Origin of the sequence: Streptomyces composti (assembly GCF_012034205.1) — a bacterium.
Taxonomy (GTDB): Bacteria; Actinomycetota; Actinomycetes; order Streptomycetales; family Streptomycetaceae; genus Streptomyces; species Streptomyces composti.
The window spans coordinates 1-114987 of sequence record NZ_JAATEM010000019.1 but is presented as its reverse complement, the minus strand read 5'-3'; the positions used below and the strand labels follow the sequence as shown (position 1 = coordinate 114987).

Annotated in this window: 98 protein-coding genes, 5 tRNA genes and 2 pseudogenes (1 of these 105 only partly in view); 72 read left to right on the top strand and 33 right to left on the bottom strand. The window is 72.1% G+C overall.

The window, feature by feature from the left end; all coding sequences use genetic code 11:
* On the top strand, positions 1–135 hold the end of the coding sequence (locus HCJ93_RS17290; RefSeq protein ID WP_167996612.1) for a thioesterase family protein. Its footprint begins 726 nt before the window's first position; the window shows 135 of its 861 coding nt (coding positions 727–861); the start codon falls outside the window, past its left edge; it ends in the stop codon at positions 133–135.
* Between the two features lie 91 nt (positions 136–226).
* Here HCJ93_RS17290 and HCJ93_RS17285 read toward each other — a convergent pair whose 3' ends face one another.
* Entirely contained in the window at positions 227–889 is a 663-nt protein-coding gene (locus HCJ93_RS17285; protein WP_167996611.1) for a TetR family transcriptional regulator, read from the bottom strand.
* Positions 890–1004: 115 nt separating this feature from the next.
* On the opposite strand from HCJ93_RS17285, the gene HCJ93_RS17280 reads away from it, so the two are divergent.
* The 3 genes from HCJ93_RS17280 (at position 1005) to HCJ93_RS17270 (ending at position 2792) form a co-directional block, all read left to right on the top strand.
* A complete protein-coding gene (locus tag HCJ93_RS17280; RefSeq protein ID WP_167996610.1) occupies positions 1005–1172 on the top strand; it encodes a hypothetical protein in 168 nt (55 codons plus the stop codon).
* Positions 1173–1222: 50 nt separating this feature from the next.
* Positions 1223–1489, top strand: a complete 267-nt coding sequence (locus tag HCJ93_RS17275) for a DUF4190 domain-containing protein (protein WP_167996609.1) — start codon at positions 1223–1225, stop codon at positions 1487–1489.
* Between the two features lie 133 nt (positions 1490–1622).
* Positions 1623–2792, top strand: coding sequence for a cysteine desulfurase family protein (locus HCJ93_RS17270; RefSeq protein ID WP_167996608.1), 1170 nt, complete (start codon positions 1623–1625; stop codon positions 2790–2792).
* A gap of 66 nt (positions 2793–2858) precedes the next feature.
* Here HCJ93_RS17270 and HCJ93_RS17265 read toward each other — a convergent pair whose 3' ends face one another.
* Positions 2859–3533, bottom strand: coding sequence for an N-acetylmuramoyl-L-alanine amidase (locus HCJ93_RS17265; protein ID WP_167996607.1), 675 nt, complete (start codon positions 3531–3533; stop codon positions 2859–2861).
* A gap of 60 nt (positions 3534–3593) precedes the next feature.
* On the opposite strand from HCJ93_RS17265, the gene mnmA reads away from it, so the two are divergent.
* Positions 3594–4724, top strand: a complete 1131-nt coding sequence (gene mnmA, locus HCJ93_RS17260) for a tRNA 2-thiouridine(34) synthase MnmA (RefSeq protein WP_167996606.1) — start codon at positions 3594–3596, stop codon at positions 4722–4724.
* A gap of 82 nt (positions 4725–4806) precedes the next feature.
* Here the strand turns inward: mnmA and HCJ93_RS17255 are convergent, their stop codons facing one another.
* Positions 4807–5586: an alpha/beta fold hydrolase gene (locus HCJ93_RS17255; RefSeq protein WP_167996605.1), complete on the bottom strand. Its 780-nt coding sequence runs from the start codon at positions 5584–5586 to the stop codon at positions 4807–4809.
* A 226-nt stretch (positions 5587–5812) separates the two neighbouring features.
* Here HCJ93_RS17255 and HCJ93_RS17250 point away from each other — a divergent pair, with 226 nt between their 5' ends.
* The 10 genes from HCJ93_RS17250 to gatB all read left to right on the top strand — a co-directional run bounded on the left by HCJ93_RS17250 (position 5813) and on the right by gatB (position 17831).
* Positions 5813–6616, top strand: a complete 804-nt coding sequence (locus HCJ93_RS17250; protein ID WP_167996604.1) for a class I SAM-dependent methyltransferase — start codon at positions 5813–5815, stop codon at positions 6614–6616.
* Positions 6617–6635: 19 nt separating this feature from the next.
* A complete protein-coding gene (locus HCJ93_RS17245) occupies positions 6636–7175 on the top strand; it encodes an LOG family protein (protein ID WP_167996603.1) in 540 nt (179 codons plus the stop codon).
* 18 nt (positions 7176–7193) lie between these two features.
* Positions 7194–7892 (top strand): SDR family oxidoreductase, encoded by a 699-nt coding sequence (locus tag HCJ93_RS17240; protein WP_167996602.1) that lies wholly within the window; start codon positions 7194–7196, stop codon positions 7890–7892.
* 104 nt (positions 7893–7996) lie between these two features.
* Positions 7997–9004 (top strand): methionine synthase, encoded by a 1008-nt coding sequence (locus tag HCJ93_RS17235; protein ID WP_167996601.1) that lies wholly within the window; start codon positions 7997–7999, stop codon positions 9002–9004.
* A 14-nt stretch (positions 9005–9018) separates the two neighbouring features.
* The gene (gene ligA / locus HCJ93_RS17230) at positions 9019–11214 is read left to right on the top strand and encodes an NAD-dependent DNA ligase LigA (RefSeq protein WP_167996600.1); all 2196 of its coding nucleotides are present in this window, start codon (positions 9019–9021) and stop codon (positions 11212–11214) included.
* 260 nt (positions 11215–11474) lie between these two features.
* The gene (locus tag HCJ93_RS17225; protein WP_167996599.1) at positions 11475–13985 is read left to right on the top strand and encodes a putative bifunctional diguanylate cyclase/phosphodiesterase; all 2511 of its coding nucleotides are present in this window, start codon (positions 11475–11477) and stop codon (positions 13983–13985) included.
* A 283-nt stretch (positions 13986–14268) separates the two neighbouring features.
* Complete coding sequence (gene gatC, locus HCJ93_RS17220; RefSeq protein ID WP_004925108.1) at positions 14269–14565, top strand: Asp-tRNA(Asn)/Glu-tRNA(Gln) amidotransferase subunit GatC; 297 nt, start codon at positions 14269–14271, stop codon at positions 14563–14565.
* A 6-nt stretch (positions 14566–14571) separates the two neighbouring features.
* Entirely contained in the window at positions 14572–16065 is a 1494-nt protein-coding gene (gatA, locus tag HCJ93_RS17215) for an Asp-tRNA(Asn)/Glu-tRNA(Gln) amidotransferase subunit GatA (protein WP_167996598.1), read from the top strand.
* A complete protein-coding gene (locus tag HCJ93_RS17210) occupies positions 16062–16301 on the top strand; it encodes a membrane protein (protein ID WP_019524382.1) in 240 nt (79 codons plus the stop codon). Before gatA ends, HCJ93_RS17210 begins: the two co-directional genes overlap by 4 nt.
* Positions 16302–16316: 15 nt before the next feature.
* A complete protein-coding gene (gatB, locus tag HCJ93_RS17205; protein WP_167996597.1) occupies positions 16317–17831 on the top strand; it encodes an Asp-tRNA(Asn)/Glu-tRNA(Gln) amidotransferase subunit GatB in 1515 nt (504 codons plus the stop codon).
* A gap of 172 nt (positions 17832–18003) precedes the next feature.
* On the opposite strand, the gene HCJ93_RS17200 is transcribed toward gatB, so the two are convergent.
* Positions 18004–18780 (bottom strand): SAM-dependent methyltransferase, encoded by a 777-nt coding sequence (locus tag HCJ93_RS17200; protein ID WP_167996596.1) that lies wholly within the window; start codon positions 18778–18780, stop codon positions 18004–18006.
* A 72-nt stretch (positions 18781–18852) separates the two neighbouring features.
* Between HCJ93_RS17200 and HCJ93_RS17195 the strand changes: the two genes are divergently transcribed.
* The 7 genes from HCJ93_RS17195 (at position 18853) to HCJ93_RS17165 (ending at position 26957) form a co-directional block, all read left to right on the top strand.
* Positions 18853–19323: a hypothetical protein gene (locus HCJ93_RS17195; protein WP_167996595.1), complete on the top strand. Its 471-nt coding sequence runs from the start codon at positions 18853–18855 to the stop codon at positions 19321–19323.
* Between the two features lie 215 nt (positions 19324–19538).
* A complete protein-coding gene (locus HCJ93_RS17190; protein ID WP_167996594.1) occupies positions 19539–21785 on the top strand; it encodes an MMPL family transporter in 2247 nt (748 codons plus the stop codon).
* The gene (locus HCJ93_RS17185) at positions 21763–22371 is read left to right on the top strand and encodes a GNAT family N-acetyltransferase (protein ID WP_167996593.1); all 609 of its coding nucleotides are present in this window, start codon (positions 21763–21765) and stop codon (positions 22369–22371) included. Before HCJ93_RS17190 ends, HCJ93_RS17185 begins: the two co-directional genes overlap by 23 nt.
* 35 nt (positions 22372–22406) lie before the next feature.
* Positions 22407–22937, top strand: a complete 531-nt coding sequence (locus tag HCJ93_RS17180) for a hypothetical protein (RefSeq protein ID WP_167996592.1) — start codon at positions 22407–22409, stop codon at positions 22935–22937.
* Between the two features lie 223 nt (positions 22938–23160).
* Positions 23161–23346: a hypothetical protein gene (locus HCJ93_RS17175; RefSeq protein WP_167996591.1), complete on the top strand. Its 186-nt coding sequence runs from the start codon at positions 23161–23163 to the stop codon at positions 23344–23346.
* 304 nt (positions 23347–23650) lie between these two features.
* Positions 23651–26710 carry a helix-turn-helix transcriptional regulator gene (locus tag HCJ93_RS17170; protein ID WP_167996642.1) on the top strand — a complete coding sequence of 1020 codons (3060 nt, stop codon included), beginning with the start codon at positions 23651–23653 and terminating at the stop codon, positions 26708–26710.
* Positions 26711–26765: 55 nt separating this feature from the next.
* Positions 26766–26957 (top strand): DUF6191 domain-containing protein, encoded by a 192-nt coding sequence (locus HCJ93_RS17165; protein WP_167996590.1) that lies wholly within the window; start codon positions 26766–26768, stop codon positions 26955–26957.
* An 84-nt stretch (positions 26958–27041) separates the two neighbouring features.
* On the opposite strand, the gene HCJ93_RS17160 is transcribed toward HCJ93_RS17165, so the two are convergent.
* Together HCJ93_RS17160 and HCJ93_RS17155 are read right to left on the bottom strand one after the other, a co-directional pair.
* Positions 27042–28205 (bottom strand): PQQ-dependent sugar dehydrogenase, encoded by a 1164-nt coding sequence (locus tag HCJ93_RS17160; RefSeq protein ID WP_309141426.1) that lies wholly within the window; start codon positions 28203–28205, stop codon positions 27042–27044.
* A 95-nt stretch (positions 28206–28300) separates the two neighbouring features.
* Positions 28301–29299, bottom strand: coding sequence for an aldo/keto reductase (locus HCJ93_RS17155; protein ID WP_167996589.1), 999 nt, complete (start codon positions 29297–29299; stop codon positions 28301–28303).
* Between the two features lie 74 nt (positions 29300–29373).
* Between HCJ93_RS17155 and HCJ93_RS17150 the strand changes: the two genes are divergently transcribed.
* The 6 genes from HCJ93_RS17150 (at position 29374) to serA (ending at position 39324) form a co-directional block, all read left to right on the top strand.
* Positions 29374–30327: a 2-hydroxyacid dehydrogenase gene (locus HCJ93_RS17150; RefSeq protein ID WP_167996588.1), complete on the top strand. Its 954-nt coding sequence runs from the start codon at positions 29374–29376 to the stop codon at positions 30325–30327.
* A 412-nt stretch (positions 30328–30739) separates the two neighbouring features.
* Positions 30740–33736 carry a putative bifunctional diguanylate cyclase/phosphodiesterase gene (locus tag HCJ93_RS17145; RefSeq protein ID WP_167996587.1) on the top strand — a complete coding sequence of 999 codons (2997 nt, stop codon included), beginning with the start codon at positions 30740–30742 and terminating at the stop codon, positions 33734–33736.
* A gap of 230 nt (positions 33737–33966) precedes the next feature.
* Entirely contained in the window at positions 33967–35817 is a 1851-nt protein-coding gene (locus HCJ93_RS17140) for an acetolactate synthase large subunit (RefSeq protein ID WP_206317547.1), read from the top strand.
* A 20-nt stretch (positions 35818–35837) separates the two neighbouring features.
* Positions 35838–36362 carry an acetolactate synthase small subunit gene (ilvN, locus tag HCJ93_RS17135; RefSeq protein WP_167996585.1) on the top strand — a complete coding sequence of 175 codons (525 nt, stop codon included), beginning with the start codon at positions 35838–35840 and terminating at the stop codon, positions 36360–36362.
* A gap of 122 nt (positions 36363–36484) precedes the next feature.
* The gene (gene ilvC, locus HCJ93_RS17130; protein WP_167996584.1) at positions 36485–37483 is read left to right on the top strand and encodes a ketol-acid reductoisomerase; all 999 of its coding nucleotides are present in this window, start codon (positions 36485–36487) and stop codon (positions 37481–37483) included.
* 251 nt (positions 37484–37734) lie between these two features.
* Positions 37735–39324: a phosphoglycerate dehydrogenase gene (gene serA / locus HCJ93_RS17125; RefSeq protein ID WP_167996583.1), complete on the top strand. Its 1590-nt coding sequence runs from the start codon at positions 37735–37737 to the stop codon at positions 39322–39324.
* 83 nt (positions 39325–39407) lie between these two features.
* On the opposite strand, the gene HCJ93_RS17120 is transcribed toward serA, so the two are convergent.
* From HCJ93_RS17120 to HCJ93_RS17110, 3 genes are all read right to left on the bottom strand, one after another.
* Positions 39408–40343 (bottom strand): hypothetical protein, encoded by a 936-nt coding sequence (locus tag HCJ93_RS17120; RefSeq protein WP_167996582.1) that lies wholly within the window; start codon positions 40341–40343, stop codon positions 39408–39410.
* Positions 40344–41139: 796 nt separating this feature from the next.
* The gene (locus HCJ93_RS17115; RefSeq protein WP_309141425.1) at positions 41140–42579 is read right to left on the bottom strand and encodes a glycosyltransferase family 4 protein; all 1440 of its coding nucleotides are present in this window, start codon (positions 42577–42579) and stop codon (positions 41140–41142) included.
* A 250-nt stretch (positions 42580–42829) separates the two neighbouring features.
* A complete protein-coding gene (locus HCJ93_RS17110; protein WP_167996581.1) occupies positions 42830–44362 on the bottom strand; it encodes an MFS transporter in 1533 nt (510 codons plus the stop codon).
* Positions 44363–44457: 95 nt separating this feature from the next.
* Here HCJ93_RS17110 and HCJ93_RS17105 point away from each other — a divergent pair, with 95 nt between their 5' ends.
* Positions 44458–45036 (top strand): TetR/AcrR family transcriptional regulator, encoded by a 579-nt coding sequence (locus HCJ93_RS17105; protein ID WP_167996580.1) that lies wholly within the window; start codon positions 44458–44460, stop codon positions 45034–45036.
* Positions 45037–45051: 15 nt separating this feature from the next.
* Here the strand turns inward: HCJ93_RS17105 and HCJ93_RS17100 are convergent, their stop codons facing one another.
* A complete protein-coding gene (locus HCJ93_RS17100; RefSeq protein WP_206317546.1) occupies positions 45052–46275 on the bottom strand; it encodes a PucR family transcriptional regulator in 1224 nt (407 codons plus the stop codon).
* Between the two features lie 137 nt (positions 46276–46412).
* Between HCJ93_RS17100 and HCJ93_RS17095 the strand changes: the two genes are divergently transcribed.
* The 6 genes from HCJ93_RS17095 to HCJ93_RS17075 all read left to right on the top strand — a co-directional run bounded on the left by HCJ93_RS17095 (position 46413) and on the right by HCJ93_RS17075 (position 52624).
* Complete coding sequence (locus HCJ93_RS17095) at positions 46413–47339, top strand: proline dehydrogenase family protein (RefSeq protein ID WP_167996578.1); 927 nt, start codon at positions 46413–46415, stop codon at positions 47337–47339.
* A gap of 38 nt (positions 47340–47377) precedes the next feature.
* Complete coding sequence (gene pruA, locus HCJ93_RS17090) at positions 47378–49009, top strand: L-glutamate gamma-semialdehyde dehydrogenase (RefSeq protein ID WP_167996577.1); 1632 nt, start codon at positions 47378–47380, stop codon at positions 49007–49009.
* Between the two features lie 221 nt (positions 49010–49230).
* A complete protein-coding gene (locus HCJ93_RS17085; RefSeq protein ID WP_167996576.1) occupies positions 49231–49770 on the top strand; it encodes a GNAT family N-acetyltransferase in 540 nt (179 codons plus the stop codon).
* A 273-nt stretch (positions 49771–50043) separates the two neighbouring features.
* Positions 50044–50175, top strand: a complete 132-nt coding sequence (locus HCJ93_RS29885; protein WP_277350731.1) for a hypothetical protein — start codon at positions 50044–50046, stop codon at positions 50173–50175.
* A 64-nt stretch (positions 50176–50239) separates the two neighbouring features.
* A complete protein-coding gene (locus HCJ93_RS17080; RefSeq protein WP_167996575.1) occupies positions 50240–51283 on the top strand; it encodes a 3-isopropylmalate dehydrogenase in 1044 nt (347 codons plus the stop codon).
* Between the two features lie 252 nt (positions 51284–51535).
* The gene (locus HCJ93_RS17075; RefSeq protein WP_167996574.1) at positions 51536–52624 is read left to right on the top strand and encodes a branched-chain amino acid aminotransferase; all 1089 of its coding nucleotides are present in this window, start codon (positions 51536–51538) and stop codon (positions 52622–52624) included.
* Positions 52625–52738: 114 nt separating this feature from the next.
* On the opposite strand, the pseudogene HCJ93_RS17070 reads toward HCJ93_RS17075, so the two are convergent.
* A pseudogene (locus tag HCJ93_RS17070) lies at positions 52739–53083 on the bottom strand (cytosine permease); the annotation flags it as partial.
* Positions 53084–53091: 8 nt separating this feature from the next.
* On the opposite strand from HCJ93_RS17070, the gene HCJ93_RS17065 reads away from it, so the two are divergent.
* The 4 genes from HCJ93_RS17065 to HCJ93_RS17050 all read left to right on the top strand — a co-directional run bounded on the left by HCJ93_RS17065 (position 53092) and on the right by HCJ93_RS17050 (position 57627).
* Complete coding sequence (locus HCJ93_RS17065) at positions 53092–53610, top strand: TolB family protein (protein WP_167996573.1); 519 nt, start codon at positions 53092–53094, stop codon at positions 53608–53610.
* Positions 53611–53915: 305 nt separating this feature from the next.
* The gene (gene cimA / locus HCJ93_RS17060) at positions 53916–55520 is read left to right on the top strand and encodes a citramalate synthase (protein ID WP_167996572.1); all 1605 of its coding nucleotides are present in this window, start codon (positions 53916–53918) and stop codon (positions 55518–55520) included.
* Between the two features lie 102 nt (positions 55521–55622).
* The gene (locus HCJ93_RS17055; protein ID WP_167996571.1) at positions 55623–56978 is read left to right on the top strand and encodes a hypothetical protein; all 1356 of its coding nucleotides are present in this window, start codon (positions 55623–55625) and stop codon (positions 56976–56978) included.
* Between the two features lie 76 nt (positions 56979–57054).
* Positions 57055–57627, top strand: a complete 573-nt coding sequence (locus HCJ93_RS17050; protein ID WP_167996570.1) for a YdeI/OmpD-associated family protein — start codon at positions 57055–57057, stop codon at positions 57625–57627.
* 101 nt (positions 57628–57728) lie between these two features.
* On the opposite strand, the gene HCJ93_RS17045 is transcribed toward HCJ93_RS17050, so the two are convergent.
* A complete protein-coding gene (locus HCJ93_RS17045) occupies positions 57729–58325 on the bottom strand; it encodes a YceI family protein (RefSeq protein WP_167996639.1) in 597 nt (198 codons plus the stop codon).
* A gap of 156 nt (positions 58326–58481) precedes the next feature.
* Between HCJ93_RS17045 and HCJ93_RS17040 the strand changes: the two genes are divergently transcribed.
* Positions 58482–59768: a glycosyltransferase gene (locus HCJ93_RS17040; protein WP_167996569.1), complete on the top strand. Its 1287-nt coding sequence runs from the start codon at positions 58482–58484 to the stop codon at positions 59766–59768.
* A gap of 577 nt (positions 59769–60345) precedes the next feature.
* Here the strand turns inward: HCJ93_RS17040 and HCJ93_RS17035 are convergent.
* Together HCJ93_RS17035 and hpnR are read right to left on the bottom strand one after the other, a co-directional pair.
* Complete coding sequence (locus tag HCJ93_RS17035; protein WP_167996568.1) at positions 60346–61212, bottom strand: DMT family transporter; 867 nt, start codon at positions 61210–61212, stop codon at positions 60346–60348.
* A gap of 23 nt (positions 61213–61235) precedes the next feature.
* Positions 61236–62735 carry a hopanoid C-3 methylase HpnR gene (hpnR, locus tag HCJ93_RS17030; protein WP_167996567.1) on the bottom strand — a complete coding sequence of 500 codons (1500 nt, stop codon included), beginning with the start codon at positions 62733–62735 and terminating at the stop codon, positions 61236–61238.
* Positions 62736–63049: 314 nt separating this feature from the next.
* Between hpnR and HCJ93_RS17025 the strand changes: the two genes are divergently transcribed.
* From HCJ93_RS17025 to HCJ93_RS17010, 4 genes are all read left to right on the top strand, one after another.
* A complete protein-coding gene (locus tag HCJ93_RS17025; protein ID WP_167996566.1) occupies positions 63050–63895 on the top strand; it encodes an SDR family NAD(P)-dependent oxidoreductase in 846 nt (281 codons plus the stop codon).
* A gap of 180 nt (positions 63896–64075) precedes the next feature.
* Entirely contained in the window at positions 64076–66451 is a 2376-nt protein-coding gene (locus HCJ93_RS17020) for a polysaccharide lyase 8 family protein (RefSeq protein WP_167996638.1), read from the top strand.
* 154 nt (positions 66452–66605) lie between these two features.
* Positions 66606–68210: an acyl-CoA carboxylase subunit beta gene (locus HCJ93_RS17015; protein ID WP_167996565.1), complete on the top strand. Its 1605-nt coding sequence runs from the start codon at positions 66606–66608 to the stop codon at positions 68208–68210.
* A gap of 14 nt (positions 68211–68224) precedes the next feature.
* Positions 68225–68413, top strand: a complete 189-nt coding sequence (locus HCJ93_RS17010) for an acyl-CoA carboxylase subunit epsilon (RefSeq protein ID WP_167996564.1) — start codon at positions 68225–68227, stop codon at positions 68411–68413.
* Between the two features lie 202 nt (positions 68414–68615).
* Here HCJ93_RS17010 and HCJ93_RS17005 read toward each other — a convergent pair whose 3' ends face one another.
* The 8 genes from HCJ93_RS17005 to HCJ93_RS16970 form a co-directional block, all read right to left on the bottom strand.
* Positions 68616–69197: a GTP-binding protein gene (locus HCJ93_RS17005; RefSeq protein ID WP_044384251.1), complete on the bottom strand. Its 582-nt coding sequence runs from the start codon at positions 69195–69197 to the stop codon at positions 68616–68618.
* On the bottom strand, positions 69178–69750 hold the full coding sequence (locus HCJ93_RS17000; RefSeq protein WP_167996563.1) for a DUF742 domain-containing protein: 573 nt from the start codon (positions 69748–69750) through the stop codon (positions 69178–69180). Before HCJ93_RS17000 ends, HCJ93_RS17005 begins: the two co-directional genes overlap by 20 nt.
* A 94-nt stretch (positions 69751–69844) precedes the next feature.
* Complete coding sequence (locus HCJ93_RS16995; RefSeq protein WP_029385896.1) at positions 69845–70258, bottom strand: roadblock/LC7 domain-containing protein; 414 nt, start codon at positions 70256–70258, stop codon at positions 69845–69847.
* A gap of 10 nt (positions 70259–70268) precedes the next feature.
* Positions 70269–73532 carry a sensor histidine kinase gene (locus tag HCJ93_RS16990; protein ID WP_167996562.1) on the bottom strand — a complete coding sequence of 1088 codons (3264 nt, stop codon included), beginning with the start codon at positions 73530–73532 and terminating at the stop codon, positions 70269–70271.
* A gap of 388 nt (positions 73533–73920) precedes the next feature.
* Positions 73921–74511: a GTP-binding protein gene (locus tag HCJ93_RS16985; protein WP_167996561.1), complete on the bottom strand. Its 591-nt coding sequence runs from the start codon at positions 74509–74511 to the stop codon at positions 73921–73923.
* Positions 74492–74887, bottom strand: coding sequence for a DUF742 domain-containing protein (locus HCJ93_RS16980; RefSeq protein WP_167996560.1), 396 nt, complete (start codon positions 74885–74887; stop codon positions 74492–74494). Before HCJ93_RS16980 ends, HCJ93_RS16985 begins: the two co-directional genes overlap by 20 nt.
* A 122-nt stretch (positions 74888–75009) precedes the next feature.
* Positions 75010–75423, bottom strand: coding sequence for a roadblock/LC7 domain-containing protein (locus HCJ93_RS16975; protein WP_167996637.1), 414 nt, complete (start codon positions 75421–75423; stop codon positions 75010–75012).
* Positions 75424–75432: 9 nt separating this feature from the next.
* Complete coding sequence (locus tag HCJ93_RS16970; RefSeq protein WP_167996559.1) at positions 75433–79083, bottom strand: sensor histidine kinase; 3651 nt, start codon at positions 79081–79083, stop codon at positions 75433–75435.
* Between the two features lie 584 nt (positions 79084–79667).
* Between HCJ93_RS16970 and HCJ93_RS16965 the strand changes: the two genes are divergently transcribed.
* The 9 genes from HCJ93_RS16965 to HCJ93_RS16925 all read left to right on the top strand — a co-directional run bounded on the left by HCJ93_RS16965 (position 79668) and on the right by HCJ93_RS16925 (position 83751).
* Positions 79668–79859 (top strand): hypothetical protein, encoded by a 192-nt coding sequence (locus HCJ93_RS16965; protein ID WP_167996558.1) that lies wholly within the window; start codon positions 79668–79670, stop codon positions 79857–79859.
* A gap of 214 nt (positions 79860–80073) precedes the next feature.
* The gene (locus HCJ93_RS16960; RefSeq protein ID WP_167996557.1) at positions 80074–80859 is read left to right on the top strand and encodes a fumarylacetoacetate hydrolase family protein; all 786 of its coding nucleotides are present in this window, start codon (positions 80074–80076) and stop codon (positions 80857–80859) included.
* Complete coding sequence (gene gltX / locus HCJ93_RS16955; RefSeq protein WP_167996556.1) at positions 80843–82327, top strand: glutamate--tRNA ligase; 1485 nt, start codon at positions 80843–80845, stop codon at positions 82325–82327. Before HCJ93_RS16960 ends, gltX begins: the two co-directional genes overlap by 17 nt.
* 89 nt (positions 82328–82416) lie before the next feature.
* The gene (locus HCJ93_RS16950) at positions 82417–83148 is read left to right on the top strand and encodes an HAD family hydrolase (RefSeq protein ID WP_167996555.1); all 732 of its coding nucleotides are present in this window, start codon (positions 82417–82419) and stop codon (positions 83146–83148) included.
* 90 nt (positions 83149–83238) lie between these two features.
* Positions 83239–83310 (top strand) — tRNA-Gln (locus tag HCJ93_RS16945).
* Between the two features lie 40 nt (positions 83311–83350).
* Positions 83351–83423 (top strand) — tRNA-Glu (locus HCJ93_RS16940).
* Between the two features lie 62 nt (positions 83424–83485).
* Positions 83486–83558, top strand: a tRNA-Glu gene (locus HCJ93_RS16935).
* 20 nt (positions 83559–83578) lie between these two features.
* Positions 83579–83650: transfer RNA gene (locus HCJ93_RS16930), tRNA-Gln, on the top strand.
* A gap of 28 nt (positions 83651–83678) precedes the next feature.
* Positions 83679–83751: transfer RNA gene (locus tag HCJ93_RS16925), tRNA-Glu, on the top strand.
* A gap of 389 nt (positions 83752–84140) precedes the next feature.
* Here the strand turns inward: HCJ93_RS16925 and ndgR are convergent.
* Positions 84141–84854, bottom strand: coding sequence for an IclR family transcriptional regulator NdgR (gene ndgR, locus HCJ93_RS16920; protein ID WP_167996554.1), 714 nt, complete (start codon positions 84852–84854; stop codon positions 84141–84143).
* Positions 84855–85047: 193 nt separating this feature from the next.
* On the opposite strand from ndgR, the gene leuC reads away from it, so the two are divergent.
* From leuC to HCJ93_RS16900, 4 genes are all read left to right on the top strand, one after another.
* Positions 85048–86472: a 3-isopropylmalate dehydratase large subunit gene (leuC, locus tag HCJ93_RS16915; RefSeq protein ID WP_167996553.1), complete on the top strand. Its 1425-nt coding sequence runs from the start codon at positions 85048–85050 to the stop codon at positions 86470–86472.
* A 6-nt stretch (positions 86473–86478) separates the two neighbouring features.
* Positions 86479–87072, top strand: a complete 594-nt coding sequence (gene leuD, locus HCJ93_RS16910; protein ID WP_167996552.1) for a 3-isopropylmalate dehydratase small subunit — start codon at positions 86479–86481, stop codon at positions 87070–87072.
* A gap of 398 nt (positions 87073–87470) precedes the next feature.
* A complete protein-coding gene (locus HCJ93_RS16905) occupies positions 87471–87701 on the top strand; it encodes an SCO5555 family protein (RefSeq protein ID WP_167996551.1) in 231 nt (76 codons plus the stop codon).
* A gap of 136 nt (positions 87702–87837) precedes the next feature.
* On the top strand, positions 87838–88479 hold the full coding sequence (locus HCJ93_RS16900; RefSeq protein ID WP_167996550.1) for an HU family DNA-binding protein: 642 nt from the start codon (positions 87838–87840) through the stop codon (positions 88477–88479).
* Between the two features lie 170 nt (positions 88480–88649).
* Here HCJ93_RS16900 and HCJ93_RS16895 read toward each other — a convergent pair whose 3' ends face one another.
* Together HCJ93_RS16895 and cofC are read right to left on the bottom strand one after the other, a co-directional pair.
* A complete protein-coding gene (locus HCJ93_RS16895) occupies positions 88650–88853 on the bottom strand; it encodes a hypothetical protein (RefSeq protein ID WP_167996549.1) in 204 nt (67 codons plus the stop codon).
* A gap of 9 nt (positions 88854–88862) precedes the next feature.
* The gene (cofC, locus tag HCJ93_RS16890) at positions 88863–89498 is read right to left on the bottom strand and encodes a 2-phospho-L-lactate guanylyltransferase (protein WP_167996548.1); all 636 of its coding nucleotides are present in this window, start codon (positions 89496–89498) and stop codon (positions 88863–88865) included.
* Between the two features lie 169 nt (positions 89499–89667).
* Here cofC and HCJ93_RS16885 point away from each other — a divergent pair, with 169 nt between their 5' ends.
* The 3 genes from HCJ93_RS16885 to HCJ93_RS16875 are packed head-to-tail and all read left to right on the top strand — an operon-like array spanning position 89668 to position 92692.
* Positions 89668–90468 (top strand): lysophospholipid acyltransferase family protein, encoded by an 801-nt coding sequence (locus HCJ93_RS16885; RefSeq protein ID WP_167996547.1) that lies wholly within the window; start codon positions 89668–89670, stop codon positions 90466–90468.
* On the top strand, positions 90465–91475 hold the full coding sequence (locus tag HCJ93_RS16880) for an NAD(P)H-dependent glycerol-3-phosphate dehydrogenase (RefSeq protein ID WP_167996546.1): 1011 nt from the start codon (positions 90465–90467) through the stop codon (positions 91473–91475). Before HCJ93_RS16885 ends, HCJ93_RS16880 begins: the two co-directional genes overlap by 4 nt.
* Before the next feature lie 59 nt (positions 91476–91534).
* Positions 91535–92692 (top strand): D-alanine--D-alanine ligase family protein, encoded by a 1158-nt coding sequence (locus tag HCJ93_RS16875; protein ID WP_167996545.1) that lies wholly within the window; start codon positions 91535–91537, stop codon positions 92690–92692.
* Positions 92693–92728: 36 nt separating this feature from the next.
* On the opposite strand, the gene HCJ93_RS16870 is transcribed toward HCJ93_RS16875, so the two are convergent.
* On the bottom strand, positions 92729–93229 hold the full coding sequence (locus HCJ93_RS16870; protein WP_167996544.1) for a DUF3515 domain-containing protein: 501 nt from the start codon (positions 93227–93229) through the stop codon (positions 92729–92731).
* A gap of 20 nt (positions 93230–93249) precedes the next feature.
* Positions 93250–93483, bottom strand: a complete 234-nt coding sequence (locus tag HCJ93_RS16865) for an Lrp/AsnC family transcriptional regulator (RefSeq protein ID WP_167996543.1) — start codon at positions 93481–93483, stop codon at positions 93250–93252.
* Positions 93484–93689: 206 nt separating this feature from the next.
* On the opposite strand from HCJ93_RS16865, the gene HCJ93_RS16860 reads away from it, so the two are divergent.
* On the top strand, positions 93690–94655 hold the full coding sequence (locus tag HCJ93_RS16860; protein WP_167996542.1) for a thiamine-phosphate kinase: 966 nt from the start codon (positions 93690–93692) through the stop codon (positions 94653–94655).
* The gene (thiD, locus tag HCJ93_RS16855) at positions 94652–95482 is read left to right on the top strand and encodes a bifunctional hydroxymethylpyrimidine kinase/phosphomethylpyrimidine kinase (protein ID WP_167996541.1); all 831 of its coding nucleotides are present in this window, start codon (positions 94652–94654) and stop codon (positions 95480–95482) included. The genes HCJ93_RS16860 and thiD overlap by 4 nt, the downstream gene beginning before the upstream one ends.
* A 186-nt stretch (positions 95483–95668) precedes the next feature.
* Here thiD and rpmB read toward each other — a convergent pair whose 3' ends face one another.
* A complete protein-coding gene (gene rpmB / locus HCJ93_RS16850; RefSeq protein ID WP_003993230.1) occupies positions 95669–95854 on the bottom strand; it encodes a 50S ribosomal protein L28 in 186 nt (61 codons plus the stop codon).
* Positions 95855–96123: 269 nt separating this feature from the next.
* On the opposite strand from rpmB, the gene fakA reads away from it, so the two are divergent.
* Positions 96124–97860: a DAK2 domain-containing protein gene (gene fakA / locus HCJ93_RS16845; protein WP_167996540.1), complete on the top strand. Its 1737-nt coding sequence runs from the start codon at positions 96124–96126 to the stop codon at positions 97858–97860.
* A gap of 13 nt (positions 97861–97873) precedes the next feature.
* Here fakA and HCJ93_RS16840 read toward each other — a convergent pair whose 3' ends face one another.
* Both HCJ93_RS16840 and HCJ93_RS16835 read right to left on the bottom strand, forming a co-directional pair.
* The gene (locus HCJ93_RS16840) at positions 97874–100960 is read right to left on the bottom strand and encodes a tetratricopeptide repeat protein (RefSeq protein WP_167996539.1); all 3087 of its coding nucleotides are present in this window, start codon (positions 100958–100960) and stop codon (positions 97874–97876) included.
* A 23-nt stretch (positions 100961–100983) separates the two neighbouring features.
* A complete protein-coding gene (locus tag HCJ93_RS16835) occupies positions 100984–102828 on the bottom strand; it encodes an HSP90 family protein (protein ID WP_167996636.1) in 1845 nt (614 codons plus the stop codon).
* A gap of 898 nt (positions 102829–103726) precedes the next feature.
* Between HCJ93_RS16835 and recG the strand changes: the two genes are divergently transcribed.
* The 9 genes and pseudogenes from recG (at position 103727) to HCJ93_RS16790 (ending at position 112589) form a co-directional block, all read left to right on the top strand.
* Positions 103727–105925, top strand: a complete 2199-nt coding sequence (gene recG, locus HCJ93_RS16830; RefSeq protein ID WP_167996538.1) for an ATP-dependent DNA helicase RecG — start codon at positions 103727–103729, stop codon at positions 105923–105925.
* A gap of 99 nt (positions 105926–106024) precedes the next feature.
* Positions 106025–106609 carry a 16S rRNA (guanine(966)-N(2))-methyltransferase RsmD gene (gene rsmD, locus HCJ93_RS16825; RefSeq protein ID WP_167996537.1) on the top strand — a complete coding sequence of 195 codons (585 nt, stop codon included), beginning with the start codon at positions 106025–106027 and terminating at the stop codon, positions 106607–106609.
* 26 nt (positions 106610–106635) lie between these two features.
* A complete protein-coding gene (gene coaD, locus HCJ93_RS16820; RefSeq protein WP_309141428.1) occupies positions 106636–107115 on the top strand; it encodes a pantetheine-phosphate adenylyltransferase in 480 nt (159 codons plus the stop codon).
* Positions 107116–107183: 68 nt separating this feature from the next.
* Complete coding sequence (locus tag HCJ93_RS16815; protein ID WP_167996535.1) at positions 107184–108269, top strand: cell division initiation protein; 1086 nt, start codon at positions 107184–107186, stop codon at positions 108267–108269.
* A 181-nt stretch (positions 108270–108450) separates the two neighbouring features.
* Positions 108451–109095, top strand: coding sequence for a YceD family protein (locus HCJ93_RS16810; RefSeq protein WP_167996534.1), 645 nt, complete (start codon positions 108451–108453; stop codon positions 109093–109095).
* Positions 109096–109097: 2 nt separating this feature from the next.
* Complete coding sequence (gene rpmF, locus HCJ93_RS16805; protein WP_003951102.1) at positions 109098–109271, top strand: 50S ribosomal protein L32; 174 nt, start codon at positions 109098–109100, stop codon at positions 109269–109271.
* Positions 109272–109290: 19 nt separating this feature from the next.
* Positions 109291–110115 carry a ribonuclease III gene (gene rnc, locus HCJ93_RS16800; protein ID WP_167996635.1) on the top strand — a complete coding sequence of 275 codons (825 nt, stop codon included), beginning with the start codon at positions 109291–109293 and terminating at the stop codon, positions 110113–110115.
* Positions 110116–110270: 155 nt separating this feature from the next.
* Positions 110271–111140 (top strand): bifunctional DNA-formamidopyrimidine glycosylase/DNA-(apurinic or apyrimidinic site) lyase, encoded by an 870-nt coding sequence (gene mutM, locus HCJ93_RS16795; protein WP_167996533.1) that lies wholly within the window; start codon positions 110271–110273, stop codon positions 111138–111140.
* A 198-nt stretch (positions 111141–111338) separates the two neighbouring features.
* Positions 111339–112589: pseudogene (locus tag HCJ93_RS16790) on the top strand (IS256 family transposase).
* A 212-nt stretch (positions 112590–112801) separates the two neighbouring features.
* On the opposite strand, the gene HCJ93_RS16785 reads toward HCJ93_RS16790, so the two are convergent.
* The 3 genes from HCJ93_RS16785 to HCJ93_RS16775 form a co-directional block, all read right to left on the bottom strand.
* Positions 112802–113308, bottom strand: coding sequence for a hypothetical protein (locus HCJ93_RS16785; RefSeq protein ID WP_167996532.1), 507 nt, complete (start codon positions 113306–113308; stop codon positions 112802–112804).
* Positions 113309–113348: 40 nt separating this feature from the next.
* Complete coding sequence (locus HCJ93_RS16780) at positions 113349–113723, bottom strand: helix-turn-helix domain-containing protein (protein WP_167996531.1); 375 nt, start codon at positions 113721–113723, stop codon at positions 113349–113351.
* A 31-nt stretch (positions 113724–113754) separates the two neighbouring features.
* The coding region (locus HCJ93_RS16775) for a low temperature requirement protein A (RefSeq protein ID WP_206317543.1) at positions 113755–114987 on the bottom strand (1233 nt) is incomplete at its 5' end.

Sequence of the window (114987 nt, the reverse complement as noted above, 5' to 3'; positions counted from 1 at the left end):
CCGGGCCCGGTCCGGGTGTCGATCACCACCCGCAACCTGGCCGGCGGCTTCCTGGAGGAGGACGCCGAGGTCTGGGACAGCAACGACCGGCTGGTGGCCCAGTCCCGGCAGCTGGCCCGGGTCCGGCTGGGCTGAGCACCGGCCCCCGCTCGGTTCACGATCCGGCGGCCGTCCCGCACCGCGGGACGGCCGCCGTCGTGTGCGGCCGGACGGCCGGCCGCCGGCCTCACCCGGGCGTGCCGCTCCCCGCGTCGTCGTGCCCGTCGTCGAGCCAGTGCCGGCGGCCCACGCCGATCAGCCGCAGGCGGCGGATCGCCAGGCGGGCGCTGCGCTCCTGCTCCTCGGGGCCCGCCTCCTGCGCCTCGAGGAAGCCGCAGGCGGTCATGATCATCTGGTCCACGTAGAGCTGGGCCAGCATCAGCAGGTCGTCCCTGCTCCAGCCCTCGGACACCGGGTCCTCGGCCAGTGCCTCGGCCACCTCCTCGGCGAACCGGGCGAGTTGCCCGCCTATCGCCTCCCGTACCGGCCGGACGCCGCCGTACCGCTCGCGGGCGATGAACCGGACGTGCGCCGGGTGCCGTTCCACATGACCGGCGATCAGCTCCACGGCCCGCACGATGCGTTCCTCGGTGTCGCCGGTGGTGGACAGCGCGGTCCTGATGGTCGGGTGCAGGCTGCCCAGCGCCTCCTCGACCAGTGCCACGCCCAGATCCGCGATGGAGCGGAAGTGCCGGTAGAAGGCGGTCGGGGCCACCCCCACGGCGCGGGTGACCTCACGCAGCCCCAGACTGCTCAGGCTCTGCCCCTCCAGCAGCTCGAGCGCCGCGTCGAGGAGTGCCTGCCGGGTCTTCTGCTTCTGGGCCTGCCGGATGCCGAGGGTGTGACTCATGCCATGCAGTTAACAACTGTTCTCTGGAAATGGAAAGGCGTGCCGGCCGCTAGACTGGGAAGTCAGTGAACAAGTGTAACTACAAACGTTCACCGAAATCCTGGGGGAACCACTCATGCTGTTCATCGTCGCCGCGCTGCTGCTCCTGGGCTTCGTCCTGGGCACCGTGGCCCACGCGCCGCTGTCCTTCTCCGCCGCCGCGGCCGTCGTCATCGCCGCCTGGCTCGGCATCTTCGCCCTCCGCGAGCGGCACGGCCGCCGCCGCGGCACCCAGGCCCGCTGACCGGGCCCCGCGAGACCACCGACCCCTCCGACCAAGGGAGCCCGATCATCATGCAGCTCACCGCACCCGCCGGCCGCCCCGCCGGACTGCGCGACACCGACGGCATGGCCGTCGCGTCCTTCGTCCTCGGTCTGCTCGGCCTGCTCGTCCTCAACGTCTTTCTCGGGCCGGTCGCGATCGTGCTGGCCACCGTGGCCCTGGCGCGCGGCACCCGCCGCCCCGGCCGCGCCTGGCTCGGCCTCGGCCTCGGCGTCGCCGACCTGGTGGTCCTCGCCGCCTTCATGCAGGCGGACAACACCATCTCCTGGAGCATCTGACGAGCTCCCGGAGCGACGGAACCGCCGCCGGGCGCGGCGGGATCCTGCCGGTGCGGCACCGGCAGGACCGGCTCACACATGGCCGACCACGCACCGGGAGAGACGAGCCGGGACCCGTAGAATCGGGCTCACCATGGCTTACCTCGACCACGCCGCGACCACCCCGATGCTTCCCGAGGCGGTCGAGGCACTCGCCGCTCACCTCGAAGTCACCGGCAACGCCTCCTCCCTGCACGCGGCCGGCCGCCGCGCCCGCCGCACCGTCGAGGAGGCCCGCGAGACCCTCGCCGAGGCGCTCGGCGCCCGGCCCAGCGAGGTGGTCTTCACCTCCGGCGGCACCGAGGCGGACAACCTCGCCGTGAAGGGCCTGTACTGGTCCCGGCGGGACGCCGACCCGGCCCGCACCCGGGTCCTCTCCAGCCCCGTGGAGCACCACGCCGTCCTCGACGCCGTGCACTGGCTCGGCGAGCACGAGGGCGCCACCGTCGAGTACCTGCCCGTCGACACCTACGGCCGGGTCCACCCCGACGCCCTGCGCGAGGCCATCGCCCGCAACCCCGACGACGTGGCCCTGGCCACGGTGATGTGGGCCAACAACGAGATCGGCACCATCTTCCCGATCCGTGAACTCGCCGAGGTGGCCGCCGAGTTCGGCATCCCGCTGCACTCCGACGCGGTGCAGGCCTTCGGCCAGGTGCCCGTCGGCTTCGGCGCCTCGGGACTCGCCGCGATGACCGTCTCCAGCCACAAGATCGGCGGCCCGTACGGCATCGGCGCGCTGGTCCTGGGCCGCGAGCACAACCCCGTGCCCGTCCTGCACGGCGGAGGGCAGGAGCGGCATGTGCGCTCCGGCACCCTCGACGTGCCCGCGATCGCCTCCTTCGCCGTCGCCGGGCGGCTGGCCGCCGAGCAGCAGGAGTGGTTCGCCCGGGAGATCGGCGCGCTGCGCGACGACCTGATCACCGCGGTCCGCAAGGCGGTCCCCGACGCCATTCTCGGCGGCGACCCGGACCCCGGCGGCCGGCTGCCCGCCAACGCCCACTTCACCTTCCCCGGCTGCGAGGGCGACTCCCTGCTGCTCCTGCTCGACGCCCAGGGCATCGCCTGCTCCACCGGCTCCGCCTGCACCGCCGGCGTCGCCCAGCCCAGCCATGTCCTGCTGGCCACCGGCACCGACCCCGACCTGGCCCGCGGCACCCTGCGCTTCTCCCTGGGGCACACCTCCACCGAGGCGGACGTGGAGGCCCTGGCCAAGGCCATCGGCCCCGCGGTCGAGCGGGCACGGGCGGCGGGGCTGACGTGACGGCCGGCGGAGCCCGCGCGCTGACATGACGGCCGGCTGAGCCCGCGCCCGGCGGGCCCGGCAGCCTCAGGCCTGTGCCGCCGTACGGGCCCGCCGGACCAGCTTCATATAGCGGTCCCAGTCCCAGTGCGGGCCCGGGTCCGTGTGATCGGTGCCCGGAACCTCCACGTGCCCGATGATGTGCTCCCGGTCCACGGGGATGTCGTAGCGGGCGCAGATCCGGGCGGTGAGGCGGGCCGAGGACTCGTACATCGCGTCGGTGAAGTCCTCCGGGCGGTCCACGAAGCCCTCGTGCTCGATGCCGATGCTGCGCTCGTTGTAGTCGCGGTTGCCCGCGTGGTAGGCCACGTCCAGCTCGCGGATCATCTGCGTGACCCTGCCGTCCTGGCCGACGATGTAGTGCGTCGCCGCCCGGTGCCCGGGGTCCTGGAAGGCCTTCACGGCGCTGTCGAGATCGCCCTGGGTGACATGGACGACCACCATGTCGATGCGGTAGTCGTCCGGCCGGTCCGCGCGGCGCCAGTTGGCGTCGGAGGCCGCCAGCCAGCGCGCACCCGCGTAGTCGACCTCGCCCGGCTTGCGCGGCTTCTCCACGCCGGGCACTCGCCACCACAGGCGCGCCAGCTCGTCACGCGCGAGCGCGGCCGTGCCCGCGGCGGCGGCCAGCGAGCCCACGACCAGGGCCCGCCGCCCGATGCGCCGGTCCCCGTCGGCTGATTTCCCGGATGCTGATGCCCCCACGCGATCCCCAACGGATGTCCGGCGGCTCCGGTTCCCGCGCCCCCGTACCCTGGAGGGGTTATGACTGACACCCCGCAGCCCCACCGCCCGCTCCGCGTCCTGGCCGCCATGTCCGGCGGAGTGGACTCCGCCGTCGCCGCCGCCCGCGCCGCCGAGGCGGGGCACGACGTGACCGGCGTCCACCTCGCGCTCTCCGCGAACCCGCAGTCGTTCCGCACCGGGGCCCGGGGCTGCTGCACCATCGAGGACTCCCGCGACGCCCGCCGCGCCGCCGACGTCATCGGCATCCCCTTCTACGTATGGGACCTCGCCGACCGCTTCCGCGAGGACGTCGTGGAGGACTTCGTCGCCGAGTACGAGGCCGGCCGCACCCCCAACCCCTGCCTGCGCTGCAACGAGAAGATCAAGTTCGCCGCGCTGCTCGACAAGGCGCTCGCCCTCGGCTTCGACGCGGTGTGCACCGGCCACTACGCCAAGGTCGTGGTGCGCGAGGACGGCACCCGTGAGCTGCACCGCGCCTCCGACCTGGCCAAGGACCAGTCGTACGTGCTCGGTGTGCTCGACGACCGGCAGCTCGCACACGCGATGTTCCCGCTCGGCGACACGGTCACCACCAAGGAGGAGATCCGGGCGGAGGCCGAGCGCCGCGGTCTCGCCGTTGCCAAGAAGCCCGACTCGCACGACATCTGCTTCATCGCCGACGGCGACACCCAGGGCTTCCTCGCCGAGCGGCTGGGCCGCTCCGAGGGCGACATCGTCGACGAGGCGGGCAACAAGCTCGGCACCCACGAGGGCGCCTACGGCTTCACCATCGGCCAGCGCAAGGGCCTGCGCATCGGCACGCCGGCCCCGGACGGCAAGCCCCGCTACGTCCTCGACATCTCCCCGGTGGACAACACCGTCACCGTCGGCCCCGCGTCCGCCCTGGACGTCACCGCCCTCACCGGCGTCCGGCCCCGCTGGTGCGGTGCCGCCCCCTCCGGGCCCGGCACCTACACCGCCCAGCTGCGCGCGCACGGCGACGAGACACCGGTGACCGCGGAGCTGGTCGGCGGGGAGCTGCGGGTGCGCTTCACCGAGCCGGTCCGGGGCGTGGCACCCGGGCAGGCGATCGTGCTCTACGACGGCACTCGCGTCGTGGGCTCGGCGACCATCGCCTCCACGGTCCGGGCGACGGCCGGCGCGGCCTGACCGGAACGCTCACCTCACGGCGAGGACCGCACGCAGGGGCCTTCGGCGGCAACGTCGAACGGGGGCCCTCACGCCGGGAACCTCACCGCGCGAAGAACTCCGCCAGCACCGGTGCCAGCACGTCCGGCTCCACCATGTGCGTCTGCCCCTCCAGCGTGCGGTAGGTGCCGCGGGGCACCGACTCCGCGATCGCCCGTGCCGCGTCCCGCATCCACGCGGGGCTCGCGTCGCCCGCGATCGACAGCACCGGGACCTCGATCGAGGCCAGCATCTCGCGCGGGACGCCGCCGTCGCCCATCACGGCGTCGTCGTGGGCGAGGGACGGCGCCAGCGACTCCATCCCGGCCCACATGGGGGACTGCCGGGCGCCCTCGATCACCCCCTCGCTCAGCCCCGTCAGCCTGAGGAACAGCTCCACCGCGTCTCCGCGCCGCCCCTCCGCCAGCGCCGCGTTCAGCCGCTCGGTGTACTCCGCGCGCTCCGCCAGCGCCTCCTCGGACATCGCGTACGGGGTCTCGTAGACCGCGACATGCCGCACCGGCAGCCCGCTCGCCGCCGCCCGCAGCGCCAGCGCACCGCCCGACGAGGTGCCGTACAGCGACGCCCGGCCGCCCACCGCCTCGATCAGCGCCGCCAGATCCTCGACCTCGCGCTCCACCGCGTACGGCGCCGTGTCCCCGCTGCGCCCCCTGCCCCGGCGGTCGTACACCACGACCTGGAACCGCTCGGAGAGCGGGGCGGCCAGCGGAGCCACCGTCGCCCCCGTCGACATCGCCCCGCTGACGAGAACCACGGCGGGGCCGCGGCCCGCGCTCTCATAGGCGAGGGAGGTGCCGTCGCGCGAAAGGATGTTCTTGTCCATGTCTGTGCAGACTGCCGCACGGCACCGGTTTCGTCGGTGAGGCGGGCCGCGCGTCCACGCGGTCAGCCCACCCCGCCCCGCGGCGGCCGGCTGCACCACCCGGCCCTGCCGGTTGCTCCGTACGACGGTCATGCGGGCGTCCCCCCGTCACGACGGACCTCCGACCGGGTAGCGAACCAGCCGGCTCCAGCGCACGCTGGAGCGGAGTTCTTCCCGAGGAGGGACCATGCCCGCCAAGGACATCCGCAGGAACCGGAGCAGCCTCGCCCACCAGGTCCGCTACGCACTGCGACACCCCGAGCGCGTCCCCGGGTACGCGCGGCGGGCCCTGCGCGACACCTGGCTGAGGCTGCGCCACCGCGACCACATCGCCTACTACCGCGCCGTGATGGCCTCCGACGCCGCCCGCAGCGCCGAGGCCGCCGTCGGCCACAACCCCTCCAAGGAGACCTGGGCCCGCATCGGCCGGATGCAGTTCGACTACCTGACCGGGCACGGACTGAAGCCCGAGCACCGGATGCTGGACATCGGCTGCGGCAACCTGCGCGCCGGACGCCTGTTCATCGACTACCTGGAGCCCGGCCACTACTACGGCATCGACATCTCCCCGGACATCCTGCTCGCCGCACAGGACACCCTGGTGCGCGAGGGGCTCCAGGACAAGCTGCCCCACCTGGCCCTCGCGAACGACCTGACCTTCTCCTTCCTGCCCGACCACCACTTCGACGTGGTGCACGCGCACAGCGTCTCCTCGCACTCCCCGCTGCACGTCATCGAGGAGTGCTTCGCGCACGTCGGCCGGATCCTCGCGCCCGGCGGCTTCTTCGACTTCACCTTCGACCGCACCGAGGGCGAGGAGCACCATGTGCTGCGCGAGGACTTCTACTACCGCACCACGACGCTGACGGACCTCGCCGCCCGGTACGGGCTGTCGGCACGGTTCATGGACGACTGGGAGAAGCTGCCGCACCGGCAGTCCAAGATGCGCCTGACCGCGGTGTCCGACCGGGCCCGTACCGTGGGGTCGTGAGCACCCCTACCGTGGGGCCATGAACATCTGCGTCTTCCTCTCCGCCGCCGAGCTCGCCGACCGCTACACCCGCCCCGCACGGGAGTTCGCGCGGCTGCTCGGCAAGGGCGGGCACACCCTGGTGTGGGGCGGGTCGGACGTCGGGCTGATGAAGGTCGTCGCCGACGGGGTGCAGGAGGCGGGCGGCCGGCTCGTGGGCGTCTCCGTGGAGTTCCTCGCCGCCAAGGCCCGCCAGGGCGTCGACGAGATGGTGGTCGCCAAGGACCTCTCCGAGCGCAAGCGGCTGCTGCTGGAGAAGGCCGACGCCGTGGTCGTCATGGTGGGCGGCACCGGCACCCTCGACGAGGCCACCGAGATCCTGGAGCTGAAGAAGCACGGCCACACCGACAAGCCGGTGGTGCTGCTCAACACCGCGGGCTACTACGACGGCCTCAAGGAGCAGTTCCGCCGCATGGAGGACGAGGGATTCCTCCCCCGCCCGCTGGCCGACCTGGTGTTCTTCGCCGAGGAGCCGGTCGGCGCGCTGGCCTACCTGGAGGAGAGCCTGGGCATGGTGTGAGGCCCCGGTGATGCGAGCATGGCGGGCATGGCTACACATGTGATCACCGGAGCCGGCTCCGGCATCGGCGCGGCCGTCGCCCGCCGCCTGCACGCACGCGGCGACCAACTGGTGCTGCACGCACGCGACGCCGGCCGGGCCAAGGAGCTGGCCGCCGAGTTCCCCGGCGCGCGGACCCTGGTCGGGGACCTCGCCGACCCCGACCGGCTCAGCTGGGCCTTCTCCCATCAGTCGCTGCCGGACCGGGTGGACTCCCTGCTGCACATCGCCGGAGTGGTGGACCTCGCCCCGGTCGGCGAGCTGACCCCGAAGACCTGGCGGCACCAGCTCGACGTCAACCTGATCGCCCCCGCCGAGCTGACCCGGCACTTCCTGCCCCAGCTGCGCGCCGCCCGCGGCCACGTGGTCTTCGTCAACTCCGGCGCGGGCCTCAACGCCCACGCCGGCTGGGCCGCCTACGCCGCCTCCAAGCACGGCCTGAAGGCCCTCGCCGACGCGCTGCGCCAGGAGGAGCACGGCAACGGCATCCGCGTCACGTCCGTCTACCCCGGCCGGACGGCCAGCCCCATGCAGGCCAAGGTGCACCAGCAGGAGGGCAAGGAGTACGACCCGGCGCGCTGGATCGACCCCGAGTCGGTGGCCACCACCATCCTCATGGCGCTGGACCTGCCCAGGGACGCGGAGGTCAACGACCTGACGGTACGGCCGGGGCGCTGAGGCCGGGCCGGGGGCAGGCCGGGCAGGGCGGGACGGCCCGGTGCCGGGCCCCGGGCGGGGCCCACGGCACAAGCAACCCCGCTCTCGTTCCGTAGGCTCTGCACGTGAGCGAAAACAGCCAGTTCAGGTTCGGTCCCGCCACCGGGGTGGGTTCCATGCCGGGCGGCGACGCCCGGGAGGCCGTCAAGACCGTCACCGGCAGCTTCGAGGACTTCCCCTTCCTGCCCGAGCTGCCCGCCCGGGGACCCGGCGCGGACATGATCGGGCGGACCGCCGGCATGCTGGTCGAGCTGTATGCCCGGGTGGAGCCCAGCGGCTGGCGGCTCGGCGACCGGCCCGGCCGCGACACCCGGCGGGCCCGCTCCTGGCTGGGCGAGGACCTCGACGCGCTGGAGGAGTTCACCCAGGGCTACCAGGGCCCGCTGAAGGTGCAGGCCGTCGGCCCCTGGACGCTGGCCGCCGGCCTTGAGCTGAAGAACGGCGAGGCCGCCGTGTCCGACCCCGGCGCCTGCCGCGACCTCGCCGCCTCGCTGGCCGAGGGGCTGCGCCTGCACCTGGCGGAGGTGGCCCGCCGGGTGCCCGGCGCACAGCTGGTGCTGCAGCTCGACGAGCCGTCACTCACCGCCGTGCTGCGCGGCCGGGTGAGGACCGCCAGCGGCTACCGCACCCATCGCGCCGTCGACCGGCAGCTCGTGGAGTCCGCGCTGCGGGACGTCGCCGGGGTTCACGACGGCGGGCCCGTCGTGGTCCACTCGTGCGCACCGGACGTCCCGTTCGCCCTGCTGCGCCGGGCGGGTGTGGCGGGGATCTCCTTCGACTTCTCCCTCCTCACCGAGCGTGACGACGAGGCGATCGGCGAGGCGGTGGAGGCCGGCACCCGGCTGTTCGCCGGTGTCGTCCCGGGCACGGACGCTCCATTGTCAGACCCTGCCGGTAGCGTCATGGGTGTCAGAACGCTGTGGCGCAGGCTGGGGCTGCGTCCGGGGCTTCTCCCGGAGGCGGTCACGGTCACCCCGGCGTGCGGGCTCGCGGGGGCGACCCCCGGGTACGCGCGCGCGGCGTACGCCCACTGCGTCCGGGCGGCGAGATCCCTCGCGGACAACCCTGAGTAACGGGAGGACACACGGTGGCCGGCGACCAGCAGGCGGAGACGACGAGCGTGCCCGCGGAGGCACGGGAGAAGCACGCACAGCTCGCTGAGCAGATCGAGGAGCACCGCTTCCGGTACTACGTGAAGGACGCCCCCGTCATCAGCGACGCCGAGTTCGACCGGCTGCTGCGTGAACTGGAGGCCCTGGAGGAGCAGTACCCGCCGCTGCGCACCCCGGACTCGCCGACGCAGAAGGTCGCCGGGTCCTACGAGACGGAGTTCACCTCCGTCGAGCACCGCTCGCGCATGCTCTCGCTCGACAACACCTTCAACGACGAGGACCTGGCCGCCTGGGCCGAGCGCATCCACCGCGAACTGGGCGACCAGGACTACCACTTCCTGTGCGAGCTCAAGGTCGACGGCCTCGCCGTCAACCTGACCTACGAGCGGGGCCGGCTGGTGCGCGCGGCCACCCGCGGCGACGGCCGCACCGGCGAGGACATCACGCCCAACGTCCGCACCATCGCCGAGATCCCCGACCGCCTCCACGGCGACAAGGTCCCCGACCTGGTGGAGATCCGCGGCGAGGTCTACTTCCCGATGGAGAAGTTCCAGGAGCTCAACGCCCGCCTGGTGGCCGCCGGGGACAAGCCCTTCGCCAACCCGCGCAACGCGGCGGCCGGTTCACTGCGCCAGAAGGACCCGAGGGTCACCGCCAGCCGCCCGCTGCACATGGTGGTCCACGGCATCGGCGCCCTGGAGGGCTACGAGGGCCTGACCCGGCTCTCCCAGGCGTACGAGCTGCTCAAGGAGTGGGGCCTGCCCACCTCCCCGCACAACAGAGTCGTCGACGACCTCGACGGCGTGCGCGCCTTCATCGCGCACTACGGCGAGAACCGCCACTCCGTGGAGCACGAGATCGACGGCGTGGTGGTCAAGCTCGACGAGATCCGCCTCCAGGGCCGTCTCGGCTCCACGGCCCGCGCGCCCCGCTGGGCCATCGCGTACAAGTACGCGCCGGAGGAGGTCAACACCAAGCTGGTCGACATCCGCGTCGGCGTGGGCCGCACCGGCCGGGTCACCCCGTACGCCCAGGTCGAACCGGTCACCGTGGCCGGTTCCGAGGTGGAGTTCGCCACCCTGCACAACCAGGACGTGGTCAAGGCCAAGGGCGTGCTGATCGGCGACACCGTGGTGCTGCGCAAGGCCGGCGATGTGATCCCGGAGATCCTCGGGCCGGTCGCCGACCTGCGGGACGGCAGCGAGCGGGAGTTCGTGATGCCCAGCGAGTGCCCCGAGTGCGGCACGCCGCTCAGGCCGATGAAGGAGGGCGACGTCGACCTGCGCTGCCCCAACGCCCGCGGCTGCCCCGCCCAGCTGCGGGAGCGCCTGTTCTATCTCGCCGGACGCAAGGCGCTGGACATCGAGCACTTCGGCTATGTCGCCGCCGCAGCGCTGACCAAGCCGCTGGAGCCCGAAGAGCCGCCGCTGAAGGACGAGGGCGACCTGTTCGACCTCACCGTGGAGAAGCTGCTGCCCATCAAGGCCTATGTGCTGGACCAGGACAGCGGTCTGCCGAAGCGCGACCCGAAGACGGGCGAGGAGAAGGTCGTCACCGTCTTCGCCAACCAGGAGGGCAAGCCCAAGAAGAACGCCCTCGCCATGCTGGAGAACATCCAGGCGGCCAAGAACCGCCCGCTCGCCCGCATCCTGACCAGCCTGTCCATCCGGCACGTCGGGCCGGTGGCGGCGGAGGCGCTGGCCCGCCAGTTCCGCTCCATCGACCGCATCGAGCAGGCCAGCGAGGAGGAGCTGGCGAACACCGAAGGGGTCGGCCCGACCATCGCCGCCTCGCTCAAGCAGTGGTTCGCCGAGGACTGGCACCGGGAGATCATCCGCAAGTGGAAGGCGGCCGGTGTCCGCATGGAGGAGGAGAGTTCCGGCGAGGACGAGGGGTCCCGCCCGCTGGAGGGACTCACCGTGGTCGTGACCGGAACGCTGGACAACTACACGCGGGATGGCGCGAAGGAGGCCCTGCAGAGCCGGGGCGCCAAGGTGACCGGATCGGTGTCCAAGAAGACGTCCTTCGTCGTGGTCGGCGACAATCCCGGGTCGAAGTATGACAAAGCGATGCAGCTGAAGGTGCCGGTTCTGGACGAGAGCGGTTTCAACGTCCTTCTGGAGCAGGGAGCTGAGGCCGCGGCAGCTGCCGCTCTTTCGGCCGAGGAGTAACGGTTGAAGCCCACCCGATCGGCGCATACCAGATGCATACGGGTGGCAGGGGCGCATTCGGGCAACCGTCGGCGACCGGTGCCCGTAGAAGCCTTCTGCGGCCTACTGTTGAGATGTGCACCTGCCGTGCCCAGTTGCGGTCGGGGCATCCCCGTGTTCGTGAGGGGCTTCGGGGAAGGGCTTTCCACCGCGGAGCCGCAGAGGGTGGTCGAGGCGGGAGCCGCGTGGCGTGGGCACCGCCGGCTGTGAGAGGGACGGGAATGGAACCGACCGAGAGCGCCGCCCCGGGCTCACGGCTGCGCCTGCGCGGTGCGGCGGCCGTCTGGCGTCGCCGCCGTGCGAACGGCCGGCCGGGCACGGGGCCCGCGGACCGGTCCGGCACACCGAGGCGGCCGGGGACGCACCCCGCGGCCGCGCGCGAGGCGGACACGAATCCCGGCGCGCACGCCGCGCCTTTACTCGCCGGTGAGGCGTCCACCGCCGGCCGGGCGGCCCCGGAGGCGCCCGCCTCCGAGGCACCGGCCCGGGGCGACCGGGCCAGGCCCGCACTTCCCCCCGGCGGCTCGGGCGCCAGGCGCGCACTGCCCCCCGGTCCGGGCGGAGGGAGGATCCGGCCGGCCGGCAGCCTCCGCGCCGGCGGGAGAACGGCGCAGCCGCGCGGCACGGGCGCACGGCGGGCCCTGGCCGCCCCGGCCGGGGGCCACCCGGCGGGCGGTCCCGACACCGAGGCCGAACGCCACTTCTCCTGGCCCGCGTTGCCCGCGGCCGTCGTCGCCGCGGCCGGGTTCGTGCTCGGTGCCGGCTTCCTGCGGGCCTTCACCCAGGGGCACGCCCTGTTCCCGTCCGGCAGGGTCGGCTGGTCCCTCGCCGTGCTCACCGGGATCATCGTCGGCCATCTGGTGATGCTGGGCCGCTCCCGCTGGTGGGGCGGCACCGGCTCCGGCGCCGCCCTCACCCTCGCCGTGCTGCTGCTGTACGGATGGGTGCCGGCCGGCATGGTCAGCCTCACCGTGGTGGTGCTGGTCGGCATAGCCCGGCGGGGCCGCTGGCGCCAGGGCATCCTGCACGGCGCGGTGGACCTGCTCGGCATCGGCGCCGGAGCGCTGGTGCGGGCCGCGTTCGGCTGCGTACCGACCGTGGAGGCGCCGTCCACCCCGGACAGCTGGACGCTCACCACCGCCGCCGAGGTCGTCCTGGTCGCCGTCGCCTACCTCGCGGTCACCCGCACCCTGCTCTGGTATCTGCACGTACCGCACGCCGGACTGCCCACGGTCGCCCGCACCGCCCTGGTCAGACAGGGCCTGGTCGCCGTCGCCCTGCTCGGCATAGCCCCGCTGATCTGCGTGGTCGCCGACGCCCGGCCGGTGCTGCTGCCGCTGTTCGCGATCCCGCTGATCGCCCTCGACTCGACCCTGTGGATAGCCAGGGCCCGCGCGGAGGAGCAGCTGCGCGACCCCCTCACCGGACTGCCCAACCGCCAGTGGCTGCAGGAGCGCATCTGGACCGCCCTCGACGAGGCCGAACGGATCGACGCCCGCGCCGCCCTGATGCTGATCGACCTCGACCGGTTCCGTTCGGTCAATGACACCCTCGGTCATCTCGCCGGTGACCGGCTGCTGCTGCAGATCGCCGACCGGCTCAGAAACGCCCTTCCGCGCGGGGCGGAGGCCGCGCGGCTCGGCGGCGACGAGTTCGCCGTCCTGCTGCCCGTCGTCGACTCCACGACCTCGGCCACCCGCGTCGCCCGGGGCCTGGTGACGGCGCTCAGCTCCCCGCTCGACCTCGACGGACTCACCCTCGTCCTCGAGGCCAGCGCGGGTGTCGCCGTCTTCCCCGACCACGCGCTCGACGCGGAGGGGCTGCTGCGGCGCTCCGACGTCGCGATGTACCAGGCCAAGCGGGACCGCACCGGCGTGGAGGTCTACGAGTCCAAGCGGGACTCCAACACCCCCGACCGGCTCGGTCTGCTCGGCGATCTGCGCCGGGCGCTGGACGCGCACGAGGTCGAGCTGCACTACCAGCCCAAGGTCCGCTTCGACGGGCAGGTCGCCGGTCTCGAGGCGCTGGTGAGATGGGTGCACCCGGAACGGGGCAAGGTGCCGCCCGACGAGTTCATCGCCATCGCCGAGTCCTCCGGGCTGATGCCGCATCTCACCGAGTACGTCCTGGAGACCGCGCTCGGGCAGGTGGCCCGCTGGCGCGCCCAGGGCCTGTTCGTGCCGGTCGCGGTCAATGTCTCGCCGCGCGATGTGCACACGCCCGGCTTCGCCGGCTCGGTCGCGGCGCGGCTCGCCCGGCACGGCGTCCCGGCGGGGGCACTGCAACTGGAGATCACCGAGCATGTGCTGCTCGAGGACCCGACGCGGGCCGCGGACACGCTCAATGCCCTGACCGGGCACGGCGTGAAGATGTCGCTGGACGACTTCGGGACCGGGTACTCCTCGCTGGTGCATCTGCGGAAGCTGCCGGTGAGCGAACTGAAGATCGACCGCTCGTTCGTGGCGCGGCTGGCGGTGGACGCGGAGGACGCGGAGATCGTGCGGTGCACGGTGGATCTCGCGCATTCGCTGGGGCTGCTCGTGGTCGCGGAGGGTGTCGAGGACGACGAGACGTGGGAGCACCTGCGGGATCTGGGGTGTGATGCGGTGCAGGGGTGGCTGGTCGCCTCTGCGATGCCGGCGGACGAGACGACGGCGTGGTTGCTGGCGCGGGGGTCCCGGGGGTGGCAGCGGCCCGCGGCGGCGTTGCCGGCCGCTGCCACGGAGGAGTAGCGGGCGGCGCCTTTGCGGGTGCCGGGTGTCGTCGTCCGGCGGCTGTGACTGTGGCTGTGGCGGGTGCGCGGTCGGCGCGCGGTTCCCCGCGCCTCCGGGTGGTGCCCGGTTCGCTCGTCGGTCGGGTGCGGCTGGGGAGTGGCTGGGCGCGCGGTTCCCCGAGCCCTTGAGGGGGAGTTGCCGTCGCGTCGGCCCGACCGTCGGGGAAACCGTTTCACGAGCACCCGGTGGGGACCCATAGGATTGGGCCAAACCACACACACTCACCCCAGAGGATCGCTGCATGCCTGGCATCACGCGCGAGGAGGTCGCCCACCTCGCCCGGCTGGCGCGTCTGGAGCTGAAGCCCGAAGAGCTCGACCACTTCGCAGGCCAGCTGGACGACATCATCGGCGCGGTGGCCCGCGTCAGCGAGGTCGCCGACCAAGACGTACCGCCGACCTCGCACCCGCTCCCGCTGACGAACGTCATGCGCCCGGACGAGGTCCGTCCTTCGCTCACCCCCGAGCAGGCGCTGTCCGGCGCCCCGGCCCAGGAGCAGCAGCGTTTCAAGGTGCCGCAGATCCTGGGGGAGGAGTAAGCCGTCATGACGGACATCATCAAGCTCACGGCGGCCGAGGTCGCCGCGAAGATCGCCTCCGGCGAGCTCACCGCGGTCGAGGTCACCGAGGCCCACCTGGCCCGGATCGAGGCCGTCGACGAGAAGGTGCACGCCTTCCTGCACATCGACCGGGAGGGCGCTCTCGCGCAGGCCCGTGCGGTCGACGAGAAGCGGGAGCGCGGCGAGCAGCTCGGCCCGCTCGCCGGTGTGCCGCTGGCGTTGAAGGACATCTTCACCACCGAGGGCGTGCCCACCACCGTCGGCTCCAAGATCCTCGAGGGCTGGATCCCGCCATACGACGCCACGCTCACCAAGCGGCTCAAGGCCGCCGACGTGGTCATCCTCGGCAAGACCAACATGGACGAGTTCGCCATGGGGTCCTCGACCGAGAACAGCGCGTACGGCCCCACCGGCAACCCCTGGGACCTCACCCGGGTCCCCGGCGGCTCCGGCGGTGGCTCCTCCGCCGCGCTGGCCGCGTACATGGCACCGCTGGCCATCGGCACCGACACCGGCGGCTCCATCCGCCAGCCGGCCGCCGTCACCGGCACCGTCGGCGTCAAGCCGACGTACGGCGCGGTCTCCCGCTACGGCATGGTCGCCTTCTCCAGTTCGCTGGACCAGGGCGGGCCCTGCGCCCGCACGGTCCTGGACGCGGCGCTGCTGCACGAGGTGATCGCCGGGCACGACCCGATGGACTCCACCTCCATCGACGAGCCCGTCCCGCCGGTCGTCGAGGCGGCCCGCAACGGCAGCGTGCAGGGCATGCGCGTCGGCGTGGTCAAGCAGTTCCGCGGTGAGGGCTACCAGGCCGGCGTCGTCCAGCGTTTCGACGAGTCGGTCGAGCTGCTCAAGGAGCTGGGCGCCGAGATCGTCGAACTGGACTGCCCGTCCTTCGACCTGGCGCTGTCGGCGTACTACCTGATCGCCCCCTCCGAGTGCTCCTCCAACCTCGCCCGCTTCGACGGTCTGCGCTACGGCCTGCGGACCGGCGACGACGGCACGCGCTCCGCCGAGGAGGTCACCTCGCTGACCCGTGAGGCCGGCTTCGGCCCCGAGGTCAAGCGCCGCATCATGCTCGGCACCTACGCGCTCAGCTCCGGCTACTACGACGCGTACTACGGCAGCGCCCAGAAGGTCCGCACCCTCATCAAGCGGGACTTCGACACGGCGTTCGAGCAGGTCGACGTGATCGTCTCCCCGACGACGCCCACCACCGCCTTCCCGATCGGCGAGCGCGCCGACGACCCGATGGCGATGTACCTCGCCGACCTGTGCACCATCCCGACCAACCTGGCCGGCAACGCCGCCATGTCGCTGCCCTGCGGGCTCGCTCCCGAGGACAACCTGCCGGTCGGACTGCAGATCATCGCCCCGGTCATGAAGGACGACCGCCTCTACAAGGTGGGCGCCGCCGTCGAGGCGGCCTTCGTGGAAAAGTGGGGCCACCCGCTGCTCGAGGAGGCTCCGTCGCTGTGAGTGCACTGACCAAGGCCAAGGGCTTCAAGAAGTCCCGGTCCGGTACGTACCTGTCCATGGCCGCCACCGCGTTCGGCGCGGTCGGCGTCGCCAAGCGGCTGAAGAAGGCCCGCGCCGAGAAGGACACCCTGGTCCTGATCGACGCCACCGTGTCCGCCGCCGCGATCGTCACCGGCCTCGCCATCCTCTACCGCGAGCTGAAGCGGCTGGGCGACGACGACGTCCTGCTGGGCTGAGAGGGAAACAGCACCGTGACCACCACGACCGACCTGGTGTCGTACGAGGACGCCATCGCGGCGTACGACCCCGTCATGGGCCTCGAGGTCCATGTCGAACTCGGCACCAAGACCAAGATGTTCTGCGGCTGTTCGACGGCGCTGGGCGCCGAGCCGAACACCCAGACCTGCCCCGTCTGCCTCGGCCTGCCCGGCGCGCTCCCGGTCGTCAACGCGGCCGGCGTCGAGTACGCCGTCAAGATCGGCCTCGCGCTGAACTGCGAGATCGCCGAATGGTGCCGCTTCGCCCGGAAGAACTACTTCTATCCGGACATGCCGAAGAACTTCCAGACCTCCCAGTACGACGAGCCGATCGCCTTCAACGGCTACCTCGACGTGCAGCTGGAGGACGGCGAGACCTTCCGTGTGGAGATCGAACGCGCCCACATGGAGGAGGACACCGGCAAGTCGACGCACGTCGGCGGCGCCACCGGCCGCATCCACGGCGCGTCCCACTCGCTGCTGGACTACAACCGGGCCGGCATCCCGCTCATCGAGATCGTCACCAAGCCCATCACGGGCGCCGGCGAGCGTGCCCCCGAGGTGGCGAAGGCCTACGTCCGTGAGCTGCGCGAGCTCATCCGGGCGCTCGGTGTCTCCGAGGCCCGTATGGAGATGGGCCAGATGCGCTGCGACGTCAACCTGTCGCTGATGCCCAAGGGCGCCGACACGTTCGGCACCCGCTCCGAGACCAAGAACGTCAACTCGCTGCGTTCCGTGGAGCGTGCCTGCCGCTACGAGATCCAGCGGCACGCGGCGGTGCTGAGCGGCGGCGGCACGGTCGTCCAGGAGACCCGCCACTTCCACGAGGACACCGGCACCACCACCTCCGGCCGGGTGAAGGAGGAGGCCGAGGACTACCGGTACTTCCCGGAGCCCGACCTGGTGCCCGTCGCCCCGCCCCGCGAGTGGGTGGAGGAGCTGCGGGCGGGACTGCCCGAGCTGCCGCTGGTGCGCCGCAACCGGCTCCGCGAGGAGTGGGGCCTGTCCGCCACCGACATGCAGGCGATCCTCAACGCCGGTGCGCTGGACCCGATCGTCGCCACGATCGAGGCCGGTGCCGACCCCGCCTCCGCCCGCAAGTGGTGGATGGGTGAACTGGCCCGCCACGCCAACGAGTCCGGCAAGGCGCTGGACGAGCTGGCGATCACCCCGGCGCAGGTCGCCCGGGTCACCGAGCTGGTGGCCAAGGGAGACCTGAACGACAAGCTGGCCCGCCAGGTCATCGAGGGCGTCCTCGCCGGCGAGGGCACGCCGGACGAGGTCGTGGAGAAGCGCGGACTGAAGGTCGTCTCCGACGAGGGTGCGCTCACCGCCGCCGTCGACGAGGCCATCGCCGGCAACCCGGCCATCGCGGACAAGGTCCGCGGCGGCAAGGTGGCGGCGGCCGGCGCCCTGGTCGGCGCGGTCATGAAGGCCACCCGCGGCCAGGCCGACGCGGCCCGCGTCAAGGAGCTCATCCTCGAGAAGCTGGGCGTCAGCGAGGGCTGACCCGGACCGTCGAGGGTTGAAGGGGTGCACCGGCAGCGGTGCACCCCTTCGTCGTGCGCGGGCACGGCTTCGTCGTGCGGTCACGCCCGCCGGCCGAGGACGGTCAGGGCCGCCGGGCGAAAACGGTCACGCCCGCCGGGCGAGACCATCACAGCCTGTCGGCCCACGACGGTCAGGACCGTCGGCCGACGACCCGGACGAACCCCAGCATCCGTCCCTGGTCCGCCCGGAGCATCTCCGCCGAGCGGCGGGCCATGCCGGCCATGAGCTCACTGGCGGACTCCTCCGCGCAGACCTCGCTCCACAGCAGCCAGTCGCGCCAGCCGTCCTCCTGCCAGTCGGCCGCCTCGACCTCCACCGCTCCGCTGCGCGTCCAGTGCCGGCGCCACCACTGGGCCGAGTGGAAGCACCAGTACGCCGGCTCCCAGAACGGCGCCAGCCACTCGGGGGGCTCTGTCCCCTGCAGTTCCTCCCGCACCGCCGGTACGACGGCCCCGATCCGGCCGCCCGGCCTGAGCAGCCTGGCCGGCGTGGGGAGGTAGAGGTCGTCGGTGCCGAAGTACTGGTAGGCGTCGATGGAGACGATCGCGTCGAAGGTGCCCTCGCCGAACGGCAGGTCGTGCGCCTCGGCCCGTACCGGAAGCACCTGGTCGGCGACCCCGGCCTCCGCGATCCGCCGGGCGTTGTCCTCCGGGTCGATCCACAGGTCCGCGGCGGTGACCTGGGCGCCGTACTCCCTGGCCAGGAAGACGGAGGTCATGGCGCGGCCGCAGCCCAGGTCGAGCACCCGCGCGCCGGGACGCAGGGAGTCGAGTTGCAGGGCGGGGGCGAGCCACTCGAGGAGCCACAGCGCGTGCGGGCCCATCTGGTTCTCGACGGTCCAGCGGGCGTCGTAGGCGCTGCTGCGCGGACAGCGGGCGAGGGTCAGCCGCTCGGCGAGATCGGTCATCGCTCCTGCTTAGCAGCCGGAGCCCGCCCCCGCACCAGGTTTGTGATCCCGGAGGCGCTACGCTCCGGCGCCATGAGTGGACGCGCTGATTCCGACACGTACCCGGAGCAGACCGAGTCCGCCGAGGACACGGCGCACGAGCACCACGCCGGCACCGAGGACACCGCGACGGGCAGGAAGGGGACGGAGGCCGACGGGCCCGCCGGCGAGGAGGCCGGTGGCGCGTCCGGGAGCGAGGCCGACGAGCACGAGGGTGAGCACCAGGACGGCGACGGCGAGGACGGCGGCGACGACGGGAACGGGGCCCGGCGTGCACGCTGGCTGGCCGCCGGGACCGGGGCGGCGCTCGCCCTCGCCGGGCTCGCCGCGGCGCTGCTGCGGCTCGCCGGTGAGGCTCCGCCGCTGGTTCCCGTCGCCTATGCCTGCGGAGCCGCGGTGTGCGCGCTGGCCGGGCTGCTGGGCGCCCGGGGCCGGACCCGCAGGGCGCTGTGGCTGCTGATCGCGGGGCTGATGGTGATGGCGCTGGGTGACCAGTTCGACTGAACCCGTCACGGGACCGGGCGATCGGTTGACTCGTCCGGTCCGATTGTCCTGTGAGCTGCCTCCCATCGCTGTGAAGAAGCCCACGAACCCGGCAAATGATCACTCTTGCCTGCCAGAGTGTCACTGCATTGCTCATGCGTTCTTTGCGGGCGGTTCGTTCATGAACGTCTGTTCCCGGTCAAAGAGCAGCAGTCAGTCACTCTGGGAGCACGTCCGTGGCAGCTCTTGCACGCTGGTGTATACGGCGCCGTCTGATCACCGTGCTGCTCTGGCTCCTCGCCCTCGGCGTGGCCGGCTCGGGCGCGGTCCTGGCCGGCAGCGCCTACTCCAACGACTACCGGGTCCCGGGAACCGAGTCCTCGCAGGCCGCCCGCCTGCTGGAGGAGGGCTTCCCGTCACTCGGCGGCGACACCGACACCGTCGTCTGGCACACCTCCTCCGGCACGGTCCGCGACGCCTCCGTCGAGCAGACCATGACCCGCACCCTGGACCGGATCGCCGCCCTGCCCGGCGTGGCCTCCGTGTCGGGCCCCTACGGCGAGCGCGGGGCCGGGCGGATCAGCGAGGACGGCCGCACCGCCTACGCCACCGTCACCTTCGAGGACCGGGCCCAGGACATCGACGCCGGTGAGGCCGCGGCAGTGGTGCGCACGGCGCAGGCGGCCGAGACCGCCGGCCTGCGGGTGGAGCTGGGCGGCAGCGCCGTCGCCCTCACCGAGTCCTCCGGCGGGCACACCGCGGAGATCGTCGGTGTGGTGGTCGCCGCCGTGGTGCTGTTCCTCGCCTTCGGCTCGCTCGCCGCCTCCCTGCTGCCCATCGCCACCGCACTGGTCGGCGTCGGCACCGCCTACGCCGGGATCGCCCTCCTCGGGCACGTCATGACCGTGGCCGACTTCGCCCCCATGCTCGGCATGCTGATCGGCCTGGGCGTCGGCATCGACTACGCGCTGTTCATCGTGACCCGGCACCGGCGCGGTCTGAAGCGCGGGCTGTCCGTCACCGAGGCCGCCGCCGGCGCGGTCGCCACCACGGGACGCGCGGTCGTGTTCGCGGGTGCCACCGTGTGCATCGCCCTGCTCGGGATGCTGATGCTGCGGCTGAACTTCCTCAACGGCGTCGCCGTCGCCGCCTCGCTCACCGTGGTGCTGACGGTGGCCGCCTCCGTCACCCTGCTGCCCGCCCTGCTGTCGTTCATCGGCATGCGCGCGCTCAGCGGCCGGGAGCGGCGCCGCCTCGCCGAGCACGGGCCCGAGCCGGAGCTGCCGACCGGGTTCGCCGCCCGCTGGTCGGCGTTCGTGGAGAGGCACCCCAGGATCCTCGGCGTGATCGCACTGGCGGTGATCACGGCCCTGGCGCTGCCCACCACGTCCCTGCACCTGGGCACCTCCGACCAGGGCAACGACCCCGAGAACACCACCACCCGCCAGGCCTACGACCTGCTCGCCGACAGCTTCGGCCCCGGCGTGAACGGCCCCCTCACCCTGGTCACCGAGGTCGGGGGCGCCGAGGACCGGCTCGCGCTGGGCGACCTGGACGCCACCCTGCGCCGGACCGAGGGCGTGGCCTCGGTGTCGCCGGTGACGTTCGGCAGGGGCGGCGACACCGCGTACCTCACCGTCGTACCGAAGTCCTCCCCGCAGTCGAAGCAGACCAGTGAGCTGGTCGACCGGCTGCGCGAGGACGTGCTGCCCAGGGCCCAGGCCGGCACCTCGCTCGATGTGCACGTCGGCGGCATCACGGCCGCCTACGACGACTTCGCCGACGTGATCGTCGGCAAGCTGCCGCTCTTCGTGGGCGTGGTGATCGGCCTGGGCTGCCTCCTGCTGCTGCTCGCCTTCCGCTCCGTCGGCATCCCGCTCAAGGCCGCCGCGATGAACGTCGCCGCCGTCGCCGCGGCCTTCGGCGTGGTGGTGGCGATCTTCCAGTGGGGCTGGGGCAGCGAACTGCTCGGTCTCGGCCGGGCAGGACCCATCGAGCCCTTCCTGCCGGTGATCATGGTCTCGGTCCTGTTCGGGCTGTCCATGGACTACCAGGTCTTCCTGGTCAGCCGGATGTACGAGGAGTGGCTGGAGACCGGCGACAACCGGCGCGCGGTGCGCGTGGGGCTCGCCGAGACCAGCCGGGTGATCAACTCCGCGGCGGTCATCATGATCTCCGTCTTCCTCGCCTTCGTGCTCACCGGGGACCGGGTGATCGCCATGTTCGGCATCGCGCTCGCCTCCGCCGTCGCCCTCGACGCCTTCGTGCTGCGCACCCTGCTGGTCCCCGCGCTGATGCACCTGCTCGGCGGCGCCAACTGGTGGCTGCCGCGCCCCCTCGACCGGATCCTGCCGCGCATCAGCATCGAGCCGCCCGAGTGCCGCACCGCCCATGAAAGGCTGGCCCACGCGACGGACGCCGAGGTGGCGGACGTGCTGGCCGAGGAGGGGCGCGAGCGGGATGTACGCGATACGACTGGGTGACGACGGAGCCGAACTGCGTCCCCTGGAGCCGTGGCACGCCGAGGAGTTCCTGACGCACCTGGAGCGGGGACGGGACTTCGTCAACCGGTTCGTCCCCTTCGCCGCCACGGCCACCGACACCGCCGGCGCCCGCGAGGTGCTCCAGCGGTACGCCGACCGCCGGGCCGCCGGCACGGCCTCGCTGCACGGGCTGTGGCTGGACGGCAGGCTCGTCGGCGGCGTGCTCACCCTCAACTTCGACGCGGCGAACGGCACCTGCGAGGTCGGCTGCTGGCTGGAGCCCGCCGCCACCGGGCGCGGCCTGGTCACCCGCGCGATGCGGGTGCTGATCGACTGGGTGATCGAGGAGCGCGGCATCCACCGCGTCGAGTGGGTGGCCGCCGCGGGCAACACCGCCAGCCTCGCCGTCGCCCGCCGGCTCGGCATGACCCGCGACGGCGTCCGCCGCGAGGCCCACCTCCACCACGGGGTGCGGCACGACCTGGAGGTGTGGTCGGTGCTGGCGCCCGAGTGGCGGGCGGCACGCGCCACCGCCTCCGCCCAGGTCTCCCCGGCCACCGCGGCGGGCCCCCGCGACGATCATTAAGACGGCTCTCAGACGGCGTCCGTACGGTGCGGGGCATGGTTACCAGGACAGCGGACGGCACCGCGCACGAGACCGCCGAGGACCGGCAGGACGAGGAGGCGGTGGACGCCACGGAGTCCGCGCCGGAGACGGAGACGGCAGAGGCCGCCGCTGCGGCGGACGAGGAGAAGCCCACCGGAGTGGGGCAGGGCGCCGCGGCGGTCGTCTCGGCCGCGCTCGGCCTGGTCTCGCTCACCGGCAGCTGGCTCGGCACGGTGGCCGCCGCCCGGGAGACCCTCGACGGCCAGCTCCGGACGTCCACCGACGCGGGCGTCGCCACCCAGATCAAGGAGATGTACGGCGACGCCTGGCAGACCAGCGCGCTGTGGGGCGGACTGTTCGCGCTCACCGCGCTGATCGTGGGCGCGGTGGTGCTGCTCCGGCCCGCCTTCGGCACGCCGGGCCGCCTGCAGGCACCGTGGATCAAGTCCGTCGCCTGGGCGGGCATCGCGCTCGGTGCGATCGGACTGCTGCTGGCGGTGCTCAAGTACACCGACGTGCTGCTGGGCCTGCCCTCGGCGGCCTGAGGCACCTCAGACCCTTCCCGGGGCCCTGAGTCCCGTCCGTAAGCGCCTTACGGACGGGACTCAGGGCCCCCTTCGCATGTCTAAGGTCCCGCCGCTCGCCGAAGATGCGGCACCTTCCCGATGTGGAGGGCCCCCCTGGGAGACGACAGTGGAGTCGTCGCAGCCGGAGCGATCGCACCGGGCGAGATCCATGGAACTCCCAGTCCTAGCAGAGGGGCCCACCATGCTCGAGTACGAGATGCAGCAGATCCGCCAGGCCGAGCTCGTCCGCCAGGCCGAGCAGGAGCGCCGGGCGCGCGAGGCCGCCCGCGGGCGCCGGGCGGCCCGCAGGCAGTCCGCCGCACGCAGCCCCGAGGCCGAGAGCCATAGGCGCCGCTTCCGCAGGCCCCGGTTCGCCCGCGCGGCCTGAGGCGGCCGGCATGACACCGGCGACGGGCCGCGCACGCGGCACCGGGACCGGCGGGACGACGCCCGCCGCGGGCACGGAGCCCGGCGGGGCGAGGCCCGGCGAGGGTACGGCTTCCGGCGACCGCACGAGGTTCGGCCGCCGGATCCCCACCCCCGCCGGGCCTTGCCGCGTCGGCCCGGCGAAGGCCCGCGGCGGCGCCACGGATGCCCGCGGGGCCGGTCCCGCGGACGCGCACGGAGTGAGGAAACAGCGGTCCGCGTTCAGCCGTGCGAAAACAGGTGACGTGTTGTCACTGCCTCGTGCGATGCTCAGGACCGTGGAGACCAGGTCCGTCAGTCCCGTGTTCGTCGGCCGCGCCGCTGAACTCGACACCCTGAACACCGCGCTCGGCCGCGCGAGCAGCGGCGCGGGCGAGCCGCAGGCACTGCTCCTCGGCGGCGAGGCGGGGGTCGGCAAGACCCGGCTCGTCGAGGAGTTCGCCGCGGCCGCGCGGCGCCGCGGCGCCGTCGTGGCGCTCGGCGGCTGCGTCGAGATAGGCGCCGACGGTCTGCCGTTCGCGCCGTTCTCCACCGCGCTGCGCCAGCTGCGCCGGGAGCTGCCCGAGCAGCTCGCCGCCGCGGCGGCCGGGCAGGAGGAGGAGCTGGCCCGGCTGCTCCCCGAGCTCGGTACCACCGCCCGCGAGGCCCGCCGGGACGAACAGGGCATGGCCCGTCTCTTCGAGCTCACCGCCCGCCTCCTCGAACGCGTCGCCGCCGAGCACACCGTCGTCCTCGTGCTGGAGGACCTGCACTGGGCCGACGCCTCCACCCGCCATCTGCTGGCCTACCTCTTCCGCACCCTGCGCAGCGGCCGCCTCGTCGTCCTCGCCACCTACCGCTCCGACGACATCCACCGCCGCCACCCGCTGCGCCCCCTGCTCGCCGAACTCGACCGGCTGCGCAGCGTCCGCAGGATCGAACTCGGCCGCTTCAACCGCGAGGAGGTCGGCCGCCAGATGGCCGGCATCCTCGCGCGGGAGCCCGACCCCGGCCACGTCGACGAGATCTTCGAACGCTCCGACGGCAACGCCTTCTTCGTGGAGGAACTCGCCGTCGCCGCCCACGAGGGCTGCCGCACCGGACTCACCGACTCGCTGCGCGATCTGCTCCTGGTCCGGGTCGAGAGCCTCCCCGAGAACGCCCAGCGAGTCGCCCGGATCGTCGCCGAGGGCGGCTCCACCGTCGAGCACCGGCTGCTCGCCGCCGTCGCCGGCCTCGCCGAGGACGACCTCCTCGACGCCCTGCGGGCCGCCGTCAACGCCAGCATCCTCACCCCCGCACCCGACCGCGAGGGCTACCGCTTCCGCCACTCCCTGGTGCGCGAGGCCGTCAGCGACGACCTGCTGCCCGGCGAACGCTCCCGCCTCAACCGCGGCTTCGCCGAGGCCCTGGAGGCCGACCCCACCCTGGTGCCCGCAGACGAGCGGGTGACCCGGCTGGCCAGCTACTGGTACCACGCCCACGACGCCGCCAAGGCGCTGCCCGCCGTGCTCGACGCCTCGGCGGAGGCCCGCCGCCGGCACGCCTACGCCGAGCAGCTCCGGCTCCTGGAGCGCGCCATGGAGCTGTGGGAGTCCGTCCCCGAGGAGATACGCGCAAGCCTGCGCACCGCCGACTACACCGAGGCCTACTGCGGCTGTGACCCCGAGACGGCCACCCTGCGCCACCTCGACCTCCTCGCCGAGGCCGCCGTGGCCGGCCGGCTCTGCGGCGAACGCGAACGCTCACTGAAGATCACCAAGCGGGCGCTGCGCATCCTGGAGGAGGAGCCCGACCCGCTGCGCGCCGCCTGGTTCTGGGTCCAGCGCTCCCGGCTCAGCCAGTCCCTGGCCCGCGGCGACGGCTGGACGGAACTGGGCACCGCGCAGGAACTGGTGCGCGGCCTGCCGCCGTCCGAGGTGCACGCCGAGGTGCTCGCCTCCGCCGCCAACTGGTCCATGCTCCACCAGCCCGGCCCCGAGGCCATGGCCGCCGCCGAACGCGCCGTCGAGTACGCCCGCATGGTCGGCGCCCACGACATCGAGCTCAACGCCCGCCTCACCCTCGGCGGCCTCACCGTCGACGCCGGGGACGTCGAGAGCGGGCTGGCCATGATGTACGAGGTGCAGCGGCAGGCGGCCGAGCTGGGCGTGGACACCGTGCTGTGCCGCAGCTATGTGAACCTGCCGTCCGGCCTCGAAGGCGTCGGACGCTCCGAGGAGGCGCTGCGGCTGCTGCAGGAGGGAACCAGGGTCACCCGCCGGCTCGGCCTGCTGGACTCCGAGGCCTGGGTGTGGGGCAACCTCGCCGAGAGCCTGCACTCCCTGGGCCGCTGGGACGAGGCGGCCGAGGCCGCCACCGCCGCCCAGCGCCGGGAGCCGAGCGCCCGCCCGCGCGCCGGTGCCGCGCTGCGCCTGGCCCATCTCGCCTGCGACCGCGGCGATCTGGCCACCGCCTCCCGGCAACTCGCGGCCGCCCGCGCCCACTTCGGCACCCACGACGTCATGCCGCAATTCGCGCTGCCGATGGCGCTGGTCGCCCTCAGCATCGCCGCCGCCGAGGGCCGCCTGGACGACGCCCGCGCCGAACTGCTCACCTCCCTCGACGCCGGGCTTCCGCCCGGCACCCAGCGCTACGGCTGGCCCCTGCTGCTGGCCGGCGCCACCGCCGAGGCCGACGCACTCGGCGACCCGGCCGCCGAACCCGGCCGCCCCGGGATCCTCGACCGGATCCGCGGGGCCGCCAAGAACCTCGCCACCGGCGCGCCCGTGTGGCAGGCCCACGACATCTGGCTGCGCGCCGAGCTCAAGCGCGCCGAGGGCATCGCCGCCCCCGACGAGTGGAGCGCCGCCGTCACCGCCGTGGAGCCGCTCGCCCGGCCCTACGATCTGGCCCGCGTCCGCCTCCGGCTGGCCGAGGCCCTCCTCGCCGCCGGGGCCGGCGAGGACGAGCGAACCCGCGCCAGGGAGCTGCTGCGGCTGGTCCAGGCCGTCGCCGACCACCTGGGCGCCCGCCCGCTGGCCCGGGCCGCCTCCGTGCTGGCCCAGCGCGCCCGCCTCGCCCTCGGACCGGCCCCGTCCCGGGAACCGGCCCCGGCCGAGACCGGCGACCCGGCCGACGCCCTGGGCCTCACCAGCCGGGAACGCGATGTGCTGCGCCTGGTCGCCGCCGGCCACACCAACCGCCGGATCGCCGAGGAGCTGTTCATCTCCCCGAAGACGGCCAGCGTGCACGTCTCCAACATCCTCGCCAAGCTGGGCGTCTCCGGCCGCGGCGAGGCGGCCGCGGTCGCCCACCGGCTCGGTCTCTTCCCCACGGATACCGGTGACCGCGCCGTGGCGGGATGATGGACGTGTCCGTCCGCCCGCCCCGCACGTCCGCCACGGCCCTGGAAGGGGAGCGATGTTCAACGTCTTCGAGGAACTCTTCGCACCGGGCCGCAAGCACACCCGCGACGAGCGCAGACGTCTGGAACTGACGCGGGAGGACGCCGGCGACTCCGACCCCGGGCGGGGACCCATAGACCTCGCCTCCGGGAAGGTCGTGGTGCGCCCGCCGTCCAAGGAGGCCACCGAGCCGGACACCGGCCAGTGACGGCACCCGCCACGCCACCCCCTGCGGCCTGCCTGCTCCCCACTGCCCGCTGCCGGCGCCCTGGCCGTCTGCCCGCCGCCCGGCTCAGCTCACCTCCAGTTCCAGGATCCGGTCGTCGCCGTCCTCGGGCTCGACGCGGCCGTCGGTGTTGCTGGTGACCAGCCAGAGCTTGCTGTCCCCGGCCGGGAGCACCGTGCGCAGCCGTCCGTACTCGCCCTCGAAGAACGCCTGGGGCTCCGCGGACGTCTCCGTGCCCTTCAGCGGGATCCGCCACAGCCGCTGGCCGCGCAGTCCCGCCATCCATATCGAGCCCTCGGCGTAGGCGATGCCGCTGGGGGAGGCCTCGTCGGTGGACCACTGCTCCAGCGGGTCGTGGAAGCCGTCCTCCTCGGAGCGGCCCTCCGCCTTTGGCCAGCCGTAGTTGTCGCCCGGCTTGATCGCGTTCAGCTCGTCCCAGGTGTTCTGGCCGAACTCCGAGGCGAACAGGCGCTGCTCGGCGTCCCAGGCGAGACCCTGCACATTGCGGTGGCCGTAGGAGTACACCGGGGAGTCGGGGAACGGGTTGCCCGGGGCGGGCTCGCCCTCCGGGGTGATCCGCAGGATCTTGCCGCCGAGCGACTTCTTGTCCTGGGACAGGCCCGTGTCACCGCTCTCGCCCGTACCCGCGTACAGCATCCGGTCCGGGCCGAAGGCGATCCGGCCGCCGTTGTGGATGACCCCCTTGGGTATGCCGCGCAGGACCGTGTCCGGGGCGCCCAGTTGTTCGCCGGAGGGCTTCTTCTCGTCGTAGATCATGCGGACGATGCGGTTGTCCGAGGCGGACGTGAAGTAGGCGTAGATCATGTGGTCCGAGGCGTAGTCGGGGGAGAGCGCGATGCCCAGCAGGCCGCCCTCCCCGGCGGGGGACACCCCGGGCACCTCGCCCAGCTCCGTCTTCCTGCCCGTCTTCCCGTCCACCCGCGTGATCGTCGCCTCGTCGCGGGAGGAGACCAGCAGGTCCCCGTCCGGCAGCGCGGCGAGACCCCACGGTGTCTTCAGACCCGTGGCGACGGTGCGCAGCACCTTCACGGACCCCTTCGCGGGCGGCGTCCGCTCCCCGGAGCGCTCGGGGGGCGAGGCCTGCCCGCTGGTACGGCTGGCGGAGGCGCTGCCGTCCCCGCCCGGCGATCCTCCGTCATCGGAGGAGCAGCCGGCCGTCAGCAGGAGCGCGGCGGCGGCCAGTACGGCCGTCACGGCTCGACGTTGCACGATCTTGTCCCTTCGACGCGGCAGGTTCCACTTGTCATACACCGCCCGCGCCTCCCAGGTTCCCGTTCCCCGGATTCCCGAACCGGACGTGCCGGTCAGTCCCAGGACCCCTGCGCCGGCGGCAGCGCCGCGATCTCCGCGAAGTCCTCCCGGGTCAGCTTCAGGTCGGCTGCTCGCGCGTTCTCCTCGACCCAGCGGGCGCGCTTGGTGCCGGGGACCGGGATGACCCGGGGGCTCTGGGCGAGGAGCCAGGCGAGGGCGACCTGGGCCGGGGTGACCGCTTCGCCGTGGCGGCGGGCGACCCGGCGCAGGCCGGCCACGATCGGCTGGTTGGCGGCCATCATCTCGGCGGTGAAGCGGGGGTGCCGGGCGCGCAGGTCGTCCGGTTCGAAGCCCTCGCCGGGGGTGAGCGTGCCGGTCAGGAAGCCGTTGCCCAGCGGCATCGCCGCGAGGAAACCGATGCCGCGCGCCTCGCACCACGGCAGCAGCGTGCGCAGCGCCTCCGGCGACCACACCGACAGCTCGGCCTGCACCGCGCTCACCGGGAACACCTGCTGCACCCGCTCCAGCTGGCGGATGGTCGCGTCGTACAGGCGGGTACCGGGGCGCCGGGCGGAGCGCGCGCCCATCGCGCACAGGCCGAGGGCCCGTACCTTGCCGGCCTGCACCAGTTCGGCCATCGCGCCCCAGGTCTCCTCCACCGGCACCTCGGGGTCCTCCCGGTGCAGCTGGTAGAGGTCGATGACGTCCGTCTGCAGCCGGCGCAGCGAGGCGTCGCAGGCCCGCTTCACATAGCCGGGGCGGCCGTTGGCCACGATGTGCTGGTCGCCCACGAGCAGCCCGACCTTCGTCGACACGAACGCCTCGGCGCGCCGCTCCTTCAACACCCGCCCGAGGAGCAGCTCGTTGGTGAACGGCCCGTACATGTCGGCGGTGTCCAGCAGCGTCGAGCCGAGGTCGAGCGCCCGGTGCACCGCCCTGAGCGACTCCTCGCCCCGCTGCTGTGACGTGCTGTAGGCCCAGCTCATCGGCATGCACCCGAGTCCGACGGCCCCCACCGTGAGCGCCGCCGCGCCGATCGTCCTGCGCTCCACCTGCTCGTGACCCTCCCTCTCCGGCCCCCCAACCTAACCTCTGGCCTCCGAGGCCTCTGACATAGCCTCGGGCCATGACTGCAACCGACGTCTGGCTCCCGATCCCGCCGGAGGAGATCGAGGATCTTCCCGAGGGGCCGCGCTACCGATTCTGGGACGGCGGCGAGGAGTTCCCCGCCGACCCCGCCGACTGCGTCTTCTACGTCGTGCCGTACATGAAGCCCAGCGGCATCGGCACCCGCCCGCTGCCGCACATGACCTCGGTGCGGGTGGTGCAGACGCTCTCCGCCGGCATCGACCACGTGGAGCCGGGGCTGAGGCACCTGCCGCCCGGAGTGCGGCTGTGCAACGCCCGCGGCGTGCACGAGGCCAGCACCGCCGAGCTGACCGTCGCGCTGATCCTGGCCTCGCTGCGCGGCATCCCGGACTTCGTGCGCGCCCAGGAGCGAGGAGAGTGGCTCGGCGGATTCCGGCCCGCGCTCGCCGACAGGACGGTGCTCATCGTGGGCTACGGGTCGATCGGCGCGGCCATCGAGGACCGGCTCGCTCCGTTCGAGCTCGCGCGGGTGGCACGCGTCGCGCGCTCCGCGCGCACCACGGAGCGCGGTCCGGTGCACCCGCTCACCGAACTGCCCTCGCTGCTGCCCGAGGCGGATGTCGTGGTGCTGTCCACGCCGCTGACCGAGTCCACCCGGCACCTGGTGGACGCCGGCTTCCTGTCCCGGATGAAGGACGGGGCCCTGCTGGTGAACGTGGCCCGCGGCGGGGTGGTCGACACCAAGGCCCTGCTCACAGAGCTGGAGAGCGGCCGGATCACCGCCGCCCTGGACGTCACCGACCCCGAACCGCTGCCCGCCGGGCACCCCCTGTGGCGGGCGCCGGGCGTTCTCATCACCCCGCACGTCGGCGGACCCACCTCCGCCTTCCTGCCGCGCGCCGAGCGGCTGCTGACGGACCAGTTGCGCCGCTTTCTGAACCGGGACGAGCTGCGCAACGTGATCCTGGTGACGGGAGCGGACACACCGTAGTCGGATTGTCGCGTACTGTCCGTGTTTTCCCGGCGGCGATGGGTACTCATACATCTGTTGATCGTCACGCAGAGTAGAGAACCTATGTCCCTGAGTGACCAGACTGGTGTATCGTCCGGACAGGGGCTGCGCCACTGACGGAACGGCGCGGGGGACGACCAACGCAGATGTGAGGGGGGCGACGCGCGATGCACGGCCTATGGACGAGCGATCCGACGCGGCGGAACCGCCGGCGGAGGCCCTGGCGCGCGGTCGCGCACAGCCGCGGCCGGATCACCGGCCGCCCCGTACGGCCGACCGGCCGGCGGCACCGCCGCCCCCACCCGATGCCGCGCAGACAGGGCGGCCGAAGGAGGCATGCCACGGTGCCCCGGGCTCCACGGGGTTCGGGAGCACGGACCGGGAGGAGCCGGTGAGCGCGCCGACCCCCACACCCACGCTCGAAGGCGCGGCGTTCAGGCCGCACTCCCCGCCGGGAGCGCTGCTGCCCCGCCCGCCCGGTGACGGGGCCCGGCGCGGCCTGGTCCCGCAGCTCGTCCTCGCCCTCATCTGCGCGGCCTACGCCGTCGGGGCCGCATGTGGCTGGGGCTCGCCCCGACTCGCACTGGTCATGGGGGACTTCGGGCTGAGCGCCGCGGCGGCCGCCGCCGCGGTCTCCTGCTTCGTCTCCGCGCGTGGCCGCCGCACCCGGTTCCGGCCCGCCTGGCTGCTGTTCGGCGTCTCCTCGTCCATGGCGGCCCTGGGCAACTTCGTCTGGGGCTGGTACGAGGTCGTCCTGGGCGAGCCCGTGCCCAGCCCCAGCTACGCCGACCTGTTCTTCCTGTGCTTCGCGCCGCCCGCCATCGTGGGCCTGCTGGTGCTCGCCAAGCGGCCCGTCACCAAGGCCGGCTGGGTCTGCCTCGCCCTCGACGCCTGGCTGATCGGCGGCTCGCTGCTCACCCTGGCGTGGAGTCTGGCGCTCGCCCAGGCCGCCCAGGAGGGCGGGCCCGACGTGGCGCACACGGCGCTCTCGCTGGCCTACCCGCTGCTCGACATCGCCCTGATCAGCATGGTGCTGGCGCTGCACTTCAGACGGTCGGCGGTGAACCGCTCCGCGGTCAACACCGCGATCGGCGCCCTGGCGCTCACCGTGCTCTGCGACGCCCTGTTCACCTCGCCGCTGCTGCACGACGACTACCGCTCGGGGCAGCTGCTCGACGCCGGCTGGTTCGCGGGCTCGCTGCTGCTGGCGTACGCGCCCTGGACGGCGCCCCGCGACGGCGCCCGGGCCGAGGAGCAGCAGCACACCCGCGTGGTGCGCGAGCACGTGCCCGGGCAGCGCAGCGGGCCGCACCCCCAGCCGCCCGCGCCCGCCGGCGAGCTGCGCTATTCGGCCGCACGGCCCATCGCCGGCTCGCTGGCCGCCCTCACGCCCTACCTGGCCGCGGCCGTGTGCACGCTGGGGATCCTCTACAACGTCCTCAACGGGCGCAGCGTCGACCGCGTGGTCCTGCTCACCGGCGGCACCGTGGTGCTCGCCCTCGTGGTGCGCCAGGGGATCATGCTGCTCGACAACATCACGCTCACCCAGGAACTGGCCCAGGCGGAGAACCACTTCCGCTCCCTGGTGCAGGGCTCCAGCGACGTCATCATGATCGCCGCGCCCAACGGAGTGCTGCGCTACGTCTCCCCGGCCGCCGCCGGGGTGTACGGCCGGCCCGCCGAGGAGCTGGTGGGCAGCGAACTGGCCAGCCTGATCCACCCCGAGGACCTGGGCTGCGTGGTGCACGAGGTGCGGCGCTTCCTCGCCGCCAGCCCCTCCGACGAACCGACCACCCGCATCGAGTGCCGCTTCCGCTCCGGCGACGGCGGCTGGCTCAACGTGGAGTCGACGGTCAACCGTCATCACGGCGGCCTGATCTTCAACAGCCGGGACGTCACCGAGCGGGTGCGCCTCCAGGCGCAGCTGCAGCACAACGCCGAGCACGACCCGCTCACCGACCTGCCCAACCGCGCGCTGTTCACCAAGCGCGTCCAGCAGGCCCTCTCCGGCCGCCGCGCCTCCGACCGGGGTGCCGCCCTGAGAGGCACGGCCGTGCTCTTCATCGACCTCGACGGTTTCAAGGCCGTCAACGACACCATCGGCCACCAGGCCGGGGACGAGCTGCTGGTGCAGGCCGCCCGCAGACTCAAGGAGGCCGTCCGCAAGGGCGACACCGCCTCCCGGCTGGGCGGCGACGAGTTCGCGGCCCTGATCGTCGGTGACGGCGCCCGCGACCGGGAGGCCCGCGAGGGCCACATCCTGGAGCTCGCGGACCGCCTCAGAGCCACGCTCTCCCAGCCCTACGTCATCGACGGCAACGATGTCCGCGTCAACGCCTCCATCGGTGTCGCCTTCGCCGAACCGGGCCTGGGCGCGGGGGAGCTGCTGCGCAACGCCGACCTGGCGATGTACCGGGCCAAGGCGGCGGGCAAGGGCCGGGTGGAGCTGTACCGGCCGCAGATGCAGCAGGACGTGGTGCGCAGGGCCGAGCTGGCCACCCGGCTGCGCTCGGCGCTGCACGACGGCGAGTTCGCCCTGCTGCACCAGCCGGTGGTGTGCCTGGAGGACGGCCGGATCACCTCGGTGAGCGCCCAGGCGCGCTGGAGATCCTCCCAGGGCGTGCTGTTCACCCCGGCGGAGTTCCTGCGGGTCTCCGAGGACACCGAGAAGACCGCCGAGCTGGGGCGCTGGGTGCTTCAGGAGGCGGTGGAGCAGGCCGCGGAGCGCCAGACCACCGGGGTGGCCGTTCCCGTGGCGGTACGGATCGGCGCACGGCGGCTGATCGACCGGTCGCTGCCGCTCGGCTCGATCGAGGCGCTGCTGACCCGCCATGGGCTGCCGCCCGGCTCGCTGATCATCGAGCTGGCCGACACCGACCCGAGCGTCTGCTTCGACGAGCTGGAGCGCCGGCTGAACGCCCTCAAGCGGCTCGGCGTGCGGATCGCCCTGGACGGCTTCGGCAGCGGGTACGCGACGATCACCGCCCTCAGACGGCTCCCGGTCGACATACTGAAGCTCGACCGCTCACTGGTCGACGGCGTGGTGGAGTCCGCCCGGCTGCACAAGATCACCAGCGGGCTGCTGCGGATCGCCGGGGACCTCGGGCTGCAGTCGGTGGCCGACGGTCTCGATCTGCCCGAGCAGGTGGCCGCGCTGCGCGCGATGGGCTGCACGCACGGGCAGGGCATGGCCTTCTCCGGGCCGCTGGACGAGTACCGGCTGCGCCGGGCGCTGACCACCGGCCACTACCCGGTGCCGCACGAGCCGGCCGAGCCCGCCCTCACCGGCGGCGCCCATGCCGGCGTGTACTCCGCGGGGGTGAGTGCGGTGCTCAGGACGGGTACGACCCTCCGTTCACATAATGAGACTCCCGTCCCACCCACTTGACACCGGGTGTGTGCCGGGGGGAGGGTCAGTGCCATGCGCACCCGAATTCTCGTACTTGGACAGCGCGTCGGCTGACGCCGAGCCACCACCGCTCGGCGACCCGCACCCGGCGCGCTCCCCTCGCTTGCCTTTTGGCACGAGGGGTTTTTTGTTGCACCAGCACCTGTCGCACAGCCCGCGTACACCACGCAAACCTCGCAAAAACCCTCAGCATCGAGAAGAGAATGCCGATGACCGAGCAGGCCACCGGGGCCCATCACCCGCAGCCGCGGCCCCGATCCGGAGGACAGCAGTCCGCCCCCGTCGAGCACCTCACGGGCGCGCAGTCCCTCATCCGCTCTCTCGAGGAGGTCGGGGCCGACACGGTATTCGGCATCCCCGGCGGTGCGATCCTTCCGGCGTACGACCCGCTGATGGACTCCACCAAGGTGCGCCACGTCCTGGTCCGCCACGAGCAGGGCGCCGGCCACGCCGCCACCGGCTACGCGCAGGCCACCGGCAAGGTCGGCGTCTGCATGGCGACCTCGGGACCCGGCGCCACCAACCTGGTCACCCCGATCGCCGACGCGCACATGGACTCCGTCCCGCTGGTCGCGATCACCGGCCAGGTCGCCTCCCGTGCGATCGGCACGGACGCCTTCCAGGAGGCGGACATCGTCGGCATCACCATGCCGATCACCAAGCACAACTACCTGGTCACCAAGGCCGAGGACATCCCGCGGGTCATCGCGCAGGCCTTCCACATCGCCTCCACCGGCCGCCCCGGCCCGGTGCTGGTCGACATCGCCAAGGACGCCCTGCAGGCACAGACCACCTTCTCCTGGCCGCCGGTCATGGACCTGCCCGGCTACCGGCCCGTCACCAAGCCGCACGCCAAGCAGATCCGCGAGGCCGCCCGGCTGATCACCTCCGCCAAGCGCCCCGTGTTCTACGTCGGCGGCGGAGTCGTCAAGGCCGGCGCCACCGCCGAGCTGAAGGTCCTCGCAGAACTCACCGGAGCGCCCGTCACCACCACCCTGATGGCGCTCGGCGCATTCCCCGACAGCCACCCGCTGCACGTGGGAATGCCGGGCATGCACGGTTCGGTCACCGCCGTCACCGCGCTGCAGAAGGCCGACCTGATCGTCGCCCTCGGAGCCCGCTTCGACGACCGCGTCACCGGCAAGCTGGACAGCTTCGCCCCCCACGCCAAGGTCGTCCACGCCGACATCGACCCGGCGGAGATCGGCAAGAACCGCGCCGCCGACGTGCCGATCGTCGGTGACGCCCGCGAGGTCATCGCCGACCTGGTCCAGGCCGTGCAGAAGGAGCACGCCGAGGGTCGCAAGGGCGACTACACCGCCTGGTGGCACGACCTCGACCGCTGGCGCGAGACCTACCCGCTCGGCTACGACCAGCCCGGCGACGGCTCGCTCTCCCCGCAGCAGGTCATCGAGCGCATCGGGCAGCTGGCCCCGGAGAACACGATCTTCGCCGCGGGCGTCGGCCAGCACCAGATGTGGGCCGCCCACTTCATCCAGTACGACAAGCCCGCCAGCTGGCTGAACTCCGGCGGCGCCGGAACCATGGGCTACGCCGTCCCCGCCGCCATGGGCGCCAAGGCCGGCGCCCCCGACCGCACCGTCTGGGCGATCGACGGCGACGGCTGCTTCCAGATGACCAACCAGGAGCTCACCACCTGCGCCCTGAACAACATCCCGATCAAGGTCGCCGTCATCAACAACGGCGCCCTCGGGATGGTCCGCCAGTGGCAGACCCTCTTCTACAACCAGCGGTACTCCAACACGGTCCTGCACTCCGGCCCGGACGACGTCAACCCGGACGCCCGCGGCACCCGGGTCCCGGACTTCGTGAAGCTGTCGGAGGCCATGGGCTGCTACGCGATCCGCTGCGAGAACCCGGCCGACCTGGACAAGGTCATCGAGGAGGCCAACTCGGTCAACGACCGCCCCGTCGTCGTGGACTTCATCGTCCACGAGGACGCCATGGTCTGGCCGATGGTCGCCGCCGGGACCTCCAACGACGAGATCATGGCCGCCAGGGACGTCCGCCCGGACTTCGGCGACAACGAAGACGACTGAGCGAGGAAGAGCCACACACCATGTCCAAGCACACGCTCTCCGTCCTGGTGGAGAACACGCCCGGCATCCTCGCCCGGATCGCCGCCCTGTTCTCCCGCCGCGGCTTCAACATCGACTCGCTCGCCGTCGGTGTCACCGAGCACCCGGAGATCTCCCGTATCACCATCGTGGTGAACGTCGAGGACCTGCCCCTGGAGCAGGTCACCAAGCAGCTCAACAAGCTCGTCAACGTGCTGAAGATCGTCGAGCTCGAGCCCGGACAGGCGGTTCAGCGCGAACTCGTTCTGGTGAAGGTGCGCGCGGACAACGAGACGCGCTCCCAGATCGTCGAGATCGTGCAGCTGTTCCGCGCCAAGACCGTGGACGTCTCCCCGGAGGCCGTCACCATCGAGGCCACCGGTAGCAGCGACAAGCTGTCCGCGATGCTCAAGATGCTGGAGCCGTACGGCATCAAGGAGCTCGTCCAGTCCGGCACCATCGCGATCGGCCGCGGCGCCCGGTCCATCACCGACCGCTCGCTGCGCGCCCTCGACCGCAGCGCCTGACCCTCCCGCGGGCGGTCCGCTCCCCGCGACGCGGACCGCCCGCATACCGAGATCCCGAGACCTCCCGTCCCCCCGCCGTCATACGGTGGGAGCAACACCTGCACTCAAGGAGAGAACCCAAAGTGGCCGAGCTGTTCTACGACGCCGACGCCGACCTGTCCATCATCCAGGGCCGCAAGGTCGCGGTCATCGGTTACGGCAGCCAGGGCCACGCCCACGCCCTGTCGCTGCGCGACTCCGGCGTCGACGTGCGCGTCGGTCTGCACGAGGGCTCCAAGTCCAAGGTCAAGGCCGAGGAGCAGGGCCTGCGCGTGGTGTCCCCGTCCGAGGCCGCCGCCGAGGCCGACGTCATCATGATCCTGGTCCCGGACCCGATCCAGGCCCAGGTCTACGAGGAGCACATCGCCCCCAACCTGAACGACGGCGACGCGCTCTTCTTCGGCCACGGCTTCAACATCCGCTTCGGCTTCATCAAGCCCCCGGCCGGTGTCGACGTCTGCATGGTCGCCCCCAAGGGCCCGGGCCACCTGGTCCGCCGCCAGTACGAGGAGGGCCGCGGCGTCCCCTGCATCGCCGCCGTCGAGCAGGACGCCTCCGGCAACGCCTTCGCGCTCGCCCTGTCCTACGCCAAGGGCATCGGCGGCACCCGCGCCGGCGTCATCAAGACCACCTTCACCGAGGAGACCGAGACCGACCTGTTCGGTGAGCAGGCGGTGCTCTGCGGCGGTACGGCCGCGCTGGTCAAGGCGGGCTTCGAGACCCTCACCGAGGCCGGCTACCAGCCGGAGATCGCCTACTTCGAGTGCCTGCACGAGCTGAAGCTGATCGTCGACCTCATGTACGAGGGCGGCCTGGAGAAGATGCGCTGGTCGATCTCCGAGACCGCCGAGTGGGGCGACTACGTCACCGGCCCGCGGATCATCACCGACGCCACCAAGGCCGAGATGAAGAAGGTCCTCGCCGAGATCCAGGACGGCTCCTTCGCCCGCAACTGGATGGAGGAGTACCACGGCGGTCTGAAGAAGTACAACGAGTACAAGAAGCAGGACTCGGAGCACCTGCTGGAGACCACCGGCAAGGAGCTCCGCAAGCTGATGAGCTGGGTGAACGAGGACGCCTGATCGTCCGTGTCCCGTGGCGGCGCACCCGTGGCAGGGGCGCCGCCACGGGCTGCGCCCGGACCCTTCCGGAACGGAGCATCTCGTCCGGGTGATCCTTCCGAAGCGGCGTAAGACGAGCCCCTCGGCGCCACTACACTGCTGCATTAATACGCGTCAGGCCCACAGCGTCGTGCGTCTTCCACGCGGCAAGCATCCCTCCACCGCCAGCGGCCGTCGGGACGGCCGTCCGCATTGGACTTGTGAGGACTCACGTGAGCTCGAAACCCGTCGTACTCATTGCTGAAGAGCTGTCGCCCGCCACCGTCGACGCGCTGGGGCCGGACTTCGAGATCCGCCACTGCAACGGAGCCGACCGCGCGGAGCTGCTCCCGGCCATCGCCGACGTGGACGCGATCCTGATCCGCTCGGCCACCAAGGTCGACGCGGAGGCGATCGCCGCGGCGAACAAGCTCAAGGTCGTCGCCCGCGCCGGCGTCGGCCTGGACAACGTCGACGTCTCCGCCGCCACCAAGGCCGGCGTGATGGTCGTCAACGCCCCCACCTCCAACATCGTGACGGCCGCGGAACTCGCCTGCGGTCTGATCATCGCCACCGCGCGCAACATCCCGCAGGCCAACGCCGCGCTGAAGAACGGCGAATGGAAGCGGAGCAAGTACACGGGCGTCGAGCTCGCCGAGAAGACCCTCGGTGTCGTGGGTCTGGGGCGGATCGGCGCCCTCGTCGCACAGCGGATGAGCGCCTTCGGCATGAAGGTCGTCGCCTACGACCCCTATGTGCAGCCCGCGCGGGCCGCACAGATGGGCGTCAAGGTGCTGTCCCTGGACGAGCTGCTCGAGATCTCCGACTTCATCACCGTCCACCTGCCGAAGACCCCCGAGACCCTCGGCCTGATCGGCGAGGAGGCGCTGCGCAAGGTCAAGCCGAGCGTGCGCATCATCAACGCCGCCCGCGGCGGCATCGTCGACGAGCAGGCGCTGTACTCGGCGCTCAAGGAGGGCCGGGTCGCCGGAGCCGGCCTCGACGTGTACGCCAAGGAGCCCTGCACGGACTCCCCGCTGTTCGAGTTCGACCAGGTGGTGTGCACCCCGCACCTCGGTGCCTCCACGGACGAGGCGCAGGAGAAGGCCGGTATCGCCGTCGCCCGCTCGGTGCGGCTCGCCCTCGCCGGTGAGCTGGTCCCGGACGCGGTGAACGTCCAGGGCGGTGTCATCGCCGAGGACGTCAAGCCGGGCCTGCCGCTCGCCGAGCGCCTCGGCCGGATCTTCACCGCGCTCGCCGGTGAGGTGGCCGTGCGGCTGGACGTCGAGGTGTACGGCGAGATCACCCAGCACGATGTGAAGGTGCTGGAGCTGTCCGCGCTCAAGGGCGTCTTCGAGGACGTCGTCGACGAGACGGTCTCCTACGTCAACGCGCCGCTGTTCGCGCAGGAGCGCGGCGTCGAGGTGCGGCTGACCACCAGCTCGGAGTCGGCCGACCACCGCAACGTCGTGACCGTGCGCGGCACGCTGGCCGACGGCGAGGAGATCTCGGTCTCCGGCACGCTGGCCGGGCCCAAGCACATCCAGAAGATCGTGGCGGTCGGTGAGTACGACGTCGACCTGGCGCTCGCCGACCACATGGTGGTGCTGCGCTACGAGGACCGGCCGGGTGTCGTCGGCACGGTGGGCCGCATCCTCGGCGAGGCGGGTCTGAACATCGCGGGCATGCAGGTCTCCCGGTCGACGGTCGGCGGTGAGGCGCTGGCGGTCCTGACGGTGGACGACACGGTGCCGGCGCCGGTGCTGAGCGAGGTCGCCTCGGAGATCGGGGCCACGTCGGCCCGGTCGGTGAATCTGGTCTGAGGGCGGCGTACCGCCGCCGAACGCCGAATGCCGGACGGGCCGGTGACGCCCGTCCGGCGTTCGTCTGTTCCGCCTCCCGTGCGTCAGGTGACGTTCATCGTGGTGGACGGGGAGACATGGTCACCGACGGTGAAGGCCACGGTGGCGGCGCCGGTGGGGGCGTGCTCCGTGGGGCTGACGCCGACCCACATGATGCTCTCCGTTCCCGCCGCGCCGCCGACCAGCAGATCGACGTCGGGGAACGTCAGGACGGTCTCGTCGGCGGAGAACACGCCCGTGTGGACGGCGGTGCCCCTGTCGCCGGCGGAGACGGTCAGCTGGTGATCGGGGCCGTCCGGCCCGCCCCAGCGGAACCCGCTGGGCAGCGTTGCGACGACGGTCAGCGGGGGGATGGTCGCGGCCCCGTTGTTGCGCACCTTGACGCCGGGGTACGTGCGCTCCCCGCCCCTCGGTGCGAGCACCGGGGTGCCGCTCGCCGAGACGGTGATGGCCGGTTTGACGAGAATCCGTGTGGAGTGAGACTTCTTCCCCGCGACGTCGAAGGTCAGAGCGGTGGGGCCGAGCGGGGCGTCGTGGTCGGCACTCACGCAGACCCAGATGGTGGTGGTGCCGGGCAGGTGCAGGTCGACATCGGTGAAGGTGAGCGCGTCACCGTCACCGGAGAGCGCTCCGACGTACGCGGTCTGTGCGCCGTCGGACCGCTGCACGGTCAGCTGGTAGTCGGCCTGGGCCTGTGTACCCCAGAGCAGGCGGCGGCCCGCGGGCAGGGTGACCGTCACGGTCACCGGCTCCAGGCCGTCGGTGGATGCGACCCGGAGTCCGGGGAATGCCTCGGCACCGCCCTGCGTGAGCTGCTTGTCGGATCCCGGTGTGAGGGTGAACTCCGTCCACTGCAGCACCACTTGTCCGTGGCGGTTGGCGTCGCCGACACCGGCCTGGTAGGCGGGGTCGCCCTTGCCGCCCGCCTGCGTGCCCGTGCCGGGGAGGGTGCGGCCGCTGGTGACGCCGGGGCCCGCCACGAAGCTGCTGCCGCCGGCTCCACCACCGACGAACGCGCTCGTCCTGTACCCCAGCCCGAGGCCACCGCCGCCGCCCGCGTAGCCACCTCCACCACCCCCGGCGCCGCTTCCGCCCCGCCGCCGCCCATGCCCGGGATCGGCACCTGGCCCCCGGCGTCCTTGCCGGCGCTGGAACCGCCGTTCTGGCCGGTGTCACCGCCCCTGCCACCGAAGTTGTCCGTGTGCTTGTCGGCAGGGGCCGCGCCTTTGCCGCCGGTGGAACCCGATGCGCCCTGCGCCGTCGTCCCTTTGTACTCCTTCATCCGCAGCGTTCCGTCGGAGCCACGGGTGCCGCCGCCCGCCCCACCCGGTACGTCGTCGAAGCTCCGGCCACCTCCTCCGGCGATCAGCAGCGGTTTGCCGAACCGCTGGCTGTACAGGCCGCTCATGCCGCCGCCACCGGGCGATCCGCCACCCATGTCGACGACGACCAGCAGGGTCTCGCCCGGCCGGACCGCGATGTCCCCGGTGGCGAAACCGCCCCCGCCGCTTCCGTTTCGCTTGCCTCCTCCGCCCCAGCAGCGGGCGTTGATCGTGGTGACACCGGGAGGGACGGTGAAGTTCTGCACCTTGCCGGTGGGGTTGAACCGCCGGCAGCGGTTGAAGGGGGCGACGGCCGGGCTCTCGACCGTCGCGGGAGCCGGTTCGGCGGTCCCCGGCGGTGCGAGTGCGGGAGTCATGGTCTCCAGGGCCATGAACGTTGTCCTTTCGTTGAGGATCTTCGACTGGTCGTGGTCGGTGCGTCGGTCGGATTCGTTCAGAGGCATCTCTCCCGGGGATCGGCGTCGCTCGGATGGGTCCCGGCGTCCCGCATCCGTCGCACCCACCGCAGGGTGGAGGTCCGGAGCCGGTCGATGGTGGTGGGTGAGCCCCCGCGGGGGACTGCCCCTGCCGGGGCCGTCCGGCCGGACCGGGGCCCGCCCAGGGATTCGACGGCCTCGCACCACAGGTCCAGGTCGCGGGCGGCGCTCAGCTCGTCGGAGCGGGCCCGGGCGCGACGGCTGGCGCGGGCCCAGGTGTCCGGATCGCGCAGGGAGTCGAGGGCGTCGATCCAGGCGTTGGGATCGTCGCGGTAGGCGAAGATGCCGGCCTGGCCGAGGGCCTCGACGAGGCCGGGGGTGGGGTGGGCGATCACCGGGATCCCGGAGGCGTACGCCTCCACCGCGACCCGCCCCCACGACTCGTACAGGGACGGCATCAGCATCACCCGTGCCCGGCTGTAGACGTGCTCCCGCATCCGGTGCCCGGGTACCGAGTCGACCACCTCGCAGTTCGGCAGCCGTGGCGGCGGCATCACCTGCCGCCCGTAGGCGCCGCGCACCCCGCGGAAGTGCCACCGCGGACTCCAGGCGGCGATCTGCCAGAACAGCTCGCCGCCCTTGTCGGCGTTGAGATTGACCAGGGTCACGCAGTCGCCGGGCTGGGTGCGGTAGTCCTCGGCGATCACCGGCGGGCGGACCACGATGCTGCGGCGGGGCAGGAACTCGGGCGGGTAGCGGGCGTAGAAGATCTCCCCGTCCCGGCGGATCCACTCGCTGTTGTAGACCACCAGGTCGGCGCCGGCCGCGTTGTGGAAGCTCGTCTCGAAGTTGTCGTGGCAGATGACCACCACCGGGACACGGCGTTCGCGGGCCAGTCCGGCGACCAGGGGGACGTTCTCGTAGTGGGACACCAGGACGTCCGCGCGGCCGGCGCGGGCCACGAAGTCGAGGCCCGCCTGGAACGGCACCACGTGCACGCCGTCGATCTCGTAGGGCCGGTGGCTCGTGCCCGGGTGGGAGAGCCACACCTCCACCCGGTGGCCGGACTCCGCGAGGGGCCGCAGCATCGAGTGCAGCATCCACTCCGAACCCGCGTTGTGGTCCGGTGGATACCCGTACACCCGCGCCACCACCGACAGGCGGCGCCCGGACACCGCGCCCGCGGCCCGCCGCTGCCGGCGGGGGACCGTCGCGCTGCCCGAGTGCACGAGGTCCCGCACCAGGAACGGGGAGGCCGACACCGTTCTCAGCGGGTTGGGACCGCTCGGGCGGGCCCGCGCCCGGACCGCGGCCGGCCACGGGGAGGGCGGGGGCCCGGTGCTCCTGCTGTAGAGCGTCGCGGCACGGCGGTTCAGGGGGGAGGCCAGGGTGTGCGGGCTGGTCTTCCTGCCGTCGGCCACGTCGTCGTCACCCGGTTTCGTGATCGAATGCGGCACGCCACAGCCGTCCCGTGTTCGAACGTGGCGCACACCTGTACGTCTGGGAACTCATCAGGACGTCGGGTGGTACCGGAGCGTGGCCTCGGGGGAGTGCGGGTTCGGGGGCGCACTCCGGCGTGCGCCGGGATCGGACACCGGTTCGCGGGCGGGTGCCGGTCAGGGCTCCCGGGCAGGCCGCGTCGGCTGAGAAGCGCCGGACGGGCTGGAGCACACCCGTCCGGCGCTTCATCTGCCGCCGGTTCGTCTCCTACTCGCCGGCTGGTTCCTGCTCCTTGGGCAGACGGATCGGCCTCAGGGTCCGGGCCGCCAGCAGAGCCGCGGCCGCCAGGACCAGCGCGCCCGCGATCGCCGCGCCCTGGAGGCCGCCGGTGAAGGCCTCGCGGGCCGACGACGCCAGGGCGTCTCCCGCGCGCCCCGGGAGTTCGGCCGCCACGGCGAGAGCGCCACCCAGGGTCTCCTGGGCCGGGGCGGGGGCCGTGTCCGGCATCGCGTGGCGGTACACCGCCGTGCCGATGGAGCCCAGCACGGCCATGCCGAGCGCGCCGCCGAACTCCGAGCCGGTCTCGAGCAGGGAGGAGGCGGCACCGGCCCGCTCGACCGGGGCGGAGCTCAGGGCCAGGTCGGTGACCTGGGACATCACGATCACGATGCCCGCCGACAGCACCCCGCACGCGGCCAGCACCAGCCACAGGGAGTCCGTACCGGCGAGTGTCAGCAGGCCGTACCCGGCCGCCGCGATCACGAATCCGCCGGTCACGATCCAGGCGCGGGGCACGCCCTGCTGGCCGAGCCGTGCGGCGGCCGGTCCGGCGACGCCGATCAGCACCGACGGCAGCAGGCTCCACAGGGCCGCCTCGAGGGCGCTCTTGCCGAGCACCGACTGCAGGTACTGGGTGGTGAAGTAGGCCGAGCCCATCATCCCGAAGGCCGCCACCGTGTTGAGGACCAGCGCCGGGGTGAAGCCCCGGCCGCGGAACAGGGCCGGGGAGATCATCGGCGCGGTCGCGGTGCGCTGCCGGTGCACCAGCAGCGCCGCGAACAGCAGGCCCACGTCGACGGCCATGACGTAGCGGACGTTCCAGCCCTCGGAAGGCAGCTCCTTCAGGCCGTAGACGACCGGGAGCACGGCCGCCATGGACAGCGGCACGCTCAGCCAGTCGAAGGCGCCGGGCGACGGATCGCGGGACTCCGGCAGCAGGAACGGGCCGAGGAGCAGCAGCAGGAGCATCGCCGGCAGGTTGACCAGGAAGACCGAGCCCCACCAGAAGTACTCGACCAGGACGCCGCTCATCACCGAGCCGAGTGCGATCCCGGCCGTCATCACCCCGGACCACAGGCCGATCGCCATGGACCGCTGGGCCGGGTCGGTGAACATCGTGCGGGCCAGCGCCATCGTCGACGGCATCAGCGTGGCGCCGCCCAGGCCGAGCACCGCGCGGGCCGCGATCAGCGTCTCGGCGCTCTGCGCGTAGGCCGCGAGCAGTGAGGCGGCGCCGAAGGCGGCCGCGCCGAACAGCAGCAGCCTGCGGCGGCCGATGCGGTCGCCGACGGCACCCATCGTCATCAGCAGGCCGGCCAGGACGAAGCCGTAGATGTCGAAGATCCACAGCTGCTGGGTGCCGGTCGGCTCCAGGTCGGCGCTGATCTCCGGGATCGCGAAGTAGAGGACGGAGACGTCCATGGAGACCAGCAGCAGCGGAAGCATCAGCACGCCGAGCGCGGTCCACTCACGCCGCCCGGCGCGGACGGGAGCAGGTTCGGAGGTTGCCGTATTCGTCATGCGAGTGAATGTACACGCGTCTTAAACGCTTGTATAGAACGACCGTATAAGACAAGCGTATGGGACAGGCGTATGAACGGGGGTAGGGTGACGCCATGGGACACCGTGAGGATCTGCTCGAGGGCGCCAAGCGCTGCCTGCTCCAGAAGGGGTTCGTGCGCACCACGGCGCGCGACGTCGTCCGAGAGTCGGGGACCAACCTGGCGTCCATCGGCTACCACTACGGCTCCAAGGACGCGCTGCTCGCGCGGGCCTACCTCGCCCTGGTGGAGGAGATGGGCGACGCCTTCGACCAGGGCAATGTGCACGACACCGAGCCCGGCTCGGTCGAGCGCTTCGAGCGGGTGTGGTCCAACATCATCGGCACCATGAAGCAGCCCTCCTCGGTGTGGCGGCTCAGCATGGAGGTCCTCGCCCTCGGCGACCGGATGCCCGAGGTGCGCGAGACCCTCGCGCGTGCCCAGCGGGAGGCCGGCCGCGGGCTGGTGCCGCTGCTGATGGGCGGCACGGAGCAGGACGTCTCCGACGAGACCGCGGACACAGTGGGCGCCTTCTACGTGACCCTGATGACGGGCCTGATCGCCCAGTGGTCCTTCGACCCGGACTCCGCGCCGGAGGCCGGACAGCTCGCCGCCGGCCTGCGCCGGGTGATCGAGGCGGCCCGCGCCGGGTGATCGAGGCGGCCCGCGCTACAGGCGGTGCGCCTTGAGAGCCATGTGCAGCAGCAGCCGGTCCTCGCCGTCGTCCAGGTCCAGGCCGGTGAGCTGCTCGATGCGGGACAGGCGGTAGTACAGGGTCTGGCGGTGGATGCCCAGCTCGGCGGCGGTGCGGCCGGCCTGCCCAGCGCAGTCCAGGTAGACCTCGGCGGTGTGCGCCAGCTCGTGGTGGGCGGGGGAGAGCAGCGGGGTCACGGCCGGGTCGTGGGCCGCCTGCGGGGGCAGGGCGGTCAGCAGCCGGAAGGGGCCGATCGAGGTCCACTCGGTGACCGGGCCGAGGCGGGGCTCGGCCAGCGCCGCCCGGGCGGCGGCCGAGGCCTCCGTCCAGGCGGTGCCCAGCTCGGCGAGCCCCTGGCGGGGCGAGGCGATGCCGGCCGCCGGGGCGCCCGGGGTGCCGCTCGGCCGGGCCCGCTCCAGCAGCCGCGCGGCGGCGGTGCGCGCCGGGGCCGGCGCAGCGCTGGACCGCAGCCGGAGCAGCAGCGCGAGGGAGAGGGCGGTCGCGCCCCACGGCAGAGTGCACAGCGCCGTCGCGCCGGGGATCGTGCGCACCGAAGGGGCGTCGTCGGGGTCCGCCGAGGGCCAGGGGGCGATGCACAGCACCGTGTGCAACCCCTCCCCGCGGGGGCCCAGCGCCGTGCGCAGCTCGGCGATCGCCATGTCGCGCTGCCAGTCGCGCTCCGCGGTGAGCACCGCCCGCAGCTCCCGGGTCAGGTCGGCGCCGTGCTGGGCCTCGTCCGCGAGCAGCGCGCCGATCCGGGCGGTCACCTCCATCGCGGACGCCAGCTGCCGCTCGGTCGGGCCGGGGTCGTAGTCCAGCAGCCACACATAGCCGTGCACCACACCCCGATGGCGTACCGGGAGACAGATGCGTCCCCGGTGCACGCCCGCCTCCGGGGTGCGCGGGATGCGCACCGGGCCGGTCGCGCGGGTGATGCCGAAGGACTCGAACCAGGCGCGCACCGCCGGCGTCGAACGCCGGGTCAGGATCGACCGGGTGCGCACCGGGTCGAGCGCGGACGGATCGAGGTCGCCCTCGTCGTCGTACGCGCCGAAGGCGATCAGCTCGAAGTCGCGGTTCTCCAGCGTCGCCGGAGCGCCGAGCAGCTGGGAGATCTCGTCGACCAGCTCCTGGTAGTCACCCCTGTATTCGGACGTCACCGGGGCATTCTCCCGCAGAATCCCAGGGCCTTCATACATCTGTCTGAGATCTGCGGCACGGATGCGTGACAGCTGTCGATGGCCCACGATCGGAGTCATCCTTAGGTTTCACGGTGGTTCTCCGTGCCGTCCCCGGGCCGTCGGGCGGCGGCCATCGACAGTTGTGGAGGTGCCCCGTGCTGGGTCCCGTGATTCTCGCCGCGTCGCGCAGCGACCGGATGCGACGTCTGATCTCGGCGGCCCCGGTGACCAAGCAGGTCGTCGACCGTTTCATCCCCGGCGAGACCGTCGACGACATCCTGCCGGTCGTCAAGGAGCTCACCGGCAAGGGACTGGAGATGACCCTGGACGTCGTGGGCGAGGACATCACGACGCCCGGGCAGGCCGCCGCCGCCCGCGACGCCTACCTGGAGCTGATCGACCGGCTCGAGCCGCTGGAGCTGGGCACCCGCGCGGAGATGTCGGTCAAGCTGTCGATGTTCGGCCAGGCGCTTCCCGGCGGGCACGACCTGGCGCTCGCCAACGTCCGCCCGGTCGTCGAGGCCGCCGCGGAGATCGGCACCACGGTCACCCTCGACGCCGAGGACCACACCACCCTCGACTCGATGTTCGCCATCCACGAGGAGCTCCGGAAGGACTTCCCGCAGACCGGCTGCGTCATCCAGTCCTACCTCTACCGCACCGAACAGGACGCGCGCCGCCTCGCCGCGAACGGCTCTCGCGTACGGTTGGTGAAGGGCGCCTACAAGGAGCCCGCCGAGGTCGCCTACCAGCAGAAGCACGAGATCGACAAGGCGTACGTACGCATCCTCAGGACGCTGATGGAGGGCGAGGGCTACCCGATGATCGGGTCCCACGACCCGCGCCTGATCACCATCGCCCAGGAACTCGCCCGCCGCGCCGGGCGAAAGCCCGGCGAGTACGAGTTCCAGATGCTCTACGGCATCCGCAGCGACGAGCACCTGCGGCTGGCCGCCGAGGGCCACCGCATGCGCGTCTACACGGCCTATGGCACCGACTGGTACGGCTACTTCATGCGCCGCCTGGCGGAGAAGCCGGCGAACCTGCGCTTCTTCGTCCGGTCGATGGTCAGCAAGGGCTGAGCCCGAACACCCGCTCAAGTCAAGGAGTTACGGAACCCATGGACGCTGTGACCCAGGTCCCCACCCCCGTCAACGAGCCGGTGCACGGCTACGCCCCCGGCTCGCCCGAGCGTGCCCGTCTGGAGGCCCGGCTCAAGGAGCTCGCCGAGAACCCCAGGGACCTCCCCTGCACCATCGGCGGTGAGAAGCGCCTGGGCGGCGGAGAGCCGTTCGAGGTGGTGCAGCCGCACAACCACAAGGCCGTACTCGGCACCTTCCGCCACGCCACCCAGGCGGACGCCAAGGACGCCATCGACGCGGCGCTCGCCGCCGCGCCGGCCTGGCGTGCCATGTCCTTCGACGACCGCGCGGCGATCATCCTGCGCGCCGCCGAGCTGCTGGCCGGCCCCTGGCGTGAGACCCTCGCCGCCGCCACCATGCTGGGCCAGTCCAAGACCGCCCAGCAGGCCGAGATCGACACCCCCTGCGAGCTGGTCGACTTCTGGCGCTTCAACGTCCACTACGCCCGGCAGATCCTCGCCGAGCAGCCCCCGGCCAACTCCCCGGGCGTGTGGAACCGCCTCGACCACCGTCCGCTCGAAGGCTTCGTCTACGCCATCACCCCGTTCAACTTCAGCGCCATCGCGGGCAACCTGCCCACCGCGCCCGCGCTGATGGGCAACGTCGTGGTGTGGAAGCCGTCCCCGACGCAGACCCTGGCCGCCGTGCTGCTGATGGAGCTGCTGGAGGAGGCCGGCCTGCCCAAGGGCGTCATCAACCTGCTCACCGGTGACGGCATCGAGGTCTCCAAGGTCGCCCTGGAGCACCGCGACCTCGCCGGCATCCACTTCACCGGCTCGACCAAGACCTTCCAGTACCTGTGGAAGACGGTCGGCAACAACATCGAGAAGTACCGCTCCTACCCGCGCCTGGTCGGCGAGACCGGCGGCAAGGACTTCCTCGTCGCCCACCCGAGCGCCGACCGCGCCGTGCTGAAGACCGCGCTGACCCGCGGTGCCTTCGAGTACCAGGGCCAGAAGTGCTCGGCCACCTCGCGTGCCTACATCCCGGCCTCCATCTGGAACTCCGGCTTCAAGGAGGAGTTCGCGGCCGAGGTCGACGGCATCGCCATGGGCGACGTCACCGACCTGTCCAACTTCATCGGCGCCGTCATCGACGAGCGGGCCTTCGCCAAGAACAAGGCCGCCATCGACCGCGCCAAGGAGGACCCCACCTGCACCATCGTCGCGGGCGGCAGCTACGACGACTCGGTGGGCTACTTCGTCCGCCCGACCGTCATCGAGTGCACCGACCCGGAGAACGAGGTGTTCCGCACCGAGTACTTCGGCCCGATCCTCGCCGTCCACGTCTACGAGGACGACAAGTACGACGAGATGCTGACGCAGATGGAGTCGGTCTCCGACTACGCGCTCACCGGCTCGGTCATCGCGCGTGACCGCGCCGCCGCGGCCCACACGATGGAGAAGCTGCGCTACGCGGCCGGCAACTTCTACATCAACGACAAGTCCACCGGCGCCGTGGTCGGCCAGCAGCCCTTCGGCGGCGGCCGCGCCTCCGGCACCAACGACAAGGCGGGCGCCCCGCAGAACCTGATGCGCTGGACGCTGACCCGCGCCATCAAGGAGACGCTGGTCCCGCCGACCGACTACACCTACCCGCACATGGGCTGACGCCCCCCGATCCCGGACGGGCCAGGTCTCTCCCCCTGGACCTGGCCCGTCCGCCCTCCGGACCCGGCCGCACGCCGGGTCCGTTCGTCTGTCCGGGCACGTGTGCTCCGCCCGGGCCCGCGTCCTCGGTCCGGGGCGGGGGTGCGCCTCTCCTCCTTCCACCCGTCCCGGAACTCTTCGCCCGTCCGGCCGACGCCGGGTCACCGGTCGATACTGGCCGCATGACCGTCTGGCTGCGCACCGCCCACACCGCCGACCTCGCCCCCGCCGAACTCGACGGGGTGCGCTCGCTGCTGACCGACGCCTTCGACGGCGACCTCGGCGAGCAGGACTGGGAGCACGCGCTGGGCGGCATGCACGTGCTGGCGCACGACGAGTCCGGCCTCGCCGCACACGGATCGGTGGTGATGCGGCGGGTGCGGCACCGTCAGCGGTGGCTGCGCGTCGGGTACGTCGAGGCCGTGGGGGTGCGCCGGGACGTGCGGCGGACCGGGCTCGGCGGCCGGGTGATGGCGGAGCTGGAGCGGATCGTCGACCGGGCGTACGACGCCGGGATGCTGTCCGCCAGCGACGAGGGTGCCCTGCTGTACCGGGCGCGCGGCTGGCGGCTGTGGGACGGGCGGATCCTCGGGCTCGGCCCCGAGGGTGTGGTGCGGCTGGCCGAGGAGGAGGACTGCACCTTCGTCAGGCCCGCGCTCGCGGGCCCGCTCGACCCCGCTCACGAGCTGGTGTTCGACTGGCGCGACGGTGATGTGCTCTGAGTGTTTGCGCAGGTCAGAGGCGTGTGAGGCAGTCCACTGTCTCAGATAGTAGGAAGTCCGACTAATTGTGGAGACAGAAGCGGGGCGCTCCTCTAGCTTTGTAGAAGCCGAACGTCTCGCTCGATCAAGCGATGGCGGTCCGGGCCGGACCCCGTGCAGGCAACCCCTGCGGTCCCGTTGGCCCGCCGCCCCTTCCGGCGTCTCGCACCTCTGTCTTCCGTGTTCCGCGCACTCCGCCTGTGCCTCTGTGCTTCCCGAAGGAGTCGATCCCTCATGGCCGAGACGACCGTCCGCCGCCGCGTCCGCCACACCCGCTCCTCCAGCGAGTCCGACCGCCAGAACGCCGCCGCCGCGCTGCAGCGCGCCCTCGACCGCCGCGACAACGGGGGCTCCACGGGTCACTGACACGTGCATGTCCGCATGACGGACATGCAATGTCATCACGTGGGACGAGGAGTAGGGTGCCCGCATGTCTCGCAGCATCGATCTCGCAGTGATCCCCGGTGACGGCATCGGCCAGGAGGTGGTGGCCGAAGGCCTGAAGGTCCTCTCCGCCGTCCTCCCGCAGGATGTGAAGCTGGAGACCAAGGAGTACGACTTCGGCGCCCGCCGCTACCACGCCACCGGCGACACCCTCACCGACGCCGACCTGGAGCAGCTCAAGCGGCACGACGCCATCCTCCTCGGCGCCATCGGCGACCCCAGCGTCCCCTCCGGCGTCCTCGAGCGCGGCTTCCTGCTCAAGCTCCGCTTCGCCTTCGACCACCACGTCAACCTGCGCCCGTCGAAGCTCCTCCCGGGCGTGGCGACCCCGCTCGCCGGGCAGCCCGAGATCGACTTCATCGTCGTCCGCGAGGGCACCGAGGGCCCCTACACGGGCAACGGCGGCACCATCCGCAAGGGCACCCCGCACGAGGTCGCCACCGAGGTCTCCGTCAACACCGCCTTCGGTGTCGAGCGCGTGGTCCGGGACGCCTTCGAGCGCGCCCAGGCCCGCCCGCGCAAGAAGCTCACCCTGGTCCACAAGAACAACGTGCTGACCTTCGCCGGTCACCTGTGGACCGGCATCTTCAACAAGGTGGCCGAGGAGTACCCCGAGGTCACCACCGACTACATCCACGTCGACGCCGCGACGATCTACCTCGTCACCGACCCCGGCCGCTTCGACGTGATCGTCACCGACAACCTCTTCGGCGACATCATCACCGACCTCGCCGCGGCCGTCTCCGGCGGCATCGGCGTCGCGGCGTCCGGCAACATCAACCCCAGCCGCGAGTTCCCGTCGATGTTCGAGCCGGTGCACGGCTCCGCCCCGGACATCGCCGGCCAGGGCAAGGCCGACCCCACCGCCACGGTCCTGTCCGTCGCCCTGCTGCTGCGCCACCTCGGCTACGACACCGAGGCCGACCGCATCGAGCAGGCCGTCTCCGCCGACCTCGCGGAGCGCGGCGCCCTGCCCGCCCGCAGCACCTCCGAGATCGGCGACGCGCTCGCCGTACGCGTAGCGGGCTGACCGGCGCGCGTTCGACCTCACTGCAGCAAGGCGAAGCCGCCGGGACGCGCCCGGCGGCTTTCGCATGCCCGAGCCGGGTGCCACCATTCGACCACCGGGCCGCATTCCCCCCGTTCCGCCCGCGACCGCCCCGGGCGATAATCGAACGCGGAGCCGCGGAATGAGGGAATGCTCGGACGTCCTAGCATCGGCCACCGGCCGTGGGGGCGTGTGCGCGGCCCGTCACTACAACTCGGTGAAGGACAACCACTCATGACGACGCCCACGATCGAGCTCAAGCCCTCCGCCCACCCGCTCTCGGACGCGGAGCGGGAGGCGATCCTGGCCAACCCGGGATTCGGCCGCCACTTCACCGACCACATGGTGACGATCAAGTGGACCGAGGGGCGCGGCTGGCACGACGGCCAGCTCGTCCCGTACGCGCCGATCCAGCTCGACCCGGCGACCACCGTGCTGCACTACGCGCAGGAGATCTTCGAGGGGCTGAAGGCCTACCGCCAGCCCGACGGCTCGGTCGCCACCTTCCGGCCCGACCAGAACGCCAGGCGCTTCCAGCGGTCCGCCCGGCGGCTCGCCATGCCGGAGCTGCCCGTCGAGACCTTCATCGAGGCGTGCGACGCGCTGGTCAAGCAGGACAAGGCGTGGGTGCCGGCGCACGGCGGCGAGGAGTCGCTCTACCTGCGCCCGTTCATGATCGCCACCGAGGTGGGGCTCGGGGTGAAGCCGGCCAACGAGTACCTGTTCCTGGTGATCGCCTCGCCGGCCGGGGCGTACTTCCCCGGCGGCGTGAAGCCGGTCTCCATCTGGGTGTCCGAGGACCGGGTGCGGGCCGTGCCGGGCGGCATGGGCGCGGCCAAGACCGGCGGCAACTACGCGGCGTCGCTGCTGGCGCAGGCGGAGGCGGCGGCCGAGGGCTGCGACCAGGTGTGCTACCTCGACGCGGTGGAGCACAAGTGGGTCGAGGAGCTCGGCGGCATGAACCTGTACTTCGTGTACGGGGACAAGATCGTCACGCCGACCCTGACCGGCTCGATCCTGGAGGGCGTCACACGTGACTCGCTGCTGACCGTGGCCCGGGACCTCGGCTACGAGGCGGTGGAGGAGCGGGTGTCCGTGGAGCAGTGGCAGCGGGACTCGGAGAACGGGAGCCTGACCGAGGTGTTCGCCTGCGGCACGGCGGCGGTGATCACTCCGGTCGGCACGGTCAAGCGGGCCGGGGCCGAGTGGCAGCAGTCGGGCGGGGAGCCGGGTGAGGTGACCCTGCGGCTGCGGAGCGCGCTGCTGGACATTCAGCGGGGGACGGCCGAGGACAAGCACGGGTGGATGCATCCGCTGGGCTGAGCGTCGTTGCCCGGGGCTCCGCCCCCGGCCCCCCGGGCCTCGCCCACCCCGCCGTCCGACGCTGTCGGTGGCGGGGTGGGCGTTCGGGTTTCTGAGGGGGCTTCGCCGGTGGTGTCAGCCGACGAGTTGGTCTTCCGGCGCCGGTTCCGCCGTCCGGGGGGTGGCGGGGCGGGACGGAGTGGTCAGGAGGTAGGCGAGGCCGCCGGTGACGGCGGACAGCAGGAAGCTGCAGTCGACGCCGCCGGTGAGGGACAGCAGCGGGCCCTCGTAGGACGGCAGGGACACGGACAGGACGCCGACCAGCGCGCCCGCCGCCCAGGAGAAGGTGGCCGGCAGGTTCCAGCCGCCCCGGTACCAGTAGATGCCGCCGCGTGAGCGGCGGTTGAAGACCTGGAGGGCGTCCGGGTCGTAGACGCCGCCGCAGCGGATGTGGCCGGTCAGGGTGATGACGGCCCACGGTCACCTGGGTGCACGACCGCCGCACCGGCACCGAGGAACGGGTCGGCGTCAGGGCCGACGGCACCCCGTCCCCGCAGTACGCGATGCCCGCCACGCTCTCCGCGGACGGCACCCGGGTCGCCTTCAGGAGCTTCGACGACGCTCTGGCGCCCGGCGAGGCCCCGGACTCGTCCGGCCTCTACGTGCGCGACCTCGACCGGGACGTCACCCTGCGACTGGAGACGGCCCCCGGGACCGAGCTGCACGACGAGCCCGTGATCAGCCCGGACGGCGGCCACGTGGCCTACGTGGCGGCGCCGCGCCTTCCGGACGGCACCCGGGCCCCGGCCAACGCCTACCTGTACGACCTGCGCACCGGGACCAGCCGTCCGATCAGCGAGTCCGTCACCGGCGGGCCGGTGACGGACGCGGGAGTACGGGTGAGCGCGGTGACCGAGGGCGCCCGGCACATCGGCTTCGGCAGCGGCTCCGCACAGCTCGTCGCCGATGACGGCAGCGATGACGGGTTCGTGCGCCGGCTGCGCTGACCACCCACCGCCCGCATCCTGAGACAGTCGGTGAGCGCGGGGGCGGATTGTGCCAGACTGCCCCCGTGCTCTCGTTCGCCACGATTATTGGCAGCAGGCGCGCCGGTCCGCAGTGACCGCACGTACGACACCGTACGGGCGGACACCGTCGTCCTCGACCCGCGCGCAGACCTCTCGCACCCGCGAGAGGTTTTTCTGTTTCCCGGCCCCACCCACCGCCGGGAGGCGAGCGCGAGGGACCATGGGGGGACGGTGGAGCCGGTCATTCCGGTAGACCGAGATCCAACTTCAGGAGCCTTCAGACCATGACCGCAACCAGCGAGCTCGACGACTCGTTCCACGTCTTCGACACCACTCTGCGCGACGGCGCCCAGCGCGAGGGCATCAACCTCACGGTCGCCGACAAGCTGGCCATCGCACGGCACCTGGACGAGTTCGGCGTGGGCTTCATCGAGGGCGGCTGGCCGGGCGCCAACCCGCGGGACACCGAGTTCTTCGCCCGCGCACGGCAGGAGATCGAGTTCCAGCACGCCCAGCTGGTCGCCTTCGGCTCCACCCGCCGCGCGGGCACCACCGCCGACCAGGACCCGCAGGTCAAGGCGCTGCTGGAGTCCGGCGCCCCGGTCGTCACCCTGGTCGCCAAGTCCCACGACCGGCATGTCGAGCTCGCCCTGCGCACCACCCTCGAGGAGAACCTGGAGATGGTCCGCGACACCGTCTCCTGCCTGCGCGCCCAGGGCCGCCGGGTGTTCGTCGACTGCGAGCACTTCTTCGACGGCTACCGCGCCAACCCCGAGTACGCCAAGCAGGTTGTGCGCACCGCCGCCGAGGCCGGCGCCGACGTGGTGGTCCTGTGCGACACCAACGGCGGCATGCTCCCCGCCCAGATCCAGGCCGTGGTCGCCACCGTGCTCGCCGACACCGGCGCCCGTCTGGGCATCCACGCCCAGGACGACACCGGCTGCGCGGTCGCCAACACCCTCGCCGCCGTCGACGCCGGCGCCACCCATGTGCAGTGCACGGCCAACGGCTACGGCGAGCGGGTCGGCAACGCCAACCTGTTCCCGGTGGTGGCCGCACTGGAGCTGAAGTACGGCAAGAAGGTGCTGCCCGAGGGCCGGCTGCGCGAGATGACCCGCATCTCCCACGCCATCGCCGAGGTCGTCAACCTCACCCCCTCCACCCACCAGCCGTACGTCGGCCTGTCCGCCTTCGCGCACAAGGCCGGGCTGCACGCCTCCGCCATCAAGGTGGACCCGGACCTGTACCAGCACATCGACCCCGAGCAGGTCGGCAACACCATGCGGATGCTCGTCTCCGACATGGCCGGACGCGCCTCCGTCGAGCTCAAGGGCAAGGAGCTCGGCATCGACCTCGGTGACGACCGCGAGCTGGTCACCCGGGTCGTGGAGCGGGTCAAGGAGCGCGAGCTGGAGGGCTACACCTACGAGGCCGCCGACGCCTCCTTCGAGCTGCTGCTGCGCGCCGAGGTCGAGGGCAAGCCGCTGAAGTACTTCCAGGTCGAGTCCTGGCGCGCCATCGTCGAGGACCGTCCCGACGGCAGCCACGCCAACGAGGCCACGGTGAAGCTGTGGGCCAAGAGCGAGCGCATCGTCGCCACCGCCGAGGGCAACGGCCCGGTCAACGCCCTGGACCGCGCCCTGCGGGTCGCCCTGGAGAAGATCTACCCGCAGCTCGCCAAGCTGGAGCTGGTCGACTACAAGGTGCGCATCCTCGAGGGCAAGCACGGCACCCAGTCCACCACCCGGGTGCTGATCTCCACCTCCGACGGCGTGGGGGAGTGGTCCACGGTCGGCGTCGCGGAGAACGTGATCGCCGCGTCCTGGCAGGCCCTGGAGGACGCCTACACCTACGGTCTGCTCCGCGCGGGCGTCGCGCCGGCCGGGTGACCGTCCCCGGCACTGCGGCATCCGGTCCCGGCGGGGCGGGCGGTGCAAGTTCCCGCCGGGATCTATGTCCGTTTACGTAGCGGTTCGGGTAGCTTCGAACATATGAAGGCCGCACCGGTGCGTACCCTCGTACGCCTCTTGATCGTGCCGATCGCCGCCGCGCTGGCGGCGCTGCTGGCCGGTGCGCCGGGTGCGCATGCGGCCACCGACGACCTCTCGGCCGTCGCCGCCGGGCTGCGCGAGAACCCCGTCTACGTGGATCCCGGTGCCCGGGACATCCTGTCGCCGTCGGACGCCGAGGCGCTGGCCGACAAGATCGAGGACGCGGACAAGCCCGTCTTCGTCGCCGTTCTCCCGGCCGGCTTCCCGACCGGCGACCAGTTCTGGCGCGAGCTGCGCACCGAGACCGGCATCACCGGACTCTACGGGGTCCGGCTCGGCGACCGCTTCGACGCGCGCGCCGACAGCAGCGTGCTGAGCAACCAGGGCGTGCAGAACCTGGTCGCCTCCGTGCAGGACGCCGGCGACGCCAAGGCCCAGCTGAACGACTTCGTCGACGGTGCGCTGCGCAACCTCGGCGGTTCGGCGCCGGGTTCCTGGGGCGAGGGCGGCGGCACGGACGTCCCGGTCGGCGGCCTGATCACCACCGGTGCGCTGCTCGCCGCGGGCGGCGCAGGCGCCTACGCCATGGTCCGCCGCAACCGCCGGCGTCACGAGGAGGAGCAGCGGGCCGCGCTGGAGAAGCTGCGCGTGGTGGTCGACGAGGACATCACCGCCTTCGGTGAGGAGCTGGACCGGCTCGACTTCCATCCGGGCGAACCAGGTGCCGACGACGCGATGCGCACCGACTACGAGCACGCGCTGGACGCCTACGAGCAGGCCAAACAACTGATGGAGCAGGCCCGCAAGCCGGAGGACGTGCGGGCGGTCACCCAGGCCGTGGAGGACGGCCGCTTCGCCCTGGCCTGCCTCGCCGCCCGCCGTGCGGGACGCGAGCTGCCCGAGCGGCGCCCGCCCTGCTTCTTCGACCCGCGCCACGGCCCCTCGGTCGCCGACGCCCGCTGGACTCCGCCGGGCGGCATCGAGCGCGAGGTCCCGGTCTGCGAGGCCGACCGCGTCCGCCTGGCCGAGGGCCGGGACCCGGCGGTCCGCGAGGTCGAGACCGAGTACGGCCGCCGCCCCTACTGGGAGGCCGGCCCGGCCTACGGACCCTGGGTGGGCGGCTATTTCGGCGGCGGCATCCTGCCCGGCCTGCTCATCGGCACCATGCTCGGCAACATGATGGCCGGATCCGCCTACGCGTCCGACTACGGCGCCGGCTACGGCGACTTCGGCGGCTACGAGGGCGGCGACGTCTCCGGCGCGGACTTCGACGGCGGCGACTTCGGCGGCGGCTTCGGCGGAGGTTTCGGCGGCGGCGACTTCGGCGGGGGCGGCGACTTCGGGGGCGGGTTCTGAACCGCCGGGGTGCTTCCGAGCCCACGGTCCCTCATGCGGGACCGCTGCTGACCGCCATGCCGCCCACCGTCGTCCCATGAGCCCTGCCGGGGACGGCGAGCCCCTCGCCTTCGCCGGCGCCGACGCGCTCGACGCCTGGCTGAGCGGGCACCCCGCGCCTCATCCCGGCCTGTGGGTCAAGGTCGCCAAGAAGGGCACGCAGGTCGCCTCGCTCGGCGCCGGCGACGTCAACGACGTGGCCCTGTGCCACGGGTGGATCACCGGGCAGCGCAAGGGGCTGGACGAGGTGTACTTCCTGCAGCGGATCACCCCGCGCAGGCCCGGAAGCGCCTGGTCGCTGGTGAATGTGCGCCGGGCGCTGGAGCTGATCGCGCAGGGGCGGATGCGGCCGGGCGGCCTCGCAGAGATCGAGGCGGCCCGGGCCGACGGGCGCTGGGAGGCGGCGTACGCCTCGCAGCGGGAGGCGTCGGTGCCGGAGGACCTCGCCGCGGAGCTGGCGCTAAACCCGCGGGCGAAGGCGGCGTTCGACGCGCTCGGCAGGACCGGGCGGTACCTGGTCGTGCTGCCGGTGCTGCGGGCGCGGACCGAACGCGGCCGGGCCGCCCGGATCAGGGCCGCGGTGGAGAGGCTGGCGGCCGGGACGGACTGAGCCGGTCCCGAATACGCAGCGCGCCCGCCTCTCCCGCCTGACGCGGGAGAGGCGGGCGCGGCAGGCGCCCGGTCCCGGGCGCCGGGACCGGGGCGACCCGGTCAGGCGTTGCGGATCGCCGAGATGTCGAAGTTCAGCTTGATCTTGTCCGAGACCAGGACACCGCCGGTCTCCAGCGCCGCGTTCCAGGTCAGACCCCAGTCGGAGCGCAGGATCTCGGCCTTGCCCTCGAAGCCCACCCGCTCATTGCCGAACGGGTCCCTGGCGGCGCCGTTGAACTCCAGGTCGATGGTGACCGGCTTGGTGACGCCGCGGATCGTCAGATCGCCCGTGATGCGGTAGTCGTCGCCGCCGAGGGCCTCCGCGCGGGTCGAGCGGAAGGTCATCGTCGGGTACTTCTGCGTGTCGAAGAAGTCCGCGCTCCTCAGGTGGTCGTCACGGTCGGCGTTGCCGGTGTCGATGCTGTCCATCACCACGTCGATCGAGGCGGTGGACTTCGACGGGTCGGTGCCGTCCAGGTGCAGGGTGCCGCTGAACTCCCGGAACTCGCCCTTCACATTGGTCACCATCGCGTGCCGCGCGGTGAAGCCGAGGGTGGTGTGCGCGGGGTCGATGGTGTAGTCGCCCGTCAGCGCGGCGAGATCAGGGCTCATCGTGGCCGTGGCGGTCGCGGTGTCGCTGTGGTTGGAGTTGCCCATGATCTTCCTCCTGAGGGGGACGAGGGTGACGTCGAGATCACGTTCAACGTTCAACCATCTCAACGGTACCCACCCTAGACCTATTCCCTTAAACATTCAACATCTTCCGGCCGGGCGCCGCGATTGGATCACCCGGCCGGGTGGTACACGGGGTGCGTGCCCTCGGTCGCCGTCCTGGTCGAGCTGCTGCGACGCGACACGTCGGGCGGTCAGGTGAAGTGCTGGGAGCACTTCGCGCACAGCGCCGCCCGGCTGCCCGCCGGCAGCGGACTCGACCTGACGGTCTACTTCCTCGGCGAGCGCGAACACACCGAGCACCTCGCGCCGCACGTCCGGCTGGTCATGCTCCGGCCGCTGCTCAGCTCCGCGCCGATGCGCTCAGCGGACAGCGCCGAGGACCCCTGCGACCTCGCCCCCCACCACCCCCGGCTCGCCGCGCTGCTGCCCCGGCACGACGTCTGGCACCTCACCCACAGCTTCGCCTTCGCCACCACCGCCGTACGGCTCGCCCGCGGCCGGCCCGAGGGCCGGCGGCCCCGGCTCGTCGCCTCCGTGCACACCGATGTCCCGCTGCTGGCCTCCGTCTACGCCCGCTACCTGGCCGACCGGTGGCTGCCCGGCTCGCACCCGGCGGTGGGCGGCTTCCTCGCCGAGCACGCGGAGCGCGCCCTGCGGCGGCGCAGGGACCGGCTGCTCGCCGCCTGCGAGAAGGTGCTCGTGCCCACGGCACCCGCCCGCGCGGAACTCGCCCGCACCCTCGGCTCGCACCGGGTCGCGCTGCTGCGCCGCGGCATCGACCACGCCCGCTTCCGGCCCGACCCCTGCGCCCGCGCCTGGCTCACCCGCACCCACGGCGTCCCCGCCGACCGCCCGGCGGTGCTGTTCGCCGGGCGGCTGGACGCCACCAAGGGCGTCCCGCTGCTCACCGAGAGCCTGCGCCTGCTGCGCGAACGCGGCGTGGCCGCCCACCTGGTCGCGGCCGGCTCCGGCGCCGAGGCCGAGAACGTCCGGCGCGTCCTGGGCCCGGACGCCACCCTCCTCGGCCCCGTACCCCAGGACCGCCTCGCCCGCGTCTACGCGGCCTGCGACATCTTCGCCTTCCCCTCCCGCACGGAGACCAGCGGGAACGTCGTCGCCGAGGCGATGGCGAGCGGCCTGGCAGTCGTCCTGCCGGAGGGCGCGCGGACCACCGGCTGGCTCACCGAACCGGGCCGCGACGGCGTCCTCGTCACCTCCGACGACCCCCTCACCTGGGCCGATACCCTCGCCTCCCTGCTGGCCGACCCGGCTCGCCGGAAGGCCGTCGGTGCCCGTGCGGCCACCGTCGCCCGGACCGCCCACCCCACCTGGGACCGCGTCCTGCGGGAGGACCTCCTCCCGGTCTGGTCACCGCAGCATGCCGCCGCCCCTCCGGGGACGGCGGGCCGTCCGGCACATCGGTAGGAGGCATCCGCCGAGTCGCGCTCGGCACCCCTCTCGCCGCACCGGTCGGCCCCACACCTCCCGGCGCCCGCCCGCCCGGCCACCCCGTGCCGACGGCCGGGCGGGCGGGCGCCGGAGGGCACGCGTCGGACCCGCGCGGGCGGACGGCGTGGCGGGCGTCGCTGCGGCCCCGAGCATGCGGACCCGGCGCCGCCGGCCCTCGGTCACCTGCTGCGGGACGCCCGCCGGCGACAGGGCTGCTCATCCGGTCCGGGGCCGGCTCCTGGCCGGGGATCTCTCGCCCCTGCCCTCCGCGGCCACCGGGCGGGCGGCGGGCCTGGCGCCGCCGGCGGCTGGTGGGCCACCGACGGGCCGTCAGGCGCCGTACGCACGACCCCGCCTGCCGCACGACCCCGCCTGCCGCACGACCCCGCCTGCCGCGCGGCCCGGCGCGCTGCCGCCTCGGCGGAGGCCTGCCCCGGCCCTCGGTACACGGCGCCCGTGCCGGTGCCTGCCTCGGTGCGGCGGGCCCCGGATGCACGGGCGCCCGGGCGCCGGCCGGCACCACCCCTCCCGGGCCGGACGACACGACCCGCCCTCAGCCCGCCCGCCGATGCAACGCCGCGATCACCGGTGAGGTGTCCAGCCGTACGATGCCCGCCGCCACCAGCACCAGTCCCGCGAGCGTCACCGCCGACAGGGGCCAGCCGGTGCGGAGGGACTCGCCGAACAGGACCGTGCCCACGATCACCGCCACCGCCGGTTCCGTCGCGTCCATCACGGTCATGCTCGCCGCCAGCGGGCCCTGCTGGAAGGCGCTCTGGATGAGCAGCAGCCCCCATACGCTCGCCGCCACCAGGGCGTAGGTCTGCCAGGCCGTCAGCGCCGCGAGGAGTCCGTGGCGCAGCTCGTCGACGGTCGCGGCGAGGAGGACCGACTGGGCGCCCATGACCGCACCGGCCGCCAGCGCCGTGGCCGAGGCCCGCCACGGTCCGGTCAGCCGGGCGGCGGCCGCCAGGGCCGCGCAGGCCGTGGCGACGACACCACCGGTCGCCAGCGCCCACGACACCGGACCGGCCGCCGCCGGATCACCCCCGTGCGGCCGGGCCGAGGCCAGGGCGAGGGCGAGGCCCGCCGCCACCGCGCCCGTGCCCCACCACTCCCGCCGGCCCAGCCGCATCCGGTGCAGCCGCGCCGACAGCGGCACCGCGAACACCAGCTCGGTCACGATCAGCGGCTGCACCAGGCTCAGCGGCCCGAACGCCAGCGCCAGCGACTGGAAGCCGTACGCCACCACCGCGAGCCCGATCCCGCACAGCCAGCGGCGGTCGCGCACCAGCTGCCCCAGCAGCCGTACCCGCAGCGCCTCCGAGTCCGGCCGGGCCGCGGCGGCCCACTGCTGCAGCACGCCCGCCACCGCGAAGCAGACACCGGCGGCGAGGGAGGCCAGAACGGCGATCGCCATGACGCGAGCGGCCGGTGACCGGCCTAGTCCGGGGTCCTGCGGCTCGGCGCGCCCTGCGCCGCGCCCCGCGTGTGGACGTACAGCTGCCGCCGGTCGCCCACGTCGATGCGCTGCGGCAGCGGCAGTTCGTAGCGCACCGGCCGGGCATGGTCGGCGAACTGGCGGCGCGGGTTGTACACCTGGTTGAACTTCCACAGCATGCGCGCGAAGTTGGTCTGCCCGTGCAGCAGATTGCGGCCGAGCACCCGCGCCGCCCCGAACGCCGTGCGCAGGCCCAGGTGCTTGCGGTTGATGACCGCCTGGGTGCGCACCAGCTCCTCGTAGAAGCGGTCGAGCGGCAGCGTGGTCGGCACCACCGCGTGCTGGATGTCGAAGAGGCGGTAGTCGCGCGTGGTCAGCCGACGCGACTCGGTGTGCCAGATCTCGGTACCCGGGTACGGCGTCATCACCGTGAAGTGCACGATCTCCGGCACGGCCAGCGCGAACTCCCGCACCACCCGGAACTGCTCGGCGTCCCACGCCGGGTCCACGATCAGGTTGATGGCGACCTTGATGCCCAGGCGCCGCGCGGTCTGCAGCGCCTTGAAGTTCTCGTCGGGGCTGACCCGCTTGCGGTACAGGTCGAGACCCTCGGCGTCGATCGCCTCCATGCCGAGGAACATGTAGCGCAGCCCGAGCCGCGCCCACCGCTCGAACACCTCCGGATGCCGCAGCAGCACGTCCGCCCGGGTCTCCAGGTAGTACCGCTTGCGGATGCCGCGCCGCTCCACCTCCGCGGCGATCGCGTCGCCGTGCTCGGGCCGGATGAACGCCACGTCGTCCACGATGAACACGTTCGGCTCGCGGATGCGCGCCAGGTCCTCCGCCGCCGCCTCGGGGGAGGCCTTGCGGTAGCTGCGGCCGTAGAACGTCCAGGCCGAGCAGAACGAGCAGTCCCAGGGACAGCCGCGGGTGAACTCGATGGAGGCGCACGGGTCCAGTTCGCCGATGAAGTAGCGGCGCCGCGCCCGCATCAGATCCCGCGCCGGGAGCGGCTCGTCGATGCCGTGCAGCATCAGCGGCGCGGGCCCCCGCCCCCGTACGGTGACGATCCCCGGCACCTCGTCCACGCCGCCGTCGCGCACCGCCCGCAGCAGCGGAGCCACCGCCGGTTCGCCCTCGCCGCGCACCACCGCGTCCACGGCGCCCTCCGCCTGCCGCAGCACCTCCTCCGCGACGAAGGACACGCTGTGCCCGCCGAGGAACACGAAACAGCCGGGCACCTCCTGCTTCACCCGCTTGGCCAGGGCGATCGCCTCGGGGATGTTCGCCAGGTAGTTCAGCGAGATCCCCAGTGCCTCGGGCCGGAACGAGCGCACCTCCTCGCGCAGCCGCCGCACCCCGAGCACCTGAAGGTCCACGACCCGCACCTGGTGCCCGGCCGCACGGGCGGCACCCGCCACCCGCTCCAGGCCCAGCGGTTCGAGCCGGAGGAAGATCTCGGAGTACATCAGGGCGCTGGGGTGGACGAGCAGCAGACGCACGATGACCTCGCCACAGGGAGCCGGACCGCGTCCGGGAACCGAACAGGGGTTTTCCCTTCGTATCCCGGCGGGCCCGGACCCGTACTGCGCATACGCCCGCCTGGCGGCACCCGGCGGCTCGCAGGGGTGGTCCTCGCCCAGCGGCGGTCCCGCCGCCGGGACACGCGGCACGGCCCACCGGACCGGGTGAGCCCCACCCCGGCGGACGGACCCCCAGCACTGGCGGAGGGTGCCGGGGCCGGGTGTGCTGGAAACCGAGGACACGCCGCGACGACGAGAGCAGAGCGGACCGAACAGCGCAGGGAGACCGCTTCGTGACCACCACCGGCTCCGGCTCCACCTACGACCCCCCGGCCGACCCCGTGCACCGCGCCACCGCCGCACCGGCGCCCAACGACGGTCCACCCCCGCGCACGGACCGCCGGGTCGCCCTGGTCACCGGCGCCTCCTCCGGCATCGGGGCGGCCACGGCGCGGCGCCTCGCCGCCGGCGGCTGGCAGCTGCTGCTCAGCGGCCGCGACCGGCGCCGGCTGGAGGAGACGGCCGCCGGCACCTCGGCGGTGATGCTGCCCGCCGACCTCGCCGCCCCGGACGGGCCCCGGCTGCTGGCGCAGGCCGCGCTGCGCGAGACCGGCCGGATCGACCTGCTGGTCGCCGGGGCCGGCATCGGCTGGGCGGGGCCCTTCCTGAGCATGCCGCACACCGACATCGACCGGGTGCTGGCCCTCGACCTCAACGCCACCCTGCACCTGGTCCGCGAGGTGCTGCCGTCCATGGTGGCCGCCGGGCACGGCCGGGTGGTGTTCATCGGCTCGGTCGCCGGCGTGGTCGGCGTGCGGGAGGAGGCGGTGTACTCGGCCGCCAAGGCCGGACTCGCCGCCTTCGCCGAGGCGCTGCGCCAGGAACTGCTCGGCACCGGCGTGGGCGTCACCCTGGTCGTCCCCGGCCCCGTCGACACCGGCTTCTTCGCCCGCCGGGGCCGCCCCTACCACCGCAGCCGTCCCCGCCCCACCTCCCCGGACCGGGTGGCGGCCACCGTCTGGGAGGCCGTCACCGAGGCCCGCGAGGAGGCCTACATCCCCGGCTGGCTCACCCTCCCCAACCGGGTCCGCGCCCTCACCCCCCGCCTGTACCGCAGACTGCTCAACCGCTTCGGCTGACCGGGCGGGACCACCCCGCTCAGCCGCCTCCGCCGTGTCTGCCGCCCCCACCGCGTGGGTAGGGTCCAGGGCGGTCCGCAGATTCCGTCCGTCCGACCGGGGGCAGTCATGGACAGCTACGGCAGCGAGGGCAGCGGCAGGGCACACGGCACCGGGCAGGGCGGGACGGACAGGCGGCGGATGCTGCCGCGCACCAGGCGGCGGGCGCTGCTCGGCGCGCTGACCGTGCTCGCGGTGACCGGGGCCGCCGGACCGGCAAGAGCGGTCGCGCCCGTACCCGCGGGACCGGCAGGGGCAGCCGCGCCCGCACGCGGACCGGCCGGGGCCGCCGCCGACCCCTACGACGTTCTCCGCCGGCGCTGGCTCACCATCGCCCTCGGCGAGGGCTACGACCCGGAGGCCGAGCCCTACGCCTCCCGCCTGGCCGAGACCGGGACCGAGGCCCGGCAGCTCGCGGCCGGCATGGCCCCGGCGCCCGACTCGCTCTGGCCCGGCCACCCCTTCGACCCGCCCGCGGGCATCACCCTCAGCTACAGCCGCCTGTGGATAATGACCCAGGCCTACGTCCAGCCCGGCACCGGATCCACCGGCGACCCGGGCCTCCTCGCCGCGATCCTGCGCGGCCTCGACCATCTCTCCGCCACCGTCTACAACCCCTCCACCACCCGCTACGGCAACTGGTGGGAGTGGCAGATCGGCAGCCCCCGGCTGCTGACCGACATCACCGCCGCCCTCTTCGACCACCTCGGTCCCGAGCGCATCGAGGCCGTGTGCGCCGCGATCGACCACTTCATCCCGGACTCGGCGCTCACCGACTACTCCGGCACCTCCACCGGCGCCAACCGCGTCGACCTGTGCCGCTCGGTCGCCCTGCGCGGCATCCTCGGCCGCGACCCCGCCAGGATCGCTCTGGCCCGGGACGCGCTCTCCCCGGTCTTCCCGTACGTCACCCGGGGCGACGGCCTGTACGCGGACGGATCGTTCATCCAGCACACCTGGGTCGCCTACTCCGGCACCTACGGGCAGGTCATGCTGGACGGTCTCGCCCGCCTCTTCACCCTGCTGGCCGGCTCCGAGTGGGAGGTCACCGACCCGGCCCGGCAGATCGTCCTGGACAGCGTCGAGCACGCCTATGCGCCCCTCATCCACGACGGCCTGGTCATGGACAGCGTCAACGGGCGCGCCATCAGCCGCGGTTACCTCAAGAGCGACGACCGGCACGTGATGCGCTCGGACCACTTCCACGGCCAGCAGCTGATCGCGGCCATCGCCCTGCTCGCCGGGGCCGCGAGCCCCGCCGAGCGGGAGCGCTGGCAGGCCCGGGTGAAGGGCTGGATCGAGCGCGACACCGTCTCCCCGATCCTCACCGCCCGCCAGTTCGGTGTCGCCGACCTCGCCCGCCTGCACGCCATCGCCGACTCGCCCCTCCCCGCCGCCCCGGAGCCCACCGGGCACCGCCTCTTCGCCGCCATGGACCGGGCCGTGCACCGCCGCCCCGGCTTCACCGCGAACATCGCCATGGCCAGCGACCGCGTCGCCCACTACGAGTGCGGCAACGGCGAGAACCCGCGCGGCTGGCACACCGGCGCCGGAATGCTGCTGTGGTGGGCACCGGGCCGCGGCGACCAGTACACGGACTGGTTCTGGCCCACCGTCGACTGGTACCGGCTGCCCGGCACCACCGTGTCCACCAAGCGCCTGCCCGACCGGGCCGGCGGCGAGTGGGGCGCGCCCAAGCCCGATGTGCGCTGGGTCGGCGGCACCACCGACGGCGAGTACGCGGCCGTGGGCCAGCACCTCAAGGGCCTCGGTTCCACTCTTGAGGCCCGCAAGTCCTGGTTCTGCGTGGACGACGCGGTGATCTGCCTCGGCGCCGGCATCACCTGCTCCGACGGGGTCCCCGTCGAGACCATCGTCGACAACCGCAACCTGGGGGAGGGCGGCACCGACGCCCTGACCCGCGGCCCCGGCTGGGCGCACCTGGAGGGCCACGGCGGCTGGCTGGTCCTCGACGGCGAGCTGCGCACCCTGCGCGAGGACCGCACCGGAGCCTGGTCCGACATCAACACCACCAGCACCACCGAACGCCGCACCCGCCGCTGGCAGACCCTCTGGCTCGACCACGGCACCGACCCCGTCGACGCGGCCTACGCCTATGTGCTGATGCCCGGCGCCAGTCGCCGGCAGGTCCTGCGCCGCGCCGCCGACCGCGGCCGGCTGCGCATCCTCGCCAACGACCGCGCCCGCCAGGCCGTGGCCCTGCCCTCCCTCGGCCTGACCGCCGCCAACTTCTGGCAGCCGGGCACCGCGGGCCCGCTCACCGCGACCGCACCCGCCGGTGTGCTGCTCCGCCGCCGGGGCCGTACCGCTACCCTCTGCGTGAGCGAACCGACCCGAACGGGCGAACCGCTGGAGATCACTTGGGACCATCCGGTGCGGGGGCCGGTACGGGCCGACGACACCGTGGAGGTCCTGGCCACCGGGCGCCGTCTGCGGGTCCGTGTCACTCCGGGGGAGGTATGTACCACTCACCGGTGTGAGGTGACTCTCAGCTGACGGGTTTGTGTGACCTCTACAAGCGCGAAGCCCTCTGAGCAGTCGGAACGGCTGCATGGCGCTGTGGTTCTGTTCAGTGGCACCAGGAAAACGCGCCGGAGACTGTGAGGAGTCGACGGCTCGCAATCCCCTGGGGGCTTCGTAAGGTCACTACATGACCGTTTTGGATGAGGCGCCGGGCGAACCGACCGAGATGTCGGGGGAGCCGGCCGACGCGCGCGGACGCGTGGCCGAGCTGCACGAGATCCGTGCGCGGGCAGTGGCCGGCCCGAGCGAGAAGGCGACGGCGGCGCAGCACGCCAAGGGGAAGCTGACGGCGCGGGAGCGTATCGAGCTGCTGCTGGATGCGGGTTCTTTCCGTGAGGTCGAGCAGTTGCGGCGGCACCGGGCGACGGGCTTCGGTCTGGAGGCGAAGAAGCCGTACACGGACGGTGTGATCACCGGCTGGGGGACGGTGGAGGGCCGGACGGTCTTCGTCTACGCGCATGATTTCCGGATCTTCGGTGGTGCGCTGGGTGAGGCGCACGCCACGAAGATCCACAAGATCATGGACATGGCCATCGCGGCCGGGGCTCCGCTGGTGTCGCTGAACGACGGTGCGGGTGCGCGGATCCAGGAGGGTGTCTCGGCGCTGGCCGGGTACGGGGGCATCTTCCAGCGCAATACCAAGGCCTCGGGTGTCATCCCGCAGATCAGCGTGATGCTGGGCCCGTGTGCGGGGGGTGCGGCGTATTCGCCGGCGCTGACGGACTTCGTGTTCATGGTGCGGGACACCTCGCAGATGTTCATCACGGGTCCGGACGTGGTGAAGGCGGTCACCGGTGAGGAGATCACCCAGAACGGTCTGGGCGGTGCGGATGTGCACGCCGAGACCTCCGGGGTGTGCCACTTCGCCTACGACGACGAGGAGACGTGCCTTCACGAGGTGCGTTACCTGCTCTCCCTGCTCCCGCAGAACAACCGGGAGAACCCGCCGCGGGTGGAGTGCGCCGACCCGGTGGAGCGTCGCAGTGACGTGCTGCTGGATCTGGTTCCCGCGGACGGCAACCGGCCGTACGACATGGCCAGGGTGATCGAGGAGCTGGTCGACGACGGCGAGTATCTGGAGGTCCACGAGCGCTGGGCGCGCAACATCATCTGTGCGCTGGCCCGGATGGACGGCCAGGTCGTCGGTATCGTCGCCAACCAGCCGCAGGTGCTGGCCGGTGTGCTGGACATCGAGGCCTCCGAGAAGGCGGCCCGCTTCGTGCAGATGTGCGACGCGTTCAACATCCCGATCGTGACCCTGCTGGACGTCCCCGGCTTCCTGCCGGGTGTGGACCAGGAGCACGGCGGCATCATCCGGCACGGTGCCAAGCTGCTGTACGCCTACTGCAACGCCACGGTGCCGCGGATCTCGCTGATCCTGCGCAAGGCCTACGGCGGCGCGTACATCGTCATGGACTCGCAGTCCATCGGCGCCGATCTGACGTATGCCTGGCCGACCAATGAGATCGCGGTGATGGGCGCGGAGGGTGCGGCCAATGTCATCTTCCGCCGGCAGATCGCCGAGGCGGAGGATCCCGAGGCGATGCGGGCGCGCATGGTCAAGGAGTACAAGGCCGAGCTGATGCACCCCTACTACGCGGCCGAGCGCGGTCTGGTCGACGACGTGATCGACCCCGCCGAGACCCGCGAGGTGCTGATCCGCTCCCTGAGCATGCTGCAGACCAAGCACGCCGACCTGCCCTCCCGCAAGCACGGCAACCCGCCCCAGTGAGCTTCGGAGAAACGATGACGACACCCGACATCCGCGTCGAGAAGGGCCACGCCGAGCCCGAGGAAGTGGCTGCGATCACGGCGATCCTGCTGGCCCGCGCCGCCACCCCGGCGGCTGCCTCCACCCACCGGGGCAGGGCCCGTGCAGGCTGGCGCCGCCTGGAACGCGAACCAGGCTTCCGCGCCCCCCACAGCTGGCGCTGACCCGAAGGGGCCCACCCGGGGCCCCTTTTCTCTTGCGGTGGGAAACACCCCCGCACGGGGCGCGGGGAACTGCGCGCCCAGCCACACCCCCCGCCCCGGCATCCCACAGCCATCCGGCCGACGCGCACCCACCCGCACCGGCACAAAGGTGCCCCCCGGCCGGGTGGGCCGAGGGGCACCTTGAAGGAACCTCGTGGAAGAGCTAGCGCAGGCGGGCCATGAGGGCGTGTTCGACGAGGGTGATGAGCGTGGACTTCGCATCGGCCCGATGCCGCGCATCCGTCGTGATGATCGGCGTGTCCGGCCCGATCTGCAGCGCCTCCCGCACCTCGTCCGGCGAGTACGGCTGCTGCCCGTCGAAGCCGTTCAGCGCGATCACGAACGGCAGTCCGCTGTTCTCGAAGTAGTCGACAGCGGGGAAGCAGTCGGCGAGCCTCCTCGTGTCGACCAGCACCACTGCGCCGATGGCGCCGCGCACCAGGTCGTCCCACATGAACCAGAAGCGGTCCTGGCCCGGCGTACCGAAGAGGTAGAGGATCAGGTCCTGGTCCAGGGTGATACGGCCGAAGTCCATGGCGACCGTCGTGGTCGTCTTGTCCCCGGTGTGGGTGAGGTCGTCGATGCCCGCCGAAGCAGACGTCATGACGGCCTCTGTGCGCAGCGGGTTGATCTCCGAGACGGCGCCGACGAACGTGGTCTTGCCCACGCCGAAGCCGCCCGCCACCACGATCTTCGCGGAGGTGGTGGAGCGGGAAGGACCGCCGCTAGAGCTTGCGAAGTCCACTGAGCACCCTTTCGAGCAGTGTCACGTCTGGCTGGCCGCCGGCGTTCTCGTCGCCGCCGGGCTGATGGATGGCGACCAGTCCCGCCTCCGCCAAGTCGGCGACGAGGATCCTGGCCACGCCGAGGGGGATGGTCAGCAGCGCCGAGACCTCGGCGACCGACTTGATCTCCCGGCAGAGGTTGCAGATCCGCTGATGCTCGGGCAGTTGTCCCTGCATCTGGTGCGGCTGTGCAGTGGTGTGCACCAGTGCCTCGATGGCGAGCTGGTACCTCGGGCGGGTCCGGCCGCCGGTCATGGCGTACGGACGCACCAGGGGGTTGTTCGACGCACCCGCGGGCGCCGCTTCGGGGTTGCGGCGCTGCGGCTGCACGGGCTGGATGCGCGGCGCGGGCGGCTGGTCGTACGGCGAAGGGCCGGGGCCCTGCGGCACGTACGGCTGCCGCTGGTTCGGTGCGGAGGGGTAGCCGTATCCGCTCTGGGCAGAGTCGTTCTGGCCCTGGCCAGGACCGTACGACCAGTTGCCCGAAGACGAACCGCCTGGGGGTGTTGCCACTTTCTCCTCCTCCGACTGTGCCGGGCACCCAACACTGTGGCGCCGCGTCCCGAAACCTTACGGCTACGGGACGCCAAAACGCACCGTCTGTCTTCTAGTTGAGAAGGCTCCCTTGGAGCTCCGCACGAAGATCCGGTGTCAGGACCGTACCGGCTCGGTCCACCAGAAGGGCCATCTCGTACCCAATGAGGCCGATGTCCGCCTCGGGATGTGCGAGTACGGCGAGCGACGAACCGTCGGAGATGGACATGATGAAGAGGAATCCCCGCTCCATCTCCACAACCGTCTGGTTCACATTGCCTCCCTCGAAGATCCGGGAGGCGCCTGCCGTCAGAGACGTCAGACCGGAGGCGACGGCCGCGAGCTGGTCGGCGCGGTCGCGGGGGAAGCCTTCGGACATCGCCAGAAGGAGTCCGTCGGCGGAGACCACCACCGTGTGGGACACCCCCGGGGTGTTGTCCACGAAGTTGGTGATCAACCAGTTCAGGTTCTGTGCCGCCTGGCTCATCGGGCTCACACTAACGCTCCTGGTTGTAGGTGCTGTCAGGACCGAAGCCCTGGCCGTTCGTTTCACTGCCTGCGCTGCGGCCTCGTTGGACACCGCGTCGCAGGTTGCTCAGCCTGCCCCGGACGTCCTCCGGGGCGCGGGAGACCTGTGGGCCTCCCTGGGGAGTGGTTTCGGCGGAACCCTGAACCAGGTTGGCCTTGGGCACCCGCCGCGGCAGGCCGGAGGAGGTCACCCCGCCCGCCTTGGGCTTGCGGAGCTGCGAGGCCTGCTGCCAGCGTTCGTCGTTCGCCGAACGCCAGCCGCTGTCACCGTTGCTCTCCGCGGTGGAGGCCGGCGGCTCCTGGTTCACTTGCCGCGCGCCGCCCGAGCCCTTCGCGCCGTTCGCGGAGGAACCGCGGCGCGGAAGCCCAGCGTCGGTCAGCTCGTGGACGGTGGAGTGGGCCGGTCCCGGACGGTCGAAGCCTACGCTGTCCCGCTCATCTGCGTCAGCGGCCTGGGTGGATTCCGTGGCCTGGGCATCCGCAGGGTACTGGGACGGGTAGCCGTTGCGGTAGTCGTCCTGCTGGGGCCAGTCGTCCTGCGGCCGGCGCTCGCCGAAGCCGGGGAAGGACTCCCCGCCGGAGGCGTCCTGGCCGCCCTGGCCGTCGTAGGCGGCGTCCGGGTAGCTGCCGTTCGACGAGTACGCGTCGTTCTGCGGCAGGTGCCCGTTCTGGGCGTAGTAGCCCTCGCCGTACGACTGCTGCTGCGGGTCCTCGTACGACGCCTGCTGCCCGCCGGCGTACGCCTGCTGGTCGTACTCGCCGGTCTGCTGGTCCTGGTAGCCGCCGTCGTAGCCCTGGCCGTTGTCGTAGCCCTGGCCGTTGTCGAAGCCCTGCTGGGCGTAGTCGTCGGAGTAGCCGGACTGCTCGCCCTCGTTCTGGCGGTTCGCGGCCTCCAGTTCGGCGGCCTGCTGCTGGGCCTCCAGGGCAGCACGGCGCTCCTCGCGCATCAGGGAGCGGCCGACGGGGTCCAGCTCACGGATGTCGTCCGGGACATCCGCGTAGCGGCTGTCGTCGAATCCCAGCTCGGCGGCGGTGCGCATGGGCTGGTTGAAGTCCTCGCCGCCGAAGTTCTGCTCCGGAATGATCTGCGAGACGGTGAACTCCTCGCTCTCCATCTGCTGCTCGCCGCCACCGCCGTGGGTGATCGCGTCGGGCAGCATGACCAGCGAGGTGGTACCGGCCTGCTCGCCCGAGGGGCGCAGCTGGACCCGGATGCCGTGCCGGTCGGACAGCCGGCCGACCACGAACAGGCCCATGCGCTGGGAGATCGCGGCGTCCACGGTCGGCGGGTTGGCCAGCTTGTGGTTGATGTCCGCGAAGTCCTCCGCGGTCAGACCGATGCCCTTGTCGTGGATCTCGATCATGATGCGGCCGTCGGGGAGACGGGTCGCGGTGACGCGGACCTTGGTCTGCGGCGACGAGAAGGTCGTCGCGTTCTCCAGCAGCTCCGCGAGCAGGTGCACGAGGTCGGTCACGGCACGGCCGTGGATCTCGGCGTCCGGCACACCGGACAGCTCGATGCGCTCGTACTGCTCCACCTCGGAGGAGGCGGCGCGCAGCACGTCGATCAGCGGCACCGGCTGGTCCCAGCGGCGGCCGGGCTCCTCGCCTGCGAGGACCAGGAGGTTCTCGCCGTTGCGGCGCATACGGGTCGCCAGGTGGTCCAGCTTGAAGAGGTTCTCCAGCTGGTCCGGGTCGGCCTCGTTGTTCTCCAGCTCGGTGATCAGGGTCAGCTGGCCCTCGATCAGCGACTGGTTGCGGCGCGACAGGTTGGTGAAGATCGCATTGATGTTGCCCCGCAGCAGGGCCTGCTCGGCGGCGAGCCGGACGGCCTCGCGGTGGACCTGGTCGAAGGCCCGGGCGACCTCGCCGATCTCGTCCGTGGAGGTGATCGGGATGGGCGCGACGCGGGTGTCGACCCGGCCGGGGTCGGTGCGCGAGAGCTGGTCGACCAGCATCGGCAGGCGCTGCTCGGCGATGCCGAAGGCGGCGTTGCGCAGCTGGCGCATCGAGCGGCTCATCTGGCGGGCCACCAGGCCGGCCAGGATGAACGCGGTCAGCAGCGCGATGACGACGGCGGCACCGGTGATGAAGGCGTCGCGCTGGGCGTCGTCGGCGATCTCGGCGGCCTCGTTCACCGCGGTGTCGGCGAGATCGGCCTCGATCTGCCGGTAACCGTCGAACTTGAGGGTGTTCACCGCCCACCAGTTCGCGGGCGTGATGCCCTTGCCGGCCAGCTCGGCACGGGCGGCCGGGTCGGTGGTGTTCAGCCGGGCCACCTCGGCGATCATCGTCTCCGGCTTGGCGGGCGGCGGGATGTAGTCCGGGTCCTTCTGCTTGGCCTCCTTGGCCATCGCAGCGCCCTTGGCCTGGATGTCCTGCGCGGTCTGCTCCAGCTTGGTCACATCGGCCTCGGTGCCGCCGCCGCGGTACTCCTCGACGGCGATGCGCTCGAGGTAGGCGTAGGAGGAGAGGGCCACGCGCTGGCTGGCGAGCTGGCTCGGGGTCGGGCCCGGCTTCGTCAGCATGTGCATACCGATGGAGCGCTCCAGCGACAGCGCGGCCTTGGTCAGCGAGATCGCGTAGACCGTCCGGCCGTAGCTGGTGATGTTTCCGGTGCCCAGACCGAGCTCGTTGGCGAACTCCATCAGGGAGTGGGCGACGTCGACGTAGCCCTCCTCCGTCTCCACACCCTTGAGCTTGTCGGTGTAGGCGACGGTGCGCAGCTGCGTCAGACGGGGCTCGGCCTTGCGGAAGCGCTCCAGACGGCGCTGCAGGCCGTCCTTGTCAGGCATGTCCTGTGCGGCCTCGTCGAAGGCGTCGGCCGCCTTGTCGGTGGCCGCGCGGGCCTTGACGACCGTCGGGTCGTCCTCGCCCTTGCCGGTGAGCAGCGGAACCGCGGTGATGTCGCGCTCGTTGTAGAGAGCGTTGGCGTACGTCAGGGAGGCCTGCACCAGACGCGCCGTCTTCTCCGCGTCCTCGGCCTCCTGCCAGGTCTCGATGGAGCTGCTCACCTGGAAGCCGCCCATGACCAGGCCGACCAGCACGGGTATGAGCAGGATCGCGTTGAGTCTGGTGGCCACCCGCCAGTTGCGCGGGGAGAACTTGCCGCCGCTCGGGGCGGGCGCGTCCGTCGGCTCCGGACCGGGCACGGGGGTGGGCGCCGCTGCGCGCGGCGGCGGGGTGAAGTTGCCCCGGGCCGACGGCTCGGGACTGTTCTTGCTTCGCCTCACTCGACCAACAACCTCTCGGCGGTCGGCACCTTCGTTGTGCCGCAGTGTCTCAGAGCCCTGCTCACCATCGACTTCTTGGTACGTCTTTGACCGATGGGCAGTTCAGGCATTCCAGCATGCCGACCTGCGGACTTCCAAACAACGGAAACGATCAGTGACGGCCCGCGTAAGCACCAGATAAAACGGTCATAAAGAGCGAGGTGCGGCAAAAGGCGGGCTGGATGTGAGCACAGTGATACTGCGTGAACGCGACGAGTGTCGGTCCGCCCGGATTCCTCTGCCGAAACGTTATGAACACCGGGGCCGACCGTGTCAAAGGACACAGCCGACCCCGGTGCACCGAGATCATCCGCCGCGACAACTGCCGTCATCGTTCACCGACTTGAGATCACCTCAGGCGCGCCATCAGGGCGTGCTCGACCAGCGTGATCAGCGCGCTCTTGGCGTCCGCCCGGTGCCGGGCGTCGGTGGTGATGATGGGGGTGTCGGGGCCGATCTGCAGCGCCTCGCGGACCTCTTCGGGCTGGTAGGGCTGCTGCCCGTCGAATCCGTTGAGCGCCACCACGAACGGCAGGCCGCTGTTCTCGAAGTAGTCCACCGCCGGGAAGCAGTCCGCGAGCCGGCGGGTGTCCACCAGCACGACCGCGCCGATGGCGCCGCGCACCAGGTCGTCCCACATGAACCAGAAGCGGTCCTGTCCCGGCGTGCCGAACAGGTAGAGGATCAGGTCCTGGTCCAGCGTGATGCGCCCGAAGTCCATGGCCACCGTGGTGGTGGTCTTGTCCCCGGTGTGGGTGAGGTCGTCGATCCCCGCGCTGGCGGAGGTCATGACGGCCTCGGTGCGCAGCGGGTTGATCTCCGAGACGGCGCCGACGAACGTGGTCTTGCCGACGCCGAAACCGCCCGCCACCACGATCTTCGCGGACGTGGTGGCACGGGCGTCGGAGACCGCCCCGCCGCTAGAGCTTGCGAAGTCCACTGAGCACCCTTTCGAGCAGTGTCACGTCCGGGGCGCCGGTCGCCTCGTCGCCGCCCGGCTGGTGGATCGCGACGAGGCCCGCCTCGGCGAGGTCGGCCACCAGGATCCGGGCGACGCCCAGTGGCATGTTGAGGAGCGCCGAGACCTCCGCGACCGACTTCACCTCTCGGCAGAGGTGGCAGATGCGCTGATGCTCCGGAAGGAGCCCCATGAGTGCTGCCGGATCCGCGGTCGAGCTGATCAGCGCCTCGATGGCCAGCTGGTAGCGCGGCCGGGTCCGGCCGCCGGTCATCGCGTACGGACGGACCAGCGGCTGGTCGCCCTCGTCCTCGTACGGCTCCGCGTACGGATCATGAGAGGCGGTGGGCGGGGTCATGAATCCTCAATCCTCCGGACGTGACAGCAAGTCGGTCAGTCGTGCCGTCTGGGTGTGGGCCGGTGGGGGGAAATTGTGGCGGCCGGACGGTGATGTGGTGAGACGGGTGGTGCCGGGGCCGTTCAGTGGAGCAGACTTCCCTGTAGTTCGGCGCGCAGGTCCGGGGTGAGGACCGCTCCCGCGCGGTCGACCAGGAGCGCCATCTCGTAGCCGACGAGGCCGATGTCGCAGTCGGGGTGTGCCAGGACGGCCAGGGAAGAGCCGTCGGAGATGGACATGAGAAAAAGAAACCCCCGTTCCATCTCCACCACCGTCTGCGCGACGTTGCCGCCCTCGAAGATTCTCGAGGCGCCGGCCGTCAGGGAGGTCAGTCCCGAGGCGACGGCGGCGAGCTGATCCGCGCGGTCGCGCGGAAAGCCCTCGGACAGCGCCAGCAGAAGGCCGTCGGCGGACACCACGACGGTGTGGGACACCCCGGGGGTGTTGTCCACGAAGTTCGTGATCAACCAGTTGAGATTTTGTGCCGCCTGGCTCATCGGGCTCAACTAACGCTCCTGCTGGTGAGTGGGCCGCGGGAAGCTCCCGGTCTGGGAGGCCCCCGCCTGGCGGCCCTGTGCGATTCCCCGACGGAGATTGGTCAGCCGGCCGCGCACGTCGTCGGGCGCACGCGAGACCTGCGGACCGCTCGTGTGGGTCTGCTGCTGAGCCGTGCCCGGGACGAGGTTCGCCCGGGGGACCCGGCGCGGCAGGCCGGAGGTGGTGACACCGCCCGCGGCCGGCTTGCGGACGCGTTCGGCCTGCCGGACCAGCTCGTCGTTGGGCGAGCTGCGCCAGGCAGTGGTGGAAGCGGACCGCTGAGGGCCGGAGGCCCCCTGCGGCTGCTGCTGGGACTGCTGCGGAGCGGCAGCCGGGGCGCTGCCGTTCTGCGACTGCGCCAGACGCTCCCGACGGCCCCGGAACCAGTTGGTCTCCAGGGTGTCGTAGAGCGGGGTGCGTCCGTCGCCGGGACCGCTGGCCGGGGGCAGCGCCTCCGGCTCACGCGGCGCCGGCCGCTGCTGCGGGGCCTGCGGGGCCCCGTTGACCTGCGGACGCTGGTACTGGCCCGTGGTGGAGCCGTCCTGGGCCTGCGCCTGGTACTGGCCGGTGGCGCCGGCGGAGTAGTTCTGCGTGGCGAACTGGCCGGTGTCGGCCGGATTCTGCGCGCCCTGGCGGCCCGCGGGGGCGCCGTAGACGTCGCCGCGGACGAACTGGCCCGTGTTCTGCGGGTCGCCCGCGCCGGGAGCCTGGGCACCGGCGGCCTGACGCTCGTCGTAACGCGGGATCTCGGCCGTGGAGCCGGGGCCCTGCCGGTCGTCGACGCGCGGCATGGCGGCCGTGCGGGAGACGTCCGGCTCCTCGTGGCCGCGCGGCGCGTCCAGCGAGGCACGCGGCACCGCGGGCTCGGCCCGCTCGTCGCTCCAGCTCGGCGTGCGCGGCTGCTGCTGGTCGCCGCCGGGCAGTTCGGGGCGCGCACCGCCGCGCGGCGGCAGCTGCGGCCGACGGCCGCGCTCGGGGCCGTTGCCGCCCCGCTGGGGCGCCTGGCCCCGGCCGCCGGAGGCGTTCTGGCCCTGCGTCCCGGCCGGGCCCGCGGCCTGCAGGCCCTGCGGGGCGCCCGGCGCCGGACGGCCGCCGCCGAAACCGGCGCCCGCGCCGGCGGGGGCGGGACGGCCCTGCGGCGGACCGGCCGGGGGCGCGGAAGGAGCCGGGGGAGCGGCGGGAGCGCCCTGGTCGAACGGGGAGCCGCCCTTGGACGGGCCCTGCGGGCCGCGCGGAGCGCCCGGGCCACCGCCCGGCCGTCCGGCACCGTCCCGGCCGGGCAGCGCGGCCCGGGCACCCTGGCCCGCGCCGAGGCGCCCGCCGGGCGCACCCGCGCCCACGGCACCGGCGGAGGACTGACCGCCCGCGGCGGCGCGCCGTGCGGCAGCGGCGCCGGCGGCGGCCTGCGCGGCGGCCGGACCGCCGCCGCCACCGGGCTGGCCGGGCTTGCCCTGCGGCTTCTTGCCGCCCTGGGCGACATCGACGGGCAGCATGACCAGCGCGGTCGTACCGCCGGAGTCGGAGGGGCGCAGCTGGATGCGGATGCCGTGGCGCTGGGACAGACGGCCGACCACGAACAGACCCATGCGGCGGGAGACCGACACGTCCACGGTGGGCGGCGAGGCGAGCCGCTCGTTGATCGCGGCCAGGTCCTCCGGCGACAGACCGATACCGGTGTCGTGGATCTCGATCAGCACCCGGCCGTCGGGCAGGGCGTGACCGGTGACCTTGACCTTGGTCTGCGGCGAGGAGAACGAGGTGGCGTTCTCCAGCAGCTCGGCGAGCAGGTGCACGAGGTCGTTGACCACGCGGCCGGCCACCTCGGTGGACGGCACGGCGGCCAGCTCGATGCGCTCGTACTGCTCCACCTCGGAGGCGGCGGCGCGCAGCACGTCGACCAGCGGGACCGGGCGGGTCCACCGGCGGCCCGGTTCCTCACCCGCGAGAACCAGCAGGTTCTCACCGTTACGGCGCATACGCGTGGCGAGGTGGTCCAGCTTGAACAGCGAGGACAGCTGGTCCGGGTCGGCCTCGCGGGACTCCAGCTCGGAGATCAGCGACAGCTGGCGCTGGATCAGACCCTGGGAGCGGCGCGAGAGGTTGGTGAACATCGCGTTGACGTTGCCCCGCAGCAGGGCCTGCTCGGCGGCGAGGCGGACCGCCTCGCGGTGCACGTCGTCGAAGGCCGCGGCCACCCGGCCGATCTCGTCGCGGGAGTGCACACCGACCGACTCCACGGACGTGTCGACGTCCTGCGGGTCGGACTCGGAGAGCTGCTTGACCAGCTCGGGCAGGCGTTCCTGGGCGACCTTGGTGGCGGTCTCCTCCAGGCGGCGCAGCGAGCGGATCATGGAGCGGGCCACCACGAAGGCGCCGACCAGCGACACGCCGAGGACGAGGAGGATCAGGGCACCGGAGATGATCGCGTCGCGCTCGGTGGCGTTGCGCAGCTCACGGGCCTTCTGCTCCATCTCCTCCAGCAGCGTGTGCTCGATGAACTTCATCTGCTGGATCTTGGTGGAGCTGTCGTCCAGCCAGTCGCGGTAGGAGCGCTTGCCCGCCGCGGCCAGACCGTCGGCGGAGACCAGGGCCCGGCCGGCGTACTTGTCGGTCGCCTTGATGGTCGGGTTGCCGTCCGTGACCGGCGCCAGCAGCTCGGCGGCCTTGTCCTCGCCGTAGATGCTCTTGAAGGCATCCAGCTCGGACTTCTCGCTGTTGCGCGCGCCCTCGGCGTAGAGGCGGTCGTTCTCGGAGAGCTTGCCGGCGGTGTTGTTGTTGGCCGGCAGCGCCGCCGCGATGGCCGCGCGCTGGATGGAGGCGTACTCCTTGGCGGTGGAGAACGACGCCAGCGCACGGGTGCGCTTGATCATGTCGGGGTTGCTGGTCGCCTCCGCCATGTCCTGCGAGAGGTCGATCAGGTTCTCGATCAGGCGGTGGTAGGCCTCGACGGTCTGCGTGGAGTTGTTCTTCTGGGCGTAGGCCGTCTTGCGGACCTTCTCGATCTGCTGCAGGTCGCTGGCGACCTGGACCAGCTTCTCGCGGACACCGCTGAGCTCGCCCTCCTTGTCCGCGTCGTCGACCTCCTCGGTGGAGTCGACGAAGTTCTTCATCGCCCGGTCGGTCTTCTCGCGCAGACCCTTGACCGTGAAGTCGGTGGCGCTGCCGTTGTGCGCCAGCGGGCCGGCCGACTGGTCGCGCTCCTCCTGGAGGGCGAGCGCCAGCTCGGTGGCCTGCTTGGTCATGTCCGTCAGCAGCTTCATGTTGTCGAGCTGCTGGATGTCGTTCATCGACTCGTTGATGCGCAGCGCACCCAGCGAGGTGGCCGCGACCACGGGGAGGGCGAGCAGCGACACCAGACGGGTGGAGATCCGCCAGTTGCGCAGGGCTATTCGCGAACCCGGGCCGGTGGGGGCCTTCGGGGGCCGGGGAGCCGCCGGGGCCGGGCCCGGAGCACCCGCGGGCGCGGCGCCGCCGGGGCGCGCGCGATCGCCGCCGTCACCGGAGCCGGCCGGGCCCTGGTTCTGGGCGTGCTGGGGCGAGGAGCTGACGGCCATCGGGCCAGTCCCGCCGTGCTCCGGCTCGGCCGAAGCGCTGCCATCCCTCTTGAAACGTCCCTGCACTAGCGTCGCAACCTCTGGACCAGGCGCCTTGCCGGGTGAACGGCCAGGCACGGTGTCGGCGTCAGGGGGCGCCCTGAAAGCGCCCCCGTGGTGGTCGTGGATGACCGGCGCTGGCTCCCCCTTCTCGCCGCCACTTCGGCGCGTCTGTGCGCCCCCTGTGCGCCGGCTCGATCCTGCGGCGGTCCGTGGAATTCCAGCACAGTGCCGGATCTCCAACAAGGCCCGTGGACGAGGCCGTGACACACATGACGAGGAGTGAGGGCGCGGTCACCTGCCGTGAGGGAGAACTTGGGGTAAACGGGGCAGGCTGGGGCAACTTTCCCTGGCCGTCGGGGCGTCGCACAGGTGTCCCAGTCGCGATGATCAGGAGCGGAATGACGGCTTCAGGGGTGCAATGTCCGATTCCGGAGGGCGGGGGTGGGCGTCGGAATGACCGGTTTGTCCGTCGATTCGTGAGGAAACTCACACGCCGATCATGGCTGCCGGGCGCCGTCCGTACGGAATTGAATGTTTAGCCTGACGCTTTACAAGATGGATGCATCTGTAACGGCACCAAGCACACAGAGGACAGGGTCAAGTCAACAGTGAAGACGACGATGATGTTCCACAAGATCGCCAACCCGCGGCGCACGACGCTGGCACACCTCGAGGACAGCGAGGAACTGCAGACGCCGGTCCAGCAGGAGCACCCCGTCGAACTCCCGGCCCAGACAGCGAACCCCAAGCGCACCATCCTCACGGAGATCCCGGCCACGGCGGGTGCCGCGAACAACTGACACCAGTCAGTACGCGCACCGGCGTCGGATTGCTCAGACGAAACGCAAGGGGCGCCCGGCCACCGCGGGGCGCCCCTTCATCATGCCTCCCGCGTGCCACGCTCCCCATGCGCCCCGCGGCCCCCGCGCCGGTCATGGTCGAGGCCCGAGCGCGCCGCCGCGCTAGCCTGGAGCGTCAGACTCCAGCCGCATCAGTCAAGGGGCCAAGCATCCCGTGCGCATCGCCAGATTCTCCATCGACGGGAACGTCGCCTTCGGCGCGGTCGAAGGCGACCGGCAGGACGAGCTCGTCCTGGACATCATCAAGGGCATCCCGTTCGCGGACTTCGAGCTCTCCGGCACCAAGGTCCCGGTGAGCAAGGTCAGGCTGCTGCCCCCGGTGCTCCCCAACAAGGTCGTCGCCTTCGGCCGCAACTACGCCGAGCACGCCCGTGAGCTGGGCAACGAGGTCCCCGAGGCCCCGTTCGCCTTCTTCAAGCCGGCGACCTCCGTGATCGGCCACGGGGACGAGATCCAGTACCCCTCCTTCTCCCAGGAGGTGCATCACGAGGCCGAGCTGGCCGTGGTCATCGGCCGGATGTGCCGGGAGGTCCCGCGTGAGCGCGTCGCCGACGTGATCTTCGGCTACACCTGCGCCAACGACGTCACCGCCCGGGACGTCCAGCGGCGGGAGAAGCAGTGGGCCAGGGCCAAGGGCTTCGACACCGCCTGCCCGCTCGGCCCCTGGGTGGAGACCGGCCTGGACCTGAGGGCCGCCTCCGACCTGACCGTCCAGCTCACCGTCAACGGCGAGCAGCGCCAGCTCGGCCGCACCAGCGAGATGATCCACTCGATCGAGGATCTGATCGTCAACATCTCCGAGGCCATGACGCTGCTGCCCGGCGACGTCATCCTCACGGGCACCCCCGCCGGGGTCGGCCCGCTCAACGTCGGCGACGAGGTCGCCGTCACCATCGAAGGCATCGGCACTCTCACCAACAAGGTTGTCAAGCGTGGCTAGCGCACCCGTACGCGTCCGTTTCTGCCCCTCACCGACCGGCAACCCCCATGTGGGCCTGGTCCGCACCGCCCTGTTCAACTGGGCGTTCGCCAAGCACCACCAGGGCACCCTGGTCTTCCGCATCGAGGACACCGACGCGGCCCGCGACTCCGAGGAGTCCTACACCCAGCTGCTCGACGCGATGCGCTGGCTGGGCCTGGACTGGGACGAGGGCCCCGAGGTCGGCGGCCCGCACGCGCCCTACCGCCAGTCGCAGCGCATGGACATCTACCGGGACGTCGCCCGGAAGCTGCTCGACGCCGGCCACGCCTACCACTGCTACTGCTCCCAGGAGGAGCTGGACACCCGCCGCGAGGCCGCCCGCGCGGCCGGCCGGCCCTCCGGCTACGACGGCCACTGCCGCGAGCTGAGCGACGCCCAGGTCGAGGAGTACAAGGCCCAGGGCCGCACCCCGATCGTCCGCTTCCGGATGCCCGACGAGGCGATCACCTTCACCGACCTGGTCCGCGGCGAGCTGACCTTCACCCCGGAGAACGTCCCCGACTACGGCATCGTCCGGGCCAACGGCGCCCCGCTGTACACGCTGGTCAACCCGGTGGACGACGCCCTGATGGAGATCACCCACGTGCTGCGCGGCGAGGACCTGCTCTCCTCCACCCCGCGGCAGATCGCCCTGTACAAGGCGCTGATCGAGCTGGGCATCGCCAAGGAGACCCCGCGCTTCGCCCACCTGCCGTACGTGATGGGCGAGGGCAACAAGAAGCTCTCCAAGCGCGACCCGCAGTCCTCGCTCAACCTCTACCGCGAGCGCGGCTTCCTGCCCGAGGGCCTGCTCAACTACCTCTCCCTGCTCGGCTGGTCCCTCGCCCCCGACCGGGACGTCTTCACCCTGGACGAGATGGTCGCCGCCTTCGACGTCACCGAGGTGCAGCCCAACCCGGCCCGCTTCGACCTGAAGAAGTGCGAGGCGATCAACGCCGACCACATCCGCATGCTGGATGTGAAGGACTTCGCCGAGCGCTGCCGCCCCTGGCTGCAGGCCCCGCACGCCCCCTGGGCGCCGGAGGCCTTCGACGAGGAGAAGTGGCAGGCCATCGCCCCGCACGCGCAGACCCGCGTGAAGGTGCTGTCGGAGATCACCGACAACGTCGACTTCCTCTTCCTGCCCGAGCCGGTCTTCGACGAGGCCAGCTGGAACAAGGCGATGAAGGAGGGCAGCGACGCCCTGCTGCGCACCGCCAGGGAGAAGCTCGAGGCCGCCGACTGGAACTCCCCGGAGTCCCTGAAGGAGGCCGTCCTGGCCGCGGGCGAGGCGCACGGTCTCAAGCTCGGCAAGGCGCAGGCCCCGGTCCGGGTCGCCGTCACCGGCCGCACGGTCGGCCTGCCGCTCTTCGAGTCCCTGCAGGTCCTGGGCAAGGAGAAGTCACTGGCCAGGATCGACGCGGCGCTGGCGAAGCTCACCGGCTGATCCTCTGCCGCTGTTCTCCGTCTGTCTCGAGGGGCGGTTCCCGGTGGTCCGGGAGCCGCCCCTCGGCGCCTGCGGGTACCGTGTCCCGCATGGGCATCCGAGCCGTCGTGTGGGACGTGGACGACACCCTCTTCGACTACACCACCGCCGACCGCGAGGGCCTGCGCGCTCATCTGCGGGCCGAGGGGCTGCTCGCCCGGTACGGCTCCGCCGAGGAGGCGCTGACTCTGTGGCGGGAGATCACCGACGCCCAGTGGGCCCGCTTCGCCGCCGGCGAGGTGGACTTCGTCACGCAGCGGCGCGACCGCACCAGGGTCTTCCTCGGCCGGGAGCTGACCGACCAGGAGGCCGACGACTGGTTCGGCCGCTACCTGGTCCACTACGAGGCCGCCTGGAGTCTCTTCCCCGACGTGCTGCCCGTGCTGGACGCCCTGGCGGCGACCCACCGGCACGCCGTGCTGTCCAACTCCAGCCTGCCGGTGCAGGACCGCAAGCTGCGCGTGCTCGGCGTGCACGACCGCTTCGAGGCCATCCTGTGCGCCGCCGAGCTGGGCGTCTCCAAGCCCGAGCGCGGGGCGTTCCTGGCCGCCTGCGAGGCGCTGTCGCTGCCCCCCGAGCAGGTGGCCTACGTCGGTGATCACCCGGAGATCGACGGGCGGGGTGCCGCCGAGGCCGGGCTGCTGTCGGTGTGGATCGACCGCACCGGCGGCCGGGCCGCCGTCGGCCCGCCCGAGGGTCCGCGCCGGATCGCCTCCCTCGCCGAACTCCCGCGGCTGCTTTGCGGCGATACTCGTTTTGGAGCGCCGCGCTCCTTCAGGTAATGTTCTTCCTGCGCCGCGGGAAGCGGGCCGACAGGCCCCGGACCGGGGCGCGGAACTAGAACAAGGACCCCTCCGGGGCTTGCGTTCCAGTGGCCTATGGTGTAATTGGCAGCACGACTGATTCTGGTTCAGTTAGTCTTGGTTCGAGTCCAGGTAGGCCAGCTCGCAGAGCTCATCTGCACCCGCGGATCATCATCCGCAAGCCCCCGTTGTGTAGCGGCCTAGCACGCTGCCCTCTCAAGGCAGTAGCGCCGGTTCGAATCCGGTCGGGGGTACAGATCCTTCCCGCGGGAATGGTTCGGGTAGCTCCCGCCGTTACCGATGCAGGATCGCTAGGGCCCCCGTTGTGTAGCGGCCTAGCACGCCGCCCTCTCAAGGCGGTAGCGCCGGTTCGAATCCGGTCGGGGGTACTGACTGGTCTAAACCACATTGGTCTATGGTGTAATTGGCAGCACGACTGATTCTGGTTCAGTTAGTCTTGGTTCGAGTCCAGGTAGACCAGCTCGGACCTGCGGAAACGCAGAGTCCACGCCCCCGTTGTGTAGCGGCCTAGCACGCCGCCCTCTCAAGGCGGTAGCGCCGGTTCGAATCCGGTCGGGGGTACATGTCCCAAGGGGCCTCCGCTTCGGCGGAGGCCCCTTCGGCGTGCCCGCGGCGTCCGCCCGGCATCACGTCCCGCACCCGGGCCGCTCGATGAGTGTGGCCAAGGTCTCCATGCCGTCCGGATGCCGTCCGGAGCGACGCCGGGCCGCCTGGTGCGGCAACTCCGCGCGACGCGCCACGCGTTCCCCTCCCGGTGTGCACAGCCCGTACATGATCCGCCGCAGACCGTGTCCGGCCTCGCCTGCGCGGAGCGCGTCGGAGCGCAGGGGAGAGGCTCCGCGGCCACGCGGGCACAGGACGACGGGGGCGGAGCCGCCGCGGCGTTGAGGCGGCCCCGCCCCCGTACGCCGAGTGGCAGGGACAGAGGCAGAAGGGCTGAGGAAGGGCTCTCAGGAGCGGCGCAGCGCCTCGGAGAGCCGGGCGGCGGCGTCGATGACCGCCTGGGCGTGCATACGGCCCGGGTGGCGCGTCAGGCGCTCGATGGGGCCGGAGACCGAGACGGCGGCCACCACGCGGTTGGACGGGCCGCGCACCGGCGCGGAGACGGACGCCACGCCCGGCTCGCGCTCACCGATCGACTGGGCCCAGCCGCGGCGGCGCACACCGGACAGGGCGGTGGCCGTGAAGCGGGCGCCCTGCAGGCCGCGGTGCAGCCGCTCCGGCTCCTCCCAGGCCAGCAGGATCTGCGCCGAGGAACCGGCCTTCATGGTCAGCGTTGAGCCCACCGGGACCGTGTCCCGCAGGCCCGAGAGACGCTCCGCCGCCGCGACGCAGATGCGCATGTCGCCCTGCCGGCGGTAGAGCTGGGCGCTCTCGCCGGTGACGTCGCGGAGGTGGGTGAGCACCGGTCCGGCCGCGGCCAGCAGCCGGTCCTCGCCCGCCGCCGCGGCCAGTTCGGCCAGGCGCGGGCCGAGGATGAACCGGCCCTGCATGTCGCGCGCCACCATCCGGTGGTGTTCCAGCGCCACGGCCAGGCGGTGGGCCGTGGGTCGTGCCAGTCCGGTGGCCCCGACCAGACCCGCGAGGGTGGCCGGACCGGACTCCAGAGCGCTCAGGACGAGTGCCGCCTTGTCCAGAACGCCGACGCCGCTACTGTTGTCCATGCAACGATACTTGCGTCTCACTCTGTGAAACGCAAGTTCAATTTTCCGTGGAACACGCCACTCTGGAATCACGAAGTCACACCGGCCCGTGGACATCAGGGCCCGGCGGCGGACGCCCGGAGTCAGGGGTGCGGGCGCCGTCTCCTCAAGATCTCTAGTTGGGTCGGCGCCGTTGCCGGCCGGAGGGAAAGCGATGGGTAGGACACTCGCGGAGAAGGTCTGGGACGACCATGTCGTCCGGCGCGCCGAGGGCGAGCCCGACCTCCTCTACATCGATCTGCACCTGCTGCACGAGGTGACCAGCCCGCAGGCCTTCGACGGTCTTCGCAAGAGCGGTCGCACGGTGCGGCGGCTCGACCTGACCATCGCCACCGAGGATCACAACACCCCGACCCTCGACATCGACAAGCCGATCGCCGACCCGGTCTCCCGTGCCCAGCTGGAGACGCTGCGCAAGAACTGCGCGGAGTTCGGCGTGCGCCTGCATCCGCTGGGCGACGTCGAGCAGGGCGTGGTGCACGTGGTGGGCCCGCAGCTGGGCCTGACCCAGCCGGGCATGACGGTCGTCTGCGGCGACTCGCACACCTCCACGCACGGCGCCTTCGGCGCGCTGGCGTTCGGCATCGGCACCTCGCAGGTGGAGCATGTGCTGGCCACCCAGACGCTGCCGATGGCCCGCCCGAAGACCATGGCGATCACCGTCGACGGTGAGCTGCCCGAGGGCGTCACCGCCAAGGACCTGATCCTGGCGATCATCGCCCGGATCGGCACCGGCGGCGGCCAGGGCTACATCCTGGAGTACCGCGGCTCCGCCATCGAGAAGCTCTCGATGGAGGCCCGCATGACCATCTGCAACATGTCGATCGAGGCCGGTGCCCGCGCGGGCATGATCGCCCCCGACGAGACCACGTTCGCCTACCTCAAGGACCGCCCGCACGCCCCCCAGGGCGCCGACTGGGACGCGGCCGTGGAGTACTGGCGGACGCTGCGCACCGACGACGACGCCGAGTTCGACGCCGAGGTCGTCATTGACGCCGCCGAACTCTCCCCGTTCGTCACCTGGGGCACCAACCCGGGCCAGGGCGCACCGCTCTCGTCCGCCGTCCCCGACCCCGCCTCCTACGAGGACGCCTCGGAGCGCCTGGCCGCCGAAAAGGCCCTGGAATACATGGGGTTGGAGCCCGGCCAGCCGCTGCGCTCCATCAAGGTGGACACCGTCTTCGTAGGCTCCTGCACCAATGGCCGCATCGAGGACCTGCGCGCCGCCGCGGAGATCCTCAAGGGCCGCAAAGTCGCCGACGGCGTACGCATGCTGGTCGTCCCCGGCTCCGCGCGGGTGGGTCTGCAGGCCGTCTCCGAGGGACTGGACGTGGTCTTCAAGGAGGCCGGCGCCGAATGGCGGCACGCGGGCTGTTCCATGTGCCTGGGCATGAACCCCGACCAGCTGGCCCCCGGCGAGCGCTCCGCCTCCACCTCCAACCGCAACTTCGAGGGCCGGCAGGGCAAGGGCGGCCGCACGCATCTGGTGTCGCCGCAGGTGGCCGCCGCCACCGCCGTGCTGGGCCACCTGGCCTCGCCCGCCGACCTGTCCGAGACCGCCGCGCCCGCTGGAGTCTGATCAGTCATGGAAGCATTCACCACCCACACCGGCCGGGCCGTGCCGCTGCGCCGCTCCAACGTCGACACCGACCAGATCATCCCCGCCCACTGGCTCAAGAAGGTCACCCGGGACGGGTTCGAGGACGGGCTGTTCGAGGCCTGGCGCAAGGACCCGGAGTTCGTGCTCAACCGGCCCGAGCGCCAGGGCGCCACGGTGCTGGTCGCCGGTCCCGACTTCGGCACCGGCTCCTCGCGCGAGCACGCCGTCTGGGCGCTGCAGAACTACGGCTTCAAAGCCGTCATCTCCTCCCGCTTCGCCGACATCTTCCGCGGCAACTCGCTGAAGAACGGCCTGCTCACGGTCGTGCTGGAGCAGCCGGTCGTGGACGCGCTGTGGGAGCTCACCGAGAAGGACCCGCAGGCCGAGATCACCGTCGACCTCGAGGCGCGCGAGGTGCGCGCGGAGGGCGTCACCGCCTCCTTCGAGCTGGACGAGAACTCCCGCTGGCGGCTGCTGAACGGGCTGGACGACATCTCCATCACGCTGCAGAACGAGGCGGACATCGCCGCGTACGAGGCGAAGCGCCCGTCCTTCAAGCCGCGCACGCTCACGGTCTGACCGCGGTCCGGCCGCCCCCGGCGGTCCGGCTCCGGCCGTACGGCGGTCCGCCCGGTTCGGTTGCGGCGGTCCCGCTCGACTCCGTAACCGGGAGGGCCGTCCGGCACCCCGGCGGCCGGCCGACGCCGAGCGCCGAAGTCCCCGTTGCGGGTCGGTTTTCGGCCACCGCGACACCCCGCCCGTACCCCCGATCGGTCTGATCGGGGGTACGGGCTTTTCGCTGCCCGAATCGCCCCGCGCGCCGCCTCGCCCGTCCTCAACGTCCCACGTTATGAAGGTGATTGGGCGGGTACACGAGTCACCGGACCGCGACCGGCGGCTGTGCCCGACTGGGCCGTTGGAGGCGGCAGTTGCCCCCTGCGCAGGCGACAACTCGCCCCAGATGGCACAATCTGTGCATGGAACACGACGGCCAACTCGAGCTCTATACGGCGGTCGCGGTCCGGCTCAAGGAAGCGCACTCCCGAGTGCGTGCACTGCAAGTCCCGGAGGGCGTACGGATGGCGCTGACCCGGAAGCTGCTGGTCATTACGGCCGCGGCCAAGCACGATCTCGCCGGTGCGGCAAGGCGTCTGGAGCGGTTCAACGCGGACCTGGACGAGGGTCGATTCCCCGAAGCGGAACGCTGAACCAGTCGAGACAGTCGAGTTCGTTGCGGCACAAGGGTGATTAGCCCGTTTCGTGTTTGATTTGCGGTATATATCTGCCTAACGTGCGAAAAAGCTTGAACACTTTCGTTCTGGCGAGGTCTCCGAAGGGGAAGACGTGAACAAGGCGCAGCTCGTAGAAGCGATTGCCGACAAGTTGGGTGGCCGCCAGCAGGCCGCCGACGCTGTCGACCATGTCCTGGACGCCATCGTCCGCGCGGTGGTCGCGGGTGAGCGGGTCTCGGTCACCGGCTTCGGTTCGTTCGAGAAGGTCGACCGTCCGGCCCGCTACGCCCGGAACCCCCAGACGGGCGAGCGGGTTCGGGTCAAGAAGACCTCGGTTCCGCGCTTCCGTGCGGGCCAGGGCTTCAAGGACCTGGTGAGCGGCTCGAAGAAGCTGCCGCGCGGCGGCGAGGTCGCCGTCAAGAAGGCGCCCAAGGGCAGCCTCTCCGGCGGCGCCTCCGCGACCGTGAAGAAGGCCGCCGCCAAGAAGACGACCAAGGCCGCCGCCAAGAAGGCGACCACCAAGAAGACGGCGGCGAAGAAGACCGCCACCAAGGCCACGGCGAAGAAGACCACGGCCAAGAAGGCACCCGCCAAGAAGACCACGGGGACCGCCAAGAGCGCCGCCGCGAAGAAGACGACCAAGGCCGCCGCCAAGAAGGCCCCGGCGAAGAAGGCCACGGCCAAGAAGGCACCCGCCAAGAAGTCGACCGCGCGCAAGACCACCGCCAAGAAGACCACCGCCCGCAAGAAGTAGGACGAGGGCACAGCCGAGCGGTACTCACGCGCCGGGCCGGACTCCCCACGGAGCCCGGCCCGCGGCATTTCCTCCCCGCACCCGCCCCCTGCGGCTGCGCCCGCCCGCCTCCGCCGGCTGCTCGAACCGGCCTCCTGAGCTGCGCGGGCCCGGTTCGCGGACGCCCGGACTCAGAACGTCTGGAGGGTCACCAGGGTGATGCGGCGGTTCTCGCCGTCGCCCTCCGTTTCGATGCGGACCCGCTGGCCCGGGCGGAGCAGGCGCAGGCCGCCCGCGTCGAAGGCGGGGGCGTCGAAGGGGACCGGGGTGCCGTCGTCCAGCAGTACCTGGCCGCTGCGGCTGGCGGGGTCGAAGGTGTATGCGGTGGCCTGCATGGCGGCAGCCTACTGCTCGGCCATCAGCAGCCGCGCGGCGGCCGCGGCCGTGTGCGCGCCGACGCCCAGCGCCAGCGCCGCCCGCAGATCCGCCCCGGTGTCGACGTCCTGCCGTACGGAATCCACCGGGTCCGGCAGGAGTTCCACCGCCCCGGACGCGCGGTGCCGGGTGCGGGAATCCGGGCCGAACAGGGGGCGCAATGCGTGGTCCGGTGCCGCCGAGAGCAAGGTCGTCCCGGTGCCGGCGGCATCGGCGAGAAAGGCGCGGGGAAAAGCGGCGGCGCATTCCAGCGCACGGGCCAGTTCCCGCGGGCGAAGGGCGGGGAGATCGGCGTTCAGGGCGGCGAGCGCGCCGGCGCCGCGAGCGCGCACTTCGCGGGCCGCGTGGTCCAGCGCGGCGTTCAGGCCGGCCCGCGGCGCGTCGGGGACCACCGCGGCACCCTGCGCGGCCAGCTCGCGCGCGGCCAGGGCGTCGTCCGTGACGACCACCACATCCCGCACCGCCGCGCAGGCCAGCGCGGCCGCCACCGTGTCCTGGGCGAACGCCAGCGCGAGACCGGGACGCAGCCTGTCGTCCGCGGTGTCCGACAGCCTGCTCTTGGCCTGAGCGAGCGGTTTCAGGGGTACCAGCAAGGTCCACTGCACGTGTGTTGTGTCCCTCTCTCGTCGCGGCCATTGTCACCCGGGGCCTGAGGTGACCGCGGAGTCGGGGCGTACGGTGTTCTCGACAGACCGGCGGCCCGGGGCGACACTTGTGCGGCCCGCCTGGCCTCCGGGTCCAGGCCCCAACCAGGCCCTAGAGGAAGGTGTCCTTGTGCCGCGCCGCAGAATCGGCTTCTGGTACCGCTTCGCCGCGGTGATCTGCAAACCGCCGCTGGTGCTCTTGCTCAAGCGGGACTGGCGCGGAATGGAGAACATTCCGGCCGAGGGTGGATTTATCACCGCGGTGAACCACAATTCGCACATCGATCCCCTCGCCTACGCGCATTTCCAGTACAACACCGGACGCGTTCCGCGATTCCTGGCGAAGAGCGGGCTTTTCAAGAAGGGATTCGTGGGAGCCGCCATGCGCGGCACCGGGCAGATCCCCGTCTACCGGGAGAGCACGGACGCGCTCAGTGCCTTCCGGGCCGCGATCGAGGCCGTGGAGCGCGGCGAGTGCGTCGCCTTCTACCCCGAGGGCACCCTCACCCGCGACCCGGACGGCTGGCCCATGACCGGCAAGACCGGCGCCGCGCGGGTCGCCCTGCAGACCAGGTGCCCGGTCATCCCGATCGCCCAGTGGGGCGCCAACGAGGTGCTGCCCCCGTACTCCAAGAAGCCCCGCATCCTCCCGCGCAAGACCCACCACGTGCTGGCCGGACCCCCGGTGGACCTGGAGCGCTTCTACGACCGGGAGATGACCCCGGAGCTCCTCAAGGAGGCCACCGAGACGATCATGGCCGCCATCACCCGCCAGCTGGAGGAGATCCGCGGCGAGAAGGCTCCCGACACGCCCTACGACCCGCGCCGCGAGCGGATCGAACAGCGCCGCAAGACCCGCGCGCAGGCCCTGCGTGAGGGCATCCAGGACGACGACCGCGCCGCCGCACAGGAAGAGGGGCTGGGCAAGTGAGCACACCGGTCAAGGCGGCCGTCTTCGGCACCGGGTCGTGGGGCACGGCCTTCGGCATGGTCCTCGCCGACGCGGGCTGCGACGTCGTGCTGTGGGGGCGTCGCCAGGAGCTGGCCGACGCCGTCAACTCCACCCGCACCAACCCCGACTACCTGCCCGGCGTGGAGCTGCCGCAGAACCTGCGGGCCACCACCGACCCCGCCGAGGCCGCCCGCGACGCCGACTTCACCGTCCTCGCGGTGCCCTCGCAGACCCTGCGCGGCAACCTCGCCGAGTGGACCGGGCTGCTCGCCCCCGGCACGGTCCTGGTCTCCCTGATGAAGGGCGTCGAACTCGGCACCACCATGCGGATGAGCGAGGTCATCGAGGACGTCGCCAAGGTCGGCCCGGAACGGATCGCCGTGGTCACCGGACCCAACCTGGCCCGTGAGATCGCCGCCCGGATGCCGGCCGCCGCCGTGGTCGCCTGCGCCGACGAGCGCGTCGCCCGGCGTCTCCAGGCCGCCTGTCACACGCCGTACTTCCGCCCGTACACCAACACCGACGTGGTCGGCTGCGAACTGGGCGGCGCCGTCAAGAACGTCATCGGACTGGCCGTCGGCATCGCGGACGGCATGGGCCTCGGCGACAACGCCAAGGGCTCCCTCATCACCCGCGGGCTCGCCGAGACCACCCGCCTCGGCGTCGCCCTGGGCGCCGACCCGATGACCTTCTCCGGACTCGCCGGACTCGGCGACCTGGTGGCCACCTGCTCCTCGCCGCTGTCGCGCAACCACACCTTCGGCACCAACCTCGGCAAGGGCATGACCCTGGAGGAGACCATCGCCGTCACCAAGCAGACCGCCGAGGGCGTCAAGTCCTGCGAGTCGGTGCTGGAACTGGCCCGCCGGCACGGCGTCGACATGCCCATCACCGAGACGGTCGTCGGCATCGTCCACGAGGGCAAGCCGCCCGTGGTCGCCCTCAAGGAGCTGATGTCGCGCAGCGCCAAGCCCGAGCGACGCTGAGCGACACCGCCTCCCGGGCGCTGTCTCAGCTCCCTACGGACGGGTACGCTCATCGCGATATGAGCACCGAGAACCTCCCCCAGCAGCCCGAGCAGCCGGCGCGCAAGCCGCGCGTGGCCGTCGTGTTCGGTGGGCGCAGCTCCGAGCACGGCATCTCCGTGGTCACCGCCGGCGCCGTCCTGAAGGCCATCGACCGGACCAAGTACGACGTCCTGCCGATCGGCATCACCAGCGACGGCCGCTGGGCGCTCACCGCCGACGAGCCCGAACGCATGGCGATCGTGGAACGGCGGCAGCCCAGCGTCGAACAGCTCGCCGAGACCGGCGAGGGAGGCGTGGTGCTCCCCGTGGACCCCTCCAGCCGCGAGGTGGTCTACAGCGAGCCCGGCTCGGTGCCCAAGGCGCTCGGCGAGGTCGACGTGGTCTTCCCGGTGCTCCACGGCCCGTACGGCGAGGACGGCACCCTGCAGGGCCTGCTGGAGCTCTCCGGCGTCCCCTACGTGGGCTCCGGGGTGCTCGCCTCGGCCGTCGGCCAGGACAAGGAGTACATGAAGCGGGTGTTCACCTCCTTCGGGCTGAAGGTCGGCCCCTACGTGGTGATCCGGCCCCGCGAGTGGCAGCAGGACGAGTCCGCCGCCCGCAAGAAGATCATCGACTTCGCCGGCGAGCACGGCTGGCCGCTGTTCGTGAAGCCCGCCCGCGCGGGCTCCTCCATCGGCATCACCAAGGTCGACGACCTCTCCGGCCTGGACGAGGCGATCGCCACCGCCCAGGCGCACGACCCGAAGATCCTGGTCGAGGCCGCGCTGCGGGGCCGTGAGATCGAGTGCGGCGTGCTGGAGTTCGAGGACGGGCCGCGCGCCTCCGTGCCGGCCGAGATCCCGCCGCCGGAGGACCACGCGTACTACGACTTCGAGGCCAAGTACATCGACTCCACGCCCGGCATCGTGCCCGCCCCGCTCACCGAGGAGCAGACCGCCGAGGTGCGCAGGCTCGCCGTGGAGGCGTTCGAGGCGGCGTCCTGCGAGGGGCTGGTGCGCGCGGACTTCTTCCTCACCGAGGACGGCGAGTTCGTCATCAACGAGATCAACACCATGCCGGGGTTCACGCCCATCTCGATGTACCCGCAGATGTGGCAGGCGACCGGGGTGAGCTACCCGGAACTGGTGGACCGGCTGGTGCAGGCGGCGCTGCGGCGGCCGACCGGCCTGCGCTGAGCCACCCGGCCCGTCGGCAAGGCGACGGGGAGCCGATCAGGAGGCGATCCCCACGGGGATCGCCTTCTTGACGGGCGCGGCCAGATCGATCAGCACCCCCGTGCTGTCCCGCCCGTCGGTCACGGTCACCTCGACGTACGCCTCGCGCCTGGCGGTGGTGAAGCGGTAGGTGTCCTCGCCCCGCTTCTCCATCAGCCAGTCGACGCCGTTCACTCCGCCCGGCACCGCGTCGGGGTCGCGGCCCTCGGCCACCTCGGGATCGACCATCTTCGGGGGTCGCTCCACGCCGCAGCGCAGTATGATCGCCTCGCCGCCCCAGCCCGCGGTCAGTGCCGAGGCGGGCTCGGGATCGTCGCGACTCTCACCGTCCACTTTCGCCGGCAGCGCCTTGTCCAGGTTCTGACACAGCTTGGTGACCTTCGCGTCCGGGCTGGGAACCGCCACGGACGCGTCGTCGTCCGTTGAGGAGCAGCCCGCGACGGTGATCAGCACCGCGAGCGCGGGCAGGACGGCGTGCCGGTGACGCAAGGAGTTCACCGGCACAGGGTAGACGGGGGCTACAGATGGACGACCGGGCAGGTCAGAGTACGGGTGATGCCGTCCACTTGCTGGACCCTGGCCACCACCATGCGACCCAGGTCGTCCACGGTGTCGGCCTGGGCGCGCACGATCACGTCGTACGGTCCCGTCACGTCCTCGGCCTGGACGACTCCGGGAATCTTGCCGATCTCGTCGGCGACGGAGGAGGCTTTGCCGACCTCCGTCTGGATCAGGATGTACGCCTGTACCACGGAACCTCCAGGGCGGCCACGAGGATCATGTGGGGAAAAGGAACGCCACGGTATCGCGTCGCCGCTCGCCGCGGGGAGACCTGCGGGCACCGGGCCTTGCGCGCCGGGGTTCAGGCACGACAGAAGTTGACGGTCACTTCGACCGTAGCGAGAGCGCAGACGCCTCGCGACCGGGCACGGACAGGGACAGAAGGGGAGAAAGGGCAATGAAGGGCACTGTTGGTGAGCTCGGTGAGTTCGGGCTCATCAGGGAGCTCACCTCCCGTCTCACCACCACACCGGCGGTCCGGGTCGGCCCCGGCGACGACGCCGCGGTGGTCGCCGCGCCCGACCGCAGGGTCGTGGCCAGCACCGACATCCTGGTGGAGGGCCGGCACTTCCGCCGCGACTGGTCCACGGCCTACGACGTCGGCCGCAAGGCCGCCGCGCAGAACCTCGCCGACATCGCCGCGATGGGCGCCGTGCCCACCGCGCTGCTGCTCGGCCTGGTCGTCCCGGCGGACCTGCCGGTGACCTGGGCCGCCGAGCTGATGGACGGGCTGCGCGACGAGTGCCAGGTCGCGGGTGCCGCCGTGGTCGGCGGCGACGTGGTGCGCGGCGACACCATCACCGTGTCGATCACCGCGCTCGGGGATCTGCGCAACCAGGAGCCCGTCACCCGGGCCGGCGCCCAGCCCGGCGACATCGTCGCGGTCACCGGCTGGCTGGGCTGGTCCGCGGCCGGGCACGCGGTGCTCTCCCGCGGCTTCCGCTCCCCGCGCGCCTTCGTCGAGGCCCACCGGCGCCCCGAACCCCCGTACCACGCGGGTCCGGCGGCGGCCGGACTCGGCGCCACCGCCATGTGCGACGTCAGCGACGGGCTGATCGCCGACCTCGGGCACATCGCCGAGGCCAGCAAGGTGCGCATCGACATCCGCTCCGGGGCCATCGACATCCCCTCGCAGATGAACGACATCGGCCAGGCCGTCGGCGTCGACCCCATGCAGTGGGTGCTGACCGGGGGAGAGGACCACGCGATCGTGGCGACCTTCCCGCCGGACGTGAAGCTGCCCGCCCGCTGGAAGGTGATCGGCGAGGTGCTCAACCCCTCGGCGCTGCCCCAGGTGACGGTCGACGGGGCGCCGTGGACCAGCAAGGGCGGCTGGGACCACTTCGGGGACATCGAGTCATGACCGGGCCCACCGACAGCGCGGCCGCCCGCCAGGCGCCGCCCCGGGTGCTGACCGTCGCGGGCTCCGACTCCGGCGGCGGCGCGGGCATCCAGGCCGACCTGAAGACCATGCTGGCGCTCGGCGTGCACGGCATGAGCGTCCTCACGGCGGTGACCGCGCAGAACTCGCTCGGCGTGCAGGGCGCCTGGGAACTGCCGGTGGAGGCCGTGCGCGCGCAGTACCGCAGCGTCGTCGACGACATCGGCGTCCAGGCGGTCAAGACCGGCATGCTGGCCACCGCCGAACTCGTCGAGGCCGTGGCCGAGTTGCTCGCCGGCACCGATGCGCCGGCGGTCGTCGACCCGGTGGGCGTCTCCAAGCACGGGGACGCCCTGCTCGCCTCCTCCGCACTGGACTCCGTACGGACCAGGCTCCTCCCGGTCGCCACCGTCGCCACCCCCAACCTCGACGAGGTGGCCCAGCTCACCGGGATCCGCGCCGGAACGGAGGACGAGATGCGCCGTGCGGCCGCCGCCGTACTGGCCTACGGCCCGCGCTGGGTCGTCATCAAGGGCGGCCACCTCCCCGGCGACGCGGTGGACCTCCTCACCGACGGCTCCGAGGAGCACTGGCTCCGCGCCCCCCGCCACGACAACCGCCACACCCACGGCACCGGCTGCACCCTCGCCTCCGCCATCGCCGCCGAACTGGCCAAGGGCCGCCCCGTCCCGGAAGCGGTCGCCGCGGCCAAGGACTACGTCACGGGCGCCATCGCCTCCGGCTTCGCCCTGGGCGCGGGCATCGGCCCGGTGGACCACGGCTGGCGCTTCAGGCAGCGGGGGGCCTGAGCGGATCGCCCGGGAGCCGGTGCACACGGTCCCGCGGGGAGCGCGGGGTGTGCGGCGGGGCGCACGGAGCGTGGTGCTGAGCTCTGCGGCACGGCACCGGCACAGGTACAGCAAAAAGCCGGTCCACCTGAAGGTGGACCGGCTCAGTGCGGCGAACCGGCTGTGGTTGCGCGCTCAGCGATTGCGTCAGCGCGAGACCTTGCCGGCCTTGATGCACGAGGTGCAGGCGTTCACGCGCTTCGGCGTCCCGCCGACCACGGTACGCACACGCTGGATGTTCGGGTTCCAGCGGCGGGACGTACGGCGGTGCGAGTGCGAGATGTTGTTGCCGAAGCCCGGCCCCTTGCCGCAGACGTCGCAGTTGGCAGCCACGGGTCACTCCAAAGACTTCAGATGCACTTACGGTGGATCCCGGCATGCCGGGATCAACACACGGGCCCCGGTTACGGAGCCCCTGGGGATCCGAGTGGCGTTGCCAGGGGAGACGCCCGATCAGGATCGGGCAACCGGAGCAGCATACATCGGCTGCACCCGTAGAACGAAACTACCATGGCTGCCCGGGGACCCGCCCACGGCCCTCTTCCGGCGATCAGGCCCCCACGGTCTACGCTGCGTGCCACGTCCAGCTCAGGGAGGCGCAGGTGGCGCAGGTGCCGCAGACGTTCTTCGATGCTCCCGCGGTGCGGACCTGGTGCGGTCTGGCGCTCGAGGCGCTGGGGCGCTCACGCGAGGAGATCGACGCGATCAACGTCTACCCCGTGGCGGACGGCGACACCGGGACCAACCTCTTCCTGACCGTCGAGTCGGCCGCGGCCGCCGTCGAGGCGGTGTTCGCCGGCCACGAGGCGGGCGTCGGCGCCGGCACCGGGACGGAGTCCGGGACCGGGCCCACGCTCGCCGACACCGTACGGGCCATGGCGCACGGCGCGCTGATCGGGGCGCGCGGCAACTCCGGCACCATCCTGGCGCAGCTGCTGCGCGGCATGGCGCAGGTGCTGGCCGCGGACGAGACGCCCGGTGCCAGTGCCGACGGCCCGCAGCTGCGGCTCGCGCTGCGGCAGGCGGCCGACGCCGCCCGCGAGGCGGTCGCCCACCCGGTCGAGGGCACCGTGCTCACCGTCGCCGCGGCCGCCGCCGACGCGGCCGGGGACGCGGAGGGCGACTGCGGGGCGGTGGCCCGCGCCGCCTACGAGGGCGCCAGGGCGGCACTCGACCAGACCCCGGACCAGCTGGCCGTGCTGCGCAGGGCGGGCGTCGTGGACGCGGGCGGACGCGGCCTGCTGGCGGTGCTCGCGGCGCTGCTGGGAGCCTTCACCGGAGAGCTGCCGAAGGACGCCCTGGGCGGCGCCCACACGCGCCTCGGGCCCGCCGGGTCACAGGGAGCCGGCGAGACGGCCCCGACGGCCGGCGAGCCGCAACAGCCCCGGGGCGAGGACGGCGCCCCGGCGCCCGTCGGGCCCGCCTTCGAGGTGATCTACCTCCTGGAGGCCGAGGACGAGGCGGTCGAGCGGCTGCGGACCCGGCTCGACTCGCTCGGCGACTCGCTCGTCGTGGTCGGCGGCGACGGGCTGTGGAACGTGCATGTGCATGTCGACGACGCCGGCGCCGCGGTGGAGGCGGGCGTCGAGGCCGGGCGGCCCTACCGTATCCGGATCACCCACTTCGCCGACGGCGACGTCCACACCACGCACGCCGAGCGCCCGCTGCGGGAGCGGGCACAGCGGGCCGTGGTGGCCGTGGTGCCGGGCGAGGGGCTGGCCGGGCTGTACACCGAGGCCGGCGCGACGACCGTGCTCGCCCGCCCCGGCGAGCCCCCGGCCAGCGGCGAGCTGGTCGAGGCGGTACGGCGGGCGCACGCGCGCGAGGTGGTGCTGCTGCCCAACGACGAGGAGCTGCGCCACACCGCCGCGGCCGCGGCCGAGCAGGCCCGCGCCGAGGGCATCCGGGTGGCGCTCATCCCGACCCGCTCCGCCGTGCAGGGCATCGCCGCGCTCGCCGTGCACGAGCCGGAGCGCCGCTTCGACGAGGACGTGGTGTCCATGACGTCCGCGGCCGGCGCCACCCGCTACGGGGAGGTCACGGTCGCCGAGCGCGAGTCGTGGACCACGGCCGGCATCTGCCAGGCCGGGGACGTCCTCGGCCTGGTCGACGGCGACGTGGCGGTGATCGGCGACGACGTCCGGGCCATCGCCGCAGACGTCCTCGACCGGATGCTCGCCGCGGGCGGCGAGATGGTCACCCTGGTCCTCGGCGACGACGCCCCCGAGAACGTCGCAGACCACCTGGAGGCCCGCGTCCGTGAGCGCTACCTCGCCGTCGACACGGTCGTCTACCACGGCGGCCGGCAGGGTGCGCTGCTGCTGATCGGGGTCGAGTGAACGGAAGGGCGGCTCAGCCGTCCTCCTGACGTGCCTCCTCCGCCTCCTCCTGCGGTGCCGCCGCGTCCTCCTCCCGCTGCTCCGCGAGCCGCAGCAGCTGCTCGGCGTCGGTGCGGCGGGCGCGAGCAATGTCGTCGTCCGCCGGGGCGTTCTCACAGGCCTCGAGGACGGCCCGCGCGTGGGCGGCCGCGGTGTCCGGGCGGCCCAGCTCGGTCGCCAGCCAGGACGCGGCCAGCTGGGCCTGGGTGCGCTCGTGCAGCAGCTCGGGGCCGGCGGTGCCGAACGCGGTGATCGCCTGGTCCAGCCGGGCCGCCGCCTCCTCCCGTGCGGCCTCCCGGACGTCGCCGTCCCGGGCGTCGTCGCCCGCCCAGCGGAGCAGCAGTTCGGCGAACTGGCGGTGGGTGTGGCCCAGCTCGGCGGTCAGCCGCAGGCGCGCCGTCTCGTCGCCCGCCTCGTCCCGCGCCGCCGCGCACTCCGCCGCCGCCTCCGCCATCAGGGTCCGGGCGGGGCCCGGGTCCTCCGCGGCCGTCCGCAGCGCCAGCCAGGCGCGGGCCCGCAGCGAGCGGACCAGGCCCGGGGTGTCACCCACGGCCCGCCACAGCTCGCCCGCACGGGCGAAGGCACGCTCCGCCTCCTCGGGCAGGCCCGCCAGCTCCAGGCTGGACGCGGCCAGATGGGCCAGCGTGGCGTGGTCCTGCTGCTCGGGCCAGTGGCGGGCGATGTCGGCGGCCCGCAACCGCCGCTCGGCCGCCGCGCGGTGCTCGCCGAGTTCGCTCAGGCAGTCCCCGAGCCACCACAGCGTCTGGACGACCGGGCCGTCCCCGTGGGTCTCGACGGTCAGATCGGGCAGGGCGGACTCCAGCACCTCCGCGGCCTCGGCCCACCGCCCCTGCCGCAGCAGCAGCCCGCCGAGCAGGTGCCGCGCCCAGGCGCCGAGCGCCTCTCCCCCGCCCGCCTCGTCGGCCCAGTGCGCCGCCTCCAGGGCGTGGCCGGCGGCCTCCGGCACCCGGCCGGACCCGGCGGTGAGCTCGGCGAGCTGGAGGTGCAGCTGCGCCCGCCCGGACGGCTCGAGATACGGTCCGCCGTGCTCCAGCGCGGACCGCAGCGCCCGTTCCGCGCCGGCGTCGTCGCCCAGATGGTGGGCGAGCTGCGCCAGCCGCACCTCGTACTCCGCGGCGAACCACGGCAGGCCCGCCGCCACGTACTCCTCGGCCGCCCGCCCGAACAGCTCGGCGGTCCGCTCGATCCCGCCCCTGCGGCCGGCGAGTTCCCCGAGCAACGCTCGTCCCTCGGCGCCCCGAGCGGCCAGCTGGACGTCCTCACCGGTGCGCCCGTCGACGAGCGCGAGCACGGCACGGACGGCCTCCTCCGCCTCGGCGAGCAGGGACTCCGGGCCGGCGGCCTCCCGGGCCTCGTCCCGGCCGCTCTCCTGGGCCCCGGGGGCGGCCTTTGCGGAGTCCTCCCGGGCTCCCGTGGCCGCCGTGGCCTCCTGCACGCGCCGCACCAGGATCCGGGCGCGGGACATCAGGACCGAGGCGGTCTGGCGTATGCCGGTGGAGCCGTCGGCGTGCAGGGCCAGGATCCGTTCGTGGAGGGGAGCGACCGCCGCCAGCGCCTCGTCCGTCGCGCCCGCCAGGGCCCGGACGTACGCGGCGCGCGCACGGGCCGCCAGGGCTTCGCCGGGGTCGCCCGCCTCCGCGTACAGCTCGGCCGCCCGCTCGAAGAGGTGCACCCCCTCGGGGCCGAGACCCATCGCCTCGTGCTCCGTCATCTCGGCGCGGTCCCTGGCGTCCAGCTCCACGCCCTCGGCCGCCCGGGCCACCGCCGCCCACGCCTCCACCGCGTGCGGCTGCAGGGTGTCGGAGAGCCGGCGGGCCTCGGCGATCAGCGCCGGCAGGTCCGGCTCGCCGTTCCCCCCCGAGCCGGAGGAGGGCGGCTGGGGTGCTGCGGCGACGGGGGCCGCCACCGGACGGGTCCCGGCCGACACGGGCGTGCGCACGCCCAGCGGCAGGCGGTCCGCCAGCGGGCGCTGCTCCATCCGGGCGCGGGCCCGCTCACTGACGTAGGTGGTGCCGTTGCGCGTGTCGAAGCGGGCGGCCAGGGCCAGCGCCTCCCGGCGTGCGTACGCGGCGAGTCCCGCCGCGGTCCAGGACCGGCCGGAAGGCCCGGGCACCTGCCGCTCGCCCAGGCCCAGCGCGGTCAGCCGCTCCATGAGCAGGGTCACCACGCTCAGGAAGTCCAGCTTGCTGCGCGGGTGTCCTTCGTCGGTGAAGTACGCGGGGCGCTCCGCGAGGAGTTCCAGACCCCGCGCCTCGTTGCCGGACAGCGCGCAGAACTCCACATGGTCGGCGAAGGCGCCGCGCATGCTCTCCATGGGGCGCACCAGCCGGAAGCCGCGCAGATGGTTGGCGCGTGCCTCGTCCGTGCGGCCCAGCCGCAGCAGCGGCAGCAGGGAGGAGGCGAGCACGGCGTGCGGTTCGTGGGCGCAGGTGTACTCGCCCTCCAGGACCGGCCGCCACAGCCGCAGCGCCTCCTCGTCCCGGCCCCGCTCCACCTGCCACCAGCCCTGCCCGTTCAGCTCGCAGGCATGGCAGTCGGCCATCGAGTCGCGGTCCGCTGCCAGCCAGGCCGCATACGCCCGTTCGGCCCGCCCGATGTCACCCACGTGCGCGGCGACGCTGAACTCCGCGCTGCGTACCGCCCGTTCGGAGTGACCGGCCAGCTTGTAGCGGTGCTCCATCTCGCCGAGCCACTTCTCGATCGAGGCGAGCGGGATGTGCGGCTGGTCGAGCATGCCGGCCGAGACCCACTTGAACACCCAGTGCAGGGAGTGCGTCTCGTACTCGTCGAAGTCCTCGGGGTGTTCGTCCCACATGCGCAGCAGCCGGGCGAAGGGGACGAACATCTTCCCCTTCTCCGAGCTGTAGTTGTAGACCTGCAGCTGGTGCCCGAGCGCCTCGATCACGGCCAGCGGCAGGTTCAGCTTCTCGGCCTCGGCGAGCAGCTGCTCCGCCCGCGCGTTGCGGGCCGGCCCCTCCGGCTGTCCGGCGTTCTCGGCCATCGCCCGGCGCAGGGCGTCGATGTCCGTGATCTCACCCATCGGTGCCCCTTCTCCGAACCCCGTCACCGGTCCTCCTCCGGGTGCGTGGCCCACTCCAGCAGGCCGATGAAGGCCCGGTTCAGCAGCGCCGAGTCGGCGGGCCGCAGCGGTCGCTGGGCCATCAGCAGCGCCTGCCCGTACAGCGACTCCGTGGCGGTGCCGATCAGCTCCGGATCGCCCAGCGAACTGATCCGCCGCACCAGCGGGTTGAGATGGTTGAGCACCAGCCGGGCACGGGGCGCGCTGCCGCGCAGCGAGCCGAGGATGCCCGCCCACAGTTCGTCGGCCTGCTCCTCCGCCTCGGCCCGCGCCTGCTCGTGCCGCATCTCGCGGTCGTCCAGGTGCAGCGCGGGCACCGACAGCGGGTGGAAGGCGCGCAGCACCACGTCGCAGCCCAGCGGATCGAGCCTGGCGCGGGCCGCCGCCAGGAAGTCCGACAGGGCCAGCTCCTCGGCCGGGTCGACCGCGTCCAGGTGCGCGGTCACGGTGTCCGCGTCCAGCTCCGCGACCGCCGTGCCCGGCCGCACCGAGGGCAGCGCCTCGACCAGTTCGGAGTCGTAGGTGTAGCCGCCGTTGATCACGCCGATGCCCTGCGCCGAAGCGATCGGCGCGACCTGCCGGTACTCCTCCACCGTCCGCGTGAAGTGCACCACCGGGTGCCGCTGCGCGAACTCCTCCAGGGACAGCCGCCCGTCCGTGGTCTCGAACGGCAGCCACGGCAGCATGGTGCGCAGCATCTCCGCGTCGTGCCGGGCCAGCGACTTCACGCCCAGGTGATGCACCGACAGGAACGCCGCGAGCCGCTCCGGATCGCCCGTGGCCAGGCCGGTCAGCCAGGCCCGGATCCGCTCGCCCAGCGCCTCGCGCACCCCGGCCAGCGTTTCGTCCTCGTACAGCGCCTCGCGGGAGGCGGTGGGACGCAGGCTGTCCGTGTCCAGCACGCAGCGCACGAAGAACGCCCAGTCGGGCAGCAGCTGTTCGGCCCGCTCGGTGAGCAGCATGCCCTTCAGGTGCACGCGGTGCCCGGCCCGCTGCGCCGGACTGACGGCCGACGGCAGCACGTACGCCACCCCGCGGATCCCGGCCAGCGGCACGTTCAGGTCGATGGTGTCCAGCGGGGTGAAGCCGAACAGCTCGTGGCAGTGCCGGGCCAGCGCCACCCTGCGGGCGGCCGGGCTGGGGTAGGGCCGGTCCCAGGGCGCCGGAAGGTCGGTGACCGCCTCCCCGCCCACCCGCACGTCGTACGGCAGCAGCGAGCCGAAGTCCCGCGCCAGCCGCAGCACCCGCTCCTCGGCCAGCCACTCGGCGGCGCCCGCCCGCGCCGTCAGGTGCACGGTGGTGCCCGGTTCCGGGCGGGCCCCGTCGGGCAGGGTGCGCACGGTGTACGAGCCGTCGTCGCGGGCCGTCCACTCCACCGGCCGGGCATCCGGCGTACGGGCGCTGCGGCTGACCACCCGGATCCGCTCGGCCACCACGAAGCACGCCAGCAGCCCGATGCCGAACTGCCCCAGGAAGTCCGAGCGGGCCTCCTGGAGCCCCTCGGCGCGCTTGGAGCTGCGCCCGATGGTGGCGAGCAGGCTGTGCACGTCCGCCTCGGTGAGCCCTACGCCGGTGTCCTCCACGCGCAGTTCCCCGCCCCCGGCGTGCAGCCGCACCCGGGCGGGGGCGTCGGGCTGCTCGGCGCGCCGGGCGGTGATGGCGTCCACCGCGTTCTGCAGCAGTTCCCGCAGATAGACCTTCGGACTCGAGTAGAGGTGATGGGACAGCAGGTCCACCAGGCCGCGCAGGTCCACCTGGAAGGTGTGGGGCGACTGGGAGGGCTGGGGTGTCTGAGCTGCCTGGGAAGCCTGTGAGATCTGGGAATCCATCGTCACGGCGCCGGTGGGGGCTCGCTGCGGCGCGGGGTCGGGCGGCCCCGGCGAGGCGGTGACCGCGGAGAGGAGTGGCCGGAGCGCGCCATCCTAGGGCCCCTCCAGCGCCCCTGACCAGCACTTTCCCGAGACCTTACGGAAACGGGCCAGGGCGGCGCGGCAAAGCGGGGGCCGCCGGCCGTCCCGCCCGGACACCTCGGCCACCCCGACCGGCGGCCCCGGCTCGCGACGGGCCGGTCGCACCGGGCGCCGAACCGGCGGCCCCGCGGACCGCCCTCGGCCGGGGCCGCCCCCTCGGCCCGGGCAGCGCTCGGCCGCCCCGGCCGGGGCGGCTCGGTTCGTCGGGCCGGTGGGAGCGCCGCGGTGGCCCCGGGCTTGCCTGCGGACCGGCTCGCGACGGGCCGGTCGCACGGCTGGAAGCGGAACCCAGTGCCCCGCCCTGCGACGCCCAGACGCGCATCCGCGCGCGGGAGACCGTCGGTCGTGGCCTGCGGCAGCGGGCGTTCACGGTCACCCGGGGGTCGGGGGCGTGGTGTTCTGTGGTTCGGTGGGGCTGGTTTGGGGACGGGGGCTGGCGCGCTGCTGGCATGGAACGGCGGTCCGGTTCCGGTGGGCGGGTGTGCTCGGGTGGGGGCCGTCGGTCGTGGCCTGCGGCAGCGGGCGTTCACGGTCACCCGGGGGTCGGGGGCGTGGTGTTCTGTGGTTCGGTGGGGCTGGTTTGGGGACGGGGGCTGGCGCACCGCTGGAAGCTGAACGGGCGGCCCCGGCCCGGTGGCCGGGCGCATCCGGGCGCCGGAGACCGGCGCGAGCGGCCCGCGGCAGCCGGCGTTCACGGTCACCCGGAGACCGGGCGGCGGCGCGGGACGTTCCCGCATTGTCAGTGGTGTGGTGTGCAATGGATCTCGTGCCCGCACTGGAAGAACCGTTGAAGAAGGTGCTCGGCCCCGCCACCGCGAAGGTGATGGCCGAGCATCTCGGCCTGCACACCGTCGGCGACCTGCTCCATCACTACCCGCGCAGATACGAGGAGCGCGGGCAGCTCACGCACCTCGCCGACCTGCCCATGGACGAGCACGTCACGGTGGTCGCCCAGGTCGCCGACGCCCGCCTGCACTCCTTCGCCTCCGCCAAGGCCCCGGGCGGCCGCGGCCAGCGCCTGGAGGTCACCATCACCGACGGCAGCGGCCGTCTCCAACTGGTCTTCTTCGGCAAAGGCGTCCACAAGCCCCACAAGGAACTCCTGCCGGGCACCCGCGCGATGTTCGCCGGCAAGGTCTCCGTGTTCAACCGCCGCCTGCAACTCGCCCACCCCGCCTACGAATTGCTGCGCGGCGACAGCGAGGAGACGGTGGAGAACTGGGCCGGCGCCCTCATCCCGATCTACCCGGCCACGGCCAAGCTGGAGTCCTGGAAGATCGGCAAGGCGCTCCAGACGGTCCTGCCCAGCGCCCAGGAGGCCGCCGACCCCCTCCCGGCGTCCCTGCGCGAGGCGCGCGGACTGCTGCCGCTGCCCGAGGCGCTGCTGAAGATCCACCGCCCGCACACCAAGGCGGACATCGAGCAGGCCCGCGCCCGTCTGAAATGGGACGAGGCCTTCGTCCTCCAGGTCGCGCTGGCCCGCCGCCGCCACGCCGACGCCCAGCTCCCCGCCGTCGCCCGCAGACCGGCCCCTGACGGCCTGCTCGCCGCCTTCGACCGGCGGCTGCCCTTCACCCTCACCGAGGGCCAGCAGAAGGTCTGCGAGGAGATCTTCTCCGACCTGGCGACCGAGCACCCGATGCACCGGCTGCTCCAGGGTGAGGTCGGCAGCGGCAAGACCCTGGTCGCCCTGCGCGCCATGCTCGCCGTGGTGGACGCCGGGGGACAGGCGGCGATGCTCGCGCCCACCGAGGTGCTCGCCCAGCAGCACCACCGCTCCATCACCGAGATGATGGGCGAGCTCGCCGAAGGCGGCATGCTCGGCGGCGCGGAGAACGCCACCAAGGTGGTGCTGCTCACCGGCTCCATGGGCGCCGCCGCCCGCCGCCAGGCCCTGCTCGACCTGGCCACCGGCGAGGCGGGCATCGTCATCGGCACCCACGCCCTGATCGAGGACAAGGTCCAGTTCCACGACCTGGGCCTGGTCGTGGTGGACGAGCAGCACCGCTTCGGCGTGGAGCAGCGCGACGCCCTGCGCGGCAAGGGCAAACAGCCGCCCCACCTGCTGGTGATGACGGCCACCCCCATCCCGCGCACCGTCGCCATGACCGTCTTCGGTGATCTGGAGACCTCCGTCCTCGACCAGCTCCCGGCCGGCCGCTCGCCCATCGCCAGTCACGTCGTCCCGGCCGCCGACAAGCCGCACTTCCTGGCCCGCGCCTGGGAGCGCGTCCGCGAGGAGGTGGCCGGCGGCCACCAGGCGTACGTGGTCTGCCCGCGCATCGGGGACGAGGCCGACGACCCCAAGGCGAAGAAGTCCCCCGAGGACGAGGCGGAGAAGCGCCCGCCGCTCGCCGTCACGGACGTCGCGGCGCAGCTTGCCGAGGGCCCCCTCAGCGGGCTCCGGGTCGAGGTGCTGCACGGCCGTATGCCGCCCGAGGACAAGGACGCGGTGATGCGCCGCTTCGCCGCCGGCGAGACGGACGTCCTGGTCGCCACCACCGTCATCGAGGTCGGCGTCAACGTCCCCAACGCCACGGTCATGGTGATCATGGACGCGGACCGCTTCGGTGTGTCCCAGCTGCACCAGCTGCGCGGCCGCGTCGGCCGCGGTTCCGCCCCGGGACTGTGCCTGCTGGTCACCGAGATGCCCGAGACGAGCGCCGCCCGGCAGCGCCTGAACGCCGTCGCCTCCACGCTCGACGGCTTCGAGCTCTCCCGCATCGACCTCGAGCAGCGCCGGGAGGGCGACGTCCTCGGCCAGGCCCAGTCCGGCACCCGCTCCAGCCTGCGCATGCTCGCCGTCATCGAGGACGAGGAGATCATCGCCGAGGCCCGGCAGGAGGCGGCCCGGATCGTCGCGGCGGACCCGGACCTCGAGCGGCTGCCCGCGCTGCGCACGGCCCTCGAGGCCCTCCTCGACGAGGAACGCGAGCAGTACTTGGAGAAGGGCTGAGCGGGACGTGCACCGGGGCTGACAGGGGCTGAGGAGGCCTGATCCGCCGACTGGACTGCCAGACTGGACGTGTAATCACCCCCGATTCGAGGACCAGAGATGACCCGCGTGATCGCCGGCACCGCCGGCGGACGTCGAATCGCCGTACCCCCGGGCACCGGCACCCGCCCCACCTCCGACCGGGCGCGCGAAGGTCTCTTCTCCACCTGGCAGTCCCTCCTGGGCGGCCCCCTGGACGGCGAACGCGTCCTCGACCTGTACGCAGGCTCCGGAGCCGTCGGCCTGGAGGCGCTGTCCCGCGGCGCCGGCCATGTGCTGCTCGTCGAGGCCGACGCCCGGGCGGCCCGCGTCGTGCGCGAGAACGTCAAGAGCCTCGGCCTGCCCGGCGCCGAGGTGCGCCACGGCAAGGCCGAGCAGATCATCAGGACGCCCCCGGCCCAGCCGTACGACGTGGTCTTCCTCGACCCCCCGTACGCGGTCACGGACGACGATCTTCGCGAGATTCTGCTCACACTCCGCTCGGAGGGCTGGCTCGATAAGCAAGCGCTCGTCACCGTGGAGCGGAGCACCAGAGGCGGAGAATTCGCCTGGCCGCCGGGCTTCGACGCCATCCGGTCCCGCCGCTACGGCGAGGGAACGTTTTGGTACGGTCGCGCCGCCTCTACGTGCGAAGACGCACGATGACCGGACCGGAGAGCGAGGGAACACAAGTGCGCCGCGCCGTATGTCCCGGGTCGTTCGACCCGATCACCAACGGACACCTCGACATCATCTCCCGCGCTTCCAGGCTGTACGACGAGGTCTACGTCGCGGTGATGATCAACAAGTCGAAGAAGGGCCTTTTCGAGATCGACGAACGCATCGATCTCATCCGCCAGGTCACCTCCGAGTACGAGAACGTCCGCGTCGAGGCCTTCCACGGCCTGCTCGTCGACTTCTGCAAGGAGCGGGACATCCCCGCCATCGTCAAGGGCCTGCGCGCCGTCAGCGACTTCGACTACGAGCTGCAGATGGCCCAGATGAACAACGGCCTCACCGGCGTCGAGACCCTCTTCGTCCCCACCAACCCCACCTACAGCTTCCTGTCCTCCTCCCTGGTCAAGGAGGTCGCGGCCTGGGGCGGCGACGTCTCGCACCTGGTGCCGCCGGCCGTCCACGACGCACTCACCCGGCGCCTGCGCAAGGACTGAACGGCCCGCCCGGGGCTACAGTTCGTCCCGTCCGTCTCCAACACAGCTGTAGAGAGTGGCGAGCACAGGTGGACGTGCAGAAGAAGCTCGACGAGATCGTCGCCGCGGTCTCCGGGGCCCGGTCGATGCCCATGTCGGCCTCGTGCGTGGTCAACCGCGCGGAACTGCTCTCGATGCTGGAGGAGGTGCGCGCGGCCCTGCCCGACTCCCTCGCCCAGGCGCGGGAGGTCATCGGCGACCGGGAGCAGATGGTCGAGCAGGCCCGCCAGGAGGCCGAGCGGATCATCCAGTCCGCGCACGCCGAGCGCGGCAAGCTGATCTCCGAGACCGAGATCGCCCGCCGCTCGCAGGCGGAGGCCGACCGGATCCTCGCCGAGGCCCGCAAGGAGGCCGAGGAGATCCGCGCCGAGGCCGACGACTACGTCGACTCCAAGCTCGCCAACTTCGAGGTCGTCCTCACCAAGACCATCGGCTCGGTCGGCCGCGGCCGCGAGAAGCTGCTGGGCACCGGGCCCGGCCTCGACGAGCAGGGCTACGAGGACGAGGACGCCCCCGAGCGCAGCCAGGACCCGGAGACCCTGCGCCGCACCGCCGACGAGTACGTGGACGCCAAGCTGGGCGCCTTCGAGGCGGTCCTGGCCAAGACCCTGGAAGCGGTCGGCCGCGGCCGTCAGAAGCTGCACGGCAGGATCGCCACCGACGACCTGGGCGCCCTCGCCGGCGACTCCACGAGCGTCCAGCACTCCAGCGACGCCGACTACCTCGCCGACCTGGCCTCCGTGGCCGGGCAGCAGAGCCCGCCCGCCCAGCCGGTCCCGCAGCAGCGCCAGGACTACGCCCCGCCGCAGCCCCAGCAGCAGCCGGATCCCGCCTACGGCTACCAGCAGCAGGCCGACCCCTACGCCGGTTATCAGCAGCCCTACGGCGGCCAGGACGCCTACGGCTACCAGCAGGCCGACCCGTACGCCTACCAGGGCTACGACGCCGGGCAGCAGCAGCCGTACGACCCGAACCAGGCCGCGGGCCGGCACCACGCCCAGCAGGCCGGGCACGGCCCGCAGCAGGGCCACACCCTCGACGAGACCAGCCTCTTCGACACCAGCATGATCACTCCCGAGCAGCTGCGGGCCTACGAGCGCGAGCGGGGCCTGTAGCCGCCCGCAGGCCGGTCACCGGGCCCCGCCGCGGGCCCACGGCGGGTCCCGGCGAGGGCGGATTGGGCCGAGAGCGGAAGGTCCAGTATCCTGGCTCTTCGGTCGCGCGTATGCCCGCGATCGACGCTGCCCCGGAACTCCGAACGGCAGCACCCCCTCAGCTCGAAGACCGAAAGCAGGAATGGCCCTGAACGCCCGCCTCGACCACCGCAACCCTCTCGTGCTCGACACACACGAGCTGGGTCGGCGGCCTGGTGCGCTGCAGCGCCTGACCCGCACGGTCGACGCTCCCAAGGACTTCGGTATCCAGGGAGTCATCGGAGTGCCGGAGGGCGCCCCGGTGGAGCTTGAGCTCCGCCTCGAGTCCGTCATGGAAGGTGTGCTCGTCACCGGCACCGCCCGTGCGAAGGCCGAGGGGGAGTGCGTAAGGTGTCTGGAGCCCGTCGAGCTGCGGCCCGATGCGGACTTCCAGGAGATGTTCTCGTACCCTGACGCCGACGACCGGGGCCGTGTGATCACGGAACCGGCCGACGACGCCGAGGACGACGAGGACAGGCTCTTTGTCGAGGACGGTCTGATCGACCTCGAGACCGTGCTGCGCGATGCGGTGGTGCTCGCACTGCCGATGCAGCCGGTGTGCCGGGAGGACTGTGCAGGTCTGTGCTCCGAGTGCGGAGTCAACCTGAACGACGACCCGGACCACCACCACGACGCCGTCGACATCCGTTGGGCGGCTTTGCAGGGACTCGCCGACACCATGAAGGCCGGCGAGAAGGACGAGATGAGCGGCGCCGAACCGGGCGTCGACGAGAAGCAGGAGAAGTAGCCGTGGCTGTTCCGAAGCGGAAGATGTCGCGCAGCAACACGCGCCACCGCCGGTCGCAGTGGAAGGCTGCGGTCCCCACCCTGGTTGCGTGCGAGCGCTGCCACGAGCCCAAGCAGCAGCACATCGCGTGCCCGTCTTGCGGCACCTACAACAAGCGCCAGGTCCTCGAGGTCTGAGCGGCTGGTGAGAGGCACTGTGTCCACGCCGAAGAAGAACTCAGCGGACAATCAGGCCTCGTCCCACACGCTTCTGGAAGGGCGGCTCGGCTACCAGGTCGAGTCCGCCCTTCTGGTACGTGCGCTGACCCACCGTTCCTACGCGTACGAGAACGGCGGTCTGCCGACCAACGAGCGGCTGGAGTTCCTCGGGGACTCCGTGCTCGGTCTCGTGGTCACGGACACGCTGTACCGCACCCACCCGGACCTGCCCGAGGGCCAGCTGGCCAAGCTGCGGGCCGCGGTGGTCAACTCGCGGGCGCTGGCGGACGTGGGGCGCAGCCTCGACCTGGGTTCCTTCATCCGGCTGGGCCGCGGTGAAGAAGGCACGGGCGGCCGGGACAAGGCCTCCATCCTCGCCGACACGCTCGAAGCGGTGATCGGCGCGGTCTACCTCGACAAGGGGCTCGACGCCGCGGCGGAGCTGGTGCACCGCCTGTTCGACCCGCTGATCGAGAAGTCCTCCAACCTCGGCGCCGGCCTGGACTGGAAGACATCGCTCCAGGAGCTCACCGCGACCGAGGGGCTCGGCGTCCCCGAGTACCTGGTCACGGAGACCGGCCCCGACCACGAGAAGACCTTCACTGCTGCCGCCCGCGTCGGAGGCGTCTCGTACGGCACCGGCACCGGCCGCAGCAAGAAGGAGGCGGAGCAGCAGGCCGCCGAGTCCGCCTGGCGGTCCATCCGGGCCGCGGCGGACGAGCGCGCCAAGGCGGCGGCAGAAGCCCAGGAGGCCGTCACGGCCGCCGAGGCCAAGGCCGCCGAGCAGCAGCAGAACGCCGACGCGTCGTCGGCCTCCGCCTGACGGGCAGCACACGCCGCCCGACGGGCAGCACACCGCGCGCCTGCCCGAGCCGACCGAGCTGTCACACCCGAGCGCCCGCCCCACGACCGGGGCGGGCGCTCGGGTCGTACACCGGCCCGCACGGGGGGGCCGGACACCACCGGAGGGGACGACACATGCCCGAGCTGCCCGAGGTCGAGGTCGTACGGCGCGGACTCCAGCGGTGGGTCGCCCACCGGACCGTCGCAGACGCCGAGGTGCTCCATCCGCGCGCCGTGCGCCGCCACCTCGCAGGCGCCGACGACTTCGCGCACCGCCTCAAGGGCCACCGCATCTGCACCCCGAGCCGCCGCGGCAAGTACCTGTGGCTGCCCCTCGAGGACACCGGCCAGGCGATCCTGGCCCACCTGGGCATGAGCGGACAGCTCCTCGTCCAGCCGCACACCGCGCCCGACGAGAAGCACCTGCGCGTCCGCATCCGCTTCACCGACGCCCGGGACACCGAACTCCGCTTCGTCGACCAGCGCACCTTCGGCGGTCTGTCGCTGCACGACACCACGTCCGAGGGCCTGCCCGACGTCATCGCGCACATCGCCCGCGACCCGCTCGACCCGCTCTTCGACGAGGAGGCCTTCCACCAGGCCCTGCGCCGCAAGCGCACCACCATCAAGCGGGCTCTGCTCGATCAGTCCCTGATCAGCGGCGTCGGCAACATCTACGCCGACGAGGCGCTGTGGCGCGCCCGCATCCACTACGACCGCCCCACGGCCGGCTTCACCCGCCCGCGCACCCTGCTCCTGCTGGGCCACGTCCGGGACGTCATGAACGCCGCCCTCTCCGCGGGCGGCACCAGTTTCGACAGCCTCTACGTCAACGTCAACGGCGAGTCCGGCTACTTCTCACGTTTTCTGCATTCATACGGAAGGGAAGGCAGACCGTGCCACCGCTGCGGGACGCTGATCGTGCGCGAGCGGTTCATGGGACGCTCCAGCTACTTCTGCCCGAAGTGTCAGCGAAGACGCTCGTCGAGAGCTTCTGACCGATAGCCGGGCACACGCGACACCTACGTTTCCGATCGCGACTCTATTCGACCCGCCGTGGGACCATGCGTCGCAGCAGGAAGTGGAGTCCCGCATAGTGGTCCAGTCACTCGGTGGCTGGCCTCGTCGCCGATGTCGACGTAGACGCGGCCATCGTGTGATCCTTCGAGCAATCTCCTACAACCCCTCGAACGGAAACACACGATGACCGCTCCTCACAGTGTCGACCCCGCGACCGTGCTCCGCGAAGCACTCGGTGACGTGTCGCCGGATCTGATGCGGCACCTGCTGCAGACGATCATCAACGCCCTCCTGTCCGCCGAAGCCGACGCCGTCGTCGGAACCGAGTACGGGCGGCCCGGCCCGGACCGGATCACCGAGCGCAACGGCTACCGGCACCGCGACCTCGACACCCGGGTCGGCACGATCGATGTCGCCGTCCGGAAACTCCGAAGGGCTCGTAGTTCCCGGAGTGGCTCCTCGAGCGCCGCAAGCGCGCCGAGAGGGCCCTGATCACGGCCGTCGCGGACTGCTACCTCGCCGGGGTCTCCACCCGCCGGATGGACAAGCTCGTGAAGACTCTCGGCATCCGCGCCCTCTCGAAATCCCAGGTGTCTCGCATGTCGGCGGACCTCGACTGGCACGTCGACCAGTTCCGCAACCGCCGGCTCGACGAGGCCGGGCCGTTCACGTTCGTCGCCTGCGATGCGCTCACGATGAAGGTCCGCGTGGGCGGACGCGTCGTGAACACGGTCGTGCTCATCGCGACCGGCGTCAATGCCGACGGGAGGCGTGAGGTCCTCGGGCTGCGGGTCGCGACCAGCGAGACCGGGCTGGCCTGGAATCAGTTCTTTGCCGACCTCGTCTCCCGCGGCCTGACCGGTGTCCGCCTCGTCACCTCCGACGCGCATGCCGGTCTCGTTGACGCCGTGACCGCGAACCTGCCCGGAGCGGTCTGGCCGCGCTGCCGCACCCCAGTACGCCGCGAACCTCATGTCCGTGACCCCGAAGAGTCTCTGGGCGGCGGTCAAAGCGATGTTGTACTCGGTCTACGACCAGTCCGACAAGACTGCTGTCGACGTGCAGTTCGACCGGCTCCTCAACTACGTCGCCGAGAAACTCTCCGACGTTCACGATCACCTCGACGCTGCGAGGGCGGACGATCTCGCGTTCACGAGCTTCCCGAAAGACGTCTGGACCCAGATCTGGTCGAACAACCCGGACGAGCGCCTCAAAAGGGAGATCCGTCGCCGCACCGACAGCGTCGGCATCTTCCCGAACCGGAACGCGATCGTCCGCCTGTTCGGCGCGGTCCTCGCCGAACAGACCGACGAATGGGCCGAAGGTCGCCGCTACCTCGGGCTCGAACTCCTCGGCCGCTGCCGACTCAGCATCATCCCCGACATCGGAGAGGAGACTACCGCCGCCGACCCCGTCCTCGCCCTATCCGCCTAACCCCGACCAACTCGATCGATCACACGAGCACCACACCACTCCATGGGACTCGACCTCGGAGGATCGCCCCGGTCATGGTTCATCATCCGCGACCCGCTCGTTGGCACGCGGTTGGTCCCGAGGGCCCCGCGCGGGTCGTCGGCGCGACAATCACGGGAACCGCTCGATACTGCGTGATCCGAAGCTCGATCACGCGGCGGTCGTCACGCGGATCAACATCCGGCGTGCAGGGTATGTGATTGGTGACCAGCTGGCACAGGCGGCGTCATTCCAGTCTGTGACGACGTTGTCGAGTTCCCGCACGAATCAATCCAAGATGAACTTGCGTCGGGCGGAATGGCTTCGACATTTCGGAGCCTGCGTGTCAGTGGTCGGTATGCGGATTTCGCGATCGCCGCTTCGATCATCTGCACGGTCTTCTCCGGTTCTTCGACTTCGACGTAGAGTCTCTTGAGGTCGTCGTCCTCGAGTGAGATGACGATCGCCTTGGCAGGGTCTGCGACGTCCCAGAAGACGCGATCGCCGTCCTGGGAGAATGTTCCACCCAGGTACCGCCGTAGGCGTCCGTTCCCAAGATCTTGCGTCCGGGCCAGTGCTTGGCCTCGGTGAGCCCGGGCCCCGCGAACCTGTGTCAGCGGGATTGACAGCTCGCTCTTGAGTGTGCCGAGCTTGCGGATCCCCTGGATCCGCGCGACGAGTTCGCCATCCTTGATAGTCACATCGGCAATCTTCTTCTCCTTCTTCAGTCGGTTGCGCGGGTCAGGAAGTCAATCCTGCACGTTGGAGCAATCGGGAGTACACCTGATCGGCGACCGAAAACGGCTGTGCCTCCATCGCCGCTACGGTGCGCTTCGAGATTTCCGCCACCAAAGGGTCCGTCGCAGCCCGCTCCCTCAGGGCCACGATGAGCAGATCTGTCACGAGGCCTCGATCTGCGCTCGTCTCGGTCGCGACCTTGAACGCCTCGCGGAAAAGCCCTGCCTTGCTGCCGAATGCTCCATAGAGGCTTCCCCTCTGCAGCCCCGTCGCGTCCACAAGTCGATTCACGCTGCACGCTTCGAAGCCGTGCTCGGCGAACGTGCGCGCGGAGGACAGCAGCACATCGTGCCGATCAAACTGCGCAACCCCGACCATGTTTCATGGATAGCCATTCTTGAATGACCGGTCAAGGTTGCTGTGGGGAGTCCTCTTGCGCCTGGCGTCGCGTGGTGTAGGCCGTGTGTGCTGCGAGGGTGGCGGTCACGGCGAGCACGGCGACACTGAAGGCGCTCACCGGGAGGTGTCTGGTCAGCGGCATCGCGACGAATGTGAGCACGATGAGCACTGCGGCGGCGATGAAGCGGGATCGGGTGAGGCGTCCGAAGCGGGATCGGAGGAAGAGGACGTTGCCGACGAGGTAGACGAGCGGTCCGGCCGATGTCACCAGGACGGTGGCAGGGGTGAGGTGGTCGTGCGAGAGTCTCTGCTCGATCGACACCGCGACGAGGATTGCGCCGAGGACCATGAGCGCGTGAGCGTACGCATACGCCGAACGCAGTGCCGCCGTCGAGGAATCGCCGCCGCGAGTCTCCGGGCCTGCGAGTGCGAAGTAGTTCCACCAGAGGACGAACAGCGACGCGAAACCGATCACTGCGCTCAAGGCAAGTGACCCAGTGAGCTGTCCGCTGGCGACGATGCTGCCGCCCATGAGCAGAATCGACTCTCCGAGCGCGATGATGAACACGAGGCGGTTGCGTTCGGCGAGGTGGTCGGCATCGGTGTCCCAGTGCTCCATCGGAGCGGAGCCGAGCCCCGGGATGCGGTACTGCGCGAGGGGCGCGGCATAGTCGACCACGACCGCAACCACCCACAGGGCGAGTCTGGATCCTGCGGGCAGTGCCGCCCCGAGCACCCAGAACACACCCGCCAGGAGGGTCCACAGCAGCAGCATCCGGTAGTTGGCCGCGAGACGGTGACCGCGGTACGCGATCATCATGAAGACCGGGCGGATGACGCCCATGAGCAGGTAGCAGCCGACGAAGAGCCAGGCCGCATCCTCGAACGCACGTGGGATGGCGATGGACATGCCCAGCGCCGTGAGCATGAGCACTCCGCAGAGCAGTTGGACCTGTGTGCGACCGGGGTCGAGCCAGTTCATCGCCCAGGTCGTGTAGTTCCAACCCCACCACAGCGCGGCGAACACCACGACGGTCTGTGCGGCCCCCTCCCAGGAGAGATGCTCGATCAGCACGTGCGACAGCTGGATGATCGCGAAGACGTAGACCAGGTCGAAGAAGAGCTCGACGGGGCCCACCTCGGAGCGGCGGTGCCCGGGGCGGGCGAGTGCAGCGGTGGCCATCGGGGATACCTCCGGGTCGTGGGAAAAGCTGTGGTGGCGCACCTCGAGCGGGCGTCCGGA

Excerpts from the sequence above, each read along its gene's own strand:
- HCJ93_RS17285 (WP_167996611.1), bottom strand. The coding sequence starts at position 889 with ATGAGTCACACCCTCGGCATCCGGCAGGCCCAGAAGCAGAAGACCCGG.
- HCJ93_RS17280 (WP_167996610.1), top strand. The coding sequence starts at position 1,005 with ATGCTGTTCATCGTCGCCGCGCTGCTGCTCCTGGGCTTCGTCCTGGGC.
- HCJ93_RS17275 (WP_167996609.1), top strand. The coding sequence starts at position 1,223 with ATGCAGCTCACCGCACCCGCCGGCCGCCCCGCCGGACTGCGCGACACC.
- HCJ93_RS17270 (WP_167996608.1), top strand. The coding sequence starts at position 1,623 with ATGGCTTACCTCGACCACGCCGCGACCACCCCGATGCTTCCCGAGGCG.
- mnmA (WP_167996606.1), top strand. The coding sequence starts at position 3,594 with ATGACTGACACCCCGCAGCCCCACCGCCCGCTCCGCGTCCTGGCCGCC.
- HCJ93_RS17255 (WP_167996605.1), bottom strand. The coding sequence starts at position 5,586 with ATGGACAAGAACATCCTTTCGCGCGACGGCACCTCCCTCGCCTATGAG.
- HCJ93_RS17250 (WP_167996604.1), top strand. The coding sequence starts at position 5,813 with ATGCCCGCCAAGGACATCCGCAGGAACCGGAGCAGCCTCGCCCACCAG.
- HCJ93_RS17245 (WP_167996603.1), top strand. The coding sequence starts at position 6,636 with ATGAACATCTGCGTCTTCCTCTCCGCCGCCGAGCTCGCCGACCGCTAC.
- HCJ93_RS17240 (WP_167996602.1), top strand. The coding sequence starts at position 7,194 with ATGGCGGGCATGGCTACACATGTGATCACCGGAGCCGGCTCCGGCATC.
- HCJ93_RS17225 (WP_167996599.1), top strand. The coding sequence starts at position 11,475 with ATGGAACCGACCGAGAGCGCCGCCCCGGGCTCACGGCTGCGCCTGCGC.
- gatC (WP_004925108.1), top strand. The coding sequence starts at position 14,269 with ATGCCTGGCATCACGCGCGAGGAGGTCGCCCACCTCGCCCGGCTGGCG.
- gatA (WP_167996598.1), top strand. The coding sequence starts at position 14,572 with ATGACGGACATCATCAAGCTCACGGCGGCCGAGGTCGCCGCGAAGATC.
- HCJ93_RS17200 (WP_167996596.1), bottom strand. The coding sequence starts at position 18,780 with ATGACCGATCTCGCCGAGCGGCTGACCCTCGCCCGCTGTCCGCGCAGC.
- HCJ93_RS17195 (WP_167996595.1), top strand. The coding sequence starts at position 18,853 with ATGAGTGGACGCGCTGATTCCGACACGTACCCGGAGCAGACCGAGTCC.
- HCJ93_RS17185 (WP_167996593.1), top strand. The coding sequence starts at position 21,763 with ATGTACGCGATACGACTGGGTGACGACGGAGCCGAACTGCGTCCCCTG.
- HCJ93_RS17180 (WP_167996592.1), top strand. The coding sequence starts at position 22,407 with ATGGTTACCAGGACAGCGGACGGCACCGCGCACGAGACCGCCGAGGAC.
- HCJ93_RS17175 (WP_167996591.1), top strand. The coding sequence starts at position 23,161 with ATGCTCGAGTACGAGATGCAGCAGATCCGCCAGGCCGAGCTCGTCCGC.
- HCJ93_RS17170 (WP_167996642.1), top strand. The coding sequence starts at position 23,651 with ATGCTCAGGACCGTGGAGACCAGGTCCGTCAGTCCCGTGTTCGTCGGC.
- HCJ93_RS17165 (WP_167996590.1), top strand. The coding sequence starts at position 26,766 with ATGTTCAACGTCTTCGAGGAACTCTTCGCACCGGGCCGCAAGCACACC.
- HCJ93_RS17150 (WP_167996588.1), top strand. The coding sequence starts at position 29,374 with ATGACTGCAACCGACGTCTGGCTCCCGATCCCGCCGGAGGAGATCGAG.
- HCJ93_RS17140 (WP_206317547.1), top strand. The coding sequence starts at position 33,967 with ATGACCGAGCAGGCCACCGGGGCCCATCACCCGCAGCCGCGGCCCCGA.
- ilvN (WP_167996585.1), top strand. The coding sequence starts at position 35,838 with ATGTCCAAGCACACGCTCTCCGTCCTGGTGGAGAACACGCCCGGCATC.
- HCJ93_RS17110 (WP_167996581.1), bottom strand. The coding sequence starts at position 44,362 with ATGACGAATACGGCAACCTCCGAACCTGCTCCCGTCCGCGCCGGGCGG.
- HCJ93_RS17105 (WP_167996580.1), top strand. The coding sequence starts at position 44,458 with ATGGGACACCGTGAGGATCTGCTCGAGGGCGCCAAGCGCTGCCTGCTC.
- HCJ93_RS17100 (WP_206317546.1), bottom strand. The coding sequence starts at position 46,275 with ATGTATGAAGGCCCTGGGATTCTGCGGGAGAATGCCCCGGTGACGTCC.
- pruA (WP_167996577.1), top strand. The coding sequence starts at position 47,378 with ATGGACGCTGTGACCCAGGTCCCCACCCCCGTCAACGAGCCGGTGCAC.
- HCJ93_RS17085 (WP_167996576.1), top strand. The coding sequence starts at position 49,231 with ATGACCGTCTGGCTGCGCACCGCCCACACCGCCGACCTCGCCCCCGCC.
- HCJ93_RS29885 (WP_277350731.1), top strand. The coding sequence starts at position 50,044 with ATGGCCGAGACGACCGTCCGCCGCCGCGTCCGCCACACCCGCTCCTCC.
- HCJ93_RS17080 (WP_167996575.1), top strand. The coding sequence starts at position 50,240 with ATGTCTCGCAGCATCGATCTCGCAGTGATCCCCGGTGACGGCATCGGC.
- HCJ93_RS17075 (WP_167996574.1), top strand. The coding sequence starts at position 51,536 with ATGACGACGCCCACGATCGAGCTCAAGCCCTCCGCCCACCCGCTCTCG.
- cimA (WP_167996572.1), top strand. The coding sequence starts at position 53,916 with ATGACCGCAACCAGCGAGCTCGACGACTCGTTCCACGTCTTCGACACC.
- HCJ93_RS17055 (WP_167996571.1), top strand. The coding sequence starts at position 55,623 with ATGAAGGCCGCACCGGTGCGTACCCTCGTACGCCTCTTGATCGTGCCG.
- HCJ93_RS17050 (WP_167996570.1), top strand. The coding sequence starts at position 57,055 with ATGAGCCCTGCCGGGGACGGCGAGCCCCTCGCCTTCGCCGGCGCCGAC.
- HCJ93_RS17045 (WP_167996639.1), bottom strand. The coding sequence starts at position 58,325 with ATGGGCAACTCCAACCACAGCGACACCGCGACCGCCACGGCCACGATG.
- HCJ93_RS17035 (WP_167996568.1), bottom strand. The coding sequence starts at position 61,212 with ATGGCGATCGCCGTTCTGGCCTCCCTCGCCGCCGGTGTCTGCTTCGCG.
- HCJ93_RS17020 (WP_167996638.1), top strand. The coding sequence starts at position 64,076 with ATGCTGCCGCGCACCAGGCGGCGGGCGCTGCTCGGCGCGCTGACCGTG.
- HCJ93_RS17015 (WP_167996565.1), top strand. The coding sequence starts at position 66,606 with ATGACCGTTTTGGATGAGGCGCCGGGCGAACCGACCGAGATGTCGGGG.
- HCJ93_RS17010 (WP_167996564.1), top strand. The coding sequence starts at position 68,225 with ATGACGACACCCGACATCCGCGTCGAGAAGGGCCACGCCGAGCCCGAG.
- HCJ93_RS16995 (WP_029385896.1), bottom strand. The coding sequence starts at position 70,258 with ATGAGCCAGGCGGCACAGAACCTGAACTGGTTGATCACCAACTTCGTG.
- HCJ93_RS16980 (WP_167996560.1), bottom strand. The coding sequence starts at position 74,887 with ATGACCCCGCCCACCGCCTCTCATGATCCGTACGCGGAGCCGTACGAG.
- HCJ93_RS16975 (WP_167996637.1), bottom strand. The coding sequence starts at position 75,423 with ATGAGCCAGGCGGCACAAAATCTCAACTGGTTGATCACGAACTTCGTG.
- HCJ93_RS16950 (WP_167996555.1), top strand. The coding sequence starts at position 82,417 with ATGGGCATCCGAGCCGTCGTGTGGGACGTGGACGACACCCTCTTCGAC.
- ndgR (WP_167996554.1), bottom strand. The coding sequence starts at position 84,854 with ATGGACAACAGTAGCGGCGTCGGCGTTCTGGACAAGGCGGCACTCGTC.
- leuC (WP_167996553.1), top strand. The coding sequence starts at position 85,048 with ATGGGTAGGACACTCGCGGAGAAGGTCTGGGACGACCATGTCGTCCGG.
- leuD (WP_167996552.1), top strand. The coding sequence starts at position 86,479 with ATGGAAGCATTCACCACCCACACCGGCCGGGCCGTGCCGCTGCGCCGC.
- HCJ93_RS16905 (WP_167996551.1), top strand. The coding sequence starts at position 87,471 with ATGGAACACGACGGCCAACTCGAGCTCTATACGGCGGTCGCGGTCCGG.
- HCJ93_RS16895 (WP_167996549.1), bottom strand. The coding sequence starts at position 88,853 with ATGCAGGCCACCGCATACACCTTCGACCCCGCCAGCCGCAGCGGCCAG.
- HCJ93_RS16875 (WP_167996545.1), top strand. The coding sequence starts at position 91,535 with ATGAGCACCGAGAACCTCCCCCAGCAGCCCGAGCAGCCGGCGCGCAAG.
- HCJ93_RS16860 (WP_167996542.1), top strand. The coding sequence starts at position 93,690 with ATGAAGGGCACTGTTGGTGAGCTCGGTGAGTTCGGGCTCATCAGGGAG.
- thiD (WP_167996541.1), top strand. The coding sequence starts at position 94,652 with ATGACCGGGCCCACCGACAGCGCGGCCGCCCGCCAGGCGCCGCCCCGG.
- HCJ93_RS16840 (WP_167996539.1), bottom strand. The coding sequence starts at position 100,960 with ATGGGTGAGATCACGGACATCGACGCCCTGCGCCGGGCGATGGCCGAG.
- HCJ93_RS16835 (WP_167996636.1), bottom strand. The coding sequence starts at position 102,828 with ATGGATTCCCAGATCTCACAGGCTTCCCAGGCAGCTCAGACACCCCAG.
- recG (WP_167996538.1), top strand. The coding sequence starts at position 103,727 with ATGGATCTCGTGCCCGCACTGGAAGAACCGTTGAAGAAGGTGCTCGGC.
- rsmD (WP_167996537.1), top strand. The coding sequence starts at position 106,025 with ATGACCCGCGTGATCGCCGGCACCGCCGGCGGACGTCGAATCGCCGTA.
- HCJ93_RS16810 (WP_167996534.1), top strand. The coding sequence starts at position 108,451 with ATGGCCCTGAACGCCCGCCTCGACCACCGCAACCCTCTCGTGCTCGAC.
- mutM (WP_167996533.1), top strand. The coding sequence starts at position 110,271 with ATGCCCGAGCTGCCCGAGGTCGAGGTCGTACGGCGCGGACTCCAGCGG.
- HCJ93_RS16780 (WP_167996531.1), bottom strand. The coding sequence starts at position 113,723 with ATGGTCGGGGTTGCGCAGTTTGATCGGCACGATGTGCTGCTGTCCTCC.